The organism is Streptomyces sp. NPDC048057 (assembly GCF_040653095.1).
Lineage (GTDB): Bacteria > Actinomycetota > Actinomycetes > Streptomycetales > Streptomycetaceae > Streptomyces.
Genome location: NZ_JBEZNF010000002.1, coordinates 113,773 through 229,115 on the forward strand (window position 1 = coordinate 113,773; position 115,343 = coordinate 229,115).

The window sequence follows — 115,343 nt, forward strand, 5'->3', positions numbered from 1 at the left end:
AGCAGACGATCCACCGGGACCGGGCGTTGGACGAGGGCCGCTGACATGCAGGGGCTCCTGGTCCGACTCCTGCCGGTGCGGCGCGAGGACTTCGACCTCCTCGCCTCGTGGGCGGGGTTCTCCTCAGCCGGAGTCCTGATCAACGGCGGTCAGGGAACGGGTGGTTCGGCCGCTGACTGGGAGCGTCGGGTCGAGTCGGGCACCACCCGGTTCGCCCTGGTCCAGACCTCTGCGGGACGGAAGATCGGCGTCGTCTTCTGGCGTCGACTCGGGCACTCGCGGAACTTCAGCATCGGCGGGTTCGTCGGGGACGAGGACATCTGGGACAGCGGCTCGGGCCTGGAAGGCGCGATGCTGCTCACCGAGTACCTCTTCGCGTTCGAGAACGCCCATCGGATCGAGCTGACCGCCGCCTCCTACAACAAGAGGTCCATCGCCTTCCTGGTGAAGGGCGGGGCCGTCGTCGAGGCCGTCCTGCGGAGTTCGCTGTTCGCCGACGGCCAGTACCACGACGCCGTCGTCTGCTCGCTCACGCGAGAGGAGTACGAGGCTCCCTTCCCCGGATACCAGCCGTCGGTACGGACCATCACCCCGGAGGGCCGTGAACGGGCGGGCAGACGCGCCCGCGCCCATCTCGCCGGCCGCGGCGGTGCGTTCCTGCGCGGTTGGGCCCAGCGCACGACCAGCGCACCGAACTCCAGGAGTGACCATGCCGACACATGACACGGTTCCCGACGTGGCCGAGCGACTGGCGACCGTGGCCCGCGAGCTCGTCGAGGACGGCACCGCGCCCGAGACGTTACCGCGGTCGCGTCGATCCCCCCGACACGTCACGACGGTCGACGCGCTGCGTCCGCTGCTGTCGCCCGTTCCCCGGACCACCGGGTACCGCGTGGTGCCGGGACTGTTCGCACCGCAAGCGGCCGAGGCCGGACCGACGCCGGCGCACTGGAGCGACGCGGTGTCCCCGCGCACCGCCGCCCTCGACCTCGCGATCCTGCTCGCCGCGTCCGCCGTGGGCCGAGTCTTCGGCTGGACGAACCAGCAGGACGGGCGGCTGGTCCACAACATCCTGCCCAGCAAGGGCTACGAGCGGGCCCAGGTGGGTGCCAGCAGCACCACGTACCTGACCAGCCACACGGAGGACGCCTTCCACCCCGGGCGCGCGGACCTCCTGATGCTCGTGTGCGTGCGCAACCCGGAGGACGTGGGGACCGGCGTGGCGAGCATCCGCCGGGCCACCGTCCCGGACGACCAGGCCGACCAACTGGCCCGACCGCTCGTGCAGATCATGCCGGACGACTCGTACGGAGACCGGCCCGAGGCGCCGGCCACCACGGGGATGACGACGCTCTGGGACGGGCCGGACGGCCGCCAGCTGCGCTACGACCCGGCGTACAGCAGGATGCTGACCGACGACACGGCCTTCCACGACGCGTACACGGCCCTCGGCGCGCACCTTGCGGCGTGCGAGGAGACGGTGGTGCTGCGGCCCGGTGACGCGGTCCTGGTCGACAACGACGTCGCCGTGCACAGCCGTCGGTCCTTCCAGCCCCGGTACGACGGTTCCGACCGCTGGCTCAAGCGCGTGCTGATCAGGTTGGGTCGACCGCGCCCGGTGCGTGAGAGGAACGAGAGCGGATGCGGTCAGCAACCGGTGGAGCCGTGGACGTGGGGGGAGCACGCGTGAACGTCGACGAACTGCTGCCGCACGCCCTGTCCGGCTACGACCCCCGACCTCTGGCCGACCGGTACCCGGGGCTGGTGCCCGGAATCGCGCGCTTCGACGGTCCCGGTGGCACCCTGACGCACGCGGCGGTGCGCGACGCGATGGCCGCGTACCTGGGGTCGCCACACGTGGCCAACGACCACGGTGGCTTCCCCGCCAGTGACACGTCCGACCGGATCGCGCGATGGGCCAGGGACCGGGTGCGGGCGCTGCTGGGTGCCAGCGGAGGCCAGGTGGTCTTCGGACCCAACATGACCACTCTGGCTGCCGCCTTCACCCGGGCCGTCGCCGCCGGGGGAGGGCTGAGGTCGGGCGACGAGGTCCTGTGTACGGAGCTGGACCACGAGGCGAACGTACGGCCCTGGCGAGCGGTCGCCGAGCGCTGCGGCGCGAGGGTGCGGATGGTGCCGCTGCCGGCCACCGGGATCCTGCCTGCCGAGGACGTTGCCGAGCGGATCACCGAACGCACCCGCTGGGTCGCCATCACGGCCGCGTCGAACGCGCTCGGCACCGTGCCCGACCTACGGGCCGTCGTGGGCGCCGCGCACGCGGTCGGCGCCCGTGTGTTCGTCGACGCCGTCCAGGCGGTCGCCCACCGTGCGTTGGACGCGAGGGAAGTCGGTGTCGACGCCCTGGTGACCGCGGCGTACAAGTGGTACGGGCCGCACGCCGGTGCCCTGTGGGTCAGTGACGAGGTGGCGGACGACCTCACCCTGCCCGAGCAGGTCGAGTCCGCCGGCACCGCGCTGCCCGACCGGCTGGAGCTGGGGACGTCGAACTTCGAGGCGATGCTGGGCACCGGCGTGGCCGCGGAGCTGCTGCTGCGCCGCGACCGCGGTGCCGTGGTGGCGGAGGAGGGCCGGTTGGCCGGGCTCCTGATGGAAGGTCTGCAAGAGGCCGGGGCGCAGGTGCTGGGACCCGGCCCCAGCAGCCCGGCGGTGCGGGTACCGGTGGTCGCCTTCCGCGTTCCCGGGCAACCCGCCCGGACTGCTGCCGCCCGGCTCGCGGCAGCCGGCATCTGGCTCTGGCACGGCACCTTCTACGCCCACGCGGCGATGCGTGCCGTCACACCGGACGGCACGGCGCCCGACGCGCTGAGGGCAGGGATCGCCGCGTACACCACCGAGGAGGACGTGAGGACTCTGGTCCGTGCGGTGCGAGCTCTGCACGACGGCGTTCCGGAGCACCCCGCGGCCACGCACCAGGAGAGTCGATGACGATGGACCTGACGGGACGCGTGGCCGTGGTGACGGGCGGCTCCACGGGGATCGGGCGCGCGACGTGTCTCCGGCTCGCCGCGGCCGGCGCGACGGTGGCCGTGTGCTGCCACACCGACGAGGAAGGCGCGCGTGCCACGGCGCAGCAGATCGCGGCAGCCGGCTCGCCGCCCGCGACGGTCCACCGGTTCGACGTGGCGGACCACGAGGCGGTGAGCGCCGCGATCCGCGAGATCAACGGGATCCATCGACGGATCGACGTCCTGGTGAACAACGCGGGCGTCGGTGACGCCAGTGCCGTCGTGCCGATGAATCCCGTGTCGGACTGGACCGATCCGGTGCGGACGAACCTCTTTGGGGCGTTCCACTGCATCAAGGCGGTGTCGCTGTCCATGCTGGTCGCCGGGCGCGGGTCGATCGTCAACGTCGCCTCCATCGCCGGGCTCACCGGCATCGCGGGGCTCAGCGGCTACGGCGCCAGCAAGGCGGGCCTGATGGGCCTGACCAGGGCGCTCAGCCGGGAGTTCGGACCGCGGGGGGTCAGGGTCAACGCGATCGCCCCCGGCTACACGGCCGGCACCGGGATGGTGGCCAGGGTCGACGACGAACGGCTGGCCGAGATCACCGACCGTACGGCGCTGCGGCGCCTCGCCGACCCCCGGGAGGTGGCCGACGCGGTCGTCTTCCTCGCCTCGGACGCCGCCAGCTACGTCACGGGCCAGACGCTGGTCGTCGACGGCGGCCTGACGGCCTGAGGCGTGGGGGACGCGACGGTGACGACGAGAGCGCGCGAGGAGTGTGCAATGACGAAGACCGCAGTACTGCTCAATCCCCAGGTGGTCATCCAGCCTGGTGACTACCACGACATGTACTCCTCCTCCGCAGTGGTGCGGGACCTCTTCGACGAGGCGTCCGAAGCCGTGGGGTTCGACCTGCCCAAGGCGTTCCTCAGCGACGATCCGGAACGGATCAACAGCGGTCCGGTGGTCCGGCCGGCGTCCCTGGTGCTCGCCACCGCGATCCACCGCATGACCAGTCACGGTCGGCCCGAACCCGACTACTTCGCGGGCCTGAGTCTGGGGGAGGTCGTGGCCGGACACCTGAGCGGTCACATGAGCTTCGCCGACGCGGTCCGGATGACCCACCTGATGCCCAGGATCGAGGACGAGGTCCGGGCCGGTGCGGAGTACGGGGTGGCCTTCTACTACGGCGTCGACGTCGCGAGGCTCCGTGACCGCATGGCCGAACTGGTCGACCGCGGTGAGGAGCTGAGCCCCTGCGCGTACACCGCCGACGACCAGATGATCGTCACCGGCACGGCGGCGGCCTTGCGCGAGCTGAACCTGAAGGCCGTCTCCTGCGGAGGGCTCGGCGTGCCGATCCGGTACGGGCCCCCGGCCCACAGTCCACTGCCGTTGCTGCGTGAGGTGCAGCGGCGCTTCCGGGACGAGTGGCACTACCTCGATCCGGCTCGTGACCCGCGTGTGCCCGTGCTGGCCAACACCACGTCGGAACTCCTCACCACGGCGGCGGACATGACGGACGCCTACGTGCGCCAGTACGTCACCACCGTGCACTGGAGCAGGGGTCTGTACCGCCTGCACGACCTGGGGGTCCGTCGGGTGCGGATCATCGGACCCGGCCACTTCGTCATGAAGTCGCTGCGCTCCACCGGCGTCGACTTCGAGGTGGAGACGTGTCTGACCACGGACGATCTGGCCCGGGTGCTGTCGTGACGACCACCCCGGCCGGATCCGCCACCGCGGTCGTGTTCCCCGGGATGGCCCCCTCCAACCACGCGGCCGTCGGGGGGTTCATGGCCACGGACCCCCATGCGCGACGCAGACTGCGGGGCGCCGACGATGTGCTCGGCTACCGCCTCCTCGACCGGTTCCGTGACGACGGTGACCGGGGCGAGTACACGCAGTTGGCCTTCTTCGTGAACTGCCTGGCCCTTGCGGACCGGGCGACGGACGTGCTCGGGTTGACGGCGGACATCTGCGTGGGGCCCAGTTTCGGACAGCTGGCGGCTGCCGCCCACACCGGAGCGGTGACGTTCGAGGACGCCGTGCTGATGGTGGCGAGAATGGCCCGCTGCGAGGAACGGTACTTCTCGCAGCAGCACGGTGAACTGGTGACCCGATTCTTCTTCAGAACTCCGTCCGAGGCGCTCCGGGGTGTTCTTCGGAAACGGGAGGAGCGCGGCCAGTGGTTCGACATGTCCTGCTTCTTCGGTGACGGATTCTATGCGATTACCCTGGCCGCATCGGACGTGATGGACTTCGACAAGGCCGTCCTCGCGGCCGGCGGAGTTCCGTTGTATTCGATTCGTCCCGCCATTCACTGCCGGGCTTTCGGTGAACTGCGTGAGCACATGGCCGGGGTGCTGCATGACTTCACCTTCCGGCCGGCGTGCGTCCCCGTGGTGTCCGACCACGACGGCAGTGTCGTCCAGGACGCCGAAGCGGTGCGGAAGCTGGTGCTCGACGGATATGTCAAGCCCGTCGACTGGCGGAAGGTCGTGGCCACCTTGCGGCGGCGGGGCGTGCGAAAGGTGTGGGTGCCGGGCCCCAGCAACGTGTTCGACCGCCTGGCGCGCACACACTTCGACGTGGTGACCGTTGCACCGTCGGTGGAACGGAGTTCGAACAATCCCTTTCTCACGGCAAGGTAGGATGACGGCCCGCAGAATGACCCCAACTTGCAAGGAGCGCAAGGGTGTTAACAGTGGGCCCCGTGCTGGGCTTGGCCGTCGTGGACAGTCTAAATCCATCAGCTCTCGCCGTGACGCTGTATCTGGTACTGACTGCCAAACCGTTCGCCAGCAGAGTCCTCGCCTATGTCGGCGGGATTTTCAGCACCTATCTGGCCATCGGGACACTGCTGATGCTCGGGCTCGACGTCGCCGGGGCCTGGATCGACGAAGCGGTCAGCAGCGATGCCTCCTTCGTGGTGCAGGGCGTCATCGGCGTGGGCATGGTGATCTATGGTTCGTTCCCGCCCGGCGGGCGCAACCGTCCGCCCAAGGAGCGCAAGCCCAGGTCGCTTCAGCCCCGCACGGTCTTCTTTCTGGGCGTCGGCATCACCCTGGTGGAGTTCAGCACCGCCTTCCCGTACATCGCCGCCCTCGGCGTCATCGGCGGCTCGGACATGGCCTTCTACCAGTGGTTCCCGCTCCTGGTCGGCTACAACCTGGTCATGGTGCTGCCGCCGCTGCTCATCGCCGGTGTGTACGGAGTGCTCAGGGAGCGGGTCGAGCCCCTGATCGTGGCGCTCGGAGAACGGCTCCGCCGTGGAGCCCGCAAGAACTGGCTGGACCTGTGCATCGCGGTCGGCGTGATCCTGATCCTCAGCTGCGTCGCCCACTTCGACCTGCACGAAGTGATCAAGTCCTCCTCCTCCTGACTCCGGGCCCATCTCGGCCGCGGGCCCGGACCCCTCCACCACCGTTCGAGCCCGCGAGAGGTGACCATGTCCAGGAAGACGGCCCCGGAGTTCGGCGCGAGCAGACTACTGATCGTCGGCACCGGCGCAGTCAACGCGATGCACCTGCCGTTCTGGACGAACTGGCTCAGGGTGAACTACCCCGAGCTCCAGGTCCGGATCGTCCTGACGCCGAGTGCCGAGCGGTTCATCACCCGGGAGTCGCTCACCCTCCTCACGCAGGAGGCCGCGCTGTCCGACCGCTGGCCGACGGAGACCGGTCCGGACGGTGCCCTGCACGTTCGGCTCGTCGAGTGGGCGGAGACCATCGCCGTGTTCCCAGCCTGCCTCAACTTCATCAGCCGCCTCTCCCTCGGCCTGGCCGACACTCCTGCGCTGCTCGCCCTGCAGTGCAGCGAAGCCCCCATCGGCATTGCGCCGTCCCTGCCGCCGGGAGCTGAGGCGAACCCGGTCTTCCAGGCCAATCTCCGCCGTCTCGCAGAGCGGCCGAACGTCACCGTCGCTCCGACGCGACCGAGTCGGAGCGTGACGACGGGCCGACGGGACGCGGCCGGCGCGGCGCCGCTCTGGGATCTGCTGACGTTGATCGAGGAGCGCCGCCAGGTGCTCAAGGACGGTGCGACCTCCTCCGCGGAGGGCCGGGCCTGACCATCCGTCACCGTCTCCGCGTACAGGCCGAACGCACCCGGAGACCTCTTCCGAGGGACACGCATGTTTGAGTTACGACAGGTCTACTGCTTCGCTGATCCGGTCTTCTTCGAGGACGTCTCGCGGTGGCGGTCCGGGCCCGGTCGGCTGGCCGATCCGGAGCTCGCCGTGCAGCGGCTCCCCGCCCCCGAGGGATGGGTGCGTCGCTATCGTTCCTACTGGGTGTCGCTGCGCCCCGACGGGTACGTCAGTGCGGAGCAGGGCTGGAAGGTCCATGTGTCGGCGACGCTCGACAACGCCGACCGGATCGCTTCCACCGTCTGGGACTACTGCACCACCCGGGGCATCCCCTTCAAGCACCTGCACGATCGCAACATGCTGTTGGCCCTGAACGCGAAGTACGCGCCGCGCGGGGCGAGCGGGAAGATGATCACCATCTACCCGGCGGACGAGGCGGAACTCCGGCAGCTGCTGGAGGACCTCGCCACACTGCTGGCGGGCGAGCAGGGGCCGTACATCCTCAGTGACCTGCGATGGGAGGACGGACCGCTGTACGTGCGGTACGGCGCCTTCGTCGAGATGCACTGCACGGATCCGTCCGGCGCGACCGTGCATGCCATCAGGCGACCCGACGGCACGCTGGTGCCCGATCGTCGGGGGCCGGTCTTCTCCCCGCCGTCGTGGGTGGAGATGCCCGAGTTCCTCAAGCCGCAGTTGGCGGCGAGAGCTGCCGGTGGCGGAGGGGAACACCCGTACCGGGTGGAGAAGACGCTCCACTTCTCGAACGCCGGCGGCGTGTACCTCGCCACCCGCCTCACGGACGGTGTGCAGGTGGTGCTCAAGGAGGCCCGGCCGCACGCCGGCCTGGACGAGAAGCACCACGACGGCGTGGCCCGCCTGCGCAGTGAGAGGTGGGCGCTGGAGAAGTTGGCCGGCGTCCCCGGCGTGCCGGCGCTGTACGACCACTTCGAAGTCGGCGGGCACGAGTTCATCGTCGAGGAGTACGTCGAGGGCCCGAACCTCCACGTCTGGCGCGGCGCCAACCACCCCTGGGTCACCCAGGCAGAGCCGACGGAGGAGCAGCTGGCCGAGTTCACCGAACGTGCGATGGCCGTCTGCGACCGAGTCGAGGCGATGATCCGGGAACTCCACTCCAGGGGTGTCGTCTTCGGCGACCTGCATCTGGGCAACGTGCTGGTCCACCCGGACGACAGCGTCTCCCTGATCGACTTCGAGCTCGCCTTCGACACGGCCAAGGACGACTGGCTGCCCGGCCTCGGTGCCACGGGGTTCACCCGTGCCGACAAGACCGGTGTCCGACGCGACCTGCACGGGCTCGCCGCCCTGCGGCTCGCCCTGTTCCTCAACCTGAACCGGATCCTGGCCCTGGAGCCGCGCAAGGTCCACCAGTTCGTCGACGTCGTACGCGCCAACTTCCCCGTGCCGGCGGGCTGGGCCGAGAGGGTGCGCGCCGAACTCGCGCCCCTGCCCGACACGTCGGGGCCGGCCGGGAGCGAACCGTTGGGCGTCGACCTCGACTCCCAACCGATCGACTGGGCCGCCGCACGTGCCTCCATGGCCGGGGCCGTCCACCGGTCGGCCTCTCCGGAGCGGAAGGACCGGCTGTTCCCCGGCGACGTGGAGCAGTTCCTGAGCGGTGGACTCGGTCTCGCCCACGGAGCCGCGGGAGTCCTGTGGGCGCTCTCCGTCACCGGTCAGGGCCGCTGCCCGGACCACGAGCGCTGGCTGGTCGACGGCATGCGCGCCGCGCGTGCCCCGCGTCCCGGCTTCTACGACGGTGCGGCGGGGGTCGCGTACGCGCTGGACCACCTCGGGTATGCGGACGAGGCGGCCGACGCGCTGGAGCGGGCCCGCCCCGACCGTACGGACGGGCTGGGAATGGGGCTCTTCTCCGGTCTTGCCGGGCTGTCGTTGTGCCTGGGTCACCTCGGTCGGCGCACGGGCGAGCCCGCCCACCAGAAGCTCGCCGCACGAATGGGGGAGCGGCTGGCGGACGCCGTGCGGGCCGGTGACGCCCGGCGAGTCAACGGCCGCCCGGCGGCGGGGGCGGCCCCAACGGTCGACGCGGGCCTCATGCGTGGTTGGTCGGGCGTGGCGCTGGCCCTGCTGCGCCTGCACGAGGACACGGGGGAGCAGGAGTTCCTGGACCTCGCGGTGAGGGCCGTCCACCGGGACCTCGACCAGTGCGTGCGGACCAAGGACGGCACGTTGCAGGTCGAGGAGCGGGGGCGCCGGACCCTGGGCTACCTGGAAGTGGGGAGCGCGGGCATCGCGCTGGTCTGTGACGAGTTGCTGCGGCGGGTGGAGGACGACCGGATCCTGGAATCCCTGCCGGACCTCGCGTTGGCCTGCGTCCGCAGTTTCGTCATCCAGCCGGACCTGTTCCACGGCCGAGCGGGCATGCTCGCGACCGTGGCCCGGTTGGGGGAGCGGGCACAGCTGCCGGACCGTGCAGCAGCGGTGGCGCGGCACCTGGACCGGCTGACCTGGCACGCCATTTCGTACCACGGACAACTGGCGTTCCCCGGTGGCCTCGGGTTCCGGCTCTCCATGGACCTCGCCACCGGGACGGCGGGGGTGCTGCTCGCCGTCGGCACGGCCACCCGCCCGGACGCCCCCTTCCTGCCGTTCTTCACTCCGCGAGGTGACGCCGGGACGGAGAGCGCCGGGAGCGCCGCCACCGTGCGGTGACGAGGGTGTGATCGCACGCGAAGCGGGGGCGCAGTCCTTGGACTGCGCCCCCTTCCCGACCGTCGGGGCCGCTGACTCCGTCAGCGGCCCCTGCTGCGTTCGACGAACTCGACGATGGCCGAGACCGACCGGAGATCGACGGCTTGGACGGACTCGTCGTGGACGTTCAGGTCGTACTCGGTGTTGAGCCAGGCGAGGACCACGTACAGGCCCAGGCTGTCGATGACGCCGGAGTCGACGAGGTCGTAGTCGACGTCGAGTTGCTGGGGCGTCAGCTCTGGCAGGAACTCCGCCGTGACGAACTCCCTGATCGCGGTCAACCGGTCCATGTCACCCGTCCCCCCGCGCCGCCCGTGCGAGGACCCGTCGGTCGATCTTCCCCGACTCCGTCCGGGGCAGGGGTACGGGCGTCAGCCGTACGGAGGTGGGACGGGCCGCCGGTGGGAGCCTGGTCGTGCAGTACTGCCTGACCGCCAGAGTGTCGAGTCCACTGTCGCTGCCCACCCGTACGACCGCTTGGAGGCGGTTGCCCGTGCGGTCGTCGGGCACGGCGACCACCGCTGCCTCGATCACGCCCTCCAACTGGAGGATCGTCTTCTCGACGCCTTCCGTGCTGACTTGGACGCCGCGCACCTTCACGTGGAAGTCGGTGCGTCCCTCCAGGGTCAGCGTGCCGTCCTCGTGCCGTCGGACGAGGTCCCTCGGGCGGAAGTAGCGCAGGCCCGGGGGGCCGTCCGGGTGGACGGCGAACCGTCCCTCGTCCAAACGCTGATCGACGTATCCGGGGGTCTGGAACGGGGTGGCCACCCACAGCTCTCCCACGCCGGGGCCTCGCAGCGCGCGCCCCCGGGCGTCGCAGATCAGCCAGCGGACCCCGGGGAGGGCGTCACCCAGCGGTACCGGACCCTCCTGGTACGTCGACGGGTCGATCTCCTGCACGAACGCGTCGTTGATCTCGGTGCAGCCGTACACGCTGAAGACCCTGGCCCGCGGGAAGACCTCGGGCAACTGTCGTAGGACGCGGTCGGGCATGGCGTAGCCGCTGTAGAGCAGGCGCGTGACGGAGCCGAGCCGGACCCCGGAGACCCGGGCGGTGTCGACGAGCATCTGGTGGAGCATGGGCACGGCCTGGACGATGTCGGGGCGGGCGGCCGTGACGAGTTCCAGCAGGTATCTCGGGCTGGCGGCCCTGTCCCGGTCGACCAGGACGACGCAGCCGCCACTGGCGAGGGTCGTCCATACGTCGAGGACGGACAGGTCGAAGTTGAGCGGTGCGTAGCTGAGGACCCTGACTCCCGGTCCGATTCCGAAGCGTTCGGCGGCCCAGTGGGCGAAGCGGCTGACGGCGCCGGGGAGGACCGGAACGACCTTCGGCAGTCCGGTGGACCCCGAGGTGGTCAGCAGGAAGAGGGGCGTCACGGCTGACGGGGGTGTGGTCGGGCCACGGCCGTCGACCGGCGCTGAGACCACCTCGACGTCGGTCGCACCGGGTCCGGCTTCTGCTCGGAGGTGTCGGTCGCACCCCGTCTGGGCCAGCAACTGGTGCAGGTCGCCCTCGGGCAGGTCCACCGCCGGTATCACGAACGGCCGCCCTGCGGACATGCAGGCGATCATCAGGGCGAGTGTCGCGGGGGAGTGGGCGGCGTGGACGCCCACGTACCCGCCGGCGCCGAGGGCGTCGAGCGTCGTGCGTGCCCTCGCCACGGCTCTGCCCAGGTCGCCGTAGGTCAGGGTGTGGCCACGCCAGACCAGGGCCGGTGCGTTCGGCTGTCCCTTGCAGTGGCTCAAGACGGCATGAACGAATTGCTGATCGGTCAACGGTCGTCTCCTCAGGGCGGGTCAGGCGAAGGACGAGGAATCGAGGCCGTGCGCCAGCAGACCGAGTTGGAAGCGGGTGGTGGCTCCCACGGCCTTCATGAGCTCGGTCACCTCGCGACGGACGGTCCGTTCTCCGATGCCCAGCCGCTTGGCGATGGTGGCGTCGGTCATGCCCTGGGCCAGGAGGTCGAGTATCCGCTGACGACGGGGGACCCCCCGGACCTCGTTCGGCCCGGCCCCCTCGGTACAGGACCACACGTCCTCGAAGGCCCTCAGGGCCCACGCCAGATGGTCCGGATCAGTCGTGAAGAGCATGCCCGGGTTGGTGTTCCGCCCCAGGGGGAGTGACAGGAGTACCGCCCGGCGGTCGGCTATCACCAGGGTGATAGGCGCCGCCAGGGCGCGCCGGACGTCTGCACCCGGCAGGGACGTGGTGGACGCGCGACGACGGGACTCGTCGGAGGAGCCGCCTCCGTCGTGGACGACGCGGGCGGCGAAGTCCGCGTGGCGTGGCCGTGCTTCGAGGAGAGGCGCCGTCATATCGTGCGGAACAACGGCACGCAATTCCCTGAGAGCCATCCGGCCGATCTCCTGCATTCTTCTCCGCAACAGGTTTCGGCCGGATCTGTTGTCGGATGACCCCTTGGGGTTCCCCCGGGGGTGACATTCTTTCACTAACAAGTCATGCATTTCTCCTCCTCGTTTCATCGGTGTGGTTCGTGGCCATCGACGGCCGTGAAGAGAAACGGGCGAACAGGCAGCACGAGACCTACTCCGGGCCCGTAGCGGGGGTTGACGCCGTGCGCCGGGAGGGCATTTTGCGCAGGAGAGGGCCGAGCAGGAGGGCTACCGTGACGGGAAAGAAACAGAGGTCGCCCGGTTTGACGCCCGATGCTCGGCGGATGCAGGCGGACCGTCCGCGTCTCGTAGGGCGAGGAGCTGAGGAAACTCAGTCCGTACGTTGTCGCCCAGGACGGGACGTCGCAGGCCGCTTGTTCACGTCGTGGTGGGTCACGAGAGTGGACGCGGCGAGGCGTATGTCCGTGCTCGCTCGGGTTCTGCGACCGTACTGGCTCGGGCCTTGGCTCGTTCCGTGTCGTACCTCGGACGAGTTGAGGGAGGTGCTGTCACCAGGGCTCCTCCGCAATCGGGCTGTGATAAGCCAGTCAAGTCGAAAACCATCCCCTCTGATTTCCCCCAGGCGTTCCAAAGGAATGGCAGAACGCCCAATGGTGCGGCTTTGCTTGGCTTGATCATGAGGTCGAACGTTGGGTGGCACCAGACGGCGAAGTTCCGAAACAACGAAATCCGGCCACCCGGGCGGGTACTGGCGGGGAGATCCAGGAGCGCCGTTCTCCCCGTTTGGGCTGAGCCACTTACTGACCGCGAGAGAATGATGCGGACGCATCGCCCGACGGATCCGGTTATTCGACCTGCTGTTTCATGATGGCACAACAGTGGAGCCAGGTGAAGGAGTGATCCATGCTCCGTGCAAACGGTTGTGCACCGTGTACTCATTGATCATGCGTCGGGTGGGAAGCGGCCCGGAGGGCAGGTGGGCGCGACAGTGCACCTGTTCGCTCGGTGACGTGTGACTGGCGCGGTCCTGCACATGAAATCCCCCGGTAATACAGCGCCACCGCGACGCTGACACGGGTACGACGGTGGGCGGACGCCGGCCGGTGACGGTGGCGCCGGGCTCCGGCGAGTTCGGCCCGTGGCGTTCGGTTCCGTCAGCCGCCCGCGGGCCGTGACGCTGGATCCTGACCGAGCTGTGCGGCCAGGCTCGTCGGTGCCAGGAAGCCGAGTTCACGGTCCGTCAGGGGCGGCTTGGCCAACCGCGGGCGCAGCGGGCCGCGGGCCGCGCACATCAGGACGCGGGGGCGGACCAGTCGGCCGAGGCCCGATTGGAGTGTCATCACGTCCGTGAGCGCCTTCGCCATCGCGTACGAACCGGTGGACGTCTCCACCAGGCGGTTCACATAACGGCTGACCAGCCGGTCCACCGGATTGGGGGAACGACCGACGGCGCCGGGGTAGAAGACGTCCTGACCGGTGGCGAGCCCCCACGCCACCCCCGCGGGCCGGGCGACCGTGCGACGGATCCGCCGGGTCAGGCCCGGTGCGGTGACGCCCCCGCGGCGCAGTTCGCGGCGGAGTGCGACCGCGCCGAGCGCGGCCACCGACAGGCCGTGGCCGTACACGGGGTTCAGGGCGGCGACGGAGTCACCGATCGCCACGAAGCCGTCCGGCAGGTTGCGCGCCCGCTCGTACAGCCGACGGCGGTTGACGGTGCTGCGGGTCACCGCGATGTCGCTCAGCGGCTCCGCGTGCGCGAGGAGCTGCCCCACCAGGGGGTGGCGCACCCCGCGGGCGAAGTCGAGGTACGCGGCCTCGTCGGCGCTGGGTTCGCCCCCGCGGGTGCCCGACAGGCTCACCAGCCAGCGCCCGTCCTCGATCGGGATGATCGTGGCGATCTGGCCGGGGCCGCCGCGGCGCGGATCGGCCTGGATCGTGAAGACGGGACAGTGCTCGTCGGCGCCCTTCGGCGCGCGGTAGATCCGACTGGCGTACGCGACGCCGGCGTCGACGGTGATCTCGCGGACCGGTCCGGCGCCGAGCGCGGTGAGCCAGCGGGGCGCGCGCGAGGCCCGCCCGGCGGCGTCCACCACCAGATCGGCGCAGATCCGCCGGGCCGGGCCGGCGTCCTCACGGATCCACACCCCGTCGACGCGGCGGGCGCCACCGGTCAGACCCACCGCCTCCGTCCCCGTGAGGACGGTGATCCCGCCGCCCGGCAGCACCCGGTCGCGCACGGCCCAGTCGAGCAGGTCCCGGCTGCACGCGAGGATGTAGTGCGACTCCGGCCACCGCCGGTACCAGCCCCCCGGGGAGAGCGACACCATGCCCGTGGGCAGCGGGATCCGGTGCGCCCCGGCGTCCAGCAGCGTGCCCGTGAGGCCCGGCGCCAGCGACTCCATCGCGTCCGCGCCGCCCGACCAGAGCATGTGGGCGTGGCGGGCCTGGGGCAGTCCCCTGCGGGGGGCCGGTCGGTCCGGCAGGACGTCCCGCTCGATGACGACGACCTCCTGGACGAAGGCCCGGCACGCAGCCGCGGCGAGGAGGCCCGCGATCCCCCCGCCGACGATCACGGCCCTGCGGGGGCCTCGTGGCCGGGGGGACGAGAAGGGTTCGGTCATGGATTGCCGCTCTCAGACATGGCCGCCCTGCGGCGACCCGCTTCGTGGACAAGTGCTTCCCGGACCAGGGGGCAGCGGTCCAGGACGAGCGAGGTCCGCACCAGGTCGTCAGCGCCGGTCGACGGCAGCACGGGCGGTGCACCACCGGCGTCGTCCGGGCCGTCCCGGTCGACGGCGGTGCGGTCGGGGTCGGCGTCCCGGGCGTCGCCGGCCGCGGCGATCATGGCCGCGTCGGCGGCGGCCCGGGCCACGTCGGGAGTGTGGCCGGCGGCGAGCGCCCGCGCGAGGACCTGCCGGTGGACCTGCGCGTCGAAGTAGGGGCGCAGGGTGATGAGCCCGTCGTGGATGGAGGCTTCGCGCTGGGTGAGCCGCAGTTGCAGGGCGGCCAGCGGGCCGATCGCGGCCCGGGCCGCACCGGCGGCCCCCGCCCCCGCCAACAGGTCGGCCAGCGGCTTGAGGCGTCGGTGGCGCACCGCGGTGCGCCACTCGATCACCCCCCGCTCGGTGACCAGCGGCAGGACGAACCCGACGCCGATCAGCAGCGCGGACGCGGACGCGAACGGCCGGGCCACGTGCGTCGACAGGTAGTCGAGGTCGTGCCCGGCCCACCGGGCGCCGACGGCGGTGAACTTGGCCGCGTCGTAACCGGTGTTCAGGACGTACCCGACGACGATGAGCACCAGCCCGACCCGCAGCACCCCGCTCACCCGGCGCGACCAGCGCCAGCACAGCACCGTCATCACCACGGCCGCCGTGGTGTGCGCGAGCAGGTACAGGACGATCATCTCGCGGATGAAGGGCGTGGTGGCGTAGTACGTGTCGAGGTCGCGCAGCCGCTCGTCGGGAGCGTCCCCGAGCGCGAAGAGGACGAACAGCGCGACGCACACGGCGCCGTACGCCAGCGAGCACGCCCACGTCGCCCGCCGGGTGCGCTCGGTGACGCCCCCGCGCCAGATGATCACCAGGATGATGCACGTCCCGCAGAACGCCGACAGCACGGCGTACACCAGCGGCGCGGCGGCGTTCGGGACGCCGACGAATCGGTTGACCGCCGCGATCACCGGGACCATCCCCAACAGGAACACCAGGCTGGCGAGGAGCAGCAACACGCAGACGCAGCGCAGCAGGGCGTCCCCGCGGTTGCGGTGCAGCGCGGGCAGTTTCAGTAAGAACGCCCCGAGGAGGAGGGCGCCGGGCACCAGCATGGTCAGGTCTGTGGCCATACGGAACGGGCTCCAGGTGTCGTCGTCATACGAGGCCGGTCCGACCGGGGGCCCGCACCGTCCGCCCGCAGGGAGCGCTCAGCCCGCCCGCTGCGGTCGGCCGCCGACGACGGCGGGGGAACGGGCCGCATCAGGCGCCCGTCGAGACGCGCTCGGCGCACTGCTCGGGTTCCGTCGCACACTGCACCACGCCCCCTGTCGACCGATGCGGACCCGGTCACCTGCGCGGCCCCCTCGGGTCCGCGCGCCTTCTCAACTCCCCCGTACGCGCCGCATCGAGACCGTCGCCGGCCGTGCGATCGTGCCACCGTACTTCGTACACGTGTGCAAAAGAAGTCCCGCGTAGGGCGCCGCGTGGGCCCTCGCGGCGCCCCGTTCCGGCCCCGTGCCGGCCCGTCCGGACCGCCCGCAGCAGGTGCGGGGGCGGGCCGTCCGGGGCACGATGGCCGCATGCTCCTGGCACGGCTCGCCGAAGTGTCCCGGGACGTGGCCGCCGCATCCGCGCGCTCGCGCAAGACCGCCCTGCTCGCCGAGGTCTTCGCCGCCGCCGCGCCCGAAGACCTCGGCCCGGCCATCTCCTACCTCTCCGGCCGGCTCCCGCAGGGCCGCATCGGCGTCGGCTGGAGCACCCTCAAGGACCCGCCGCCGCCCGCCGGGTCCGCCACGCTCACCGTCGCCGACACCGCCGCCGCACTGGACGCGCTCGCCCGCGTCGCCGGAGCGGGCGCCCAGGGCGAGCGCCGACGGCTGGTCCGGGCGCTGCTGGCCGCCGCCACCGCGCCCGAGCAGCACCTGCTCACCGGGCTGCTGCTCGGCGAGGTCCGCCAAGGCGCCCTCGACGCCGTCGCGCTGGAGGCGGTGGCCCGGGCCTTCGGCGCCGCGCCGGCCGCGGTGCGCCGGGCGGTGATGCTCGACGGCTCGCTGCCGCGCGTCGCCGCCGCCCTGCGCGCCGACGGGCCCGCCGCGCTGAGCCTCTTCCGGCTGCGCGTCGGCACCCCCGTACTGCCGATGCTGGCGCACACCGCCGTCTCGGTCACCGAGGCCGTACGCACCCTCGACACCGCCTGCTCCGTGGAGGAGAAGCTGGACGGCATCCGTGTCCAAGTGCACCGCGACGGCGACGCGGTGCGGGTCCACACCCGCTCCCTCGACGACATCACCGACCGCCTGCCGGAGGTCGTGGCGGCGGCGCGGGCGCTCGCCGGCGACGGGTTCGTGCTGGACGGCGAGGTCATCGCGGTGGACCGGGACGGCCGGCCCGTCGCCTTCCAGGAGATCGCCTCCCGCGTCGGCTCCCGCACGGACGTGGCGACGGCCCGCGCCGCCCTGCCCGTGACGCCCGTCTTCTTCGACGTCCTCGCCGTCGACGGGACCGACACCCTCGACCTGCCCGGGGCCGAACGCCACGCCGCGCTCGCCCGTCTGGTGCCCGAGGAACTACGGGTGCGCCGCACGGTCGTCACCGACCCCGCCGACGGCGCGCAGCTCGCCGCCGCCGAGGACTTCCTCGCCCGCAGCCTGGCGCGCGGTCAGGAAGGCGTCCTGGTCAAGGCGCTGGACGCGCCGTACGTCGCAGGGCGCCGGGGCCGCGCCTGGCTGAAGGTCAAACCGGTGCACACCCTGGACCTGGTCGTCATCGCCGCCGAATGGGGCCACGGCCGGCGCACCGGCCTGCTGTCCAACCTCCACCTCGCGGCCCGGGCCGCGGACGGCTCCTTCGTGATGCTCGGCAAGACGTTCAAGGGGCTCACCGACGAGATGCTGCGCTGGCAGACCCGACGGCTCGGCGAACTCGCCGTGTCCGACGACGGATTCACGGTCCGGGTACGGCCCGAACTGGTCGTGGAGATCGCCTACGACGGGATCCAGCGCTCCTCGCGCTACCCGGCCGGGGTGACGCTGCGCTTCGCCCGCGTCGTACGCCACCGACCCGACAAACAGGCGCACGAGGCGGACCCCGTCGAGCGAGTGCTGACGGGCCTCCAAGGTGCACCGTCCAACCGCTGAGCAGGTGGAACGCCGAAAAATGGGTACGCCGCCGATGGCCTTCGCGGCCAGGATGAGGGCGTGACGACGTACATCGCGGCCCCGGCGCGCACAGGGGAAGAACGACTGCCGGACGGGCGGCTGCTCGGCTGGGCCGAGTGGGGTCCGGCCGACGGCACGCCCGTGCTGCTCTGTCCCGGAGCGGCCACCGGGCGCAGCCTCGGCTTCGGGGCGGACGCGCTGACCGCGCTCGACGTCCGACTCGTCTCCGTCGACCGGCCGGGGCTCGGCGCTTCGACCCCGATGCCGGGGCGCACCCTCGCGGACTTCGCCGCGGACGTCCGCGTGCTCGCCGCCCGCCGGGGGCTCGGGCGACCGGCCGCGGTCGGGAACTCCCAGGGCGCCCCGTTCTCCCTGGCCTGCGCCGCCGCCGACGTGGTCGGCGCGCTCGCCCTGGTCGCGGCGGCCGACGAGATCGCCGACCCCCGCTTCGCCGACGGACTCCCGCCCGAGCTGCGGCACCTGGTGGACCTGTCCGTACGGGACCCCGATGCGGCCGAAGCGGTCTTCGCCGACTTCACGCCCCAGCACATGCTGGACCTGGTGAGGGGCGGGAGCCCCCAGTGCGATCTGCTGGTCTACGGGGAGGAGACCTTCGCCGCCGCCTACCGCCGGGCACTGGCCGAAGCCTTCGCCCAGGGGGCCGGGGGCTACGCCCGGGACACGGTGCTCGCCATGGGGCGGTGGGGGATCGACCTCGCCGCGATCCGCATCCCCGTGGACGTCTGGTACGGCACGGAGGGCCGCAGCCACTCCCCGGACCACGGCGCCGGTCTGACGGCCCGCATCCCCGGGGCCGTGCGGCACCTCGTCCCCGGCGCCGGCGGCGCGGTCCTGTGGACGCACGCCCCGCAGATCCTCGGCACCCTGCTGGGGCACGTCCGGCCGGCCCGGTGACGCGGGGGCGCGGGCGCCGTGCGGCGTGGCGGGAGAGCGGGCGGGGCGGGCGCTGAAGAGGCACGCTAAGGGGTGTCCCGCATCCGTGCTTCCGTGTACGCGAAAGGAACGTCCGCCATGCCCGCGCAGCCGCTCTCCCCGCAGCAGCTTGAGGAACACCTCCGCGAACTCCCCGGCTGGTCCGTCGTCGACGGCCGCCTCACCCGCAGCTACGGCCTCGCCTCGCACCTCGCGGCGGCGGCCTTCGTCCAGCACGTCGCCGTCATCCAGGACGAGCTGAACCACCACGCGGACCTGACGCTGGGCTACCGCACGGTCGGCGTCGCCGTGCAGACCCACGACGCGGGCGGTGCGCTCACCGACCGGGACGTGGCCCTCGCGGAGCGCGTCCAGCGTGCGGCGCCGTCCCACGACGCGACCTGACGGGCCGTCCGCCCGGTGCCGGCGCTCCGCTCACTCGCCCCACTCGCGCCGCGCGAAGGCGGCGAAGTCGCCGGGCTCGCGGCCCAGCAGCTCGCGCACACCGGTGGTGCTGGAGGCGTTGTGCCCGTCGAGGAGCGTGGTGAACAGGTCGGTCAACCACATCGCCTCCGGCTCCGAAAGGCCCGCCTCCTGAAGGGCCGCCTGGTACGCGGCGCCCGGCACCGGCACATAGCGGACCTCCCGGCCCAGGGCGCTGGAGACCTCCGCGGCGACCTCGGCGAAGGTCATCGGGCGCGGCCCGGTGACCTCGTACGTACGCCCTTCGTGGCCGTCCTCCACGAGCGCCGCGACCAGCACGTCCGCCAGGTCCTCCGCGTCGATGAACGGCTCCGCCGTGTCCCCGGCGGGGAAGGCGATCTCGCCGCGGCCCAGGCCCTCGGCCATCGGGCCCTCGCTGAAGTTCTGGGCGAAGAAGCTGGCGCGCACCACGGTGAGCGGGACGCCGCACTCCGCGAGCGCCGCCTCGGCGGCGACCGCGGCCGGCTCGCCCCGCCCGGAGAGCAGCACCAGGCGGCTGACGCCGCTCTTGGCCGCCGTCGCTCCGAAGGCGCGCATGGCCTCCACCGCGCCGGGGGCCGCGAGGTCGGGGTAGTAGTTGACGTACGCCCGCTGCACGCCCTGGAGCGCGGGCGCCCAGGTGTCCGGCGCCTGCCAGTCGAAGACGGTGTCACCGGTGCGCGAGCCCGCCCGCACGGTGATTCCCCGCGCGGTCAGCCGGGGGACCACCCGCCGGCCGGTCTTGCCGGTGGCCGCGGTCACCAGCACGGTGAGGTCGCCGCTCGGAGCCGTCGTGGTGCGGGTGGGGGAAGTCGTGTGCTCTGTCATGCCTCCAGCTTGGCGGCCCGGGCGTGGACGCTCCATGCTCCACAGGCTCAATGCCATACGTGTACGTCTCAGCCCATGGCGCGGGGCCCGTACGCTGGGCGCCATGGACGTACTCGCCGGACTGCTGGACGGCCCCCGGGCCCGCGGCGCCTTCCTGCTGCGGATGGTGATGGCGCCGCCGTGGTCGGTGCGCGTCGCGGACGGGGCTCCGCTGGCGCTGATGTGCATGACGGAGGGGGAGGCGTGGATCGTCCCGGACGCGGGGGAGCCCGTGCTGCTGCGCCACGGTGACGTGGCGATCGCCCGCGGACCGGCCCCGTACACCATCGCCGACAGCCCGACGACCGCGCCCACGGCGCTGGTCGGCCCCGGCGGCGACTGCCGCACCCTGAGCGGCGAGCCGCTGGCGGAGCGCATGTCCATGGGCGTGCGCGCCTGGGGGAACGACCCCGAGGGTTCGGCCGTGATGCAGGTGGGGACGTACCCGATGGCCGGCGAGGTCAGCGGGCGGCTGCTGGCCGCCCTGCCGGACCTGGTGCACCTGCGGGCCGACGAGTGGGCCTGTCCGCTGCTGCCGGTGTTCGAGGAGGAGATCGGGCGCGACGACCCGGGCCAGAGCGTGATGCTGGACCGGATCCTGGACCTCCTGCTGGTGGTGGCGCTGCGGGCGTGGTTCTCCCGGCCGGAGGCGGACGCCCCCGCCTGGTACCGGGCCATGGGCGACCCCGTGGTGGGCCGGGCGCTGCGGCTGCTCCAGGACGACCCGGCACACCCCTGGACGGTCGCCTCGCTCGCCGCGAAGTGCGGGGTGTCCCGGGCGGCCCTGGCACGGCGCTTCCACGAACTCGTGGGCGAGCCGCCGATGGCGTACCTCACCCGTTGGCGCATCGACCTCGCCGCCGACCTGCTGCGCGAGTCCGACGCCACCGTGGAGGCGATCGCCCGGAAGGTGGGCTACGGCGGGGCCTTCGCCTTCAGCGCGGCCTTCAAGCGGGTCCGCGGAGTCAGCCCCCAGGAACATCGAACGGTTGGCGCGGGCGGCACATTCGTTTTGCCGCAACAGCAACAATCCTCGCTCTGATCGCCGTCACGGGTGACCCTGTGGCCATGACCCGACACGACGAGCACCACGCACCGCACCACCACCACCAGCACGACCACACGCACGGCGACGCCGGCCACCTGGACTGGGCGACGATGGGCCCGCTCCTGGAGCGCGGCGCCGAGGTGTACGCCCCCCTCTACCGGCAGGCCGCGGCCTGGCTGGGCGAGTTGGCCCCGGCGTCGGGGGTGCGCCGGATCCTGGACGTCGGCAGCGGCCCCGGAGTGATCGCGGGGCTGCTCGCCGAGGCGTTCCCCGACGCGGAGGTCGTGGCCGTGGACGCGACGCCCGAGCTCTTGGCGCAGGCCCGGGCCCGGGCCGAGCGCCTCGGGTACGGCGGGCGCTTCGACACGGTTGAGGCCGAGTTGCCCGACGGGCTCGACGCCCTCGGCACGGCCGATCTGATCTGGGCCGGCGACTCCCTGCACCACGTCGGCGACCAGCGCGCCGCGCTGGCGGGGCTCGGCGGGCTGCTGCGTCCGGGCGGGGTGATCGCCCTGGTGGAGGGCGGTCTGCCGGCGCGTCACCTGCCGCGCGTCATCGGCATGGGGCGCCCCGGTCTTGAGGTCCGGCTGGACGCGGCGAACGCAGAGCGCTTCGAGGCGATGCGGGCGTCCCTGCCGGACACCAAGGAGGAGGTCGAGGACTGGCGGGCGCTGCTGGGCGCAGCCGGTCTCGACCCGACCGGGGCCCGGTCCTTCCTGCTGGACCTGCCGGCGCCGGCCCCCGCGCAGGTGCGCGAGCACCTCGCCGTCAACCTGGCCCACCGGCGCGGCGGCAGCGAGGAGTTCCTCAAGGAGGACGACCTCGCCGTCCTGGACCGGCTGGCGGACCCCGAGGACCCGGCGGGCGTGCTGAACCGCTCGGACGTCTTCCTGCTGGCGGCCCGTACGGTGCACACCGCGCGGCGCGTCTAGGTGTGTTGTCCCGGGACGTTGGTGACACGCGTGCTGGGTGCTTGAACGGGTGAGGGCCTCCGGTTTTGGTGTGGATTGCGACATCTGCACCAGCCCCGGAGGCCCTTGTGTCCCACCGTAACGCCCCGCTGACCGAGACCGGACGGCTTCGCCTGGCCCGCTGTGTCGTGGACGACGGCTGGCCTGTGCGCCGGGCCGCGGAACGTTTCCAGGTCAGCCATACCACCGCCGCCCGCTGGGCGACCCGCTACCGGGACCTCGGCACCGCCGGAATGGGTGACCGCTCCAGCCGTCCGCACCGCCAGCCCCGCCGCACCCCGGACGAGGTCGAAGAACAGGTCCTACGCCTCAGACGCGAGCACCGGATCGGCCCGCTGCGGCTGGCCGTCCGCTGCGGCATCGCCCCGTCCACCGCCCACCGCATCCTCACCCGGCACGGAATGCCGCCCCTGACCGCACTCGACCGCGCCACCGGCCAACCCGTCCGCCGCTACGAACGCGCCCGCCCCGGCGAACTGGTCCACATCGACGTCAAGAAACTCGGCCGCATCCCCGACGGCGGCGGACACAAAGCCCTCGGCCGGGCCGAAGGCAGACGCAACAGGACCGGAACCGGCTGGGCCTACCTCCACACCGCCCTCGACGACCACACCCGCCTCGCCTACACCGAAGACCTGCCCGACGAAACGGCCGCCACCTGCGCCGGCTTCCTCACCCGGGCCACCACCTGGTTCGCCGAACGGGGCATCACGATCGAACGCGTCCTCACCGACAACGCCTGGGCCTACAGCAAGAACACCTGGCGCCAGACCTGCACCGACCTGGGCATCAGCCCCCGCTGGACCAAGCCCTGGCGACCCCAGACCAACGGCAAGGTCGAACGCTTCCACCGCACCCTGCTCGACGAATGGGCCTACCCCCGCCCCTACACCTCAGACAGCGAGCGCCAGGCAGCGTTTACCGACTGGCTGGACTGGTACAACTACCACCGACCCCACACCGGCATCGCAGGCCACACACCCGCCAGCCGCGTCACCAACCTCACCAAACAACACACCTAGGGTGTGTCGCCCCGGCTCACGGGGACGGTTCGAGCCGCCACTGCTGGGCCGGGGTGTCCAGGTCCTCCCACTGCTGGAGGCGGGCGCCCTCGTCGGGCGAGCCGTCGACGACCTCCAGCAGCAGCCCGCTGATGAAGCTGACGATGGCGACCGTGCCAGGGGCGTCCAGGTGCTGCTCGACGATCCACTCCTGGGCGCCGAAGTTGTTCGCCCGCCACTGCTGGATGCGGGTGCCGTTCTCCGTGGCGGCATTGGCGACGTCGAGGCGCTTGCCGCTGGCGACGTTCACGAAGTGGTACAGCCCGCTGCCGTTCGGCACGGGGTCGATCTGCCACTGCTGGGCCGGCTCGCCGGTCTCCTTCGCCTGCTGGACCACGGCGCCGCTGCCCCTGGCGCCGCCGTACACCTCCAGGACCAGCCCGCTGCCGACATTGCGCACCAGATAGCGACCCGGTGTGATAGCCCCGCTCAACGTCCCGCACTCCTCGTCCGTGCCGTGCCGCCGGCGCTGGGGGCGCCGGGAAGATCGATCGTACGAGAAGGGTCCGACAACCGGGCCGGAGCGGGCGGTCAGCCGAACACGGCCGGGTCGGGGCCCAGCCGCCGGCCCTCGTCGAGCGCGGCGAAGGCCGCCAGGTCGTCCGCGTCCAGCTCGAAGTCGAACACCGCGAGGTTCTCCCTGATCCGGGACGGGGTGACCGACTTGGGGATCGCGATCAGACCCGACTGGACGTGCCAGCGCAGCACCACTTGGGCCGGGCTCCGCTCGTGCTTGCGCGCCACGGCGACCACCGCGGGCGCCTCCAGCAGTCCCTTGCCCGAGCCCAGCGGCGACCACGCCTCGGTCGCGATGCCCAGCCGCTCGTGCACCTCGCGCGTCGCGTGCTGCTGGAACTGGGGGTGCAGCTCGATCTGGTTGACCGCGGGCACGACGGAGGTCTCCTCGACCAGCCGCTCCAGGTGCTCGGGGAGGAAGTTCGACACGCCGACGGCGCGGGCCCGGCCCTCGGAGAGGACCTTCTCCAGCGCCCGGTACGTGTCCACGTAGGCGTCCCGGTGGGGGAGCGGCCAGTGGATCAGGTACAGGTCGACGTACTCCAGGCCGAGCCGGTCGAGCGAGGCGTCGAAGGCGCGCAGGGCGCGGTCGTACCCCTGGTCGCTGTTCCACAGCTTGGTGGTGACGAAGAGCTCTTCGCGGGGGATCCCGGAGGCGGCGAGCGCCCGGCCCGTGCCGCTCTCGTTCTCGTACGCGGCGGCGGTGTCGATGCTGCGGTACCCGGCGTCCAGGGCGGTGGTGACCGCGGCCGTCGCCTCGTCGTCGGGCACCTGCCAGACGCCGAAGCCCAGCTGCGGCATGGAGACGCCGTTGTTGAGGGTGATCGAGGGGACGGTGCTCACGTGGGGTGTGTCCTTACCTGGTCGTGGGAGATCTGGGCTTGCCGTACGGACGGGCGCTCGGTGCGGCGCTCGCGCGGCGGGGCACACCCGCGCCCGCCCGCATTCGCCCGCGGACCTGAAGTGCCCGGACAGGTCCATGGAAAACGATCAACTGCTCGACGGCATTCCCAGCGCCCCCGGTCGTGACGCCCCGCCGGGTCACATTGGCGTGATGACGCCTCGATCCGCGGGCACGATCCGCCCGTGGACCAGCCCTTGTTGCTCCCGAACCGGCGGGCATCACGCGAAACCGGTGGGGCCCGCGGCGGGGCTCTGACAGGGTGCGAAGCATGATCCGTGTGATGACGTGGAACGTGTGGTGGCGCTTCGGGCCGTGGGAACGGCGGGGGGAGGCGCTGGCGCGCGTCCTGGAACGGACGCAGCCGGACGTGGTCGGCCTCCAGGAGGTCTGGTTCGACCAGGCGGGCGACGGCCTCGCGAACCGGCTCGCCGAACGGTTGGGGATGCACGTCGCCGCCGAGCCGTACCGGCGGCCCGACCGCTGGCACCGACGCGTCGGCGACGACACGCACGACGTCGGGCTCGCCGTGCTCAGCCGCTGGCCCGTCCTGACGCGCGAGGTGCTGCCGCTGCCGGCCGCGGGCGGGCAGGACGACGGCCGGATCGTGCTCCACACGCTGCTGGACGCGCCCACCGGCCCGCTGCCCTTCTTCACCACGCATCTGAACTCCGCCCCGCACGAGTCCGCCGTGCGGTGCGAACAGGTCACCGCGCTCGCCTCCTTCGTGGCGCGCGGCGCTCGGGGGCACGCGTTCCCGCCCGTGGTGACCGGCGACCACAACGCCCTGCCCGACTCGGACGAGATGCGGCTGCTCGGCGGCTACCGGACCGCGCCGGCGGCGGGCGGACAGGTCCTCCTGGACGCCTGGGAGCACGCCGCGCCGGACGCCCCGGCCGCCACCTGGGACGCGGCCAATCCGTACGTCGCCCGCACCTTCCCCCTCAGCTCCCGGGTCGACTACGTCCACGTGGGGCTGACCGGGCCGGGCGGGCTCGGCCGCGTCCACGCCGTGCGCCGCGCCGGTGACGGCCCCGTGGACGAGGTCTGGCCCTCCGACCACGCCGCGGTCGTCGCCGACCTCACCTCCCACGCCGTCGACCCGGACGTGGAGCTGCCGCAGCCGAAGGAGGGCGAACGCTGGGCCGTGGGCGCCCTGATCCGCAACGAGCGGGGCGAGGTCTTCGCCCAGAAGCGCGGCCCCGACCGTCGGCTCTTCCCCGACTCCTGGGACGTCGTCGGCGGACACGTCGAGGTCGGCGAGGACCTGCTGGTGGCGCTGGCGCGGGAGGTCGAGGAGGAGACCGGCTGGCACCTGCGGCGGGTACGGCGGCTGGTCGGCGTCTCCACCTGGACCGGCGACGACGGCGACGGGCTGCGCCACGAGGCCGACTTCGTCGTGGACGTCGCCGGCGACCTGGAGCGGCCCGTGCTGGAGGCCGGGAAGCACACGGCGTACCGCTGGTTCGGCGTCGACGACCTCGAACGGCTCAAGGAGAACCGGGACGCCGGCGACACCTTCATCCACGACCTGGTCGCCGCCGCGCTCGACGAGCCAGGCCGGGCCGCCGCCGACCGTCAACGGTAGAGCGCGTCGACCTCCGCCGCGTACGCCTCCTCGATCGCCCGTCGCTTCAGCTTCAGCGAGGGGGTCAGCAGCCCGTGCTCCTCGCTGAAGGGGTGCGCCAGGATGCGGAAGGTGCGGATCGACTCCGCCTGCGACACCGTGGTGTTGGCCGCCACCACGGCGCGGCGGATCTCGGACTCCAACTCGGGGTCGCGCACCAACTCGGCGGGCGGCGGCGCCGGCTTGCGCCGCATCCTGAGCCAGTGCTCCACCGCCTCCGGGTCGATGGTGACCAGCGCCGCCACGAAGGGCCGGTCGTTGCCGACGACCAGGCACTGCGCCACCAGCGGATGGGAGCGCACCCGCTCCTCCAACGCCACCGGGGACAGGCTCTTGCCCCCGGACGTCACCAGGATCTCCTTCTTCCGCCCGGTGATCGTCAAATAGCCGTCGTCGTCCAGCACCCCGAGGTCCCCGGTGGCGAACCAGCCGTCCCGCAGCACCGCATCGGTGGACTTCGGGTCCCCGTGGTAGCCGGTGAACAACTGCCGGCCGCTCAGCCACACCTCGCCGTCCTCCGCGATCCGCACCGACGTCCCCGGCACCGGCCGGCCCACCGTGCCGTACTTGGTGCCCCGCGGCGGATTGGCGACGGCCGCGCCCGTCGTCTCCGTCAGGCCGTACCCCTCGAACACGGTGACGCCGGCGCCCTCGAAGAAGAGCGCGAGCCGCCGGTCCATGCCGGAGCCGCCGGACATCGCATGCCGGACCCGGCCGCCGAGCGCCGCCCGCAGCTTCGCGTACACCGCCCGGTCGAAGAACTGGTGCTGCATCCGCAGCCCCGTCGACGGACCCGGGCCGATGCCGAACGCCCGGTGCTCCACGGCCTCCGCGTACCGCACCGCGACCTCCACGGCCTTGTCGAAGGGGCCGAGCTTGCCCGCCTCCTCGGCCCGGCGCCGCGCCGCGCAGAAGATCTTCTCGAAGACGTACGGCACCGCGAGGAAGAACGTGGGGCGGAAGGTCGCCAGGTCCGCCAGCACCTCCTGGGCCCGCAGCACCGGCTGGTGGGCGAAGCGGACCCCCTTGCGCACCGCCGCCACCTCCACCATCCGTCCGTACACGTGCGCCAGCGGCAGGAACAGCAGGGTGGACGGCTCCTCGTTGGGCCGGGAGCGGAACACCGGCCCCCAGTGCTCGGTCACCGTGTCGGACTCGTACATCAGGTTGGCGTGGGTGATCACGCAGCCCTTCGGCGGGCCGGTGGTGCCGGAGGTGTACACGATCGTGGCCGTCGAGTCCGGGGTCACCGCCCGCCGGTGCCGGTGCACCACCTGTTCGTCGATGTGCCGACCGGCGTCGACCAGCCGGGCCACCGCGTCGGTGTCCAACTGCCACAGCCGCTTCAGCAGCGGCAGCCGGTCCACGACCGACCCCACGGTCATCGCGTGGTCCTCGTGCTCCACCATGCAGGCCGAGACCTCGGCGTCCAGCAGGATCCAGCACACCTGCTCCGCGGAGGACGTCGGATAGATCGGTACGGACTGGGCGCCGATCGTCCAGATCGCGAAGCCGAACAGCGTCCACTCGTAACGCGTGCGACACATCAGCGCGACCCGGTCGCCGAACCGCACCCCGTCCGCGATCAGCCCCTTCGCCAGGGCCAGCACCTCGTCGCGGAACCCCGCCGCGGACACGTCGTCCCAGCCGCCCCCGGCGTTCTTGCGGCAGAGCGCGATGCGCCCGGGGTCGCGCTCGGCGCGGTCGAAAACGGCGTCGGCCAATCCACCGACCAGCGGAGGCGCGTCGAGAGGGGGGACGGTGAACTCGCGCAATGGACTGCTCCTCGTGGCGCTCCGCACAGCGCCGCGACGCTACCCCACCGCCGAAGCCCCGGGCAGAGCGTTCGAAAAGCCTGGACGAATGGCATCACGACAGGTCAGACGCAGAAATCCGGGCACAAGGGGAAGGGCCGGACGGACTTCTGACCGGTGGGTAACCGAGCCGGGGCGGAACCTCCACCGAATCTGTACGACCCCGACACCGCGGTTCGGTCGTTACGCGCGGGGCGTAAGGGGCCACAGAAACCCTGAGGGGCCTGCGGTTCACCGCGGTCCGTCAGTCGCGCCCCAGGTCAATGCGCTCCTGCCCCGCGTACACGTTCATGTTCGCCCCGCGCAGGAAGCCGACGAGGGTGAGCCCCGTCTCGTCGGCCAGGTCCACCGCGAGCGACGACGGCGCGGACACCGCCGCGAGCACGGGGATCCCCGCCATCACCGCCTTCTGCGCCAACTCGAACGACGCCCGCCCCGACACCAGCAGGACCGCCCGGGACAGCGGCAGCCCGCCGCTCTGCACCGCCCGGCCCACCAGCTTGTCCACCGCGTTGTGCCGACCCACGTCCTCGCGCACGTCCAGCAGCTCCCCGTCCTCGGAGAAGAGGGCCGCGCCGTGCAGCCCGCCCGTCTGGGCGAAGACCCGCTGCGCCGCCCGCAGCCGGTCGGGCAGCGCGGCGAGCAGCGCGGGGGAGAGCCGCAGCCGGGGCTCGTCGGCGATCGGGAAGCGCGCCGTGGTGCGGACCGCTTCCAGGCTCGCCTTGCCGCACAGCCCGCACGACGACGTGGTGTACACGTGCCGCTCCAGGCCGGTGTCCGGGACCGGGACCCCGGGGGCGAGCCTGACGTCCACCACGTTGTAGGTGTTCTCGCCCTGGTCGTTGGTGCCGGCGCAGTACTGGATCTGTCGTACGTCCTCGGCCGCGGCCACCACGCCCTCGCTCACCAGGAAACCCGTGGCCAGGGCGAAGTCATCGCCGGGGGTGCGCATGGTGATCGTCAGCGGGCGGCCGTTGAGCCGGATCTCCAGCGGCTCCTCGGTCACCAGGGTGTCCGGGCGCGCGGAGACGGCGCCGTCCCTGATGCGGAGGGTGCGGCGGCGCTCGGTGACCCGTCTCATCTGATCGACCCCGGTTCTCTCGCTGGTCCTCGTGGCGGACACGCCCGAGGCCGTGTCGTTCGGCCATTGTCCGCCATCCGGGCGCGCGCCCCACCCCGCCGGGACCCCGGCGCCGGCTGGGCGCTGGGGTGAGGCTACAGAAAATGGGGTGGTAATCCTGTCGGGTCACCTACCGTCGTACCAGGTGGTAGCCGCCAAGACTGGGTCTGTCGAACGCCCTCGAAAGGGGACCCCCGCCCATGACCGGCTCGCGCATCGTCGCCCTGGGGCACCACCAGCCCGCCGCAGTGCTCACCAACGAAGACCTGGCAGCCCTGGTCGACACCAGCGACGAGTGGATCCGCAGCCGCGTCGGCATCCGCACCCGGCACAAGTCGGCGGCGGACGAGCCGGTGGACGAGTTGGCCGCGCACGCCGGTGCCAAGGCCCTCGCCGCGGCCGGGCTCGCGCCGGCGGACGTCGACATGGTGGTCGTCGCCACCTCCACCGCCGAAAACCGCTCCCCGAACACGGCGGCCCGGGTCGCGGCCCGCCTCGGCATGGGCTCGCCCGCCGTCATGGACCTGAACGTGGTCTGCGCCGGGTTCACCCACGCCCTCGCCACCGCCGACCACGCCGTACGGGCCGGGGCCGCCGCCCGGGCCCTGGTCATCGGCGCGGACGCGATGACCGCCATCACCGACTGGGCCGACCGCACCACCTGCGTGCTGACCGGCGACGGCGCGGGTGCCGCAGTGGTCGAGGCGAGCGGCCCCGAGGGGCCGGGCATCGGACCGGTGCTGTGGGGGTCGGTGCCGGAACTGGGGCACGCGGTGCGCATCGAGGGGACCCCGCCGCGGTTCGCCCAGGAGGGCCAGACGGTGTACCGCTGGGCCACCACCCGGCTGCCGGCGATCGCCCGCGACGTCTGCGAGCGGGCGGGGGTGGCACCCGAGGAACTGGCGGGCGTCGTCCTGCACCAGGCCAACCTGCGGATCATCGAGCCGCTCGCGGAGCGGATCGGCGCGGTGAACGCGGTCGTGGCGCGGGACGTCGTCGACTCCGGCAACACCTCGGCGGCGTCGATCCCGCTCGCCTTCTCCAAGCTGGTCGAGCGGGGCGAGATCGCCAAGGGCGCACCGGTGCTGCTGTTCGGCTTCGGCGGGAACCTGTCGTACGGGGGACAGGTCGTCGCCTGCCCCTGAGCACGGCCCGGCCTTGAGGCCCGGCGTCGAGGGCGGCCCTTGAGCCCGGCGGTTCGGCCCCGGCGGCGTCGCGGCGGCCGGCACACTGACCGCATGGCGGCGAAGCGGAGTGCGGGCCTGGTGCTGTTCCGGCGCCCGGGCGGCGGGAGCGTTCCCACGGGGGACGACGTCGAGGTGCTCATCGGGCACATGGGCGGCCCGCTGTGGGCGAAGCGGGACGAGCGGGCGTGGTCCTTCCCGAAGGGGGAGTACGCGGCGGAGGAGGAGCCGACGGCGGCGGCGCGCCGGGAGTTCCAGGAGGAGCTGGGCCTCGCCCCGCCGGACGGCGCCTGGCTGCCGCTCGGGGAGAGCCGCCAGTCGAGCGGCAAGGTGGTGACGCTCTGGGCGCTGGCCGGCGAGGTGGACCTCGACCTGGTCGTACCGGGCACCTTCACCATGGAGTGGCCGCCGCGCTCGGGCCGGATCCAGGAGTTCCCGGAGATCGACCGGGTGGCCTGGGCGGGCGTCGCGCAGGCGCGCGAGAAACTGGTGGCCGGGCAGACCGTCTTCCTCGACCGGCTGCTCGACGTCCTCGCCGCCGACCCGTCCGCGGGGGCGAAGCGGGACGAAAGCTGACAACGCCCCCGTCCTTCCGGAGGCCGTTCTCAGGATCGTCCTCGCGCCCACCAGGCTTTGTCCAGGGTGTGGAGAAAGTTGGTGCTGAACTCCGCTCAAGTTCTTCCCACTTGGTGAAAGCACTGCTACGTTCCCCTCGAAAGCCTGATCAGTCAGGGCCACCAGGGTCCCCACGCCGATGGCAGGGGAGGGGAGGGGCAATGAGGCGCATGACCGCTCGACCCGCCAACGCGCACCAGGCGCGGCTGCTCAAGCTGCTGCGCGACGGAGGCCCCAACTCCCGCGCCCAACTCGGCGACCTGGTGGACCTGTCGCGGTCCAAGCTCGCCGTGGAGGTCGACCGGCTGCTGGAGACCGGACTGGTCGTCGCGGACGGCCTGGCCGCATCGCGCGGCGGGCGCCGCTCACACAACATCCGGCTCGCCCCCGAGCTGCGCTTCCTCGGCGTGGACATCGGTGCCACCTCGATAGACGTCGCCGTCACCAACGCGGAGCTGGAGGTGCTCGGGCACCTCAACCACCCGATGGACGTCCGCGAAGGACCGGTCGCGATCTTCGAGCAGGTGCTGTCGATGGCGGCCAAGCTCAAGGCCACCGGCCTCGCGGAGGGCTTCGACGGCGCGGGCATCGGCGTCCCCGGACCCGTCCGCTTCCCCGAGGGCGTACCGGTCGCCCCGCCGATCATGCCCGGCTGGGACGGCTTCCCGGTCCGCGAGGCGCTCAGCCAGGACCTCGGCTGCCCGGTCATGGTCGACAACGACGTGAACCTGATGGCCATGGGCGAGCAGCACGCGGGCGTCGCCCGCTCCGTCGCCGACTTCCTCTGCGTCAAGATCGGTACGGGCATCGGCTGCGGCATCGTCGTCGGCAGCGAGGTCTACCGGGGCACGACGGGCAGCGCCGGCGACATCGGCCACATCCAGGTCGACCCGTACGGCCGCGCCTGCGCCTGCGGCAACAAGGGCTGCCTGGAAGCGCACTTCAGCGGTGCGGCGCTGGCCCGCGACGCGGAGGAGGCGGCCCGCAGCGGACGCTCGCCGGAGCTGGCCGAGCGGTTCGCCGCCGGTGGCCCGCTCACCGCCGTCGACGTGGCCGCCGCCGCGTCGGCCGGCGACACCGCGGCGATCGAGCTGATCCGCGAGGGCGGCAACCGCGTGGGCCAGGTCATCGCCGGGCTCGTCAGCTTCTTCAACCCCGGGCTCGTGGTGATCGGCGGCGGGGTGACCGGCCTCGGCCACACCCTGCTGGCCGCCGTGCGGACCCAGGTCTACCGACAGTCACTCCCGCTGGCCACCGGGAACCTCCCCATCGTGCTGGGCGAGTTGGGCGCCGTCGCCGGCGTCATCGGCGCCGCCCGGCTCATCAGCGACCACCTGTTCTCGCCGGCCTGACCCAGGGCCCGGCGTCGCCGTACGCGTACCGCCTGCACCGCACCAGCCACACCAGCACACCGGCACCACCCGCAGAACGAACAGCACACCTGCACCACCAGTGCCCTGCGCCGTACCGCCGGTGCCACAAGCGCCACCGGTACCGCAGCCGTATCCGCCCCTGCACCACGGACGAACAGCGCCGCCCCACCCTCGTAACCACCCCGTGCACCGCACCGGGTAACACGTGCCACCAGTCGGCACGGGCACCCGCACGCTCCGCGTGAGCGCCCTCAACCGTCCACCACGAGTGCCCCCCACACGTACCCACGCCGTACAGCACGGTGCGTCCGCGCCCGCCGCGCCGCACCGCTGCGCGGCAGCACCCGCCGAGGGGATATGTCATGGCACCAGAACCACCCTTGCTCACCATGTCCGGGATCACCAAGTCGTTCCCCGGGGTCCGCGCGCTCGACGGCGTGGACCTGGACGTCCAGGCCGGTGAAGTGCACTGCCTCCTCGGCCAGAACGGCGCGGGCAAGTCCACCCTGATCAAGGTGCTCGCCGGCGCCCACCAGCCCGACGGCGGCACGATCACCTGGCGCGGCGAACCCGTCCAGCTCAAGTCGCCCATCGCCGCGATGCGCCTCGGCATCGCCACCATCTACCAGGAACTCGACCTGGTCGAAGGGTTGTCGGTGGCCGAGAACGTCCACCTCGGCCACGAGCCCACCACCGCCGGCTTCGTCATCAGGGGCGGCGCGGCACGGGCGGCGACCGGGCGACTGCTGGAGCGCCTCGGCCACCCCGAGATCGACCCCGCCCGGCTCGTCGGCGACCTCTCCGCCGCCCAGCAGCAGATCGTCTCCATGGCCCGGGCCCTCTCCCACGAGGTGCGGCTGATCGTCATGGACGAGCCGTCGGCCGCCCTCGACCCCGACGAGGTCGACAACCTCTTCCGCATCGTCGCCGACCTCACCTCCGACGGCGTCGCCGTCGTCTACATCTCGCACCGGCTGGAGGAGATCCGCCGCATCGGCGACCGCGTCACCGTCCTCAAGGACGGCCGGGCCGTGGCCGGCGGGCTGCCCGCCGAATCGACGCCGACGAACGAGGTCGTCTCCCTGATGACCGGCCGGAACGTCGCCTACGTCTTCCCGCGGCGCCCCGAGCGCCCCGCCCCGCAGGACGGGCCGGCCGACGCCGCGCCGCGGACCCCGGTGCTGGCCGTCGAAGGGCTCACCCGCAAGGGCGAGTTCGCCCCCCTCGACCTCAGGCTCCACCCCGGGGAGATCGTGGGTCTCGCCGGACTCGTCGGCTCGGGCCGCTCCGAGATCCTGGAGACGATCTACGGCGCCCGCAAGCCGACCGCCGGACGCGTCCTCGTCGACGGCTCGCCCCTGCGGCCCGGCAGCGTGCGCGCCGCCGTCAACGCCGGCATCGGCCTCGCCCCCGAGGAGCGCAAGGCCCAGGGCCTGCTGCTGATCGAGTCCGTCACCCGCAACGTCTCGATCTCCTCCCTCTCCCGCTTCTCCCGCGCCGGCTGGATCGACCGCAAGGCGGAGCGCACCGCGGCCCGGGCCGCCACCCGGGAACTGTCCCTGCGCCCCGACAACCCCGACGCCCGCATCCGCACCCTGTCCGGCGGCAACCAGCAGAAAGCGGTGCTCGCCCGCTGGCTGCTGCGCGGCTGCAAGGTGCTGCTCCTCGACGAACCCACCCGCGGGGTGGACGTCGGGGCGCGCGCCGAGTTGTACGCCGTGATCCGCCGGCTGGCCGACGAGGGCCTGGCCGTCCTCCTCGTGTCCAGCGAAGTGCCCGAAGTGCTGGGCCTCGCCGACCGGGTGCTGGTGCTGCGCGAGGGCAGCGTCGTGCACGCGGCCGACGCCCGCGACCTCGACGAGCACCGCGTACTCGACCTCGTGATGGAAGGAAACCCGACGGCATGACGCAGCCAGCATCCGCGGCGCGCCAGGACGCGCCGAGCCTCGTGAAGTCCCCGCCGCACGACGGCGGTCCGCGTCGCTCCCTCGGTCTGCGCCTGGACGTGCGCAACCTGTCGCTGCTCGGTGTCCTCGCCGCCCTGATCGTGGTCGGCGGGATCACCAAGCCCGACGAGTTCCTCGCCACCAGCAATCTGCAACTGGTGCTCACCCAGGCGTCCATCATCGGCGTCGTCACCGTCGGCATGACCTTCGTGATCACCAGCGGCGGCATCGACCTGTCGGTGGGCGCGATGGTGGCGCTGGCGTCGGTGTGGGCCACCACGGTCGCCACCCAGGAGTACGGCTTCGCCGGCATCCTCTTCACCGCGGTCGTCGTCGGCCTCGGGTGCGGCCTGGTGAACGGGCTGCTGATCGCCTACGGCGGGATGGTGCCGTTCATCGCCACCATCGCGATGCTGGCCTCCGCCCGCGGCCTCGCCCTCCAGATCACCGACGGCAAGACGCAGATCGTCACCGTGGACTCCGTGCTCGACCTCGGCGTCAAGGACGCGTACGTGCTCGGCATCCCGCCGTTGGTGCTGGTCTTCGCCGGGGTCGTCCTGGTCGGCTGGCTGGTGCTGAACCGCACCACCTTCGGCCGGCGCACCTTCGCGATCGGCGGCAACCCGGAGGCCGCCCGGCTCGCCGGCATCGACGTCCGCCGCCAGCGGCTCTACCTGTACCTGCTCTCCGGGCTGTGCTGCGGCATCGCCGCGTTCATGCTGGTGGTGCTCTCCGGCTCCGGCCAGAACACCAACGGCAACCTCTACGAACTCGACGCCATCGCCGCGGCGATCATCGGCGGCACCCTGCTCAGCGGTGGACGCGGCACCATCGTCGGCTCCGTGCTCGGCGTCCTGATCTTCACCACGATCACCAACATCTTCGCCCTGAACAACCTGGAGACCGCGGTCCAGCAGATCGCCAAGGGCGCGATCATCGTCGCCGCGGTCCTGGTCCAGCACCGCACGCTCCGCGGCAGCGGCGACGCCTGACCCCCCAGTACCACCCTCCACCACCGCCACGTCGGAAGGGTTCGTCCGCCATGCCACAAAACTCCACACCGAGCCGTAGAGGCATCCTCTTCGGATCGGCCGCCGTCTCCGCGACCGCCCTGCTCACCGCCTGCACCAGCAACGACCCGAAGGAGAAGGACGCGCCGGCGCCCGCCAACGCGCCCGTCGCCGACGACAAGCCTGGCAAGGCCGTCACCATCGGCTTCGCCGGCCCGCAGGCCGACCACGGCTGGCTCAACGCCATCAACGACAACGCCAAGCAGCGGGCGAAGAAGTACTCCGACGTCACCCTGGAGATCACCGAGGGATCGAACGACACCGCGGCCCAGATCGGCCAGGTCCAGACCCTCATCAACAAGAAGGTCGACGTCCTCGTCATCCTCCCCGCCGACGGCAAGGCCCTCACCCAGGTCGGCCTCCAGGCCATGAAGGCGGGCATCCCCGTCGTCAACCTGGACCGGATCTTCGCCTCGCCCCAGGCGTACCGCTGCTGGATCGGCGGCGACAACTACGGCATGGGCCTGAACGCCGGCAACTTCATCGGCGAACAGCTCAAGGACAAGGCCAACGCCAAGGTCGTCGAACTCGCGGGCGTGGACAACCTCGAACTGACCAAGCAGCGCACCCAGGGCTTCGACGACGCCCTGAAGAACTACCCCAACATCAAGAAGGTCGCCCGGCAGGCCGCCGACTTCACCGTGGAGTCCGGCCAGGCGAAGATGGCCCAACTGCTCCAGGCCCAGGGCCAGTTCGACGCGCTGTGGAACCACGACGACGACCAGGGCGTGGGCGCCCTGCGCGCCATCGCCCAGGCCGGCCGCAAGGACTTCCTGATGGTCGGCGGCGCCGGCGCCAAGTCCGCGATGGACGCCATCAAGGCCGACAACAGCGTGCTGAAGGCGACCGTGCTCTACCCGCCGACGATGGCGGCCTCCGCCATCGACATCGCCCGGGCCGTCGCCCAGGGCAAGGGCGTGGGCGGCATGGCCGAGATGGAGATCCCGGCCTCGATCACCCTGTACTCCGCCGTCGTCACCAAGGACAACGTCGACCAGTACCTGCCCACCGGCTTCATCTGACCGGTGCGCCCGCCCCCACCGAGCAGACCGACGAGGAGGAATCCGTATGGAACAGCGGGACAGTGAGGCCGCACCGCCGACTCTCGGCGTCGGCATGGTCGGATACGCGTTCATGGGCGCCGCCCACTCCCAGGGGTGGCGCAACGTGAGCCGCGTCTTCGACGTGCCGGCCAGGCCGGTGCTCGCCGCGATCGCCGGACGTGATCCGTCAGCCGTGCGCGCCGCGGCCGACCGGCACGGCTGGGCCGCGGCGGTCACCGACTGGCGCGACCTCATCGCCCGGGACGACGTGCAGTTGGTCGACGTCTGCACGCCGGGCGACTCCCATGCGGAGATCGCCATCGCCGCGCTGGAGGCGGGCAAGCACGTGCTGTGCGAGAAGCCGCTGGCGAACTCGGTGGCGGAGGCACGGGCGATGGTGGCGGCGGCCGAACGCGCCCGGGAACGCGGCCAGGTCGCGATGGTCGGGTTCAACTACCGGCGCGTCCCCGCCGTCGCCTACGCCCGCCAGCTGATCGCCGGCGGCGCCCTCGGCCCCCTGCGCCACCTGCGGTTCACCTACCTCCAGGACTGGCTGGTGGACCCGGCCTTCCCGCTGACCTGGCGGCTGCGCAAGGAGAGCGCCGGCTCGGGGGCGCTCGGCGACCTCGGCGCCCACATCGTCGACCTCGCCCAGTTCCTGGCGGGGGAGCACCTGGCGGGGGTGTCCGCGCTGACGGAGACCTTCGTCAAGCAGCGGCCCGACGCCTCGGGTGCCGAAGGGGCCACGGGCCGGGTGACCGTGGACGACGCGGCGCTGTTCAACGGACGCCTCGCCTCCGGCGCCCTGGCCTCCTTCGAAGCCACCAGGATGGCCGCCGGACGCAAGAACTCCCTGCGCTTCGAGATCAACGGCGAACGCGGCTCGCTCGCCTTCGACCTGGAGCGACTCAACGAGCTCTCGTTCCACGACGACACCGAGCCCGCGGCCTCCGCCGGCTTCAAGCGGATCCTGGTCACCGAGGCCGACCACCCCTACCTGGAGGCGTGGTGGCCGCCCGGCCACGCCCTCGGCTACGAGCACACCTTCACCCACCAGGCCCGCGACCTGCTCCACGCCATCGCCGACGGCACCGAGCCCGCGCCGTCGTTCGCCGACGGCCTCCAGGTGCAGCGGGTGCTCGCGGCGGTGGAGGAGAGCGCCGCCGGGAACGCCTCCTACGTTCCCGTACCGGCCGAGATGGGATGAGCGGCGTCACGACGGGACAGGAACCACGGGACAGGAACCACGGGGGACGAGCAACGACGACCACACGCACGCGGACAGGGAAGTCAGGAGAGGACATGTCACGTCCGTTCACGCTCTTCACCGGCCAGTGGGCCGACCTGCCCCTGGAGGAGGTGTGCCGGCACGCCCGTGACTTCGGGTACGACGGGCTGGAACTCGCCTGCTGGGGCGACCACTTCGAAGTCGACAAGGCGCTCGCCGACCCCGACTACCTCCCGGGCCGGCACGCCCTGCTGGAGAAGTACGGCCTGAAGTGCTGGGCGATCTCCAACCACCTGGTGGGCCAGGCCGTGTGCGACCACCCCATCGACGAGCGCCACCAGAACATCGTGCCCGCCCGCATCTGGGGCGACGGCGACCCCGAAGGGGTGCGCCGACGCGCCGCGGACGAGCTGAAGGACACCGCGCGGGCCGCCGCCGCCTTCGGCGTGAACACCGTCGTCGGCTTCACCGGATCCTCCATCTGGCACCTGGTGGCGATGTTCCCGCCGGCGCCCGAGTCCATGGTGGACCGGGGGTACGAGGACTTCGCCGAGCGGTGGAACCCGATCCTCGACGTCTTCGACGCGGAGGGCGTGCGCTTCGCCCACGAGGTGCACCCCAGCGAGATCGCGTACGACTACTGGACCACCCAGCGCGCCCTCGAAGCCGTCGACCACCGGCCGGCCTTCGGGCTGAACTTCGACCCCAGCCACTTCGTCTGGCAGGACCTGGACCCAGTCGGCTTCCTGTACGACTTCCGGGACCGGATCTACCACGTGGACTGCAAGGAGGCGCGCAAGCGCCTGGACGGCCGCAACGGCCGGCTCGGCTCCCACCTGCCGTGGGGCGACCCGAGGCGCGGCTGGGACTACGTCTCCGCCGGCCACGGCGACGTTCCCTGGGAGGACGTCTTCCGGATGCTGCGCTCCATCGGCTACGACGGCCCGATCTCGGTGGAGTGGGAGGACGCCGGTATGGACCGGCTCACGGGGGCGCCGCAGGCGCTCGCGCATCTGAAGCAGTTCGACTTCGAGCCCCCCGCCGCCTCCTTCGACGCGGCCTTCGGGAGCAACGACTAGCCGACCCCGCAGCGGCCTTCGGGGCCCGCGACAGCAGCTCACGACTGGGGTGGAGGCCCGGCGGCCGACGGCGTCGCCGGGTCGGTCCACCCTGCCCGCAACCGGCTTTGTCCTGGCTTGAGGGAAAGTGAACTCGACCGCTGCACAAGGGGTTTCCGTTCCGGACGAACCCGTCTACCGTCCCTGATGTGTACAGGACTTAGGTGTGGTCCCCGGTGTGACGGCGCACTCCGGTTCCACGGCACCCCGCCCGTTCAACCGGTCCATCCCGGAGGAGATTCGTGCACCCGAAGAGAACCAGACCCCGAGCGCGCAAACTCATCGCGCTCCTCACCGGCGGACTCCTCGCCGCCACCTCACTGAGCCTCACCGTCCAGCCGGCAGCGGCCGAGCCCGCGGCGGCCCCCGAGCCCGCCGCGGACTCCTTCCAGCAGATCACCCTCGCCAAGGGCGCCGCCGAGACCGGCGAGCCCATGTCGATGGCGGTGCTGCCGGACCGCAGCGTGCTGCACACCTCCCGCAACGGCGAGCTGCGGATGACCGACTACGCGGGCAGCACCCGGATCGTCGGCAAGATCCCGGTGTACTCGCACGACGAGGAGGGCCTCCAGGGCATCGGCCTGGACCCCGAGTTCGCCGAGAACCGCCAGGTGTACCTCTACTACGCACCGCCGATGGACACCCCCGCCGGTGACGCCCCCAACGAGGGCACCCCGGAGGAGTTCGCCAAGTGGGAGGGCGTCAACCGGCTCTCCCGGTTCGTGCTGAAGGCCGACGGCACCCTGGACGCCACCAGCGAGAAGAAGATCCTGGACGTCCCCGCGACCCGGGGCATCTGCTGTCACGTCGGCGGCGACATCGACTTCGACGCCCAGGGCAACCTCTACCTGTCGACCGGCGACGACACCAACCCGTTCGCCTCCGACGGCTACAGCCCCATCGACGACCGCCCCGGCCGCAACCCGGCGTACGACGCCCGCCGCACCTCCGGCAACACCAACGACCTGCGCGGCAAGCTGCTGCGCATCAAGGTCAACCCGGACGGCTCGTACTCCGTCCCGGAGGGCAACCTCTTCGCCCCGGGCACCGCGAAGACCCGGCCCGAGATCTACGCGATGGGCTTCCGCAACCCGTTCCGCTTCAGCATCGACCAGAAGACCGGCACGGCGTACGTCGGCGACTACGGCCCGGACGCGGCCAACGCCGACCCCAAGCGTGGCCCCGCCGGCGCCGTCGGCTTCTTCAAGGTCGACAAGCCGGGCAACTTCGGCTGGCCGTACTGCAACACCTTCAACCAGCCCTACGTCGACTGGGACTTCGCCGCCAAGCAGCCCGGCGCCACCTTCGACTGCAAGGCGCCGAAGAACGAGTCGCCGCACAACACCGGCCTCGTCGACCTGCCGCCCGCGCAGAAGGCGTGGATACCGTACGACGGCGGTTCGGTGCCCGAGTTCGGCACCGGCGGAGAGTCCCCGATGGGCGGCCCCGTCTACCGCTACGACCCGAACAACCCCTCGCCGGTGAAGTTTCCCGAGGCGTACGACGGCGACTACTTCGCCGGCGAGTTCGGGCGCCGCTGGATCAAGCGCATCGAGCAGAATGCCGACGGGTCCGTCGCCAAGATCAACCCGTTCCCGTGGACCGGCACCCAGGTGATGGACATGCAGTTCGGGCCGGACGGCGCGCTGTACGTCCTGGACTACGGCACCGCCTGGTTCGGCGGCAACGAGCACTCCGCGCTCTACCGCATCGAGAACGCCACCGAAGGCCGCTCGCCGGCCGCCGAGGCGCAGGCGAGCAAGACCTCCGGCAAGGCACCACTGCGGGTCCGCTTCACCTCGAAGGGCACCGCCGACCCCGACGGCGACCCGCTGACCTACGCGTGGGACTTCGGTGACGGTGGCAAGTCCACCGAGCCGAACCCCACGTACACGTACAAGAAGAACGGCACGTACACCGCCACCCTCACCGTGAAGGACCCCACCGGCCGCACCGGCGCCGCCAGCATCCGCGTCGTGGTCGGCAACACCGCCCCGAAGGTCGAGCTCCAGGCACCGGCCGACGGAGCCCTCTTCGCCTTCGGCGACGAGGTGCCCTTCAAGGTGAAGGTGACCGACCCCGAGGACCAGGCGTCCGGCGGCGTGGACTGCAGCAAGGTCACCGTCAGCTACTTCCTGGGCCACGACAGCCACGCCCACAAGCTGACCTCCGCCAACGGCTGCTCCGGCACCATCAAGACGCCCGGCGACGGCGGCCACGACCCCAACGCCAACATCTACGGCGTGCTCGTCGCCGAGTACACCGACCGCGCCGGCGGCGGCCAGGAGGCCCTGAGCAGCAACGACCAGGTGCAGCTCCAGCCGCGCCACCGCCAGGCCGAGCACTTCAGCGCCCAGTCCGGCATCCGCACCTACGACAAGCCGAACGCCAACGGCGGCAAGACCGTCGGCGACATCGACAACGACGACTGGATCTCCTTCAAGCCGTACAACCTCACCGGGGCCACCAAGCTCACCGCCCGGATCTCCTCCGGCGGCGCCGGCGGCTTCCTCGAAGTCCGCACCGGCTCCCCGACCGGCAAGATCCTCGGCTCCGGGCCCATCCCGGTGACCGGCGGCTGGGAGACCTTCCAGGACGTCGACATCCCGCTGCGCTCCGTGCCGAAGAAGTCCACCGAGCTGTTCCTGGTCTTCAAGGGCGGTGCCGGAGCCCTCTACGACGTCGACGACTTCGAACTCTCCAACACCCCCGTGGACCGGACCGCCAAGCGCGTCCTCGTCTTCTCCAAGACGGCCGGCTTCCGGCACGACGCGATCCCGGCCGGCACCGCGGCCCTGAAGGAACTGGGCAGGACCAGCAACATCACGGTCGACTCCACCGAGTCCGCCGCCCAGTTCACCACCAGCAACCTGGCCCGCTACGACGCGGTCGTCTTCCTCTCCACCACCGGTGACGTCCTCAACGGCGAGCAGCAGAAGGCGTTCGAGAACTACGTCGCCACCGGCGGCGGGTACATGGGCGTCCACGCCGCCGCCGACACCGAGTACGACTGGAAGTTCTACGGCGGGCTGGTCGGCGCCTACTTCTCCAGCCACCCGCAGATCCAGTCCGCGACCGTGCGCGTCGAGGACCAGCAGCACCCCGCCACCAAGCACCTCGACAAGGAGTGGGTCCGCACCGACGAGTGGTACGACTACGCCACCAACCCGCGCGACAAGGTCAGGGTGCTGGCCTCCCTCGACGAGACCACCTACCAGGGCGGCACCATGAAGGGCGACCACCCCATCGCCTGGTGCCAGACCTACGAGGGCGGCCGGTCCTTCTACACCGGCGGCGGCCACACCAAGGAGTCGTACGCCGAGCCCGCGTTCCGCGACCACCTGCTCGGCGGGCTGCGCTACGCCAGCGGCCAGGTGAAGGCCGACTGCAAGCCCCAGAAGGGCGAGCGGACGATCTTCAACGGCAAGACGCTGAACGGCTGGAAGCAGGCCGGCCCCGGCACGTTCGCCGTCGCCGACGGCGAGCTGCGCTCCGAGGGCGGCATGGGCCTGCTGTGGTACCAGGCCAAGGAGCTGAAGTCGTACAGCCTCAAGCTGGACTGGAAGATGGCCGGTGACGACAACTCCGGGATCTTCGTGGGCTTCCCGGCCTCCGACGACCCCTGGTCGGCCGTGACCAAGGGCTACGAGATCCAGATCGACGCCTCGGACGCACCGGACCGCACCACGGGCGCGGTCTACGGGGCCAAGTCGGCCGACCTCAAGGCCCGCGACCGGGTGCTGCGGCCCCCGGGCCAGTGGAACTCCTACGAGATCAAGGTCCAGGGCGAGCGCCTCCAGGTCTTCCTGAACGGCGCGAAGATCAACGACTTCACCAACACCGACCCGAACCGCAGCCTGAAGGACGGCTACCTCGGCCTCCAGAACCACGGGGCCCAGGACCAGGTGTCCTTCCGCAACATCACCCTCAAGGAGCTGCCTTCCTAGGCAGGCCGGTTGAGACGGCGGCGGGCGGGGAGGCGCCGTACCCCCGCCCGCCGTCCTCCACCCACCCACTCACCCACTCACCCACTCACTCACTCTCCTTCCACCCCCTCAGCACGAGCACGTGAACAAGGCAGGGAGGCAGTCCGTGTCGAACGAAGAAGTACGCACCGGAGTGTGGTTCGTCGGAGCGCGCGGGTCCGTGGCCACCACGGCCGTGGCCGGCTGCGCCGCGATCACCGCCGGGCTGCACCCGCCGACGGGCATGGTCACCGAGACCCCGGCGTTCGCCCGGTCCGCGCTGCCCGCCCTGCCGTCCCTGGTCTTCGGCGGTCACGACGTCGTCTGCGCCCCGCTGCCCAAGCGCGCCGAAGAGCTCACCGCGGCCGGCGTGCTGCCGCACGGGCTGGCCCGTGCGGTCCACGCCGACCTCGCCGCCGCCGACGCCGAGATCCGCCCCGGCGGCCCGCTGCCCGGCGACACCCGCACCGACGACGAGCTGATCGCCGCCTTCACCGCCGACCTCACCGACTTCCGGGACCGCCACGCCCTGGCCCGCGTCGTCGTGGTCAACACGTCCAGCACCGAACCGGTGCCCGCCCCCGACGCGCCGCGGCTCGCCCCCAGCTCCCTCTACGCGTCCGCCGCCGTGCGCGCCGGCTGCCCCTACGTGAACTTCACCCCCTCCACCGGGCTGCACACCCCCGCCCTGCTGACCGCCGCCGCTGCCCGCGGACTTCCCCACGCGGGCCGCGACGGCAAGACGGGCCAGACGCTGCTCCGTTCCGTGCTCGCCCCGATGTTCGTGCAACGCGCCCTGGCCGTACGCGCCTGGTCCGGCACGAACCTGCTGGGCGGCGGGGACGGAGCGGCGCTGGCCGACCCCGCGGCAGCCGCGGCGAAGAACGCGGGCAAGGAACGGGTGCTCTCCGACGTCCTCGGCGCCGCGCCCGAAGGCGCGGTGCACATCGACGACGTGCCCGCGCTCGGGGACTGGAAGACCGCCTGGGACCACATCGCCTTCGACGGCTTCCTGGGCTCCCGCATGGTCCTCCAGACCATCTGGCAGGGGTGCGACTCGGCGCTCGCGGCGCCGCTCGTGCTCGACCTCGCCCGACTCGCGGCCCGCGCCCACGCGGTCGGCCTCAGCGGGCCGCTGACCGGACTCGGCTTCTACTTCAAGGACCCCGACGGCCCGTCCGCCGCGCTCGCCGAACAGTACGGCGAACTGCTCGCGTTCGCGGAACTCCTGCGGGAGTCCCGGTGACCCTGCTGGGCCGCGTGACGGCCCCGCGCGTCCGCCCGCGCACCCGCCCCTGGGACCGTCTGCGCAGCCGGGCGTCCCGGGCCCACGACCCCGGCCGGGCGGCCGGTGGAGACGTCCCGGGGGCGCGGTCGGCGCGTCCCCGGGACGCGGGGACCCCGCTCCGGGCCCGTGCCCGGGCCTGGGCCGAACTCGTCCGCGTCTCCGCCCTGTTCACCGTCCCCGGCGACGCCCTCGCCGGCGCGTCCGCCGCCGGACTGCGCCCCAACCGCGGCACCGCCCTCGCCGTCGGCGCCTCCCTGTGCCTGTACCAGGCGGGCATGGCCCTGAACGACTGGGCCGACCGCGCCGAGGACGCCGTGGACCGGCCCGAGCGGCCGATCCCCTCCGGGCGCATCACCCCCGGCGCCGCCCTGACCGCGGCCACGGTCCTCACCGCCGCGGGCCTCACCCTCGCGGCCCGCGCCGGTCGCCCCACCCTGACGGTCGCCACCGCGCTGGCCGCCACGGTCTGGTCGTACGACCTGCGCCTCAAGCACACGAAGGCGGCACCCGCGACGATGGCCGCGGCCCGCGCCCTGGACCTGCTGATGGGCGCGACGGCCACGGCGACGCACCCCGCGCGCCGTGCCGGCGCCGCGACGACCCGACGCCGGCCTCCGGCGCCACGTGCGTACGCCCCCGCTGAAGGCGGCGGGGACGCCCGACCGTCGGCAGCGCGCACCGCCCGCGGCACGAACCCGCCGGGGTTCGCCGATCCGGCCGGTGGCAACGCCGCCCCCGCCGCAGGGCGCCGGGCGGTCGGGCGGCCGGACTCATCGGCCGGTCGCGGCGCGGAGCCGTCGGCAGCGCTCGCCCGACGACAGGTCACCGGTGGGCCCGCCCTGCGCATCACCCGCGAACGCCCCGAGCGGTGGGGAACGCCGACGACACCCGAACGCCTCGCGCGCGCCGTGCCCGCCGCGCTGCTGCTCGGAGCCCACACCTACGCCGTCACCGCCGTGTCGCGGCACGAGGTGCACGGCGGGTCCACCCTCGTACCGCTCGCCGCGGCCGGCACGGCCCTCGCCGTCGGGGCGGCGGCCGTGCGCGACGGCCGGCCGGTGGCGACCGCGCTCGGCACCGCCTACGTACGGGTGGCCGCCGTGCCGTACGCACACGCCGCGCTCAACCCGTCGCCCGCGCTCACCCGGCGCGCCGTCGGCGGCGGCATCCGCGCCGTGATCCCGCTCCAGGCCGCGCTCGCCGCCCGCGCCCGGGGCAGCGGCAACGTTGTCGGACCCGCCCTGATGACCCTCGTCCCGATCGCCCGCAAACTCGCGCGGAAGGTGAGCCCCACATGAGCCGTACGCACCACCCGAGCGGGCTCAGGTTCGGCTACGGCACCAACGGCCTGACCGACCTCCGCCTGCCCGACGCCCTCGCGCTCCTCGCCGACCTCGGCTACGACGGCGTCGGGCTCACCCTCGACCACATGCACCTGGACCCGGTGGGACCCGGCCTCGCCGAACGCACCCGGCAGACGGCCGCGCTGCTGGCCCGCCACGGTCTCGACGTCGCCGTGGAGACCGGCGCGCGCTACGTCCTCGACCCGCGCCGCAAGCACGGCCCGTCCCTGGTCGACCCCGACCCGGCCGACCGCGCCGCCCGCGCCGACCTGCTCGTCACCGCGGTGCGCGTCGCAGCCGACCTCGGCGCCCGCGCCGTGCACTGCTTCAGCGGCACCACCCCGCCCGAAGCCGACCGGGCCACCGCCTGGCAGCGCCTCGCGCACTCCCTCACCCCCGTCCTCGAAGCCGCCGCGTCCGCCGGCGTACCGCTGGCGATCGAGCCCGAACCCGGCCACCTCCTCGCCACCCTCGACGACTTCCACCACCTGCGCACGCTCCTCGGCGACCCCGAACCCCTCGGCCTCACCCTCGACATCGGGCACTGCCAGTGCCTGGAGGAGCGCACCCCCGTCGAGTGCGTCCGCGCCGCCGCCCCCTGGCTGCGGCACGTCCAGATCGAGGACATGCGCCGCGGCGTCCACGAACACCTGCCGTTCGGTGACGGCGAGATCGACTTCCCGCCCGTACTCGACGCCCTCGCCGCCACCGGCTACCGGGGGCTGACCGTCGTCGAACTGCCCCGCCACTCCCACGCCGGCCCCGAACTGGCCCGCACCTCCATCGAGTTCCTGCGCGCGAGCGCGAAGGGAGCGCCGGCATGCTGATGTCCCGCAGGGAACTGACCGCGGCCCTCCCCGACGACGCTCGTAACTGGCTCGCCGCCGCCCTCGCCGAAGCGCTCGCGGCAGCCGCCGAAGGCACCGCCGCGGCCAACGCGCCCTGGGAACTGCGCTACGCCGCCGCCGGCCGGCACTGCGGACCCGAACCCGACCACGTCGACTCCGCCCGCGTCCTGCTCCTCGTCGAGGCCAATGCCGGCCCCGACACCGTCACCCGGCTCTACCGGCAGGGCACCGCGGCCGAACGCCGCGCGGTGCTGCTCGCCCTGCCGTACCTGGACGCCCTCACCCCGCCCGCCGTCGCCCTGCCGCTGGTCGAGGACGCGCTGCGCACCAACGACGGCCGGCTGGTGGCCGCCGCCGTCGGCCCGTACGCCGCCGCCCACCTCGACGCCCACGCCTGGCGGCACGCCGTCCTCAAGTGCCTGTTCACCGGTGTCCCGCTGGACGCCGTCGACTCCCTGGCGCGCCGGGCCCGCGGCGACGGCGAACTCGCCCGGATGCTGCGCGACTACGCGGCCGAGCGCACCGCCGCCCACCGCACGGTCCCCGACGACCTGCACCGCGTCCTCGCCCTGACAGCCGAGCCGTCCCCGCGGTTCGAGGAGGTTTGAGCCCATGCGCATCTTCGATCCCCACATCCACATGACCTCCCGCACCACCGACGACTACGAGGCGATGTACGACGCCGGGGTCCGCGCGCTCGTCGAGCCGTCGTTCTGGCTCGGCCAGCCCCGCACCTCGCCGCAGTCCTTCGTCGACTACTTCGACGCCCTGCTCGGCTGGGAGCCCTACCGGGCCGCGCAGTACGGCATCGCCCACCACTGCACCATCGCCCTGAACCCCAAGGAGGCGAACGACCCCCGCTGCACCCCGATCCTCGACGAACTGCCCCGCTACCTCGTCAAGGACTCCGTCGTCGCCGTCGGCGAGATCGGCTACGACTCGATGACCCCCGCCGAGGACGCCGCGCTCGCCGCCCAACTCCAACTCGCCGCCGACCACGGCCTGCCCGTCCTCGTCCACACCCCGCACCGCGACAAGCTCGCCGGCCTGCACCGCACCGTCGACGCGGTCCGCGAGTCCGCGCTCGCCCCCCACATGGTGCTGCTCGACCACCTCAACGAGACCACCGTGCGACCGGCCCTGGACAGCGGCTGCTGGCTCGGCTTCTCCGTGTACCCGGACACCAAGATGGACGAGGAGCGGATGGTCGCCATCCTCACCACGTACGGCACCGAGCGGATGCTGGTGAACTCCGCCGCCGACTGGGGCAAGAGCGACCCGCTGAAGACCCGCAAGGTGGGCGAGGCCATGCTCGCCGCCGGCTTCAGCGCCGACGACGTCGACCAGGTCCTGTGGCGCAACCCCGTCGCCTTCTACGGACTCAGCGGTCGGCTCGCCCTGGACGCCACCGCCCCGACGGCCACCCACGAGGGCAACTCCATCCTCCGCGGCGGGGAATGACGAAGGAGGAGCACCGATGCGCTTCCGCCACCCCGACGGCACCACGGTCCACCTCTCGTACTGCACCAACGTCCACCCCGCCGAGACCCTGGACGGGGTCCTCGCCCAACTGCGCGACCACTGCGAACCGGTCCGCAAGCGCCTGGGCCGCGACCGCCTCGGCATCGGGCTCTGGCTCGCCAAGGACGCCGCCCGCGCCCTGACCTGCGACCCCGCGGCCCTGCGCGGACTGCGCGCCGAACTCGACCGCCGCGGCCTCGAAGTCGTCACCCTCAACGGCTTCCCGTACGAGGGGTTCGGCGCCGACGAGGTCAAGTACCGGGTGTACCGGCCCGACTGGACCGACCCCGAGCGCCTCGCCCACACCACCGACCTCGCCCGCCTCCTCGCCGCCCTGCTCCCCGACGACGTCACCGAGGGGACCATCTCCACCCTGCCGCTCGCCTGGCGGACCCGGTACGACGTCGCCGCGGCCAGCGCGGCGCGGCGCGCCCTGATGATGCTCGCGGAGCGCCTCGACGCCCTGGAGGAGCTGACCGGCCGGTCGATCAGGATCGCCCTGGAGCCCGAGCCGGGCTGCGCCGTGGAGACCACCGCGGACGCCATCGGCCCGCTCACCGCGATCGGCTCCCCGCGCGTCGGCGTCTGCGTGGACACGTGTCATCTGGCGACCTCCTTCGAGGACCCCGCCACCGCCCTCGCCGAGCTGACCGCCGCCGGGATCACCGTCCCCAAGGCGCAGCTCTCCGCCGCCCTGCACGCCGCCGAGCCCCATCTGCCCGAAGTGCGCGCCGCGCTCGGCGCCTTCGCCGAGCCGCGCTTCCTGCACCAGACGCGCACCCGCACCGCCGCCGGGCTGCGCGGCACCGACGACCTCGACGAGGCCGTGTCCGGCCGGGCGCTCCCCGACGGCGCGCCCTGGCGGGCCCACTTCCACGTGCCGCTGCACGCCCCGCCCGCGCCGCCGCTGACGTCCACCCTGCCCGTGCTCCGCGACGCGCTCGCCCGACTCGTCGGGGCGCCCGTACCGCTCACCCGCCACCTGGAGGTGGAGACGTACACCTGGCAGGCGCTCCCCGCCGAGCTGCGCCCCCGCAGCCGCGCCCAGCTCGCCGAGGGCATCGCCGCCGAACTCACCCTCGCCCGCGACCTGCTGACCGACCTCGGCCTGAAGGAACTGCCATGACCAAGGCCCCCGATCCGACCCCCCTGCTGGTGCTGGACGTCGTGGGCCTCACCCCCCGGCTCCTCGACCACATGCCGCACCTCAAGGCGCTCGCCGCCGAGGGCTCGCGGGCCGCGCTGGAGACGGTGCTGCCCGCGGTGACCTGCGCCGCCCAGTCCACGTTCCTCACCGGCACGCTCCCGGCCGAACACGGCATCGTCGGCAACGGCTGGTACTTCCGCGAACTCGGCGACGTCCTGCTGTGGCGCCAGCACAACGGGCTGGTCTCCGGCGACAAGCTGTGGGACGCGGCCCGCCGCGCCCACCCCGGCTACACCGTCGCCAACATCTGCTGGTGGTACGCGATGGGCGCGGACACCGACGTCACCGTCACGCCGCGCCCCGTGTACTACGCCGACGGGCGCAAGGAGCCCGACTGCTACACCCGCCCGCCGGCCCTGCACGACGAACTCACCGAGAAGCTCGGCACCTTCCCCCTCTTCCACTTCTGGGGCCCCGGCGCCGACCTCGTCTCCAGCCAGTGGATCATCGACGCCACCCGGCACGTGATGGCCACCCGCGACCCCGACCTCACCCTGTGCTACCTGCCCCACCTCGACTACGACCTCCAGCGCCACGGGCCGAACGACCCGAGGGCCGGTGCCGCCGCCGCGGAACTCAACGCGGCGCTGGCCCCGCTCCTGGACGACGCCCGCCGCGCGGGCCGCACCGTCGTGGTGCTCTCCGAGTACGGCATCACCGAGGTCTCCCGGCACGTGGACGTCAACCGGGCGCTGCGCCGCGCCGGGCTGCTGGAGGTGCACACCCAGGACGGCATGGAGTACCTGGACGCCATGGCGTCCCGCGCCTTCGCCGTCGCCGACCACCAGATCGCACACGTCTACGTGAAGCGGCCACAGGACCTTGCCGCGGTGCGGGAGGTGCTGGCGGGCCTCGCCGGCGTGGAGGAGGTGCTCGACGACGAGGGCAAGAAGGAGTACGGCCTCGACCACGAGCGCTCCGGCGAACTGGTCGCCGTCGCGGCCCCGGACTCCTGGTTCACGTACTACTACTGGCTCGACGACGAACGCGCCCCCGACTTCGCGCAGCTCGTCGAGATCCACCGCAAGCCCGGCTACGACCCGGTCGAGCTGTTCATGGACCCGAACGACCCGTACGTGAAGGTGAAGGCCGCGACCGCGGTGGCCCGCAAGAAGCTCGGCCTGCGCTACCGCATGGCGGTCGTCCCGCTCGACCCCGCACCGATCCGCGGCAGCCACGGCCGCCTCCCCGCGAGCGACGACGAAGGTCCGCTCCTGTTGTGCTCCACCCCCCGCGCCGTCGAGGGCCGCATCAAGGCCACCGACGTGAAGTCCCTGCTGCTGCGGCTCGCCGGCCTCGACGGAGCGTCACCGGCGACCCCGGCTCCCCTCGCACCCTCGCCCGAAAGTGAGAGACCGTGACCTCCTTCAAGGACACCACCGGCACTGACGAATCCCTGCGCCGCACCCTCGGGGTGGACCGCCGGCGCTTCCTGACCACCTGCACGGCAGTGGGCGCCGCGGCCGTCGCGGCCCCCGTCTTCGGCGCGACGCCCGCCCTCGCCGACGCGGCCGACCGCGGCAAGGGCCACGGCCACGGGCACGACCGCAAGGCGCTCGTCCCGGCGCACAAGCGGGGCCTGATCCTCTACACCGTCCGGGACGCCACCGGCCGCGACCCGCTCGCCAGCGACCTGCCGTCCGGCTTCCGAGAGGTCTTCAAGCAACTGGCCCGCTACGGCTACCGCCAGGTCGAGTTCGCCGGCTACGGGCAGCACGCCAACGCCCCCGGCGGGGCCGACCTGGAGACGCCCGCCGGCGCCCGGCTGCTGCGCTCCTGGCTGGACGACTACGGGCTGCGCGCCCAGGGCAACCACGGCTTCATCCCCGCCTCCTGGCCGCTCACCACCCCCGACCTGGACCGCTTCAAGCAGGCCCTGGAGATCGCCAACGTCCTCGGCATGGACCACATGGGCACCGGTGGCGACCCCACCTGGGGCTCCACCAAGGCGGAGTGGGACCAGGCCGCGGAGAAGTGGAACGCGATGGGGGCGATAGCCCGCCGCGCGGGCATCAAGCTCTACACCCACAACCACGACGGCGCGTACGACTTCCTGCTCGACGGCGGCCCCCTGGACGGCCAGGGCCGGCCCACCCGTTCGTCCGGCATCCGCAAGCTGGAGTACTTCCTGAAGCAGACCGACGCCAAGAGCGTCTGGCTGGAGATGGACGTCTTCTGGGCCCACGTCGCCCGGTACAAGTTCCACACCTACGCCGCGCACGACGGGTCGAAGGTCACCAGCGTCTTCGACCCGGCGCGCCTGGTGGCCCGCAACAACAAGCGCTACCCGCTCTTCCACGCCAAGGACGGAGTGGTGAACACCTCCAGCGGCCAGGGGTACGACATGGTGCCGTTCGGCACCGGGGACATCGACTACGAGCGGTTCTTCTCCCGGGTGGGGGAGCGGAACTACCACAACCCGATGGTCGAGCAGGACAACGCGCCCAGCGGCTCGGCCCCGGGGCAGTCCCTGGAGTACGCCCGCGTCGCCTACGACAACCTGGCGTCGCTGCGCCGGCGTTGAGGCGTGCCGCGCGGTCCCTCGGACCCCGGTGGGGGAGCGGGGCCGCGCGGTGCCCGCGGGATCCGTGGGGGGGCCTGCGGACGGTACGGACGGAAGGTGAACGTCTCTCACATATTTGCTACCGAGCGGTAGTGCCGAGGCCGCCCGGCGGACATGATGGGCCGCGAGCATGACAAGGACGTTCTCGCCCCCCACAGCCTTCCAGGAGCCGCCTCATGCCCGTGCGCACCCGCACCGCCCGCCCGGTCGCCACCGTCGCCGCGCTCACCGTCGCCGCCGCCCTCGCCGCCCCGATGGCCACGGCGTCCGCCGCCGAGCGCGGGGCACCGGGCCCCGAGCACCCGAGCAACGCCGCGCTCGCCGGCGTCGACTACGCGACCTGGCAGCGCGACGTCGCGCCGGTCGTGGCCCAGGCGCGGGCGCACGTGGCACAGCGCACCGCCGGCGGCCCCTCGGACGAGCGCCGGGCGATCGTCCTCGACATCGACAACACGTCGCTGGAGACGGACTTCCACCCCTTCTGGGAGTACCCGACCGATGCCATCGCCCCGATGTTGGAACTGGCGCAGTTCGCCGACTCGCGGGACGTGGCCGTCTTCTTCGTCACCGCCAGGCCCGGCATCATCCAGGGCTTGACCGAGTACAACCTGAAGAAGGTGGGCTACCCCGTCGACGGGCTGTACGTACAGCGTCTGCCCGATCTGTTCCACGAGGTCAGCCGGTACAAGACGGCCAAGCGCGCGGAGATCGAGGCGAAGGGCTACACGATCATCGCGAACATCGGCAACCGCCCCACCGACCTGGTCGGCGGGCACGCCGAGCGCACGTTCAAGCTGCCCGACTACGGCGGCAAGCTGACCTGACGGGCCGCGTCGACGTGGCCCGGCGGGGCGGTGGGACGCAGACGCTCACTGTCCTTGCGTCATCGCGAAGTACACGGTCTGCGACCCCGAGGGCACGTGGAAGCCGTTCACGCGCACGAGCCAGTCGCCGCCGGCATTGCCGCCGGAGACCCGGCAGCGCTCGAAGACGCTGCCCGTCGCGACGCTGAACGCTTCGACGGCGCCCGTGGCCACCCGGACCAGCCGCAGGTCGATGTCGTTGTGGGTGCCGGACTCGGGCCACCAGATCGCCGCGTTCACCGCCTGGGCCGACGCGGCGCCACCGAAGGCGATGTCGAGCGTCTGCCCGTTGGACACGGTCGTCTTGCCCCACCACACATGGGTGTTGACGGGCAGTGACAGGGGTCCCGCCCCGGCGATGTTGTCGAAGTTCGGCCGCTGGCCCGAGAGGATGAGCTGGACGTACACCTGGCCCGGGTCGATGGGGTCGGTGGTGCCGCCGCGCAGCCAGTTCCGCAGCAGCGCCGCCGCGCCCGCCGCGTAGGGCGTGGCGCCGCTGGTGCCGGTGAAGACCTGCCGGGCGGTGTCGGACGCGTTGCTCGCGGTCTCGGTGTTCGTCGGCGCCTGGATGTCGGGCTTGACCCGGTTGTCCGCCGTCGGGCCGCGGCTCTGGCTGGCGATCGGGTCAAGCGTCTGGACGTCGAAGTTGCCCACCCCGATGGCGCGGCGGGCGTTCGCCGGGCAGTTCACCGTGGAGAAGTCCGGCCCGTTGTTGCCGTTCGCGGCGATGACCACCGCACCGGCGTCGAACGCCGCGTCCGCCGCCCGGGCGAGCGCGCTGTCGTGGTCCCCGCCGCCCTGCATCTCCGCGACCACGACCCGGTCGGCCACCGCCACGGCGGCCTGGAAGCCGCGGATCGCCGCGGCCTCGTCCAACCCCTGGCACGGGTTCGCCGTCGCGTACACCTTGAAGCTGTCCAGGGTGATCGCGGTGACCCCGCGGAAGTCGTTGCCCTGGTTGCCGTTGCCCGTGATGATCGCCGCGGACGAGGTGCCGTGGTTCCAACAGTCGTCATTGGGGTTGAGGTTGCTGCCCGTGTTGCAGTCGGTGCCACCGTTGTTGCAGTCCCGGCGGAAGGCGATCGTCGTGGGGTTGTTGAAGAGCGTGTGGCTGAACCGCACGCCGGTGTCGAGCAGCCCGATGAACCCCGCGGTCTGCCCCAGGTCGAAGTACGGGTCGGACTCGATGCGGGCGCGCCCGTCGTCGACCTCGTCCTGTGGTGGGACCTCGCCGGAGTGGCGGGGCTCCACCGAGATCACGTCGTCCCGGGCCGCGACGGACTCCACCGCGCCCAGCGGCAACTCCGCCAACACCCCGTTGATCAGCCAGAAGTGCTCCACCACCGTGGCCCCCAGCTCCGCCAACTCGGCGGAGACCCGCTCGTACCCGTCCGCCCGCTCCTGCTGGAGCGAACGCACCAGGTCGGCGCAGCGCTCCTGGACGAGGACGTTGCGTTCGGAGTCACGGGGCTCGTCGGCCACGGGCTCGGGGAAGCGGGGAACGGTGACGGGGTCGTCGAAGACGACGACGACCTCCGCCCGGGCGTTCACGTCCTGCGCCCCCAGCAGGTCGCGCAGCACGGGATGCACCTTGTCCCGCTCCCGCGGTGCCTCCACCACCTCGACGGACTTGGGTTCGGGCTCCTCCTCGTACCGCCGCGCGACGTCGGCGAGCGGCGTCCGGGTGACCTCCCCGGTCAGCTCCCGGTCCACAGGTGCGCTGTACACGATGTCGTAGGGGTCCTCCCGCTCGTTCTCGGGCAGGGGAAGATCGTTCGGATTTCCGGTGCCGGACATGGCGTCCTCCTCGGAGCGTCGTCCGTGGTTCGCCGGCCCGCGGTCCTCCAGCTCAGCCGTCGTCGGGTGAAGACGCGCGGTGTCGATCGTCCGGACCCCACGGATCCCGTCGATCCCTTTCGACCGCTTCCGACCTCGTGGTCCTGGGGTCGCACCGCGTCACCCTCAGCAGTGAGGCGGGAACGCGCCCCTGGGCGAGCAGGGGGTTCCTCGGGCCTTCACTCCCTCCCATCGCACCACACCCCACCCCCCACCGCACCTCCGACGACCCCGAACCGCGCCCGCGCAGCCCCCGTCACGCTCACGTTCCGTAAGCCCCCGCGTGCCGTCCGTGGACCGCGCGCCACCGGGTGTCCACGACGTGCCCCACTGTCACGCCCACCGCGCTGACCGGCGAAAACGTGGTCGATGACCGCCTCGAACCCCTGCTATTGTTGTGGTGTCGCCACGGGGAAACCCGAGGTGGTCACCGGTCCGGGTGGCGGAATGGCAGACGCGCTAGCTTGAGGTGCTAGTGCCCTTTATCGGGCGTGGGGGTTCAAGTCCCCCCTCGGACACCACGGGTAGTTCACAGAATTGCCCAGGTTGGCTTCACATATCTCCCAGTACGGGCTCGGTCCCGTGCTGGGAGTTTTTGGTATGTGCGGGGTTTTGTGTGGTGGGGGCTTGGTTGCCGGTGCGGGCGGTGCTCTGGGGCGCTGGTTCTGGCGTGTGAACCCGCGGGTGGGGTGGTTTCGGGGCACGCCGTGGCTGCTCGTGATGGTGCTGGGTGTGGTGGTGTGTGGTTGCTGAGCTGCTCAGCTTGGGGGTGGTTTGTTGGTCAGGGTGGTGAGGCTGGTGTGGCGGCGGCGTGCGCGGGTTCGGGGTGTGGGTGTGGTCTGTGAGGTGTTGTCGGGTTCGCCGGTGTGTGTTGCCCAGGGGTCGGGTTGGTTGCGTTTGGTGTGCCAGGCGCGGAGGAGGGTGTGGTTGAGGCCGGCGAGGGCGAAGGCGATGAGGATGCTGTTTTTGGTGGTGCCGAAGACGCGGGTGAAGCCGCGGTCGAGGTGGAGGCGGTGGGTTTTGATTTCGGCGTTGCCGGATTCGATGGCGGCGCGGCGTCCGTAGTCGGCGGCCCAGGCGGTGGTGCCCCAGATGGTGCGTTGGTGGGTCCAGGGCATGAGGTCTGGGGGCAGGGTGACGGTGGTGCCACAGGCGCAGGGTGTGCCGGGTCGGCAGGTGCTGGTGGGGTGTGTGTGGGGCAGGCGTAGGGAGCGGGGGTGGTTGGGGCAGCGGAGGTGTCCGGCGACGGCGGGGCCTTTGAAGCGTTGGTAGCCGTCGGTGTCGGGGCGGGTGTGGGGAGTGAAGGCGTAGGCGGCGCGTTGGTCGTAGCGGGCGCGGAGTTCCTTCTTCTGGTCTTTGGTCATGCCGAGGGTGAAGCCGGGGAGGTTCCGCAGGGGGCGTGGGAGGGCTTTGGTGAAGAGGGTGCCGTCGATGATGAGGGTGCCGGCGGGTGGGGTGGGGTGGGTGCCGCGCTGTTGGGGGTGGAGGTCGATGACGGGTTCGAGGTGGCGTGCGCGGACGGGTAGGGCCCAGCGGGTGGGGGTGCAGTAGGAGTAGCCGCGGTCGGCGAGGACCTCGCTGGCGTGGGTGTGGTGTGCGGCGTGGTGTTGGTCGATCAGGGCGATGCCCGCGTCGCCTTTGTGGGAGCCGCCTGGTGCGAGGTGGAGGGCGGTGAAGACGAAGGGGACTTCGGGCCCCTGGCGGGTGCGGGCGTTGACGGCGAGGTGGAGGTCGTAGCCGCAGAACACCCCGCCGGGCGCGCCGTTGGTGCCGGAGCGGTAGCCCTCGCGGGCGTCGGGGTCGCGGGTGTGCTGGAGGCGGCCGTCGTGGCCGGTAAACGGCCACCCTGATTCGTTGCCAGGCCGTTTCCTGTTTTTGGGTGGTGTGTCTTTGACGGGTGGGTGGTCGGGGTCGACGTCGGGTTTCGGGGTCCAGGCCCGGCGTCTGGCCCAGGTCTCGTAGTCGGTGGAGTCGATCGCCAGGACACCGGTGAGCGGAAAGCCGGGTGGGAGGGAGACGGCCAGGAGGCGCCCGACGAAGGCACTGAGGCTGATCGGCTCGTAGGGGCAGTCGCCGCGTTCACAGCGGGCTGATGCGCCTGAGTCCTTGGCCGTGGAGTGGTTGTGGGGGATGGCGAGGTTGCCGGTGTCCAGGGCGCGGGTGAGGAGGGTGTAGGCGTGCCACAGCATTCGGTAGGTGACGGCGCGGTCGAGGTGTAGTTCGCGGCGTGCTGATGGGGGCAGTTCGGCGATGGTGTCGAGGACACCGGTGAGGTGCATCTCCCGCAACCGCAGGCCGTGGACGGCCATGGCGGTGAGCAGCGCCCGGGCGGTGAAGGTGCGGGGCGCACCGACGCAATGGTGGAGGGCTGCTTCGACGGCGGGGAGTAGGCGGGAGTCGTCGACCATGCGGTGGGCGCGGCGCAGGGCCTGGGGCAGGGTGAGATGGCGGGCGAGCCCCGTCAGGTGCAGGCGCCTGACGAGGCTCGCTTGCGTGGTGTCCCGCCGTGGCGGATGGTTCACGTGCCGGTCTGGGGCGGCTGGGTGAGGGCCTGGGCGATGGTGCGGTGTGCCTCGTCCTGGTTCAGGCGCGGGAGGTAGGGCAGCAGGTCGGCGAGGAAGCCGGTGCTCGCCAAGCCGGCCGCGGCCATGATCTCCGGGAGCGGGACGTGGGCGGCCAGGAGGGTGAGCAGCCAGGTGCTGCGCAGGGAGCTGGTGTTGAGAGGTGGGAGGTTGCGGGGGGTCTCGATCTTGGAGAGGAGGCGGTTGAGCCGGTTCTTCCCGGGGTCGTGGGACGGGCCGACGAGGGGTTCGTCCGGGTAGCGGCCGGCGAGGGTGAGGATCAGGGGTGTGTAGGCGGCGAGCACGGGAATCGTGCGGGGCCTGCTCCCCTTCACCGGGACGACCGTGTTCCCGGCAGGGGTGGTGGTGATGGCGCGGCCGGTGATGGTGAGGTGTTCGCCGGGCATGAGGCCGGCGCCGAGCCCGGCTGCGAGGATCCCGAACGCGGTGCGTCTGCGGGCCTCGGTGCTCTGGTCCTCGGCCATGTCGAGGTATCCGGCGACCTGATCGGGGGCGTAGGGCGGGGCGATGTGGTTGCGGGGCAGCGGTGTCGTCACGGGTGGCCAGGGGGCGCGGCGGGTGATCGCCCGCCCGATCGTCGACAGCTGCGAGCGGTGGGTACGCCGGGTCGAGGGCCGACGAGGACGTAGCGTTCGATGGTGTCGGGGGTGAACAACACCTCCCGCTCCAGCGGCAGATGCTCCTCACGTGCCCATGCGCAGAACCGGGCGACGGTCGACATGCGTTGGATGGCGGCCCAGGGGGATTCGGGCTGGGCGGCGGTGACGCAGCCGCGGACGAACGGCGCGATCGCCGTCCAGATGGTCGGCGGGATCTTCTTCGGCGCGTACAGGGCGATCGCGGTCGGCACGTCACTCACGACGACCCCACCCATGACCAGTTGGCGCGGCAACGCGGGCTCCCTCTCCGAAGTGGTCTTACAAGACCACTCTGGCAGGTCGCCCCCAGATTCGTACAGACATTCGAGCAAAGGTGATGGCCGGGATTCCCCGCTACCGTGGGCGCGTGCCGCGCAGTCAGAGGGACGCCGCCCCCGCCACCTACCTCGCCGACGGAACCTGGCCCGATGGCCCGCTCCGTGAGGACGCGCCGATCAGCGCCGTCTACGCGCAGGCGTTCAGCCGCCGCCTTGGGGCGGTGATCGAGGAGTTGGGGTTGAACCCGTTCGCGGTGCAGCGGATCACCGGCGTCAACCGCCGCACGATCGAACGCACGTTGAAAGGTCTGGTGTTGCCGGACTTCGGGGCGATAGCCCGGCTGGAAAGCGAACTCGGGGTGGATTTGTGGCCGCGCCGCGAACACGGCAAAGGCTCTGAGGAATGAGGGCATCCGTCTGCAACCGCCTGACACTCCCGCGGGAGTACACGATCGGGTGACGGATCACGGCATGCAGATTTCGTGCGCCGGGGACGCTGTTAAGCTCCCCGGCAGCGCGACGTGATCCGAGGAATTGAGCGTTCTGGGGAACTGTCGTGTTGTGGCACCTCCGGGCGGCAATCCCGGAGGTGCCCGCTTATGGGGCCTATCCGCTCATGGCCGTCTCCTCTGTAGGCGCGGATGCGGGCGTGGGCGTGGGGGCGAGTCGGTAGGAGGCGGGGATGCTGGCGGACTCCTTCAGCTTCACGATCTCGCCGTCGTGGCACATTTCACGGAGGAGGCCGCGGATCGCGCGATGACCCGCCACCCCGATCGCGGTGCTCAACTCCTGAGCCGGCCACCACCTGGTGGGGTCGCCTCCGAGGATGTCGAGGATCTGCACGCGCCGGGTCGGGGCCTCTCCACGTCGGCCATGCCGCCGCCTGGACGCGGCTGGTGGTGGGGTGTGGGGGGCGAAGCCTTCCTCGGCGCGGGACGCCAAGTCCTCCGCCTCGTCCTTTCGCCTTGCCTCGGACTCATTCCGCGACTGCGCGGAGCGCTCGTCACGGGGTGGGCCGGACTCGTCGGACTTCGATGCGCCGCGGGGGCTGGGGAAGGCTACGTGTTCCCAGTACGGGTCGCTGGCGACCAAACCTTCGAGGGTCTCGATCATGTGGTCAAGCGCCCGACCGGTGGCACGCAACTCCGCTCTCCTTTCCTTCATGAGGGCAAGGAGTTCATCTGGAGTATGCCGTTGCAGGGCTTCGGTCCACGATGTCAGGGGATCCACAAGGGCAGACCTTAAAGGCAAATGTGGCCTTGCTGCCCGGTCTGCGGGTTGGATCACCCGACCGGGGGACGGCCCGTTGAATGTCCTTCACGGCCGTGGCACTGAACTCGGCACGATCACGGTGCGCGAGGCCGAGGATCTTTTGGGAAAAGGGAGTACGTGCCTCTTCGTTGCTATTCCAGCGGGTGGTCGCCGATGCGTGCCCGTTGCAGCAGGGCGAGGAGTGCCTCGATGGTGCCGGGATAGTCCCAGGGGTTCTCGTCGGCGGTGGGTGCCTCGAAGCGGTGGATGAAGTCGTCGAGGGCTTCGGGGGTGACGGTCAGGGCGTTGGCGTCCTCGCGGGCGTTCCGCGCGGCGAGGCGGTCCAGCAACTCGGTCCGGTCGGTGGGGAGATGGATGAGGACGGGCAGGCCGCCCGCGTGGCGGGCGGCCTGCTTCCAGTCGTCGCGTTCGCTACGGGTCCACAGCCCGTGGTCGAGGACAACGTCGTGGCCGGCGCCCAGTTCGGTGGCGAACCGGTGGCGGACGGCGTCCAGGACGGGGCGTTGGCGGGCGAAGTAGGTGTCCTCGGGGTAGTCGACGCCGTAGCGGCCGTGGAGGCGGTGTACTTCCTCGTCCACCGACAACCGCACATAGCCGTGGCCGGCCAAGGCTTGGGCGATTGTGGTCTTCCCGGAGCCGGTCAGTCCGACCAGGAGCACGGCGAGGGGCATACGGCGAAACGGTTCCTTCCCAGATCCAACGCTGTCCCCCGGAGCGCGTGGGGGGTGCGCTTCTTCCAGTGTGTCAGTCGTGGCGGCTGGGTGCGGGAGGTTGCCAGGTGGCGTGGATGCTGCGCGCCTCCGTCGTCCACCGGGTGGGTGTCTCGTCCAGGGTGACGCGGCGGAACGCGAGGCGGGGGTCGGCGATGTTGACGACCCCGCCGTGGTGGGCGACGTGGTCCAGGAAGCGGCCTGCCTCCTCGCGGACCGCGGGCGAGTCCTCCCGCCATGCGCTGCTGGAGAAGTGCCGTACCCGGGCTTGGAGGTCGTCCAGGACGCCGGCGCGCCATTTGAAGTGGTGGACGGGAACGAGGTGACCGACATCGGGTCGGTAGCCGTGGGCGCGGTGGTTGCCGGAGGCGAGGGGGACGTGGTGGCGGGCGAGGACGATCTTGCGGGGGTCGGCATGCAGGAGCCGGTGGGAGAGGTGACCACCGAGCGGATAGACGCGATCGAGCGGCCCCAGGCGGGTCCAGTCGACCAGGCGCCCGTCCGCGGCGACCCGATCCAGCAGCAGACCCCCGACCACCCGATGCCCGCCCGACTCAGCACTGGCGATCACCTCGCCCACCGGGACGGGGTAGTGGTGGAACTCGTCCGCGTCCGCGATCAGGTGCCAACCCGGCCCCGCCGCCTGCCGTAGTTCGTCTCGGAGGCGGGTGTTGGTGTGTTCGTGCCACGCCCCCCGACTGGTGGCGTGAGGAGTGACACCGGCTTCCCGTGCCACGGCCTGGAGGTCGTGCTGGCGGGCGAGAGGGGCATGGTCGGGGAAGTGGAAGGCGATCAGGAACCGGTCGATCCCCAGACGCCGGTAGTGCGTGATCCACGCGAGGAGCAACGGCGGCTCCACCGGGCCGATCACGGCCACCAGCACGGGCGCGCTCACCCGTCCTCCTTCCCGGCCGTCAAGCGGGCGGCTGTGTCGATGAGGAAGTCGGCCTGCTCGGCGGCGGTCGGCATGCCCAACCGGGCGGGTGCCCGGTGCCCGGGCGGCGGCAACGGCAGGCGAACGAGGTCGTCCAGCACTGCGGCAAGAGCGCGGGGATCACCTGCGGTGAACAGGCGCACCCACGGCGCGTCCCCCAGCCGGGCGGTGAGGTGGGGGTCGTGGTCGGACACGATCAGCGGGACGCCCCACTGGGCCGCGTCCATGACCAGGCCCGACTCCTTCCCCACCCCCGCATGCCGGGCCACGAGCGTGGCGTCGGATGCCCCGTAGACGAGACGGAGCACCGCCTCGCTCAGCGGCCCGGGCTCGACATGCAACCGCACCTGCTTCAGATCAGCCCAGCGGGCCAGCACGTCCTCGTCGAGGGGGTGGCCCGTGACGATCACGTGCAACGGCTCCGTCAGCAGGCCGAGGGCTTGGTCAACGACCGCGATGTCCTTGTGCGGCCACCACCCGCCGACCAGGCACACCACCGTCTCCGAACCAGGGATGTCGAAGGCGAGCCGGCCCCCATCGTGCTCGTGCTCGGTCAGCCGCCGCCCGTCGTCGACCGCGAACACCCGCACCCGACACACCACCCGCGGAAACAACGACACCATCTGATCGTGGACCGCGGGCGTGGGGCACAGGACGAAGACCCGCCGCTCGGCTCGGCGAGCCAGGCGCGCAAGCATGCGCAGACAGGTGCCCTCGGTGGTCGAGGTCTCGTGGACGAACCGCAGATGCGACACCCCACCCAGCAGCGCGGCCACCCCGTGGAGGCCTTCACTCGCCGTGAGCACCACCACCGCCCGAGGACCCGAAACCTGGCGGCCGCCGGTACGCAGGGCCGCAGCCTCCACCAGACACCGTGCCAGCAGCGTCACCTGGTGCGGGCTCCGGCGCACCGCCCGCGGCCACCACCGCGAACGGAACAACCGCTGACCGACCCACGACAAGTGGGCCAGGAATCCTGCGGCCCACAGGAAAGCACGGGCCGGGAGACCAGCGGCGCCGGTGACCAGCCGTGCTCCCGCTTGGTGGAGGGCGTTCAAGGTGTCGCGGGCGACGCCGTTCGGGGCGATGACCACCGTGCCCCCACGAGCCTGGGCCAAGGCCAGCAGCGCATGCTGATGATGCCCACCCCGACGGAAGGCGTACGGCTCCACCAACACCAGCACCTCCTCGCCGTTGTCGCTCACTGGGACACCGCCCCGACAGGAGCGTTGGCGGTGGTGAAGCGAGCCCGCAGCCAGACGGGGTCGTTGAGATGCTCGAACCGGCCTGGACAGTGCGCGGCGGCTTGGGCGAACGCGATCCCCTGCCGCGCACCGGCGGCCACGAACTCCGCGTACTCACCGTCCCTGGCCGCCGCCCAGGCCTCGATCCGCTCCCGCGTCCGCTCGGTGCTCATGCCGTACTCGCTGCCGCGGGTGAGCATCGCGCACTCCCTAAAAGCCGCCTTCCAGGCGTGGAACGGGCTCTGATTGAACCGCGTCACCCCAGCCACCCTGTCGGTGAACTCTGTGCGGCCGGACAGGGCCGCGAGGACGTCGACAGCCTGGCCCATCTCCCGCAAGGCACTGCGGCGGATCAGCTTCAGCCCGCCGTACCCGTAGGTGTCGCCGGTGACCGGGTTCCGTGCGGCCCACACCCGCATCGAAACCCTCTCCGCCAACGGCTCCACCCCGGGATCGAAGCCGGGGTCGATGGCGAAGTCGCCGTCCGCGAGGAAGAACTGCTCCCGATCGACGACCTCGGCACACAGCCGGTAGGCGCGCCGCATCCCGTGGACCCCGTGCACCCGCTTCACCACCACCCCAAGCGCCTGCTCCAACTCCTGGTGGAGGGTGTTGGCGTCGGGTTCGTCGAAGGACAGCAACACCGCGTCGAAGACGTTCATGAGATGGCCTCCAGGTAGCGGGCCGCGACCAGGGACGGCGCGAGGTGAGTGGTGGTGGCGAACGCGTGGGCGGCGTGGTGGGCGTGGAACGCGTCATCGAGGGCGAGGCGTTCGGCGAGCGCAACGGCCTCCGCCCTGGTGGTGAAGCAGAGAGCGGGGTCGATGTGCTCGGCGAACCAGCCCATCCTCGGGGCGATCACCGGCAGGCCCATGCTCTGGCAGTCGATCACCGACATGGACCACGGGCAGCCCGGCCGGAACGGGGCGATGCCGAACCGGGCCCCGGCCAGCAGGTTGCGGTACCGGATCCGATCACCACGATCCGACACGACCTGCACACCCGACAGACCGGCGAGCTCGTCGCGCATGCGCTCCGGGCTGTCGTCCAGCCCCGTACGCTCCGTGCTGCGTTGGCCGAAGAGGTCCATTACCCGCAGCCGCACCCTCCCGGACACGGCCAGCTCACGCGCGAGGTCGAGGAAGCGGGCGGTGCCGTAGTGGGCGTAAAGGCGATGGTTGTAGATCGCGGTCACCGCCACCTCGCCCCCGTCCCGGGCGGGATGGTTGGTGGGGGTGGGGGCGTGGACCAGGCGCGGGTCACGCGGCGCAGGCACCACCCGCAACCGATCAGCAATATCGACGCCCGCGGTCGACGCCGCGGCGGTCACCCAGTTCGTGGCGGTGGTGGAGTGCACGAGGATCCGGTCGCACGCGGCAAGCCCCGCGGCGAAGGTCAGCAGGATGCTGCGGCCGAGCCCGGCGTCGTCGAACGCCGGATCCACCAGGACGCCGTTGTTGTCGGTGGGCGTGAACGGCAGGTAGTGGGCATAGCCCACCAGCCGCGCCGCCGATCCGGCTTCCAGGAGCGCGGTGCGCACGGCGGGGGCTTCCTCGATCTGGTTCACGACCACCACGTCCGGCTCACCGGCTTCGACCAAGATGCGCAGGGCGTCGATGTCCGCGCCGAGACGGGCCCGGTACTTGCTCCCCGGCGCCGAGGTGGGCAGGAAGTGGCACCGTTCGTCGCCGGCCCGCGCCGGGGCGGCCACCGTCACCTCCTGGCCGAGGTCGGCCAGGGCCGGGGCGAGGAGATCAGCGAAGATCCAGCCGGAGTCCGCCGACAGCCGGTTCAGGTTGGAGATGTTGAGCAGATACAGCACACGCATGACGTGTCGCCTCCCAACGTGGACCGGCCCGTCCCTCGGGCCGGCCGTCGGTCAGCAAACCCCCACCCAGAGCCCGTGGTGAGCGATGGCCTCGGTGCGCGCAAGCCACTTACACCGGGTGTAAGAAACGTGCACCGCACCACACCTCGGCACCGGTTGATGGGACGATGAGGGCAGCATCGGCGGAAGGCGGCGGGCCATGGCCCTACACGACACCCACCCGATCTGGAGCACCCCCACCATGCGCCAGGCCATAGCCCACGGCGACCTCGCGGCGATCGTGCGCCTGGCCCGACGCGCGGCCGACCTCACCCAAGCCCAACTCGGGGACGCCACCGGCTACACCGCCGCCTCCATCTCCCGCATGGAACGCGGCAAACAACCCATGCGCGACATGGAACTCCTACGCCGCATCGCCGACGCCCTCACCATCCCGCCCCAACTCCTCGGCCTCGCACCCCGACACACCCCGCCCCCACCCACCCCTGTGGGATCCCATCTGGTGCGGGGGACTACTAGGGTGGCGCCACCAGACCCGTTCGCCGAAGAGGGTGAGAACCCGGTGCAACGCCGCAAACTCCTGACCGGCCTGGCCGGCGCCGGCACGGGCATCGCCCTCGGCCCCGCCACCCCGGCCACCGCCACCCCGGTACTCAGCGGACTGGAGGACCTCCTCCTCCACCGCACCGGCACCCTCACCACCGAACCCACCCGCCCCCAGGTGGCCGCGGCGCTGACTGCCGCCCGCCGAGAGTTCGCAGCCTGCCGCTACGACACCCTCGCCCGCGCCCTCCCGAACCGGATCGCCCTCGCCACCGCCCTCGGCCAGCGCGGCGCCGTCGAGGAATCCGCCACCGCCCTCGCCGAGCTCTACAACACCGCCACCCGCCTATGCATCAAACTCGGCGAAGACGGCCTCGCCGCCGTCACCGCCGACCGCGCCCTCACCGCAGCCCTCACCGGCGCCGACGCACTCACCGTGGCCGAGGCGCACCGCATGGTCTCCTCCGCGTGGCGCCGGCAAGGCCACTACGCCCGGGCCACTGACGTCGCCGTCACCGCTGCCCAGCACCTGGCTGCGGACCGCACCGCCCCCGAGCCCCAGCGCCTGTCGGTGCAGGGCAACCTGTACGCGACCGCCGCCTACACCGCCGCGAAGCAGGGCGACCGGCAGGCCGCACATGCTCTGATCGCCGAAGCCGAGGCCACCGCGAGGCGGCTGGGCGCGGACCAGTCACCGGCCGGGACGGCGTTCTTCGGCCACAGCCAGGTCAGACTCCACCAGATCAGCATCAGCCACCTCCTCGGAGATGCCGGCACCGCGATCGACCACGCCCGCCAGGTCAACACGGTTCAGCTACCCACGGCGGAACGCCGGGCCAGGTACTGGATCGACGTCGCCCGCTCCTTCGACCAGTGGAACAAGCCCGGCAACTCCTACCGAGCCCTCCTCGCCGCCGAACAAGCAGCCCCGCAGGAAGTCCGCCGCACCGCCGTACACGCCATGACAGCCGGTCTCATGCGCCACGACCGCACCCTGCCCGGCATCCGCTCCTTCGCCCACCGCGTCGGGGCACTCGCCTGACCCTCAAACATCCTTCACCCCGCCCTCTACGGCCCGGTGCGGCCGATCGCCCGAGCCGCTGGAATCGAAGGCGCTGATCACCTGACCTCCGGTGGTCCTGCCCCCATCACCGCCCCGGAGCCAGGGGACGCGTCGGCGCGCGGCGCGCTGTCGTTAACTCTTCCGGGGGACAGGTGGTCGAACGCCGTGTCGTGCCGGTCCTTCCCTTCTAGCGTAGGCCGCCCCCACCCGGGAAGGGACTGGCATGCTCGTTCAGTTGAGAGCCGAGCCGGACGACGGCGTACTGACGACGCTCGACCTCTACACATGGCTCCGGCGGGACCCTGACGTCCGCGACCACAGTCGGCTGAGCCTCGACGCGTCGGACCCGAGCGGCGAGACCATGGGCGCTGTCGAGGTGATCAACCTGGTGCTCGGGCAGACCTTCACAGCGCTCAACCTAGCTCTCTCATATGCCAATTGGCGCGCGGCGCGGCCAACCGCACCGGCGATCTCCCTCACGGTCGACGGCAGATCGCTCGCCCTCCAGGGGGTCTCGGAGGAGACTCTGTCACGGATCGTCGACCTGCTGGCCGCGAGGGAGACCGACGCTTCGGACGAGTCGCCCCGGGACGACGACGAGCCGGAGCCGGTGTGACGGGTCTGCCCGATCCCGGGGCCTCGCGCGCGGTGCTCATCGGGGTCAGCAAGTACAACGAGCACCTGACCCCTCTCGGCGCCGTGGCCAAGAACCTGGATGGGCTGAAGGAGTTCCTCACGGGTCCCGACTCGTGGTCTCTGCATCCGGACCACTGCGTCGTCATGCACAATCCCAAATCGGCCGCGGACGTGCTCGACGTCGTGCACACGGCGTCGACGGAAGCGACGGACGCCCTCCTCGTCTACTTCGCCGGGCACGGCCTGCTGTCGCCTGCCACTGACCTGTACCTGGCTCTCACGGACTCCCACGCCGGCCGCCTCTTCCGTGCGTTGGACTACGACCACCTCCGGTACCAGGTGGCCGAGGAATGCGCAGCGCGCAGCCGGGTCGTCATCTTGGACTGCTGCTACAGCGCCCGGGCCCTGCACGGATACATGGGGACACCGGTGGAACTCGCCGACTGTGGAGGCATCGACGGGACATACGTCATGACCGCGTCCTCCGAGACGAAGCGTGCCATGGCACCGAAGGGCGAGGACTACACCGCGTTCACCGGGGCTCTGTTGACGGCGCTCACCAAAGGCGTCCCGGACGGGCCCGAACTGCTCGACACAGAGTCCATCTACCGTCACCTGCGACGGCAGTTGCAGGCCGCGAGGCGTCCTGTGCCGCAGCAGCGTGCCCGTAACGAGGGACATCGGATTGTGCTCGGCCGCAATCGCTGGAGCCCGGCACCGGGGCCGGAGGCGGAGGCCTACGCCGCGGAGTTGCGGATAGCGGCGACGTCCGCCGCCGCGCAGAGCATCATGCAGGAGGGGGACGGCGGCCGGTACCTGCGTGGCGAGCGTGTCGCCCCGCGCGAGTTCGTGGACGCGCTGGCCGATAGCCTGCCGCCAGACCAGTCGGAGCGACTGCACACCCTGCGCCGAGCGGCGCAGCGGGCCTCTCCCGACGCCGCCACCCAACTCCTCTACTGGCTGGAGGAGGTAACCCTCCTCCAGCGTCGGATGGCACACGCCGGTCGCTACAGCCACCGGATCGAGGCCGAGCTGGCGGCGGCGCAGGAGCGTGCGCGGCTGCTGCACCAGGAAGTGACGGTGCTACGACAGCAGGTACGGCTGCTGTTGGACGAGAGAACCGATGCCGACAAGGCGGAGGAACTGGTCAGCGTGGCCGCCGTGTCCGAGGCGGCGGAACACAAGGGCCGGCCTGCACATGCGAAGGGCCCCGCAGCCGCCGCTTTCTCAAATGGTCCCGAGAAGCGTGGTATTGGTGCCTCCGCCGCCCTGGTGGCGGGTATCCCGGCAGTGTTGGGTGTGCTCTTCCTCGTGATCGCCTGGCTCTCCAGCACCGGCTCCGTGTCGCTGACGTACGACTCCGGCCGCAAGCCAGCGTCAGTGGAGGGAATGGTCCGCCCGGGGGCCGGCGAGGGGCCCCACTACATCTGGGACGTGGCGGAGAGCGTCAAGAGTGTGTTCCGGCCCTCCGAGGACGACGGGGTCGACCAACTGTTGGGAGACCTCACCGTCGCCGTGCCCCAGGGCTGCACGGACCGGACCGTGGAATGGGAGATCGCCCTCGACGGGAAGAAGGTCTCTCACGGCTCCCTGACCGGAAAGACGGAGCATCAGGTCCCGATCGAACGCGACCTGGAACAGCCCCCGAAACGGATCACGATCGAGGCGTCCTGGGACGGCCTCGGCGGCGCCTGTGAGAGCTTCGGTCTGGTCTGGACCGCCCCACGGTTGTCCGAGAGTTTCGGCCTGGCCCTATGGTGAGGCGGTCCTATGAGCGCGAATGATCGGCGCGGCGCCTGGCTCGGGGGTTGCGCCGGCCTGCTTTGCGTCATGGGGATCATCACCTTGATGGCGGCAGGTTGCTCGGCGTCCGCGCTTGATTTGTCGTACGAAAGTGGCGCGCGCCCGATCAAAGGGACAGAGCTCACTGGCATGAAATATGTCAATCATATGCACGAGTACGGCTGGGACGTTCGACAGCGCATCGAATCCACGTTCATCATTCCCTACAGCTTCGGTACGAGCGAGGTCGGCTCACTGGACGGCACCCTCCAGGTTTCGGTACCCGACGGATGCGCCGACCGTACGGTCCGCTGGGAGATCGATGTCGACAGGGCACCGCTCAGGAGTGAACAAGTGCGGTGGGTGCACGCGTACGACGTCGAGATCGACACAAGCGTGCACGGCAGACCCCGGACGGTCACTATCAAGGCCGAGTGGGACGGCGGCACCGAGTCGTGCCCGTCCTTCACGCTCACTTGGCAGAACCCGAAGATCACCATGGAACCCGACCCGAATTTCATGAATCCCGACTTCTACCCCTGAGATCGCCCCACCACGGCGCGGTGGCCGGGCCCCTGCCCGGACAAACATGGCGGCGTGCAGTCGCAGCGAACACAGGTGCTCGGCAACCGGGGCCGCTCCGCCGGTGGGCACGCACGGTCAGCACTTCACCATGCTGCGGAAGTCGGTACCAGGGCCACCCGCGCGCCCCGGCGCGGACTTCGGCCGGAACCCCGTCCGCCCCTGCCCGGCGAACCCGGAACCCCACCAAAGCCCGGGCTGTTTGCCATGACCAACATCGACGATGTCCTGATCCTAGCGCTGTTCTTCTCCCAGGGCGCCGGGCGCCCCTCCCCTGCTCCACCCGCCGCATCGTCATCGGCCTGCTCATCCGCATCGAAGGCGGCGCCTTTCGCGGGTGACCACCACGAAAACATTCCGGGTGCCTCAGCTGGCAGAGCCAAGACAAAATGCTGTGCTGGAAAGAGCCCTTAGCCTGTGGAGAAAACTTCCCCGCCAGGTCATCCGCGCAGGCTGGAGAGTTGTGTCAACAGCCCACCACGGGACACCGATGAAAGTGTCCTGGTCATACTGACGAAACGGTCGGCATCGTGGTTGCGATGTCGGCCGTTTTCGCTGTGTCCAGACCCGTCTTCCGCCTCTCGGCGCGGATGAGCCGATCCGGCGAGGGGCGGCGGCTGGATCCGCTGTCAGTGGCGGGTGCCACCATCGCCTCATGACCTCGACGGACGAGACGACGACCGGACTCCCCTTCGACTGGCGGGAGTTCCTCACCCGCTGGAGCGGAGAGTGGGCGGACGCCCAGGACCCCGCCGAGCCGGACGAGTCGGATGCGGAGCTGGTGGCGGCGCGGTGGCTCGGCTGCCCGGGTGCGTCGGACGCGGACATCGCCGCTCTGGAGGAGCGGATCGGCCATCGGCTGCCGCCGTCGCTCGATTCGTTCCTGCGGATCAGCGACGGCTGGCGGCCGGCGGACCACCCCGTCTACCGGCTGGCGGGGACCCAGGGCATCCGTCCGCACCACAACGCCGACGGTCTCGCCGAGATCTTCGGGGAGGACTTGGACGAGAACGCGTCGCCGCAGGAGCTGCTGGAGGCCGGGATGTGGCACCGGGCGTTCCATCTGGACGCGGAGACGGACGCGACGATGGTCCTGATCGATCCGCTGGACCGGGACGCGGACGGCGAGTGGGCCGTGTACGAGTGGGCGTCCTGGCGGGCCGCGCCGCCCGACCGCTTTCCGTCCTTCCGCCACTACATGCTGGAGCGATACCGGTCCTTTCACCGCTCGGCGGCCTACAAGGCCGCTGGCGGCGAAGGACCGCCGTTCGCCAACGACACGACGCGGGCACAGGACGCCGCGGTGGAGCGGGCCCGACTGGCGGCACTGAGCGGGGAGTACGAGGAGGCCCTGATCCTGCTGCGGGGAGCCGAGAGGTACGGCAGGTCGAAGGCCAGGCTGCTGCGGGGGCAGTTGGACGGTCTGCTCTCGGCACATGCCACGGCGTTCTCGGCCGACGCCCTCGCGGTCGACCCGGTGTACGCCCCTGATCTGCTGCCGGTGGCCGCGGCGGGCTTCGCCAGCACCGACCGGCGCTATGGCCACTCCGGCCGGTCGTGGGCGCTGCTCGCCCGCTGCGAGACGCCCGAGGAGCGGGAGAGGGCTGAGGAGGCGCTGCGGGCGGCGCGGGAGGGGACGTACCGCTTCACGGCCGACGGGCCGCTCGGGGAGGCGGCCGAGGAGGCGCGGGCGTTGGCCCGCTGGGGCCGGTGGAACGAGGCGTGGCGGCTGCTGTGGTCCGCGCTTCCCCACTGGCGGCCCCTGGGCCCCGACCATTTGGCGCCGCTGGGACTGCTCGCGGATCCCGTACTGGGTCCGGTGGTCACCCCGGAGCGGGGGCGGCTGCTGCTGGCCCTGCCCCGGGGCGAGTTCGCGCGGCCGGAGCGGGAGCGGCCCGTCGGGGACGTTCCGGGGGACGATCCGGTGGGTCTGTCCTGGCTGGCGGACGAGGTGCCGGACCGATTCCGCGCGGGCTATCGGGCCGTGTTCGTCGCGGACCCCGATCCGGCGGGTCTGCCGGCCCGTCTGAAGGACCCGGGCGGGGGCGGCCCCGGGCCCGGTGGTCGGCCACAGCGGGAAGTGACGCCCGGGCCTGACGGGCTGTACCCGCCCCTCAGCAGGTGGGACGCGGAGCACCGACTGGGCCTGGCGCTCGGCAGCACGTCGTACGACGACCGCGCCCTGGCCCACGTCGGGCAGGCGGCCCCCGGGTGGAGCTTCGTCTTCGACGGCGCCCCGAGGGGCTTCGTCGAGGGGCGTTTCGTCTCCCCGGCCGCTGCCGCGTCGGAGGGGACCAGGGCGGTCGTCGTCTGGCACAGCGTCGACACCCATGACCGGCCCCGGACTCGTTTCCATCTCTCCGTCGGGGTCGACGGGGAAGAGGTGTGCGCGTTCTCCGTGACGGCCGGGGACGTCGAGCCGCACTGGACCGGGGAGATACCGCCGTGGCTGGCGCTCGACGGCTTCCCGCGGACGACCGGGCAGTGGCGGGGCGACGAGGACCACAGGCGGGACGCCCACGACCCGAACACCCCGGCCCGGGGATTGCCGGGGACGCGGAGCGCGCTGGAGGCCCTGGAGCGGGCCCTGGGACTGACCCTGCCGCGCACCGCCCTTCTGGAGGGCCCACTGCACAGCTTCGTGACCCGTTCGTGGATCCGTCCGCCGGGTCCCGGCGATTCGTACATCACCGTCACCTTCACCTCTTTCAGCCGACCGGACCCCGGTGGGCACGTGTGAACGGCGAGGTCTCTGCGGACGCTCTCCAGCACGGGGTGCTGAGGGTTGCTTGGCCACGGGAGGGGCTCACCCGCTTCCGTCAACGCCGGGCGCAGTGGCTCCTGATCAGGATCGGCTCGGAGCGTCCAGACGTTCGGTCGGACCGCCGAATGGCGTGACGAGGGTGCGTGTCGCCACCAGCCAGGTGCCTTCGATCGTGCGGAAGGTGTCCACGTAGTGGTCGATGTTCGCTGGCACCCGGGGCGGAATCATGGTCGGGTCGCTCAGCGCGATGGCGCCGTCTGGTGCGGGGGCTCGTCGAAGGGGTGTACGGCGATGGCGATCTTGCCGCGGGGACGTCGGCGGCCCTCGCTGGTGGAGCCGCCTTCCAGCAGGGTGTGTGCCTGGGCGATGTCGTCCAGGGTGAGTACGGTGCCGATCACCGGCCGGAGTTTGCCCTGATCGACCAGGCGGCCGAGGGCTTCGAACTTCGCCCGGCCGGGGCTGGCGAAAAGGAAGTGGTAGGTCGCGTTGACGCCCCACGCGGCGAGCAGGTTCTGCGGTTCGGGGATGTCGACGATGGTTACCACGCGGCCCCGGTCGGTGAGGACTTCCGGGCTGCGGGTGAGGGTGTCCCCGCCCACCGTGTCCAGGACGACGTCCACCCCGCCCAGCTCGCGGACCTGTGGCACGTAGTCGCCGGCGGAGAAGTCGATCGCGTGGTCGGCGCCCAGTTCGGTGACGAACGCGTGGTCCCTCGCCCGAGCGGTGGTCACCACCTCGGCCCCCATCGCGTGGGCGACCTGGATGGCGGCGGAGCCGACTCCGCCCGCTCCGCCGTGCACCAGGACCCGTTCCCCAGGCCGCACCGCGGCGCGTTCGACCAGCGCCTCCCACACCGTCACACCCACGACCCCGAGACCGGCGGCCTCGACATGCGACAACCGTGCGGGCTTGCGGGCGACCAGGGCCTGGTCGACGACGTGGTACTCGGCGTACGTTCCCTGCCCGGCGAAGGGCGGCGCTATGTACCAGACCTCGTCGCCCCGCTGGAAGTCGCCTGCTCCGGGGCCGGTCTCGACCACGACGCCGGACACGTCGTTGCCGATGACCGCGGGTAGTGCCACCTGGTCGCGGTAGTCGCCGCGCCGGGTTTGCAGGTCGAGGGGGTTCACGGACGTGGCCAGCACGCGCACCAGCACCTGGCCGGGCCCCGGAGCAGGCATGGGCAGTTCTCGGGCGGCGAACGCGTCTTCCGCGCCACCGAAGCGGACGAGTTCCATCACACGCATCGAAGTCGACATGCGATGACCTTAGATCGTCATATCGCGAATTGCCAATGCGTACATGCGTTAGGGTCATCACGTGTTCTCGGAGACGGAGTTGCAGGCGGTGTTCAGGGCCCTGTCCAACCCTGCCCGCCGGCAGATGCTGGTGTGGCTCAAGGATCCGATGAGCTTCCCCGGTCAGGAGCCCGAGGACGTCGAGGTCGGCGTCTGCGTGACCGACATCCAGCGGCGCACGGGGTTGGGGCAGTCGACCACCTCGCAGTACCTCGCGATGCTGCGGCAGGCCGGGCTGGTGATCGCCACCCGGCGGGGCAAGTGGACCTACTACCGCCGCGACGAGGCGAACATCGCCCGCCTCCTGGACACCCTGCGCGACGTGTTCTAGGTCCGGCTCTCCCGTACGCGCCGAAGGGGACATCGAGCGTCGTCGGCATCAGCGCGACTGTGGTTGCTCCAGCCCCTTGAGTAGTAGTTCGACCAGTCGGCGGGGGTCGTAGCGGGGGTCGCTGTCGCGACCGATGCAGAGGTTGCCGATGCCGCGCATCAGTTCGTAGGCGTGCGTGCCGGGCTTGATTTCGCCCGCGGTGGCCGCGGCGTCGAGCAGTTGGGCGCAGACGGGCACGAGGCGGTCGAGGAAGTAGGCGTGCAGCGCGTCGAATCCGCTGTCCGATTGCATCGTGTTGGCGAGCCCGTGCTTGGTGACCAGGAAGTCGACGAAGAGGTCGACCCACCGACGGAGCGCCGCGAGGGGGGAGCCGGTGCCGGCCAGCAGGGCCGGGCCGGCCTCGGCGCACGCCTCGACCTGATGGCGGTAGACGGCGACGGCGAGATCCGCCCGGGTCGGGAAGTGGCGATAGATCGTCCCGATGCCGACGCCGGCCCTGGTCGCGATCTCGCGGATCGGCGCATCGATGCCGGAGGTGGCGAACACCTCGGCGGCGGCGGTGAGGAGCGCCTGCTGGTTGCGCAGCGCGTCCGCTCGCTTGCTTCGGCTCGGCGCCTTCGCGGGCTGGTCTGCTGGGGACACCACGATCTCCGTCCGAACGGTTGACCAAGACGATTGACTAAGCGGAACAGTGTTCCGTATCGTATCTGGAACAAGGTTCCGCTTTGAGTCTAGCCGAGGCGGGCCTCCGTCCACCTCCCCTGCCGCCCGCCGGCGAGACCGGCAGTGAAGCCGCGGCAAGGGGGCGCGACGCTCCGCTTGCGTGAGGTGACAGGGCCCGGGACCGGCTCCACGCGGCGCCAACCAATCCGTCAGGGAGGAACACAGCCATGCAATACCGCAGCTTGGGCCGCACCGGTGTGCAGGTCAGTTCGCTCGCGCTCGGCGCGATGAACTTCGGCAGGATCGGGCGTACCACCCAGGACGAGGTCACCGCCATCGTCGACGCCGCGCTGGAGGCCGGGGTCAACCTCATCGACACCGCGGACGCGTACAGCGGCGGCGAGTCGGAGGAGATGGTCGGCAGGGCCGTCGCCGGCCGCCGCGACGACGTCGTGCTGGCCACGAAGGCCGGCATGCCGATGGGTGAGGAGCGCAACCGTCGGGGCGGCTCGCGCCGCTGGCTGGTCACCGCGCTGGACGACAGCCTGCGCCGCCTCGGCGTCGACCACGTCGACCTCTACCAGGTCCATCGATGGGACCCGAGCACCAGTGACGAGGAGACCCTGTCCGTCCTGACCGACCTTCAGCGCGCCGGGAAGATCCGTTCCTTCGGCTCCTCGACGTTCCCCGCGTACCGCATCGTGCAGGCCCAGTGGGCCGCCCGTGAGCACCGCCTGAGCCGCTACGTCACCGAACAGCCGAGTTACTCGATCCTTCAGCGCGGGGTCGAGGCCCACGTCCTGCCCGTCGCCGAGGAGTACGGCCTCGGTGTGCTGGCGTGGAGCCCGCTGGCCTCGGGCTGGCTGTCCGGCGCGGTCCGCGAGGGCCGGGAGGTCACCACCAACCGCTCCACGTTCATGCCGCAGCGCTTCGACACGGCCCTGCCGTCCAACCGGGCCAGGCTCGACGCGGTCGAGCAGCTCGCCAAGGTCGCCGACGACGCCGGACTGACGATGATCCAGCTCGCCCTGGGCTTCGTGACCGCGCACCCCGCCGTGACCAGTGCGCTCATCGGTCCCCGCACGCCGGACCACCTGCACTCGCAGCTCGCCGCCGCGGACGTCGTGCTCTCGGGCGACGTGTTGGACGCGATCGACGCCGTCGTCGCTCCCGGTGTCGACCTCGCCGCGCACGAGAAGAACGACACCCCGCCCGCGTTGCTCGACCCGTCGCTGCGTCGCCGGTAGCCCTGGGGGAGCGGTCCCTGCGCGCCGTCCCATCCCGTTCCCGGGCGCCCCGGTGACCACGGGGGCGCCCGCCGGGGGAGGGGTCCGCTGTCAGCGGGTGCGTTCGTAGTGGCGGCGTGCCTTCTCGCGGTTGCCGCAGACGGCCATCGAGCACCAGCGGGCGCGGTTGGCGCGGCTGCGGTCGAGCAGGAACAGCTGGCACTCGGTGTTGGCGCAGGGGCGCAGTCGGCCGGGCGTGTGCTGCTCGGTGGCGGCCCAGGCGAGGACCGTCTCGACGGCCAGTCGGGCGTGCGGGGGAGTCTGGACCGTCCATCGAAGGCCGTCCGACGTGATCTCCGGGATCTGGTGGACCCCTTCGAGTAGTGGGCCCAGCGTGGTGGGCGAACGGTTTCCGCGCACGACGTCCCGCAGGGCGTCCCGCGCCTCGCGCAGCAGTGCCAGTTCCGCGAGGCTGCCGTCGCCGCCGTGCTCCCGCGCCCAGCGCCTGCCCGCGGCCGGGTCGGCCAGCGCGTCCTGTTCCACGCCGTTGATCAGCGGCCTGCTGTTGAGCAGGTCCAGCAGCACGTCCATCGGGCGCCGCTCCTCATCTAACCGTTTCGATTTGCTTGACAGGTTAGTTCATCTCGTGCTTACGTGGCGAATGGCTAACCAGACCAGACGTGTAAAGGGGTTAGATATGGGCTCGGTGCACCACCGGACCACCACCGTCGACGGCCATCGGATCTTCTACCGCGAGGCCGGCCCCGCCGACGCCCCCGCGATCGTGCTGCTGCACGGCTACCCGACCAGCTCGTTCATGTTCCGCGAACTCATCCCGCTGCTCGCCGACCGCTACCGCGTCATCGCACCGGACCACCTCGGCTTCGGCCACTCCGACACCCCCTCCGCGACGGAGTTCGACTACACCTTCGACGCCCTCGCCGACCTCACCTCAGGGCTCCTCGACCAGCTGGGCCTGGACCGCTACGCCCTCTACGTCCAGGACTACGGCGCCCCCATCGGCTGGCGCCTCGCACTCAAACACCCCGAACGCATCTCCGCCCTCGTCACCCAGAACGGCAACGGCTACGAGGACGGCTTCGTCGACTCGTTCTGGAACGACCTCTGGGCCTACGGGGCGAACCCCGGCCCCGCCACCGAACCCGCCGTCCGCGCCGCGCTGAGCCGCGACGCCATCCGCTGGCAGTACCTGCACGGCGTACCCGCCCCCAGCCTCGTCAGCCCCGACACCTGGGAACACGACCACGCCCTCATCTCCCGCGAAGGCAACGACGAGATCCAACTCGCCCTCTTCCGCGACTACCAGAACAACCGCCCCCTCTACCCCCTGCTGCACGAATACCTACGCACCAGTGAGGTCCCGGTGCTCGCCGTCTGGGGCCGCAACGACGAGATCTTCGGCCCTGCCGGCGCACGAGCCTTCGCCCGCGACGCCAAGGACGCGGAAGTGCACCTGATCAACGGCGGACACTTCCTCCTGGAGAGCCACTTGGACATCGTCGCCGGCTACCTCCGCGGCTTCCTCGGGCGGGTCCTGGGATAGGCAGGGCCGGGGGCTGGAGACGGAGCCATCGCAGACCACCCCGCCAGCCCCACCTGGACCGGCGGACAGGTGTGCATCTGATTCCACGGCGACTTCCCGTACGGACCCGCTCCGTACGGGAAGTCGCCGGATCCGAAAGGGGGGAGCGCCAGAGGCTCCCCTCACCTCACCCGGTCGTGCAGGACGGGCAGGTGGCGGAGCTGGGCTCGATGCAGACGTCGTCGATCACCGGGCCGTTCGCGGCCGTCGCGCCCGTCGTGCTCACGAAGGCGATCGTCGTCGTGGACGCGCCCGCCACGAAGGTGAACTGACGGGTCACGTACCCCATGGCGGCATAGGTCTTCCCGGTGACGTCGAAGGAGAAGCCCTGGAACTCCTGGCCGTCGATGAGGACCCTGCCCGTCTTCACCGCGGGGGAGGTGTCGGTGGGGTTGCCGGCGAGCGCGTACGTGACCTTGTAGGCGCGGCCGGGGGTCGTGGTGAAGGTCTGGCTCACGGCGCCCGTGCCGTTGAGGTCGACGGACTGGTCGCCCTCGGCGGCCTGCCACGTGCCGGCACCGATCAGGTCGACCGCGCCGAGGGTCACGGACCACGGGCCGATGTCCTGCCCCGGGAAGTACGGGGTGAAGAGGTTCGCGGGGGCCCTCGGGTACTCGAAACTGCCGTCGTGGAAGCGGCTCACGGGCGGCGGCGCCGCCGCCCCGGTACTGACGCCGGCACCGACCAGCAGGGCGACCGCGGCCGTGGCAGCGGCGAAGGCGCGCACTGGGAACATGGGGCTCTCCCTGGGACGTGGACGTGAGGGTCAGACTCGTGCAGTCCCGGACGGGACGCTCCTCACCGGCCGGGAGCCGACGATCCACGCTACGGCGGGCCGCCCCTTCGGGTGAAGGCGCGGTGAGCCGTCCCCGGCGGCGCCTATGGGCGCCGGGCGGCGCCCGGTTCGCCTCCGCGCCCCCTGGAGCCGCCGCCCCTCACAGGAAGGGCGTGTTGGCGTCCAGCCCCGACAACACCCTGCCGTACAGCTCAAGGTTGGCGGCGGGGTTGACGAAGGAGTGCAGGTGCAGGGCGTTCAGGTCCCGGACGATCCGCTGGATCGGCACCTCACGGTGCAGGGACGAGGCGCCCGAAGCCGAACCGACCAGGTCGGCGGCCTCCTTGCACAACCGCGTCAGATATCCGCACTGCGCCCTGATCCGGGCCCGCTCCTCGGTGGTGTACGGCTCGCCGCTGGCCGCCTTGGACTCGATCAGCTCCACCATGGCGGAGGTGATCAGCTCCGCGGAGGAGACCTTCATCGTGGCCTCGGCGAACTGGAGGTGCGTCACCGGCGCCTCGTGCTGGCGCTCGTAGAAGGTGTAGGTGATGCCCCGCCGATGGATGCGCTCCTCGAACTCCGCCAAGGCCGCCCGCCCCATGCCGACGGCGTTCGCAGCCGCCCAGGCGCAGAACAGCGCCAGCACCGGCATGTGGTAGAACGGGTCGGCGCTGCTGCGCTGCGACGGGAAGGAACCCGCCACCATCGGCCGCACCTGCAGGGCGCGCCGGGCGGGTACGTGGACGTCCTGGGCCACGACGGTGTTGCTGCCGCTGCCGACCAGACCGGTGACGTCCCAGTCGTCCAGCACCTTGAGTTCGGCCATGGGGATCGCCAGCCACAGCATCTCCGGCGGGCCGTCCCCGGAGTGGTCCAGTGCGGTCAGCAGGTGCCAGTCGGCGTCCTGACAGCCGCTCGCGAAGGGGGAGTTCCCGTTCACCACGTATCCGCCGTCCACCGGAACGGCCTTCGAGCCCGGAATGAGGGTGCCGCTGACCCGTACGTCGGGGCTGGTGAAGATCTCGTCCTGCGCCTCGTCGGGGAACAGGGACGCGATGAACGCGTTCCCGATTTGGATCATCGCCACGTACCCGGCCGATCCGCACGCGGTGGAGACCTCGCTCAGCACGTCGATCTGCGTGCGTAACGACGACTGGTAACCCCCGTAGTGCCGGGGGACGTTCATGCGGTGGACCCCGGCGGCCGAGAGGGCTTCGACGACCTCGCCCGTCACCCGCCGCTGCTGCTCCGCGCGGTCCGCGTGCGCGCGGACGAGCGGTCGGTGCGCGCGCACGCGGTCGACGATGTCGCCATCCGTACGGGGTGCTGATGAACCGGCCAAGGGGAGACCTCCGGCTTCGGGTCACGAAAGGACCCTCACCGTGGCGCCGTTCCCGACGGCTGTCAATGCCGCCTCAGGGCCGCCGCCGGCCGCGCCCCGGGGCGGGATCCGCCGCGGGGCCCGGGGGAAGTGGCGACGGTGCCGGTCCGGGGCCACCATGGAGGAAAGGGGATGACGCCACGAAGGTGTTCGTCTCCTGTCCGGAGGTCCGAGCGACGACCCGGCGTCGCGGCGCCGTGGCCTTGGAGCATCCGGACGCCCCTCGTGTCGACCGGTGCGCGGGGAGGACTGCCGCGTACGGAAACCGCGGACCTCCCCTGCACGACCACGGTGGCCATCACGTCGTGCACCCCCGCGCCGATCGGTCTGCGGGCGGTGCGCCCCACTCCCTCCGAACCACGGCAACGGTCGCCCCACGGCGCCGTGTCCTGCTCGCTCGCATCCGTCCAGGGAAGGGGCGCCCCATGCCTGCCACCACCGTCGACTGCGACGCGGTCTTCTTCGACCTGCGCGACACCCTCGGGGACGTCGACCGCCCCGGCCATCTCGCGCTGTACCGACCCAGCACCGAGAAGCTGCTCGACGCCATGCGGGACCTGGTGGGGCTACGGGTCGGAGTGATCACCAACCTGCCCGCCGAGGTGAGCGCCGAGCAGGGGCACCGGATGATCGCCGAGGCCGTCGTCGCCGAGGACGACGGCAGCGTCGTGCACCTCTCCGACGTCCTCGACCCGCAGGGCATCGTGATCAACCACGAGGCGCACCTGGACAAGCCCGATCCCGCCATCTACCGCTACGCGGCCGAACAGATGCACGTGCCGGTCGAGCGGTGCCTGTTCGTCGGGGAGAACCTCATCGAAGTGCTCGCCGCCCAGGCCGCCGGCATGCGGAGCACGCTCAAGCCGTCGCCGCCCGGCAAGGAGTTCCAGCCTGCGGTGATCACCCGGCAGGGGGAGTCGGTCCGCGACAGCGGCCGTGCCTTCGAGGAGTCCCTGGAACAGGAGCACCTGCTCGGCGAGCGGATCTTCGCGTGCGGCAGCCGCATCGTGCGCGGGCTCGACGCCGTGGCGCGGGCGCAGGACATCCCACCGGGCGTGCGGACCGCGATGGGGATGTTCGTGTACACGCTCACCAACTTCGCGGACCAGGCGCACCTGAAGGCGGAGGAGGCGATCGTGCCGCTGGCGGTCGCGCGCGGCATGCCGCCCGAGGACGCCCGCTGGATGTTCGACCAGCACGACCAGGCCCGCGCCTACTGGGCGGCGATCCGGGTCGCCTGGCAGCGGATCCAGAACGGCGATCCCCGCGACGTGGCCTTCGCGCTCTCCGACTTCCGCCGCTGCACGGAGGGCTTCGTCCAACTCTTCCGGGCGCACGCGATACGGGAGAACGACGAGCTGTACCCGGAGCTGGGCCGCCACCTCACCGACGCGGACGACGCGACCGTGCTCTCCATCGTCCACCACACCGGACCGCCGGACATCGGTCCGTACGCGGAGATCGTCGGCGCGATGGAAGAGGCGCTCGACGCCGCGGGCATCCCGCAGGACGTCGAGGCGGATGCCGACGCCGCACACGGCACCGCGGCCGGGGCGCCCCCGACCACCGGAAAGGTCTGACCATGTGGATCCTGCGACCGCCCGACACCGGCTGCTTCGACAAGGACCAGCGGCGCGCCGTCGAGGTGCTCTTCGACGCGGTCCTGCCGGGCGGACCCCAGCGGCCCGGCGCGGCCGACGCCGACGCCGCCGAGTACGTCGACCGCCTCCTCGTCATGGGCCCCGAGACGCACCCGGAGATCCCGGCGTGGCGCCTGGCCTACCCGGTGCTGCTCGCCGCACTCGACACCGCGGCGCAAGGGGCGTACGGCGGACGGGGCGTCGCCGACCTCGACCGCGCCGAGGCCACCGCGCTGCTGCGCGACCTCGCGGCCGGGACCCTGCCCGGCTGGCCCGCCGAAGCCCTCGCCCAGCCGGCCGCCTTCGCCCTGCTGCGGGCCCACTGCATCGAAGGCTGCTTCGGCGACCCGCGCTGGGGCGGCAACCGCGACGCGGTGATCTGGCGCTGGTACGGCTACCCCACGCCGGCCCGCCCCTTCACCCGCCCCGCGGGCGAGACCACCGACCGGCCCGGGGAGCAGCCATGACCACCACGACCAGCGCACCCGGCCCGTACGACGCGATCGTCGTCGGCGCCGGCGCGGGCGGCGGCACCGCGGCCCGCGTGCTCACCGCACGAGGACGCCGCGTCGCCGTGCTGGAGAAGGGCCCGCTCCCGGCCGCTGACGACTTCCTCCCCTACGACGAACTGCACTTCCACACCCACAAGACGCTCATCCCGCACCGCGACACCGATCCCAACATCTACATGGCCGGCCCCGACCAGGACCGGCCCACCCGGGTCGAGCGCTGGTGGAACGTCAACATGGTCGGCGGCGCGACGACCGTGTGGGACGCCAACGTGCCCCGCTACACCGAGGAGGACCTCCGCGTCCTCGACCACCTGCACGACGTGCCGACGGAAGCGCACATGGTCAACTGGCCCTGGACGTACGACGAGTTCCAGCCCTGGTTCGAGCGGGCCGAGCGGGAGTGGGGCGTCTCCGGGCGGGCCCGCCAGTCCCCGGCCCAGGAGCCGGTCCGGGCCGGCTACGACTACGCGATGCCGCCGCTGCGCCCGCACGCCGCCGTGCCGTTCCTCACCGAGGCGTTCGGCCGCGCCGGAATGCGTCCCTACCTCGGTCCCCGGGCGATCAACTCCCGGGTGTACGACGGCCGCCCGGCCTGCTCGTTCTGCGGCTTCAACCAGTTCTTCGGCTGCGGCCTGAACGCGCGGGCGTCGGCGCTGAACACGGTGCTCCAGCGCGCCCTGGCCACCGGCCGGTGCGACCTGCTGACCGGGCACTGCGTGACCCGCCTCGTCCACGAGGACGGGCGGGTGCGCGGCGTGATGTACCGCACCGAACCAGGCGGCCCCGAGCAGTTCCTCGGCGCGTCCCAGGTGCTGGTGTCCGTCCAGACCATCGAGTCGGCCCGGCTGTTCCTCGTCTCGCAGGTGCCCGACCCCAACCGGATGATCGGCCGCTATCTGACCTACCACACCCACGGAAGCGCCGAACTGACCCTGCCGCTCCAGCCCGTGTGGGCCGGTGACGGCGCCCAGCAGCCGTCCACCGCGATCGGCTCCCTGCAACTGCGCGACCTGTACGTGGTCGACGACCCCGCCACCCCGGTCACCAAGGCCGGCAAGTTCTCCGTGTACGACCCCTACACGTGCGTGCCGCCGGTGCGGCTCGCCAAGGGCGCGGCCCTCGGCCCCGGCCGCGGCGGGCTGTGGGGCGAGGACCTGTACACCTACCTCGACGAACTGCGCCACCAGGGCGGCGTGTACTTCTCCTTCACCGGCGAAGCGCTCTCCCTGTACGACAACCGGGTCGAACTCGACACCGACGTCACCGACCCGTGGGGCATGCCCGCCGCCCGGATCTGGTACCGGCACCACGCCTACGACCTGGCCGCGGCCCGCTACGCCATCGACCGCGTGGTGCAGGTGGTGGCGGACGCGGGCGGCGAACTGCGCGGCTACGACGTGCCCGGCGCGGAGAACCCGGGCTACGGACACGTACAGGGCACGCTGCGCGCCGGCGCCGACCCCGGCGCCTCGGTGCTCGACGAGAACTGCCAGTCGCACACCGTCTCCGGGCTCTACGCCCTGGACTGCGCGTTCATGCCGACCGCCGGCGCTTCCAACCCGACCCTGACGATGCTCGCCAACGCCTACCGGGTGTGCGAGCAGCTTCCCGACACGGAGTGAGGCGCACGCCCCGAAACGAAAGGCAGCACCATGGACACCCTCGACGAGCGGGTCGACATCGCCCGCACCCTGTTGTCCGCCGGGATCACCCCGGCCGACCTCGAAATCTCGCCCGACCTCGCCGCGGCGCCGGAAGGTCCCGTCCTCGCCGCCAACCTCCAGCTCGTCTTCCCCGACGGGCTCGCCCTCGTCCCCCAGCCCTTCGACGTCGTACCGCCCACGGACGCCGCGCTGCCCCGCGCCGACGTCGTCGTGATCACCTGGACCGTCGACGAGAACGACGCCCTCGCCGACGTGTTCACCAAGGGCTTCGGGCGGCTGAAGTGGTACCGGTACACCCGCCGCTTCGAGGACCACTACCGGCCGCTGATCAGGAGGAGGGCGCCCGCGTTCGCCGCCGGCCGGCTGGGCTCGTACTTCCCCGTCAAGCTCGGCGACCTCGACGTGCTGTGCATGAAGTCCGAACTCCACCTCAACCAGGACGGCATCAAGACCGGCCCGGGGACCGCCACCCTGCCCGTACGGGACTTCTTCAAGCAGATCATCGAGGAGGTCCAACCGCGGGTCATCGCCACCATCGGCACCGCGGGCAGCGTCTTCGAGAACTTCCCCCTGGGCGACGTGGTGGTCACCCGCGCGGCGAAGTTCCGCTGCCAGAAGGAGTTCCTCCACGAGGAGTTCAACGGTCGGGAGTTCCAGTGCGACTGGACCCTCCCGCTCGGCCGGATGGAGGACGCACAGACCCTCATGCACCGCTTCGCCGACCAGCTCAAGGAACCGCCGCTCGGCCCGCCGTCCACCCGCTACCCCTTCGCGGGCCCCCTGATCGCACCGCCCGACAACGTGCCGACCGCCCGCTTCGAGCAGGACAAGCGCGACATGGCGGAGTTCCACCCGATCCTGACCACCGACTACTTCGAGTACGGCACCTCCACGAACGGGCTGGAAGCGGAGGGAGCGGCCGTGGAGATGGGCGACGCGGTGCTCGGTCTGGCCGTCGCCGACCTCACCGAAGCGGGCGCGGACCACGTGCCCGACTGGGTGGTGGTCCGCAACATGTCCGACCCCCAGATCAACGGCGAACTGCCCACCAAGAAGTTCCGCCTCAACCCGCAGACCATGTGGGCGGTGGGCTACTACGAGTCGTACGGCTACTGGACCAGCGTCTGTGGTGCGCTCACCACCTGGGGCCTGCTCGCGGGGCTCTCCGAAGCGGGCTTCGACGATGCCTGACCCACCGGCCCTCACCCGACTCCCCATCGAGGTCGAGCTGCTGTTCGAGCTGATGCCGTGCAACGCCCTGCGCACCGCGCAGTACGCCGGCTCGGGAGCCCATTCGTGCGCCTACTTCCGCGCGTGGGGCACCTACCACGCCTACGACTACGACGCCGACGAGCCGCCGCCCGACCCGTCGATCGTGCGGCCCTCGCACTACACCGGCCGGATGACCCCGCTGCCGGAACCCCTCTCCGGCTGCCGCAAGGCGCCCGTACTCGCCGTCGGCATCAACCCCAACCTGCCGGGCTGGTGGCCCGACGGCCACGGCTCGCTCACCCCCGACTTCGACTCCGTGCGCCAGTACGCGCACTACTTCCGGTACCGAGGGGTGTTCAAGCCCGAACTGCCCGACGACGCGTACCACGCCTTCGGCGGCGGACCCGACGACGACCCCCTGGCCGGGGTCCCGCTCACCGTGCCCGAAGACGCACACGGCCGCCGGGAGATCCCCGTCCGAGAACAGCCGCAGCGCATGTACCTCGTCTACCAGGAACTGCTCGACGCCCTCGGTGCGGAACTCGGCCTCGAAGCGGGCACGCTCACCGTCGGCGAGGACCTGTCGTACGGCAACATGGTCGCCTGCGCCTCGGCCAAGTGGACCACCCGCCCCGATCCGCACGACCCCGACCTCCCGCCGATGACCGAGGACCAGCGCACCGGGATCGTCCGCGAGTGCTTCCGCACCCGACGTCACCTGCTGCGCCAGATGTTCCAGTCGCTGCCCGCCGTGATCCTCGTCCTCGGGCAGAGCACCGCCAACGCGTTCACCGGCGAACTCGCCGACCGCCTCACTCCCGCGCTCACCCCCGACACCCCCATGGCGGAACTGATGGCGACCGAGGTCCGGCTCGCCTACGGCACCCTCGACGACGGGGAGGAACTCGACGCCCGGGTGCTGTTCGCCCCGCACCCCACCGGGCACCCCGACGACTACGCGCAGGCCAGGGAACTGCTCGTGCGGCAACTCCTGCACGAGGCCCGCTCCGGCCGGCTGGGGCAGGACGAACGCATCGGGCACCTGACGCGCCCCCGTGGCTCGTGCGCCTTCTGCCCCCTGCTCGACATCGGCCCCTGCCCGTACGCCGACGTCCTCACGCCGCTGCCCGGCGGCGGCCCCGCCCTGCTCGCCGACGGGGCGACACCCACCGGGGCGGAGAAGCGCACCCAGCTGCGGCTGCTCGACGGCGTCACCGAACGGGCCGCGCCCGTCGGCGAGGTCTGGGCGCACACCGACGACCGGGAGGACTGACGCCCCGACCCATCCACGGCAGCACCCGGCGAAAGCGAGACCACGATGTCCGGCAGCGTCGAACCCGAGGGAGCACGGGAGCGTCAGTACCGCATCGCCGTCTACTTCGACACCCGCCAGGAGGCGGAGCGCATCGAGGCCGTCGCCGGCGACCGGACCCGGCGCTACCAGGGCGTCGTCCTCGCCGAAACCTCCGGGGAGCGGATCGCCCGACTGCGCGCGGACGGCTACCTCGTCGACGTGCGCGCCGACCTCACCGCAGCCGAACAGACCGTGCGGAACGCGCCCGCCGTGCCGGACGCACCACCCGGCACCGAAGGTCCGCAGAGCCTGCTGCCCCCGCGCGGCGCCGGCGCGGCCGGCACCACCGACCAGGCGCCGCCCGCCCCGGCGTTCGTGGCCGACCTCACCGAGCGCGCCGAGGAGGCGTACGCACGGGGCACGGCCGACGCTGGGCCCACCGCGCCCCTCACCGTCCCGGCGGGCGAGCCGGACCACAACACCTACCTGGTGCGCCTGCGCGGACCGCTGGACGGGGACCGCCGCGCCGCACTCGCCGGGATCGGGGCCCGCGTCGTCCAGTTCCAGCCGCCCGGCACGTACCGCCTCAGACTCACCCCCGAACAGCGCGATCAGGTCGCCGACCTGCCGTGGGTGATCGCGGTACGCCCCTGGGGCCTCGCCGACACGGTCACCCCCGCGCTCGGGGACGCGCTCGACCGAGCAGACCCACCCGCCGGTCCGCAACTCCTCGCGGACGAGGGCGCCGCCGCATCGGACGTCCACCCCGACACCTTCGACGTCCTCGTGCACGACCCCCTCGACCTCACCACCCTGCGCCCCGTGCTGGAGGCCACGCCCGGCGTGGAAGTGCTCGCCGCCGTCGACGTCATGCTGCGCTTTCGCACCGACCTGACCGGGGACCGACGGCGCGATCTGCTCGCCGTGCTCGCCGCCCGGGACGAGACCCGGCAGATCACGCCCTACCGGCCGCCGCTGCTCTACGCCGACCACGCCCGTCGGCTCGTCGGCGTGGACCGCATCGGACCGCGGGCCGAGCGCGCCGCGCCGCCCGCCCCGGTGCCCTGGACCGGTACGGACGAGATCGTCGCCGTCTTCGACAGCGGCGTCGACGCCACCCATCCCGACCTCGTCGACCGCATCGCCGTCAGCGAATCCCTGGTCGGCGGCGACGCGCTCGACGCCTGCGGCCACGGCACCCACGTGGCGGGCATCATCGTCGGCTCCGGCGCCGCGAGCGGCGGCCTGATCACCGGCGTCGCCCCCGGCGCCCGGCTGGCCGCCTTCCGCGTCTTCGACGAGGACAACCGGCTGCGCACCGGCCCGAGCCTCGGCCCGATGCTCACCCGCGCCGTCGACGCCGGAGCGCGCGTCATCAACCTCAGCTGGGGCAACCCGCTGTCCGGCACCTACGACCAGTACTCCCTCGCCGTGGACAAGTTCGTCGCCGAACACCCCGACGTGCTCGTGGTCGTCGCCGCCGGCAACAGCGGCGCCGCCCCCAAGGGCACCCACGAGTTCAACACCTGCGGCACCCCCGCCACCGCCAAGAACGCCCTCACCGTCGGCGCGTGCGACACCGACCGCAACAACGACGGCCTCGCCGAACTGACCTGGGACCGCTTCCGCCAGCCCCAGTTCCCGCTGCCGCCGGCCGGCGGCGAGCACGTGTGCGGCGACCCCGACCTGCCCGCCGCGATCAGCAGCAGGGGCCCCAGCGACTACGGCAGCGTGGTGCCCCACCTGCTCGCCCCGGGCACCTTCGTGCTCGCCGCCCGCAGCAGCAGCCCCCAGATGGACCCCCGGCTGCCCTGGCGCGACTGCCCCGACCACGAAGGGCACTACGTGTACCTCGGCGGCACCAGCATGGCCGCGCCCGTCGTCGCCGGCGCCGCCGCCGTGCTGCGGCAGTACCTGCGCGAGGTGCACCGACTCGCCTCGCCGTCCGCCGCCCTCATGAAGGCCGTCCTCGTCGCCGCCACCCGCCGACTGCCCTCGCTGCGCCCGCCGCACACCCCGCAGGACCTCGGCTACCCCGACTTCGACCAGGGCTTCGGACGGCTGGACCTGACCATCGTGCTGCCCACCCCCGACGCACCGGCGGACCGCCGGCTCGTGTGGGCCGACCTCGCCGACACCGACCCCGACGCGCTCGAAGCGTTCGCCGACCCGGACGGCACCCGGCGCGGCAGCCGCACGTACCGCCTCACCGTGCCGGACGGCCCGCACACCGACGACCTGCGCATCGTCCTGGCCTGGACCGACCGCCCCGGCAGCGCCGTGCAGAACAACCTCGACCTCGCGGTGACCACCCCCGACGGCACCGTCCACGTCGGCAACGAGGAGCACACCTACAACAAGGTCCCCGGCTTCGACCGCAGCGCAGTGGCCCAACTCACCGGACTCCCGCTCGACCGCGCCAACACGGTCGAAGCCGTCCGGATCACCACCCCGGCGCCCGGCGCCTACACGATCAAGGTGTTCGCGCAGAACACCCCCTTCCCCGCACAGGGGTACGCGGTGTGCGCCACCGGTCCGATCACGGAAGAGGAGCTGACGACGCCATGAGGATCGCCGCGATCGGCGGCAACGCCCTGCACGCCCCGCCCCACACCCGCACCGCGCTGACGTCCGCGTACGTCCAGGGCGCCGACGTCCTCGTCTTCGACGTCGCCGTGACCGCCGACGGACGCGTGGTGCCCGGCTCCGACCGGGGACTGCCCCGCCAGGCCGGCTCCACGGCCACCGTCGGCGAACTCACCCTCACCCGGCTGCGCGCGCTCGACCTGAGCACCGCCTTCGCGCTGCGCGACTCGCCGCACTTCCGTTACCGGCCACCGGGCCACGCACCCGTGCGCGTCGAACCCCTCGACGACCTCGTCGACGCCCTGCCCGACGACGTCACCTACGTGCTGCGGGTCAGCAGCGGCGGCCCGGACGCGGTCGCCGCCGCCCTGGAGGTCTTCACCCGCCGCGCCGCCACCGCACGCCTCGTCATCGCCGCCGCCGACCCCGAACTGCTGCGCCACGCACGCCGGCTCGACCCCGACACGGGCACCGCGCTCACCGGACCCCCGGCGGACGGCCCCGGCACCGGCCCCACCACGGACCAGCTCGACACCGCACTCAGGGACGGGGCGCTCGACCTGGTCCTCGCCGGCCTCGACGACCTGACCGGCCCCGACGGACGCCCCACCGACCTCGGCCGGCGCCTGGGCGAAGCCAAGGGCCCGACCGGCGTACGCCTCGGCGCACTCGTCCTGCCCCGCGCCGAACCGGCCCGGAACGACTACGTGCTCGCCGCCGTCCAGCCGTACACCTGGGCCGTCGGCACCGAGTCCACCTTCGACGCCGGCGAGGCCCTGCGGCCCGGCACCCGCCGGCTCGACGAGACGTTCGCCGGCACCCACGTCGACACCCGCCGCTTCGCCCTCGGCTACGCCAAGGCCAACCCCTACTGCCACGTCTTCCAGGACGACGGCATCCACGTCCGCATCACCCCCTACCAGGGCGACCCCCAGCCGCCGCTGCCCGCCGACCCGATCGAGCGCCGCCTCGTCGAACTGGAGCAACGCACCTGGGACGCCCTCGGCGACTGGCCGTTCTACAGCGGCGGCGGCTTCGGCGTGCTCCACGGCCTGCGCGGCGACTTCGCCGCCGAAGTGCGGGTCGCCTCGGCCGTCGCGGCCCAGGCCACCATGTGCGAGATGGCGGCGGTGAACGCCGACCCCGGCACCCACCACCCGCCGTTCGACGCCGACGGCACGCCCTTCGTCCCGCGCTCCTTCCGCGACAAGGACGCCTTCTACGACCCCCACGGCGCACCGCCGTTCGTCGGCGCGGAACACGACGAGGACGACGGCTACCGGATCAACTGGAACCTGGGCACGCTCTACGACACGAACCAGTACGGGCCGCCCGTCGGCGACGGCCGGGTGCTCGCGGCCCGGCTGCGGCTGGAGCGGCGCGGCCCCTACTTCGCCGCGTACACCCGCAACGACGCCGACGCCCACGACTGGGTGTGCGTGGGGACGGTGCGCAACGACTCGATGAACGAGACCGTGCACCTGCGGTGCTCGGGCAAGCGGTGGCGCCAGGAGGACGCGACGGACCCCACGCGCTTCGTGCCGATCCAGGCGAACGAGTTCGTCTTCCGGGATCTGCGGATCACGAGCCACTTCCGGTGAACGCCCGGACCTCGTCCGCCGGGGCAGAAGGCGGCCCTTGCCTGCGGATCAAGGTCGCCGTCCCCGTCGACGAGGTGCCGTTGCGCGGCACGGCGAGCCCCCTGGCCGTCTACGGCGCGACGGCCCTGCCGGTCTCCTGGTAGGGCACGATGGTGATCGTCGTGGAAAGTGCCGGCCGGGACCGGCAGTTGGGAAGGGAGAGCGACATGAAGCTCACGGCCGATCGCGAGGTGTGCGTCGGTGCCGGGATGTGCGCACTGACCGCACCGGGGGTGTTCGACCAGGACGAAGAGGAGGGACTGGTCACCCAACTGATCGCCGAACCCGTCGGTGCGGACGCCGAGGCCGCCGAGGAGGCGATCAGGGCGTGCCCCTCGGGAGCGTTACGCATGCAGTGAGGTGCCCGCGCCGGTGATCCGACCGGTTTCACCGGCGGCGGACACGTGGGGGAGCGCGGGCGGGAGGAACGCTCCCGCATCGCGCAGCTCGCGGACGACGTCGACGAGCGCGGCGACGGCGGGACGGGTGGTGTCGCGGCGCCAGACGATGCTGTGGCCGGCGTACGGGCTCGGGTCGGTGAAGGGCCGGTAGACGACGCCGGCGAACGGCCGGGCCGCGGCGGCGCTGGTGCTGGTGAGGCCGACGGCAGAGCCGGTGAGCACCAGCGGCAGCAGTCGGTCGAGGCTGGAGATCTCGCGGTGGACGGTGACCGCGGCGCCCCGGGCTGCGAGCTGGCTGACGACGTGGTCGTGCAGCCAGGGGTTGGCCTTGCGTTCGACGACGACCAGGGGCTCGTCGGACAGCCGGGCCGGGTCGATCGCCGCCGACGCGGCGAGGGGGTGGTCCGTCGCCAGCGCCACGACGAGGGGTTCGCGGGCGACCAGGAGGGAGTCCAGCGCGGGCGGGTGCTCGGCGGTCCAGCAGAAACCGAGGTCGAGACGGCCCTCACCGAGGTGGGACAGCTGCTCGACCGTGGTCATCGGCCGTGGCGCCAGCCGCACCTGCGGAAGCCGGGCGTGCAGCGCCGGCGTCGCCAGCTGGAACAGTCGCGGACCGAGGTCCTCCGCATGGCCGATGCGCAGCTCGTCGAGCACGCCGCCGGCGGCGCGACGGCCGACGTCGAGGGCGTGCCGGGCGGCGGCGATCGCCCTGCGCGCCTCCGGCAGGAACACCTCCCCGACCGCAGTGACCGCCACCCGCCGACTGGTGCGGGTGAACAGGGGAGCGCCCAGTTCGCGTTCCAGCCGGCGGACCTGCTCGCTGACCGACTGCTGGGTGACGTGCATCCGCGCCGCTGCCCGCCCGAAGTGCAGTTCCTCGGCGACGGCGACGACGTACTCCAGCTGACGCAGCTCCACCGGACCATGGTGACAGGCTCCGCCTGTCGAACGTACAGCCGTTCGTCGTTGATCGAGTCGAGTGCGCCGGGCTGTGATGGGGACCGGGAACCGACCGTCCACCATCAGGAGCACCAGCATGAAGACCTGGTTCATCACCGGAACCTCCCGCGGCTTCGGCCGTCTGATGACGGAGCTGCTGCTGGACCGGGGCGACCGCGTCGCCGCCACCCTGCGCGACCCGGCCCGGCTCGACGAACTGGCCGTGCGCCACGGCGACCGGCTGTGGCGCGCGCAGCTCGACGTCACCGACACCGCGCGGCTGCGGAAGGTCGTCGACAGCGCGTTCGCCGACCTCGGACGCATCGACGTCGTCGTCTCCAACGCCGGACACGGCCTGATCGGCCTCGCCGAGGAGGTCACCGACGAGCAGATCGAGCGCCAGCTCGCCATCCACGTGGTCGCCCCGATCCAGCTCGTGCGCGCGGTGACGCCGCACCTGCGCGCCCAGGGCGGCGGCCACGTCGTGCAGACCTCCAGCATGGGCGGGCACATCGCCTTCCCCGGGATGTCGCTGTACCACGCCGGCAAATGGGGCGTGGAGGGCTTCTTCGAGGCGTACGCGCTGGAGACCGAGCCGTTCGGCATCCGCACCACGCTGGTCGAACCCGGCATGGTCGCCACCGACTTCTTCGGCGCGGCCGACCTGGCCCCCTCGCAACTGCCCGCCTACGCCGGTACCCCGGCCGCGGAGCTCACCCACGGCAGAATGGATGTGGCCGTGGAGGACATGCCCGGTGATCCGCTCAAGGTCGCCGAAGCCATGGTCCGCATCGGCGACCTCGCCGAGCCGCCGCGGCGCCAGCTCCTCGGCTCGGACGCGTACCGACTGGTCCACGACGCCCTGACCGCCCGGCTCGCCGACGTCGAAACCCAGCGCGAAGTCGCCTTCTCCACGGACCGGGACGGCTTCACGCCACCGCAGGGCTGAGGGGCCCGATGGCCAGGAGGCGCGGGCGCGTCCTCACGCCGGGCCCGGCGCTCGAACGGCGCCGTCTCCGGTGACCAGCCACGACGCTACGATGCCTCGAACGGGAGCCCGATGCGCTCCCGTTGCTCGAAGGGGGATGTGTGTCCGTACTCGGTGTGGCCCTGCTGCTGGTGCTGGGCGTCGTGGTCGTGGGGGTGGTGTGGCTGCTGTCGGTGTGGCGCCCGAAGCCCCGCTGGGTCAACCGCGACGGCCGCAAGTGCCCCGACTGCGGCGGCGGTCGCACGCGCACCGTCGTCAGCGACGACCGGCTGAACGGCATGCTGGAGTGCCGTACGTGCAGCCGGGTGTGGAACCCGGAGGACCACCGCGTCTGAGTCCGCGGACCTGGGCCGTGCCGGAGGGCTCACTTCACCTGGTCGTAGCGGCCCAGATAGCGGAACGCGCCCCTGCCGACCCGGTAGAGGAACGCCGACTGCTCCGCCTGGAGCAGGTTGGTGCCGTCGGTTCGGAAGCGGAGCGGCTTGGCCACGCCCTCGTAGGACGAGCGGAACACCCCCTCGGCCACCTCTCCCGGGGTGATGGACGCCCGTGAACCGAAGGCGGTGAGGGCGTTGGCGATCAGGCCCACCGCGTCGTGGGCCTCGGCGGACCAGCGGCCCGGGGGCGCGCCGTACCGTGCGCGGTGGGCGGCGGTGAACGCCTTCGCGGCCTCCGTGGTGGCCGACTGGACATCCGTGTAGGGCGCTTCGAACACCCAGCCCTCGGCCGCCGCGCCGGCGGCCGTCAAGAACTCCGGGCGCATCGCGGGTTCGAAGCCGGTGCGCGCTCCCTGGAAGCCGGCTTCGACGAGTGCGCGGGCGCAGGCCGCCGCACGGACCGGCGAGGTGCCGGCGAAGACGACGGCCTGCGGCTCGCCGGCCAGCGCCGTACGGACCACCGAGGAGAAGTCGTCCCGGGCGGCGGGCATCACGTGCACCGAGACCTTGCCGTCCACGTTGTGGTTGGGCGGAGAGCTGGCCAGGCTCCGGACGGCGCCATGGAGTGCCGAGCCGGCTTCGGCGTCCTGGACGATCGCCGTGCGGCGGCTGTCGGCCACCCGGGTCAGATAGGAGAGCACGGGGTACTGGCGGTAGGAGAGGGGCGCCCGGACCATGCACAGGGTACGGCTCTTGCCCGCGTCGGGCCCGGCGTCGTCCTTGTCCAGCGAGACGAAGAGGAGGGGCATCGACTCCGCCGCGTACAGGGGCGCGACGGCGAGCGCGGCGGCAGGGCTGTTGGGGCCGATCACGGCGCACACCGCGGGGTTGCCGATCAGACGCCGGGCGGCCTGCTCGGCGGGCCGGGTCTCGCCGCGGTCGTCCTGGACCGCGAGGGCGAGCCGGAAAGGCACGTCCTTGCGGGCGTTGTGCGCGGCGATCGCGATCCGCGCCCCCCGCTCCTGCGCCGTGCTGACGCCCTTGAGGCCGCCGGACAGATCCGCCTGGAGCCCGATCGTGCGGGTCGGCACCCGGCCCTCGGCCCCCGGCCCGCCGGGGTCGCGGCGCGTCAGCAGGACGGCCGCGGCGGTCCCGGAAGCAGCGACGGCTGCCACCGCCGAACCGCCGATCACCAACGCCCGACGCCGGGTGGGCCGGCGCTCGTCGGCACCATCGGGCGGCGTCGTCACCGCGGGCGGCCGGGGCGGCGGGTCCAGGGCCCGGGCCGAGCGGTCGGCCACCAGCCGCAGCGCCTCCGGCGGCAGCCAGCCCTCGCCGTCGGACCGCGCGAACTTCTCACAGGCCGCCCGCAACTCGACCGCGGTGGGCCGTCCCGCGGGCCGCTTCGCCAGACACGCGGTGACCACCCCGGCCAACTCCGGCGGCACCAGCGACCCGAGGCCGTCGAGGTCCGGCTCCTCGTGGACCGTCCGGTACAGCACTGCGCTGGGGTCCCCGGCCCCGAACGGCCGCCGCCCGGTCGCCGCGTACGCCAGTACGCAGCCCAGCGCGAACACGTCGCTGGGCGCCGCCACCTCGTCGCCCGAGGCCCGCGTCTGCTCGGGCGCGAGGTACCCCGGCGTGCCGATCACCGCGTCCGGCGCGGTGAGCACCGTCAGGCCCGCGCCCTGGGCGATGCCGAAGTCGATCAGCCGGGGGCCGTCCAGGGCGAGCAGGATGTTCCCCGGCTTGACGTCCCGGTGCACCAGACCCGCCGCGTGGACCTCGGTCAGGGCCTGCGCCAGCCGGGCGCCGAGCACGGCGACGGTGCCCGCCGGCAGCGCACCGAGCGACGCGACCGCCTCGGCGAGCGAGGGGCCGGCCACGAACGCGGTCGCCAGCCACGGCGCAGCGGCCTCCGCGTCGGCCGCCGTCACCGGGACCAGCCACCGCCCGCCGAGTCCGCGCGCCAACTGCACTTCGCGACGGAACCGGGCCCGGAACGCCGGGTCGGCGGCGTGCTCGGCGCGGATCACCTTCAGGGCGACGGGCGTGCCGTCGGCGGCACGGGCCAAATAGACCGTGCCCATGCCGCCCGACCCGAGCCGGGCGAGCAACCGGTGCCCGCCGAGCGACTCGGGGTCCTCGGGCCGTAGTGCGCGCATGCGGTGTCCTTCGCCGTCCCTCGCTGTCCGTACGGTCCGTGCCGAGCTGTCAGGTGGGCAGGCTCACGGGGCCGACATAGGTGAACCGACCCTTCTTGACGGTGTGGTGGTGGACGTGGTCGGCCTTCAAATGACGGCTCTCGTTGAACACGAAGGTGTGCGTCAACCCCTTGAACCGGACCTTCGTCAGAGCGTCGGCCAACTGTCGGCGACCGCCGTCGGGACGGAGCGCGGAGATCCGGTCGACCAGCATGCGGGTCGCGTCGTACGCCTCCGCCGCACCGACCGTCGGGGCGGCCCCGTAGCGCTTGCGGTAGGCGCGTGCGAAGGACCGCACCGGCGCGGCGTCGGGCCCGACGTGGGACGTGACCGTCTGCCAGCCCTCGCTCGCGGGGCCCGCGGCCTTGACGAAGTCCGCCGTCGCCGAGTGCAGGTCGAGGAAGCGGGGCCAGGTGAGACCGCGTTCGCGCACGGTGCGCGCCACCGTGGCGGCCCGCTGCGGCGTGCCCGTGTAGAAGAGGGCGTCCACGGTGCGCGCCAGCATGTCGTCCAGCACGGAGTCAGGCCGCGCCCGCTCCGGGACCACCCGCACGAGCAGGTCGAGACCGAGGATGCGGGCCGACTGCGTGGCCAGATAGGTCAGCTCCCAGCGCGTGAGGCCGCCCACACGGTCGATCAGCATCGCCGGACGCTTGGCGCCCAGCGCGGCGATCGCCGCCATCGTCCCGTAGGACGTGTACGGGCCCACCGGAGCGGCCTGGAAGTACCACTTCGGGGATGTGCGCAGCACGGCATTGGCGGTGATGGTCGAGACCTCGGACACCGAGACCAGCGGCAGCACGGCCCGCTCGTACAGCTCCAAGGCGCCGGTGAGCGAGTCGGGCCCGGTCGGGCCGATGACGGCCAGCACCTTCGGGTCGCCCGTCAGCCGCCGTGCCGCGTTTGCGGCACGGGCCGTCTCGCCCTTGTCGTCCACCACGTCGAGCAGGAGCGTGAACGGCTTGTCCGCCCGGTCGTTGAACTCCTCCACCGCCAGCCGGGCGGCCCGTTCCTGCGCGCTGCCCTCGGCCTTCCGCGGGCCGCTGAGGTCCGCGTGGACGGCGATGGTCCGCGTCGGGCCGGCCGCGGGCTCCTTCTCGTCGTCGCGCAGCCCCCACCACAGGGCGGTCCCGCCGCCCGCCGCCACCAGCGCCGCACCCCCGGCGGCCAGCGCGAGGAACCGGCGCCGCCCCGGCGCGGGCTGCGGCCCGTCCCCGTCCGACGCCAGCGTCGGCTCGATGCCCGGCAGCGCCAGCATCGCGTCCGAGCGCCGGGCGATCAGCAGCACCACCGGATCCGGCAGCCAGTCGACGGAGCCCTCGGGCGCGTCCTCGGTGAGCGCCTCGTCCACCTCGGCGGCGCCGGGCCGCTCGGCGGGGTCCTTGGCGAGACAGCGCCCGAGCAGGTCCCGTAGCTCCTCGTCCTGGACGCCCGTCAGGTCGGGCGCGTCGTGCACGGTGCGGTACAGCAGCGCGTCCACCGCGCCGGAGCCGAACGGCAGCCGGCCCGTGGCGGCGTGCGCCAACACGCAGGCCAACGAGAACACGTCGCTCGCCGCCCCCACCTCGCGGGCCCGCGCCTGCTCGGGGGAGAGGAACCCCGGCGTGCCGACCACGACCCCGGCCGAGGTCAACTCGGTCGCCTCCGCCGACGTGGAGCGTGCGATGCCGAAATCGATCAGCCGAGGGCCGTCCATCGCCAGCAGCACGTTGCCCGGCTTGACGTCCCGGTGCACCAGACCCGCCGCGTGCACCGCGGCCAGCGCCCGCGCGAGCACCTTCCCCAACAGCCGCACCGCCCGCGACGGCAGCGCACCGCACTCCACGACCGCCTCGGCCAGCGACGGCCCCGGCACGAACGCCGTCGCGAGCCACGGCGACGCGGCCTCCGTGTCCGCGGCCAACACCGGCACCACCCACGGGCTCTGCACCTGACGGGCCGTGACCACCTCGCGCCGGAAGCGGGCCCGGAACGACTGCTCCTCGGCGTACTCGGGTTGGATCACCTTCACCGCGGCCAGATCGCCGTTCTCGGCGCGCGCGAGATAGACCACGCCCATGCCGCCCGCGCCCAGCCGGCCGAGCAGCCGGTAGCCGCCGAGGCGCGAGGGGTCGGAAGCAAGCAGCCGCTCCATCACTCGCCCTCCTTCCCGGCGGAGACTTCGGCGGACTTCCCGGCGGGGGAGGGCTCACCGGCCTTCCCCTTGGGCTGTCCCCCCATCTCCTTGCGCGCCCGGGACTCCATCACCGGCAGCGCCTCGATGACGATCGGCATCAACGAGTCCGCGTCGTACCCGCGGCCCCCGCACACCGACGTCGAGATCACCAAGGAGCCGTACGTCACCTGCTGCCACCAGTACGGATACGGCCCGCCGTGCTCCTCACTGACGCACTCCCCGGACTCGTTCAGCGAGTCCTCGCTGAACAGGTTGGCGCCCTCCCCGCGTTTGAACGGCTGCGGTATCAGCTTGACCAACCGTTCACCCTTGCGCAGCACCTGCTCCTGGCAGTGGAGGGACTCCTCCAACATCCGGGACTGCTCCCAGGCGGCGTCCAGGGCCGTCCGGTGCACCGTGACTGTGGCCGAGAGCCGCACCCGCCCCTTGCCACCGGTCGGCGGCACCTCGAAGTGCCGCGTGAGCGAGGCCAACACGTCCTTCGGCAACGGCTTGCGGTTCCAGACGCAACTGCCCTCCAGCACCGACCAGGTGCGCGGATCGCTCTCGTACGGCGCGGCCTTGCTCACCTCGATGCCGAAGTCCTTGGGCCCGGCGATCAACGTGCCGATCAGCTCCCGAGCCCGCTTCGGCGACGTGGGCTGCAACGCGGCGTCCGCCTCCGCCATCGGCTCCACCGGTGACACGGCCGGATCCGGCGACGCGACGACGACACCGTCCGTCGCCGCCTTCCCCTCCGCCCCGCCCCCGGTGCATCCCGCCACCAGCACTCCGCACACGGCAAGGGTTCCCCACCCCGACCGGGCTCTTGCATACGTCACGATCCCCGCCCTTTGCATCGTGTCCGTCCGGCCCACCCCAGGCGCGCCGCGCGCCCGCGCTCCTGTGCGCCGGTCCGCGCCCTTAGCGATGCGCGCCGGGCGCCGCGCGGTTCCCGGACGACGCGGACCGAATCGTATCCCTGATCTGTCAACACACGTCGTCGAACGACGAGTTGCCCGCACGGGTGTCCCTGCCGCCGGCCGAGACGTGGCGTGAAGGTGAACGAGCCGGCGTGCGCCGTGGGGGCCCTGCTCCGTGCTTCGGATTCCGCTTTCCGTACCCGCTGCCGGCGGATAGCCTGCCCTCGCCTGGGCACAGCAATACAGGGGGAGTCAGCATGTCCATCAGGCCGCAGTACCGGCGTGTTTCGGCCCTACAGCGACAGTTCTTCAACCGTGAGGGCACCCTCGCCGCGTACGACCGGGAACTTCAGGGCGTCGGCGACGGCCCCCGCATCCTGAACGTCGTCGGCGTCGGCGGCATCGGGAAGTCCCGGCTGTTGCAGGAGTTACGCAACCGCAGCCCCGAGAACTGCCGGACCGCCCGCCTCGACCTCCAACTGCCGACCATGCGCCAGCAGGAGGACGCCCTCGCAGTGCTCCGCATGGAGTTCGGCGCGCAGGGGATCAAGTTCGACCGGTTCGACATCGCCTACGCCGTGCTCTGGCAACGCGTTCATCCACAACTGCAACTGAACCGGCGCAACACCCCCTTCGCGGAGGAGAGCGACATCCTCACGCGGATCCTCGACGACGCGATGGGCATCCCGGTCTTCGGCACGGCGGCCGGCCTGGTGCGGCTCACCGGGCACGCGGTCCACAACCGCCAGCGCCGCCAGCGGATCGAGTCCGACCCCACCCTGAACGAACTCGACGGCCTCAGCAACGCCGAACTCGGGCACGCGGTGTCGTACCTCTTCGCCGACGAACTCAGGGCCTCCGCGGAGGAGGCGCCCTACGTCGTGTACGTCGACGCCTACGAGGCCCTCGTCCCCACGCCCCTGCCCGGCGGTCGCAGCTTCGGCACCGACGCCTGGCTGCGTGACCTGCTCGGCCAACTGCACGGCGGGCTGACCGTGCTGGCCAGCCGTGAGCCCCTGCCCTGGGCTGCGTACGACCCCGAATGGGAGTCGGTGATCAGCAGGACCGACATCGACGGGCTTCCCATGGACGCGCGGCTGGAACTGCTCGCCCAGGCGGGCATCACGGAGATCCCCCGACAGCGTTCGATCGCCGAGGCCAGCGAAGGCGTGCCCTTCTACCTCCACCTGGCCGTCGACACCCATCTGCAGAACGCGGCACGACAGGAGCACTCCGCCACCTCCGAGGAGATCGTCCAGAGGTTCCTCCAGCACGTCGCCCCCGACGAGGTGCGGATCCTGGAGTTGCTGAGTGCGGCCCGGACCTTCGACTTCGGAGTGTTCCAGGCCATCTCCCGCGCCTTCGACCTGCCCGCCAACCTGCTCGTCTGGGAATCGCTCACCGCCTACTCCTTCGCCTACCCGCTGCCCGACGACTGGTACCGGCTGCACCAGCTGATGATCGGTGCACTGCAACGCCACCGGTCGCCCGCGGTCCAGCGACAGGTGCACAGCGTGCTGCGCATCCACTGGGAGGGGCTCGCGGACCAGATGGAAGGAGGCCGGGGCCGGAGCGGAGGCCGGGCCCGCCTCTCACCCCTGCGCGAAGCCGTCTACCACGGACTGGGCGCTGCCGACATCGCCCCGGAGCAGGTCCTGCGCCACGCCGACCGGGCCGTCGCGCTGAGCGGCAGGCAGGCCGTCGACGGCATCGTGAAGGACCTCAGGCAGCACCTGGCGGAGCGGGACGAGGAACAAGGCGCAGTGGCGACGGCCGGCTTCCACGATGCCGCCGACTGCCTCGAAGCCGAGGCGAAACTGGAGCTGGGGGATGCCGCGGGCGCCATCGCGCTCACCCCGCACCTGGACCGGCCGGTACGGGACCTGGTGTCCGCGCGGCTCGCACTCGCGGGAGCCAACGCCCGCCGCATCGCCGGTCAGAGCGGCCTGGCCGCCACGATCTTCGAGCGGGTCTGGACGGAACACGGGGGCGAGGCACGCCCGGCCGCCGGCCTCTGCGTCGCCGACCTCCGCATGTGGCAGGGCGACTTCCCCGGAGCGTTCTCGCTGGCGCAAGAGGTGCATGGGATCTGCACCGGCGACCAAGCGGTCATCCGGGGAGACCTGAAGCGCCTCATGCACCTCGGACACCGCTTCCTGATGGACTTCGACAGCTCGGGGCGGCTCCTCGCCGAGGCCGAGGCCGAGTACCGGGCGTCGAACGCGCTGGTGGGCCTGGCGAACGTCATGACCAACCGGGCCGAGCTCTACGCCTTCACGGATCCGCGGGCGGCGGTGGAGGCCGCCTCGTCGGCGCTGGAGGTGCAGCGCGACCTGGGGGCGCAACACGAGATCGGCAAGGCGTACACCGCCATGGCCATGGCGCAGACCCGGCTGGGCCAGTACGACCGGGCCACGTCCTCGTTCCTGAACGCCAACGCGGCCCTCGACCGGGCCGGCTACCGCTCGGGGCGGGCGCGGGCCGACATGTTCCGGGCCTTCCTCCTGCTGCGGCAGGGAGACCGGCAGGGCACCCGCGAGCTACTGGCCCACGCGGCCCGGGAGTTCGTGGCCTGCCAGGTCTATCCCTCACTGATCCTGGCGATCCAGCAGGCCGCCGAGCGGATCGGCATCGACGATCCCGAGCTGGTGGCGCTCGCCGACCGGGCCCGTCCGGTGGTGCGCCCGCTCGGCTCCCTCGACGAGTTCCGGCGGCGCACCGACTCCGTCCTCACCGCCTTCTTGGAGGTGGGCGCGTGAACTGGTTGGCGCTGTACGAGGAGGCCCTGGGCTCGGGCGAGGCCGCCGCCGGCTACTACAACCGGAACGTGGGCGTGCCGACGCCCGACGGGAGGGTAAACGTCCGCATCCCCCTCGACGGCGCGGACGTCATGGACGTGCGCGTGTGGCAGGAGGAGGACGTGCTCGCGTGCATCCGGCCGTACGTCCCCCGCGCGCCCGAGCTGCGCCACGTGTCGCGAACCCCGCGCTTCCAGGTCCACCACTTCATCGAGGGGCGGGTACTGGACGGCTTCTCGCCGCGGGGGAGCGCGGTGCCCGACCACGTCCTCAGTGACGTGGTGGACGTGATGGACCAGCTCGCCCGCATCCCGCAGGAGAAGGCGCTGCCCCTGCCGGACGACTGGCCGGCCTCAGGTGACAGCGGCGGCTTCGGCCGGCTGCTGGCCCGACTCACCCGGCAGATCCATGACGAGCACCGGGACGCGTACGACCCGGTGTTCACCGCCTTCGGGATCCCGGACGAACCGCTCGCCGTCTTCGAAGCGCGGTGGGAGCGGCTGACCGGTCGGCCGTTCGTGGTGCTGCACGCCGACCTCCACCGCAAGAACATGATCGTCTCGGGTGGTTCGACCTGGTTCCTGGACTGGGAGCTGGCGTTGTGGGGCGACCCCCTGTACGAGATCGCGGTCCACTTCCACAAGATGGACTACCCCGACCACCAGCGTGCCGCGGTCCTGGGGCAGTGGCGCATCCGCCTGCCCGCGAGGTGCACTGCGGGGCCGGATGCAGAGTTGGACCTGTACCTGGCGCACGAGCGCGTCAAGTCGGCGATCGTCGACACGATCCGCTACTCGAAGCAGCTCGCGGGGGCGGACGCACCGACACGGGAGTTCCTCGTCGGCCGCTTGGCACGGAAGGTGAACACGGCGCGGGCGGTGTGGGGCGAAGCACCGACGATGACCCCGCAGCAGGTCGCTCGGGTGCTCGCGCCCTGGGTAGAGAGATAGACATGGACGCCATGGCGCTGTACGAAGAGGCATGCGCGAACGAGAACGCGCTGTCAGGGTTCTACCACCGCAACGTGCGGGTCGAGGACGGCTCCCGACCCCTGCTGGTGCGGATTCCGGGCCCCGGTGCAGAGCCGATGGACCTCACGCTCTGGCCGGAGCCCGACGTGCTGAAGGCGATCCGCCCCTACGTGACCCGGGCGCCACGGCTCGTCCACGCCGGTGTCGATCCGGTGTTCCAGATCCACGAGTTCATCGAGGGGCGTCGGGTCGACGAGATCGCGCAGGACGGCAAGCCGTTGCCGGACCTCGTCCTCGACGGTGTGGAACGGTTCTTCGCGGAGGTGCTGGCGGTGCCGGCCACCGCCCTCGGCGCGGTGCCGGCCGGTTGGCCGGGTGACGGGGACACCCGGGGATTCGCCCGGCTCGTCCTCGACTTCGCCCGGGGCCTACGGGACCGGGCGGACGCTTCGACGGACGCCCTGTACCGGGCGCTCGGCGTGCCCGACGACCCGTGCGGGCTGCTCCTCGAACGAGCGGACGCGGAACTCGTCCAGCGGCCCTTCCGGCTGCTGCACGGGGACGTCCACCGGAAGAACATGATCCTCTCCGACGGGGCGGGGCTGGTCGTCCTGGACTGGGAACTCGCGCTGTGGGGGGATCCCGTGTACGACCTCGCCGACCACCTGCACAAGACCGCGTACACGGCGTCGGACCGCGCCAGGGTCCTCGCGGGGTGGGAGCGGGTGGCCCCGGTCGACTGCCGCGCCGGGGCCCCTTCCGGCCTCGCCTTCTACCTCGGCTGCGAGGAGATGAAGTCCGCCCTCGTGGACACGGTGCGCTGGGGGCGTCGCATCGCCGCGGCCGAAGTCGACCGCGAACGCCGGGTGCTGGCCGAGGAACTGCGCGCCAAGCTCCTCGCGGCGGGCGCGCACTGGGACGGCGGGCCGACGCCCGAGGCAGCGGAGATCGAGGACGCGGTGCTGCGCCTGCTGGTGTGAGAGCACGCCTGGTGTCGTCACCGCGTACGTCGAAACGCCCTGCGCCCCACGCACCCTCAATGCCCTCGCCGACCCCCTGACTGCCCTGCCTGACACCTCGGTCCCGCCTTCGCAGGCAACCTCGGCAGGGGATCCGCCCTCTTCTTGATTGAACGTCAGCCGGACGGAGGTCACGTCCGGAGGTCAGGGCTGCCCTGACGGCGGTCGTGGGGCCGGGCCTGGAATCGGACGTAGTTGCACATGTTGCAACCAATCATGATTTCAGCGGTAGATCTGTCATCTCATGTCATCCAGGTATTGCGCCCGCCATATGCCCATGCTCTAGGCTCACGCCCAATCGCGTTCGAACGCGATCGATGATCGATCAACTCCCTTTCTCAGCAGACTCCTTGGAGGAGTGTGAGCATGAGCAAGAAGAACTCCGATCGACCCCTAGGGCGTCGTTCCGTCCTGACCGGCGCCGCCGTCGTCGCCGGTGGTGCGGCAGTGGCTGCCGCGTTGCCCGCGAACGCCCGGGCAGCAGTCGGTGCGTCCGGAGCGGGCGGTGCCGGTGGCGCGGGTGCCACCGCGGCGCTCGCCGATCTGGTCGACGTCGTCCCGCAGGACCCCCGCTACCCGGACCTGGTGCGCGGGACCAACCAGCGCTGGGTCGCCAACCCCGAGCGGGTGCGGCTGGTCACCACGCCCGACCAGGCGCTGCGGGCGGTACGGGAGGCGGCGTCCGCCAACAAGCGGCTGACCGTGCGCAGCGGCGGTCACTGTTACGAGGACTTCGTCTTCAACAAGGACGTCCAGGTGGTCGTCGACCTGTCGGCGATGAACCAGGTGTACTACGACCCCCAGGAGAGCGCGTTCGTCGTCGAGGCCGGGGCGTCCAACCTCCAGGTGTACGAGACCCTCTACAAGCTGTACGGGGTCACCATCCCCGCGGGCTCCTGCGCCTCGGTCGGCACCGGAGGTCACATATCCGGCGGTGGCTACGGTCTGCTCTCCCGGCTGATGGGGCTGACCGTCGACTACCTGCACGGCGTCGAGGTCGTCTGCGTCGACGCGAACAGAAACGCCCACCTGGTCAAGGTCACCCGCAACACCCCCGCCGACACCGCCGAAGGCGCCCGCAAACGGGACCTGCTGTGGGCGCACACCGGGGGCGGCGGCGGGAACTTCGGGCTGATCACCCGCTATTGGCTGCGGGACCCCAAGGCACAGGGCACCAACCCGGAACAGGCGCTGCCCAAGCCGCCCTCCGAGGTCCTGGTGCACGCCGCGTCCCTCAAGTGGGACCAGGTGACCCAGGACTCCTTCACCCGGCTGGTGAGGAACTGGGGGACCTGGCACGAGCAGAACAGCGCGCCCGACTCGCCGTACCGCTCGCTCTTCGGGCTGCTGAAGCTCAACCACATCAGCAACGGGCAGATCGGCCTCATCACCCAGATGGACGCCACGGTCCCCGACGCCCGCGGCCTGTTCGACCGGTACATCAAGGCCGTGTTCGCCGGGGTCAGCGCCCCGCTGGGGGCGATGACGACGCGCATGGGGGAGCACCAGGCCCTCGTGCAGTACCAGGAGCCGCGCCGGCTCCCGTGGTACATCGCCACCGACTCCCTCAGCGGCGGCAGCCCGCACCTGTACGGCAAGTACAAGTCGTCGTACGCGAAGAAGGGGTTCTCGGACTTCCAGATCGCGGCGCTGTACAAGCACCTGTCCAACGGGGCGTACAAGAACGGCGACGCCCTGGTGCAGATCGACTCGTACGGCGGGCAGATCAACACCGTCAAGTCCGCCGACACCGCCGTGCCGCAGCGCGACTCGGTGCTCAAGCTCCAGTTCCAGACCTACTGGACCGACCCGTCCACCGAAGCGGGGCACGTGCAGTGGATACGGGAGCTGTACCGGGACATGTACGCCGAGACCGGCGGCGTGCCCCAGCCCGGGCCGATCAACGACGGCTGCTACATCAACTACCCCGACAAGGACCTCGGAGACCGGGCCTGGAACACCTCGCCGACGGCGGGTTGGGAGAGCCTGTACTACGCCGGCAACTACCCGCGGCTACAGAAGGCCAAGCTGGCGTGGGACCCGACGAACTTCTTCCACCACGCCCAGTCGATCCGCCTGCCGTAACACCGACCGCATCGCGTAAGCCCGGACTCATGCCCCTGCGTCCGGGGTTGGCGACACACCTCGGTGGATCGACGACCTGCATGTGAGCACACGCGGGCCGGGACCGCTTCCCAGCAGTCCCGGCCCGTCGTGCTGCGACGACTACTGACCGGCGGCCGGCGGCGTGCACGGCTGGGTGGGGCCGGACGGCGGGAAGAGCAGGGCGCGCAGCTCGGCGATCTCGCACTGGGTGGCCACCATGTCGAGGGTCTCGAACGCCAGGTCCCACTCGACCGCACCGGCCGCGTTGCGGGTGAAGCGCTCGGTGATGCCGTACGTGATGTCCCGGTTCTCGGGCCCGACGACGGCGCGTCCCACCCACTCGCGGTAGGCCACGTTGCCCTGGCGCACGGTGTGGCCCGGCGTCAGGTTCAGGGAGTGGGCCCGGGTGAAGAAGCGCTCCAGATAGGCGCGGGCGTCCTGCCGGTTGACCAGCGGGGCGTCGAGGCCGGGGCCGGTGAGCTGCGCCAAGTCGTCGACGCCCGCCACCAGCGCCGCGGAGTCCCGGGTGTTCCACGCCGTCAGCCGGTCGTTGGTGCGGGGCTGGGCCGGAGGCACCGGGGTCAGGTTCGCGAACAGCTTCGGCAGGGCGGGCGCCATCGCGCGGAACAGCTCCGTCTGGTCCCAGAAGCGGCGCCCCTGCTCCACCTTGCTGCCGTCGAGCACCAGCCGGTGGGTGGTGATGTAGTCGAAGGGGACCTGCTTCACTCCGCCCGGCCCCCCGGACTGGTCCGGAATGGTCACCGTCCCGGTGTTGCGGGCCTTCACGTACACGACCCGGCCGTCCTGCGAGGACACCGTGCCCGGCAGGGGCTCGAACGTGTAGTTCGGCACCTCCTTGAGCAGGCTCTTCATCTGGGCGCAGATGGCCGCGGCACCGATCGGCGCCGCCAGGCCGGTGTCCATCAGCGTGCCGTCGGGGGTGAACAGCTGCATGTACGCCTCCACCGTCGGCTGGTCGCCCCATGCCTCGTACGCGGCCATGAAGGCGGCGGCGTCGGGCGGCAGCGGTGCGCGCTCGGCCCGGGCCGCGGGCGCCGGGGCGGCGTACGGCGCACACGGGTCGGCGGTGCCGATCGCGGAGGCCGTGCCCGAGCCGAGGGGGATCAGTGCGGCGGCGGTGGCGAGGACGAGAAGGGAGGTGAGACGGCGTCGCATGTGCGCTCCTGGGCAGGTGGGTACGGGGGCGTGCGCCCGGCTGCGGGCCGTTCGCCCGTGCAGCGCTCACAGTCTGTCGCCGCCCCCGCCACCAGGGCGATTACCTCCGACGTCATGGCCGATGAACCGTCAAGTGCGCTTCAGAAGCGCGCTTTTCAGAAGGCGATGCGCGCACGGACGGGCAGATGGTCGCTCCCGGTGCGCGCCAAGGTCGCGACCTGCGTCACCCGTGCCGAGCGCGTCAGTACCTGGTCGATCCGGGCCAGCGGCCGGGACGCCGGCCAGCTGAAGGCGAACGGGTCCTTCGGCGCGTCCAGTTGGGAGCGGACGGGATCGATGCCGCGGTCCTGCGTGGTCGCGTTGAGGTCGCCCAGCAGCACCAGTCGCTCCACCTCCTCCGCGCGGATCGCCGCCGCCAACAGCCGGGCGCTCTCGTCGCGGCGGGCGGTGGTGAAGCCCGTCGCGGACACGCGCACCGACGGCAGATGGGCGACGTACACCGCCACCTCGCCGTGCGGGGTGCGCGCGGTCGCCCGCAGGCCCCGGTTCCACCCCTCGGGGATGCCCGCCGGCTTGATGTCGACCGGGCGTGCGTCCACCAGCGGATGGCGCGACCACAGCCCGACCGTGCCGACGACCGCGTGGTGCGGGTACTCCTCGGCGAGCGCCGTGCGGTACGCCTCGCGGGTGCCGTCGGTGACCTCCTGGAGCGCGACGAGGTCGGCCCGCTCCCGCACCAGCGTCCGCGCCGTCCCCGCCACGTCCCGGTTCTCGTCGCTGACGTTGTGCTGGAGCGCCGTGAGGTCGTACGCGGTGTTCTCGTCCGCGAAGAACGTCCCGCCGTACGCGACCGTCCACGCCACCACCGGCACCAGCGCCGCGCCGACCGCGACCGCCGAGCGGCGCACCAGCGCCACCAGCGCCAGCGGCAGGACGCCCAGGCCGAGCCAGGGCAGGAAGGTCTCCAGCAGGCTGCCCAGGCGCGGGCCGCCGTTCGGCATCAGGCCCGGGAAGAGCAGCAGCAGCGCCGTCAGCAGCCCCGCTGCGGCCGTCGCGTACTCCCAGGCCCCGAGCCGGCGCCAACGACGCCCGTCCTTCACGGCTTCCTTCGCCCGCCCCATGAGCGTCCCCAACCCCAGACATCACTCGAAGTCAAAAGTTCAACGTATCGTCCACGACGACGTCGGCCGACGGCCGGGCGGTTGCGTCGAACGGGGATCGGCGCAGGTGGGATCAGCCGACGTGGACGCGGGGGCGGCGCGCCGGATCCGGCTCGGCGCGGCGCAGCACCTCACGGGTCACCGGCGCCGTCTCGCCCTCGCCGAAGACCAGGAACTTCAGCAGATGGCTCACCGGGTGGCCCTCGGTCCAGGTGAAGTACGCGTGCGGCACCTCGCCCGTACGGTCCCGCAGCCGCATCAGCACCGCCGCGATCGTGTTGGGGACCGTGGGTCCCGACACCCGCAGCCGGCGCACCCCGTGCGCCTCCGAACCGCGGACGACCAGGTCCTCCGTGAAGTCGGAGGAGTCCCGGACGGCGACTTCGAGGAAGAGCACCGGGCGCCGGCCCGGTAGATGGGTCTCCTCGCGCTTGCGGTACTCCGCGGCCCGGTACTCCGACTTGGTGTGCACGCTCGGGTCGTGCGCGATCAGCCGCAGCGGACCGCGCGCCGCCGCCTCGTCGACGAACCGCTCCGCCGTCCGGTCGAAGACGACGGCCTCCGCGCGCAGCTCGAAGGACCGGTGGATGCGGGAGGCGAAGGAGGTGACCAGGATCGCGAAGATGAACAGGCCCGCGATCTTGATGCCGTCGGGGCGTTCGATCACGTTGGTGACCGTGGTGTAGAGGAACACGACCGTGATCAGGCCGAAGCCGACCATCGCCCGGTGGTCGCCGCTGTGGCGGGCGAAGACGGTCACCGCGAGCGCGGCGGAGAGCATCAGCACCAGGACGCCGGTGGCGTACGCGCCGCTCTGCTTGTCCACGTTCGCGTCGAAGTAGAGCGTGATGCCGACGGCGATCGCCATGAAGACCAGCACCAGCGGGCGCACCGCCCGGGTCCACTCGGGCGCCATGCCGTAGCGGGGGAGGAAGCGGGGGACCAGGTTCAGCAGCCCGGCGAGGGCGGAGGCGCCCGCGAACCACAGGATGCAGATGGTGGAGACGTCGTACACCGTGCCGAAGACCTCGCCCAGCTCCTGGTGCGCGAGATAGGCGAGGGCGCGGCCGTTCGCCGGGCCGCCGGACTGGAAGTCGGCCTCCGGGATCAGCATCACCGTGGCGAGGCTGGACAGCAGCAGGAAGCTGCTCATGGTGAGCGCGGCCGTGGTCAGCAGCTTGCGGGTGTCGCGGATGCGGCCGGCCGGGTTGTCGTACGTGTCCGTCGGATCGCCCTTGATCTGCGGCATCACCGCGACGCCCGTCTCGAAGCCGGACATGCCGAGCGCCAGCTTCGGGAAGACGATCAGTGCCACGCCGATCATCGCCAGCGGCGAGGAGTGCTCGCCCAGCATCGCGTGCCACCAGTCGCCGACGACGACCGGGCCGGTCGCCACCCGCCACGCCGAGGCCGCGATCACCACCAGGTTCAGCAGCAGATAGACCGAGACCAGCGGCACCGCGACGCCGATGGCCTCCCGGAAGCCCTTGAGGAACACCGCGCCGAGCAGCGCGATGAGGAAGAGCGTGATCCACAGGTTCTCGCCGTGCAGCCAGCCGGGTGCATAGGGGTTCTCCACGATGTGCGCGGAGGCGTCCGCTGCGGAGAGCGTGATGGTGATGATGAAGTCCGTGGCCGCGAACCCCAGCAGCACCAGGACCAGCAGCTTCCCCGTCCACCACGGCAGCAGCCGCTCCAGCATCGCGATGGAGCCCTCGCCGTGCGGGGAGCGACGGGCCACCCGCCGGTAGACGGGCAGCGCGCCGAAGAGCGTCAGGCCGATCAGGACCAGGGTGGCGAGCGGGGAGAGCAGTCCGGCGGCGAGGACCGCGATGCCGGGGGCGTAACCGAGGCTGGAGAAGTAGTCCACACCGGTCAGGCACATCACGCGGTACCAGCGGTGGCCCTTGGCCTCCGCGTGCGGGGTGCCGTGCGGGCCGGGGTGGCGGGCGGTCTGCTCGCTGAGGCCCTGGAGCAGCCAGGAGCGGCAGCGGGCGGCGGCGCCCGCCGCGCCGGTGCCCGGCTGAGTCCCGGCCATGCGCGCTCCCTGTCCCGGGCCGGACGACCGCGGGCCGCCCCCGTCGACCCGACCCGCCGCGCACCGATCCCTCGTACCGCACCGACGGCCCCCCGACCTGCGGGCCGGCGGCCTTTCGGCCATCCTCACCCCACCGCGCGCCACCGGCAGCCCGGGCGGACTCCGTACAGGTTGCGTCAAGAGCGCTGACCGAGCCGTATGGGACGTGTCAACGCCGGGGGGCGAACCCCCCGAAAGGAGGTTTCCTCGAACAGTCCGAAAACCGTGCAGTTCCGATCCGAGCAGGAGTTCACGATGGCCGACCTGGCCTTCGTCGTCACCACGATCGCGGTGTTCGCGCTGGTGGCTCTCATCGCCAAGGGGGTGGCGAAGCTGTGACCGTCGAAAACGTCGTCGGCCTGATCGTCGCCGTCGCCCTCCTGGGCTACCTCGTCCTCGCCCTTCTGTACCCGGAGAGGTTCTAGCCCCGATATGAGTCCCGTACTTGCCGGTGTGCTCCAGCTGCTGGCGCTGATCGTGGCGCTGGCCCTGGTCCACCGCCCGCTGGGCGACTACATGGCCCGGGTCTACTCCTCCGACAAGCACCTGCGCGGGGAGAAGTGGCTCTACAAGGCCATCGGTGCCAACCCGACCGCTCAGATGCGCTGGCCCGCCTACCTCAGGGGCGTCCTGGCCTTCTCCGCCGTGTCGGTCCTCTTCCTCTACCTGCTCCAGCGCCTCCAGGGGGCGCTGCCGGGCTCGCTCGGCTTCCAGTCGATCGACCCCGACCAGGCGTTCAACACCGCCGCCTCCTTCGTCTCCAACACCAACTGGCAGTCCTACTACGGCGAGCAGGCCATGGGCCACGTCGTGCAGACCGGCGGCCTGGCGGTGCAGAACTTCGTCTCCGCCGCCGTCGGCATGGCCGTGGCCGTCGCCCTGGTGCGCGGCTTCGCCCGTAGCGCCACCGGTGAGCTGGGGAACTTCTGGTGCGACCTGGTGCGCGGCGTGGTCCGCATCCTGCTGCCGATCGCCGTGATCGGCGCGATCCTGCTGGTGTCCATGGGCGCGATCCAGAACTTCGCCGGCATCCACGAGGTCGGCCAGTTCATGGGCGGCAGCCAGGAGTGGAACGGCGGCGCGGTCGCCTCCCAGGAGGTCATCAAGGAGCTGGGCACCAACGGCGGCGGCTACTTCAACGCCAACTCCGCCCACCCCTTCGAGAACCCGAACCCGCTCTCCAACCTGCTGGAGATCTTCCTCATCCTGGTGATCCCGCTGTCGATCACCCGCACCTTCGGCCGGATGGTCGGCAACGTCAAGCAGGGCTACGCCATCCTCGGCACGATGCTGCTGATCTGGATCGGCTTCGTCGCCCTGATGATGTGGACCGAGTTCGCCCACCCGGGCGCGGCCTTCCAGGACGCCGGGGGCGCCTTCGAGGGCAAGGAGGTCCGGTTCGGGATCGGCGGTTCGTCGATCTTCGCGGTCTCCACCACCCTCACCTCCACCGGCGCGGTCAACAGCTTCATGTCGTCCTTCACCGGCTACGGCGGCGGCATCGCGATGCTCGGCATGCAACTGGGCGAGATCGCCCCCGGCGGCGTCGGCTCCGGCCTCTACGGCATGCTGATCATGGCGATCATCGCGGTGTTCATCGCCGGGCTGATGGTCGGTCGCACGCCCGAGTACCTCGGCAAGAAGATCGGCACCCGCGAGATCAAGCTGGCGGCCTGCTACATCCTGGTCACGCCCACGCTGGTGCTCGGCTTCACCGCACTCGCGATCGCCCTGCCGACCCCGCCGGACTCCATGACCAACACCGCCGAGATGGCGGTCGGCGGCTCCGGGGCGCACGGGTTCTCCGAGATCCTGTACGCCTACACCTCCGGCGCCAACAACAACGGCTCGGCCTTCGCCGGCCTCAACGCCGACACCCAGTGGTTCAACACCACCATCGGACTCGCGATGCTGCTGGGCCGCTTCCTGCCGATGGTGTTCGTCCTCGCGCTCGCCGGCTCGCTCGCCGAACAGAAGCCGGTCCCCGCCACCGCGGGCACCCTGCGCACCGAGAAACCGCTGTTCACCGGCTTGCTCCTGGGGACCATCCTGATCATCACCGGACTCACCTACTTCCCGGCGCTGGCGCTGGGTCCGCTCGCCGAAGGGCTCGCGTCATGAGCACGATCACTCCGACCCGTGCACCCCACTCGGACGTGCCCACCGGGCACAAGCCGGACGGGGGACGCGTCGGCGGGGGCCTGTTCGACCCCAGGCAACTCCTGAAGTCCCTGCCCGACGCCGTGCGCAAGCTCGACCCGCGGGTGATGGTCAAGGCACCCGTGATGTTCGTGGTGCTCGTCGGCTCCGTGGTGACGACCGTGCTCGCGCTGAGCGACCCGGGGGACTGGTTCGGCTGGGCGATCACGGCCTGGCTGTGGCTCACCGTCGTCTTCGCCAACCTCGCCGAAGCCGTCGCCGAGGGCCGTGGCAAGGCGCAGGCCGACACCCTGCGCAAGGCCAAGACCGACACCGTCGCCCGCCGGCTGGCCGAGGGCCGCGAAGAGCGCGTCCCCGGCACCGAGCTGCGCATCGGCGACCTGGTGGTCTGCGAAGCCGGTGACGTCATCCCCGGCGACGGCGACGTCGTCGAAGGCGTCGCCTCCGTCGACGAGTCCGCCATCACCGGCGAGTCCGCGCCCGTCATCCGGGAGTCGGGCGGTGACCGCAGCGCGGTCACCGGCGGCACCAAGGTGCTCTCCGACCGGATCGTCATCAAGATCACCACCAAGCCCGGCGAGACCTTCATCGACCGGATGATCGGCCTGGTCGAGGGCGCCTCACGGCAGAAGACGCCGAACGAGATCGCGCTCAACATCCTGCTCGCCTCGCTCACCATCGTCTTCCTGCTGGCCGTCGTCACCCTCAAGCCGTTCGCGGTCTACGCCGGCGCCGACGACCAGACGTCCCTGATCGTGCTCGCCGCCCTGCTGGTCTGTCTGATCCCGACCACCATCGGCGCGCTGCTCTCCGCCATCGGCATCGCCGGCATGGACCGGCTGGTGCAGCGCAACGTGCTCGCCATGTCCGGGCGCGCGGTGGAGGCCGCCGGCGACGTGTCCACGCTGCTGCTGGACAAGACCGGCACCATCACCCTCGGCAACCGGCAGGCCGCCGAGTTCGTGGCCGTGCGCGGGTGCACCGCCGCCGAACTCGCCGACGCCGCCCAGCTGTCGTCCCTGGCGGACGAGACCCCCGAGGGCCGCTCGATCGTCGTCCTCGCCAAGGAGAAGTACGGGCTGCGCGAGCGCCACCAGGGCGAACTCCAGCACGCCGAGTGGATCCCCTTCACCGCCCAGACCCGGATGTCCGGCGTCGACGTCGACGGCCGCAAGGTCCGCAAGGGCGCCACCGGCGCCGTACTGGCCTGGGTGCGCGAGCAGGGCGGCGAGGTCGGACCCGACGCCGAAGGGCTCACCGAGGAGATCTCCACCGCCGGCGGCACCCCGCTGCTGGTCGCGGTCGAGGACGGCGAGGGCGCCCGGGTGCTCGGCGTCATCCACCTCAAGGACGTCGTCAAGGAGGGCATGCGGGACCGCTTCGAGGAGCTGCGCCGGATGGGCATCCGGACGGTGATGATCACCGGCGACAACCCGCTGACGGCGCGCGCCATCGCCGAGGAGGCCGGCGTCGACGACTTCCTCGCGGAGGCCACGCCCGAGGACAAGATGGCGCTCATCAAGCGGGAGCAGGCGGGCGGCAAGCTGGTCGCGATGACCGGCGACGGCACCAACGACGCCCCCGCCCTCGCCCAGGCCGACGTGGGCGTGGCGATGAACACCGGCACCTCCGCCGCCAAGGAGGCCGGGAACATGGTCGACCTCGACTCCAACCCGACGAAGCTCATCGAGATCGTCGAGATCGGCAAGCAGCTCCTGATCACCCGGGGCGCCCTGACCACCTTCTCCATCGCCAACGACGTGGCGAAGTACTTCGCCATCATCCCGGCGATCTTCACCGTCGCGTACCCCGGTCTGGACACGCTGAACGTCATGCGGCTGTCGTCGCCGGAGTCCGCGATCCTGTCCGCGGTCGTCTTCAACGCGCTGATCATCATCGCCCTGGTGCCGCTCGCCCTGCGCGGCGTGCGCTACCGGCCGAGCAGCGCGGACCAGATGCTCCGCCGCAACCTGACCGTCTACGGATTCGGCGGCCTCGTCGCCCCGTTCGTCTGCATCAAGCTCATCGACCTGATCATCTCCGCAATCCCTGGCATCGGGTGACCTCCATGAACACCTCCGTACGCAACACGGGACGGCTGATCGCGGCGGGCCTGCGGGCCCTGCTCGTCCTCACCGTCGTCTGCGGCGTCCTCTACCCGCTCGCCGTGACCGGGGTCGCCCAGGCCCTCTTCAACGACAACGCCAACGGCTCGGAGATCTCCTCCGACGGCGAGGTCGTCGGCTCCTCCCTCATCGGCCAGAAGTACAACCTGCCGAAGAAGGACCCGAACGACCCCGACGAGGCCGAACGCCCCGACCTGCGGTGGTTCCAGCCGCGGCCCTCCAACGGCCTCGGCAGCAACTCGGTCAACACCCAGTACTCGTTGATCCTGTCCGGCGCCACCAACCGAGCCGGGGACAGCAAGCAGTTGATCGAGTGGGTGAAGACGGCCAAGGCGGCCGTGATCGCCGACAACACCACGGCGGACTGGCAGCCGAAGGCCGCCGACGTCCCGCCGGACGCGGTGACCTCGTCCGGCTCCGGCCTCGACCCGCACATCTCGCCCGACTACGCCGACATCCAGGTCCGCCGCGTCGCCGAGCGCAACGAGCTCGACGTCGACCGGGTGGAGAAGCTGGTCGAGGACCACACCAGCGACCGGATCCTCGGCTTCATCGGCGAGCCCAGGGTCAACGTGCTCGAACTGAACGTCGCCCTGAAGGAGCTGACGCAGAAGGGCTGACCTGATCGCGGCGAGGGGCGCGACCGGCAACGACCGGTCGCGCCCCCGCCGTTTTTCAGATGATCCCCACGTCCGGCGTCCCTAGGGTGTGGCGCATGCAGCTTCAGTCGCAGAGCACGGACCCGGGCACCCCGGACCGCCGTGGCCCCGGGCGCTACCTGGTGTGGCTGGCGATCAGCCAGAAGCGGCGGGTCGCCACGGGCACGCTGCTCGGCAGCGCGTGGATGGTCGGCCTCACCCTCATGCCGTACCTGCTGTCCCGGGCCATCGACGACGGACTGAAGGACGGCGACCGGTCCGACGTCGTCCTCTGGGCCGGCGTGCTCGTCGCGGTCGGCGTCGCCAACGCGCTCGTCGGCGCACTGCGACACCGCACCATGACGAAGATCCGCATGGACGCGGCCTTCCGCACCGTACGCGTCGTGGTGCGCCACTCCGCCCGGCTGGGCGCAGCCCTCCAACGCCGCGTCAGCGCCGGCGAGGTCGTCACCATCGGCTTCGCGGACGCCGGGGCCGTGGCCGAAGCGCTCACCTTCACCGGCCCCGGCGTCGGCGCGGCCCTCGCCTTCGTCATCGTGGCCGTCCTGCTCTTCGCCGTGGACCCGCTGCTCGCCGCGGTGGTCCTGCTCGGCGCGCCCCTGATCGCGCTCCTCGTCGGCCCGCTCCTCAGCCGGCTCCAGGGCGCGGAGGCCGCGTACCGCCACCGTCAGGGAAAGCTCGCCGCCCGCTTCGGCGACATCGTCGGCGGGCTGCACGTCCTGCACGGCATCGGCGGCAAGCAGACGTACGCCGAGCGCTACCGGCGCGAGTCACAGGCCCTGCGGCAGCAGGGCCACCGGGTCGGCGCCGTCACGAGTTGGATCGAGGCCCTCAGCATCGGGCTGCCCGCGCTCTTCCTCGCCGCGGTGACCTGGCTCGCGGCCCGGATGGCGGCGCAGGGCGACATCACCGTCGGCGAACTCATCGCCGTGTACGGGTACACGGCCGTCCTCGTCGTCCCCGTCGCCTTCCTCATCGAAGCCGGCGACGACATCAGCCGCGGCCTGGTCGCGGCCCGCCGGGTGCTGCGCTTCCTGGAGTTGGAGCCCGACACGGCGCAATCCGCCGGAGCCGGAGCCGGAGCCGGAGCGGGCGGCGGGCCCGCGGCCCCCGCCGCCCTGCACGACCCCGTGTCCGGCGTCACCGTCCACCCCGGTCGGTTCACCGCACTCGTCGGCGACCGGCCCGCCGACTGCGCGCTGGTGGTCGACCGGCTCGGCCGCTTCACCCCGTCCGACGCCACCTGGGGCGGCGTCCGGCTCGACGCGATCGACCTCGACCGGGTGCGCACCCGCATCCTCGTCGCCGACAACGAAGCCGACCTCTTCACCGGCCCGCTGCGCACCGTCCTCGCCGGACGGCACGAGCGCACCGCGGACGACCTGGCCCGCGCCCTGCACACCGCGGTCGCCGAGGACGTCGTCCGCGGACTGCCGAACGGGCTGGACTCCCTCGTCGAACCGCGCGGACGCAACCTGTCCGGTGGCCAGCGCCAGCGCGTGCGGCTCGCGCGGGCGCTGCTCGCCGAACCCGAGACGCTGCTCGCTCTCGATCCGACGTCGGCGCTGGACGCCCACACCGAAGCGGCCGTCGCCGAGCGGCTGCGCGCCGCCCGGACGGGCCGCACGACCCTGGTCACCACCACGTCGCCGCTGGTGCTGGACCGGGCCGACACCGTCCACTACCTGGTCGACGGGCGGGTGGTGGCCACCGGCAGCCACCGGGAACTCCTCGACGGCGAGGACGGATACCGGCGCCTGGTCTCCCGGGGCACCGACGAGTCCGACCCCGACACCGGTCCTGACGCCGGGGGCGCCGGCGCGGAGTCCCCGGAGGTCGTGCGGTGAACGCCGACACCGCAGCCGGCACCACGGCAAACGGCCGTACGCTGCCGATCGCCACGCCCGCCCAGGTCAGCCGGGCCGCCCTGCGCCTGGTACGGCTCGCCCCCGGCCCCTTCGCCGCGATGATGGCGCTCAACGCACTCGCCGCCGGCGCCGGACTCGTCGGCCCCTGGCTGCTCGGCGACATCGTCGACGAGGTCACCGCGGGCGCCCCGGTCGCCACCGT

The 115,343-nt window shown here is 71.8% G+C and carries 98 protein-coding genes and 1 tRNA gene (2 of these 99 only partly in view); 66 read left to right on the forward strand and 33 right to left on the reverse strand.

Annotation, left to right across the window (positions count from 1 at the left end):
• From AB0E05_RS02655 to lanKC, 10 genes are all read left to right on the forward strand, one after another.
• Positions 1 to 44: the end of a phosphopantetheine-binding protein gene (locus AB0E05_RS02655; RefSeq protein WP_361957574.1), read on the forward strand. The gene continues 214 nt to the left of window position 1, outside the view; the window shows 44 of its 258 coding nt (coding positions 215-258); its start codon lies beyond the left edge, outside the window; its stop codon occupies positions 42 to 44.
• A 1-nt stretch (position 45) separates the two neighbouring features.
• Positions 46 to 723: a GNAT family protein gene (locus AB0E05_RS02660; RefSeq protein ID WP_361957577.1), complete on the forward strand. Its 678-nt coding sequence runs from the start codon at positions 46 to 48 to the stop codon at positions 721 to 723.
• Positions 710 to 1,690 (forward strand): TauD/TfdA family dioxygenase, encoded by a 981-nt coding sequence (locus AB0E05_RS02665; protein ID WP_361957580.1) that lies wholly within the window; start codon positions 710 to 712, stop codon positions 1,688 to 1,690. Before AB0E05_RS02660 ends, AB0E05_RS02665 begins: the two co-directional genes overlap by 14 nt.
• On the forward strand, positions 1,687 to 2,946 hold the full coding sequence (locus AB0E05_RS02670; protein WP_361957583.1) for an aminotransferase class V-fold PLP-dependent enzyme: 1,260 nt from the start codon (positions 1,687 to 1,689) through the stop codon (positions 2,944 to 2,946). The genes AB0E05_RS02665 and AB0E05_RS02670 overlap by 4 nt, the downstream gene beginning before the upstream one ends.
• Positions 2,943 to 3,701 carry a 3-oxoacyl-ACP reductase FabG gene (fabG, locus tag AB0E05_RS02675; protein ID WP_361957586.1) on the forward strand — a complete coding sequence of 253 codons (759 nt, stop codon included), beginning with the start codon at positions 2,943 to 2,945 and terminating at the stop codon, positions 3,699 to 3,701. Before AB0E05_RS02670 ends, fabG begins: the two co-directional genes overlap by 4 nt.
• Positions 3,702 to 3,749: 48 nt before the next feature.
• Positions 3,750 to 4,682 carry a hypothetical protein gene (locus tag AB0E05_RS02680; protein WP_361957589.1) on the forward strand — a complete coding sequence of 311 codons (933 nt, stop codon included), beginning with the start codon at positions 3,750 to 3,752 and terminating at the stop codon, positions 4,680 to 4,682.
• Positions 4,679 to 5,620 carry an ACP S-malonyltransferase gene (locus AB0E05_RS02685; RefSeq protein ID WP_361957592.1) on the forward strand — a complete coding sequence of 314 codons (942 nt, stop codon included), beginning with the start codon at positions 4,679 to 4,681 and terminating at the stop codon, positions 5,618 to 5,620. The genes AB0E05_RS02680 and AB0E05_RS02685 overlap by 4 nt, the downstream gene beginning before the upstream one ends.
• 62 nt (positions 5,621 to 5,682) lie before the next feature.
• Positions 5,683 to 6,351 (forward strand): GAP family protein, encoded by a 669-nt coding sequence (locus AB0E05_RS02690; RefSeq protein WP_361957595.1) that lies wholly within the window; start codon positions 5,683 to 5,685, stop codon positions 6,349 to 6,351.
• A 66-nt stretch (positions 6,352 to 6,417) separates the two neighbouring features.
• Positions 6,418 to 7,038, forward strand: coding sequence for a flavoprotein (locus AB0E05_RS02695; protein ID WP_361957598.1), 621 nt, complete (start codon positions 6,418 to 6,420; stop codon positions 7,036 to 7,038).
• A gap of 63 nt (positions 7,039 to 7,101) precedes the next feature.
• Positions 7,102 to 9,750: a class III lanthionine synthetase LanKC gene (lanKC, locus tag AB0E05_RS02700; protein ID WP_361957601.1), complete on the forward strand. Its 2,649-nt coding sequence runs from the start codon at positions 7,102 to 7,104 to the stop codon at positions 9,748 to 9,750.
• Positions 9,751 to 9,830: 80 nt separating this feature from the next.
• Here lanKC and AB0E05_RS02705 read toward each other — a convergent pair whose 3' ends face one another.
• The 5 genes from AB0E05_RS02705 to AB0E05_RS02725 all read right to left on the reverse strand — a co-directional run bounded on the left by AB0E05_RS02705 (position 9,831) and on the right by AB0E05_RS02725 (position 15,991).
• Positions 9,831 to 10,079 (reverse strand): phosphopantetheine-binding protein, encoded by a 249-nt coding sequence (locus tag AB0E05_RS02705; RefSeq protein ID WP_361957604.1) that lies wholly within the window; start codon positions 10,077 to 10,079, stop codon positions 9,831 to 9,833.
• A gap of 1 nt (position 10,080) precedes the next feature.
• Positions 10,081 to 11,568, reverse strand: coding sequence for an AMP-binding protein (locus tag AB0E05_RS02710; protein ID WP_361957606.1), 1,488 nt, complete (start codon positions 11,566 to 11,568; stop codon positions 10,081 to 10,083).
• Between the two features lie 21 nt (positions 11,569 to 11,589).
• A complete protein-coding gene (locus tag AB0E05_RS02715; protein ID WP_361957609.1) occupies positions 11,590 to 12,108 on the reverse strand; it encodes a helix-turn-helix transcriptional regulator in 519 nt (172 codons plus the stop codon).
• Between the two features lie 1,193 nt (positions 12,109 to 13,301).
• Positions 13,302 to 14,768: a pyridine nucleotide-disulfide oxidoreductase gene (locus tag AB0E05_RS02720; RefSeq protein WP_361957612.1), complete on the reverse strand. Its 1,467-nt coding sequence runs from the start codon at positions 14,766 to 14,768 to the stop codon at positions 13,302 to 13,304.
• Positions 14,765 to 15,991, reverse strand: coding sequence for an MAB_1171c family putative transporter (locus AB0E05_RS02725; protein ID WP_361957615.1), 1,227 nt, complete (start codon positions 15,989 to 15,991; stop codon positions 14,765 to 14,767). The genes AB0E05_RS02720 and AB0E05_RS02725 overlap by 4 nt, the downstream gene beginning before the upstream one ends.
• Before the next feature lie 450 nt (positions 15,992 to 16,441).
• Here AB0E05_RS02725 and AB0E05_RS02730 point away from each other — a divergent pair, with 450 nt between their 5' ends.
• From AB0E05_RS02730 to AB0E05_RS02740, 3 genes are all read left to right on the forward strand, one after another.
• Positions 16,442 to 17,998 carry an ATP-dependent DNA ligase gene (locus AB0E05_RS02730; protein ID WP_361957618.1) on the forward strand — a complete coding sequence of 519 codons (1,557 nt, stop codon included), beginning with the start codon at positions 16,442 to 16,444 and terminating at the stop codon, positions 17,996 to 17,998.
• A gap of 60 nt (positions 17,999 to 18,058) precedes the next feature.
• Positions 18,059 to 18,934, forward strand: coding sequence for an alpha/beta hydrolase (locus AB0E05_RS02735; protein WP_361957621.1), 876 nt, complete (start codon positions 18,059 to 18,061; stop codon positions 18,932 to 18,934).
• Between the two features lie 117 nt (positions 18,935 to 19,051).
• A complete protein-coding gene (locus AB0E05_RS02740; protein ID WP_361957624.1) occupies positions 19,052 to 19,357 on the forward strand; it encodes a 4a-hydroxytetrahydrobiopterin dehydratase in 306 nt (101 codons plus the stop codon).
• Between the two features lie 30 nt (positions 19,358 to 19,387).
• Here the strand turns inward: AB0E05_RS02740 and AB0E05_RS02745 are convergent, their stop codons facing one another.
• Positions 19,388 to 20,242, reverse strand: coding sequence for an NmrA family transcriptional regulator (locus tag AB0E05_RS02745; RefSeq protein WP_361957627.1), 855 nt, complete (start codon positions 20,240 to 20,242; stop codon positions 19,388 to 19,390).
• A gap of 103 nt (positions 20,243 to 20,345) precedes the next feature.
• Between AB0E05_RS02745 and AB0E05_RS02750 the strand changes: the two genes are divergently transcribed.
• The 3 genes from AB0E05_RS02750 (at position 20,346) to AB0E05_RS02760 (ending at position 23,322) form a co-directional block, all read left to right on the forward strand.
• Entirely contained in the window at positions 20,346 to 21,323 is a 978-nt protein-coding gene (locus AB0E05_RS02750; protein ID WP_361957630.1) for an AraC family transcriptional regulator, read from the forward strand.
• A 26-nt stretch (positions 21,324 to 21,349) separates the two neighbouring features.
• Entirely contained in the window at positions 21,350 to 22,261 is a 912-nt protein-coding gene (locus AB0E05_RS02755) for a class I SAM-dependent methyltransferase (RefSeq protein WP_361957633.1), read from the forward strand.
• A 107-nt stretch (positions 22,262 to 22,368) separates the two neighbouring features.
• Positions 22,369 to 23,322, forward strand: a complete 954-nt coding sequence (locus AB0E05_RS02760) for an IS481 family transposase (protein WP_361957636.1) — start codon at positions 22,369 to 22,371, stop codon at positions 23,320 to 23,322.
• Between the two features lie 16 nt (positions 23,323 to 23,338).
• Here AB0E05_RS02760 and AB0E05_RS02765 read toward each other — a convergent pair whose 3' ends face one another.
• Both AB0E05_RS02765 and AB0E05_RS02770 read right to left on the reverse strand, forming a co-directional pair.
• A complete protein-coding gene (locus tag AB0E05_RS02765) occupies positions 23,339 to 23,794 on the reverse strand; it encodes an RICIN domain-containing protein (RefSeq protein WP_361957639.1) in 456 nt (151 codons plus the stop codon).
• A 98-nt stretch (positions 23,795 to 23,892) separates the two neighbouring features.
• Complete coding sequence (locus tag AB0E05_RS02770; RefSeq protein ID WP_361957642.1) at positions 23,893 to 24,720, reverse strand: aldo/keto reductase; 828 nt, start codon at positions 24,718 to 24,720, stop codon at positions 23,893 to 23,895.
• 341 nt (positions 24,721 to 25,061) lie between these two features.
• Between AB0E05_RS02770 and AB0E05_RS02775 the strand changes: the two genes are divergently transcribed.
• Complete coding sequence (locus AB0E05_RS02775) at positions 25,062 to 26,366, forward strand: endonuclease/exonuclease/phosphatase family protein (protein ID WP_361957645.1); 1,305 nt, start codon at positions 25,062 to 25,064, stop codon at positions 26,364 to 26,366.
• On the opposite strand, the gene AB0E05_RS02780 is transcribed toward AB0E05_RS02775, so the two are convergent.
• Positions 26,357 to 28,180, reverse strand: coding sequence for an AMP-dependent synthetase/ligase (locus tag AB0E05_RS02780; protein WP_361957648.1), 1,824 nt, complete (start codon positions 28,178 to 28,180; stop codon positions 26,357 to 26,359). The two genes, AB0E05_RS02775 and AB0E05_RS02780, sit on opposite strands and share 10 nt — an antisense overlap.
• Positions 28,181 to 28,463: 283 nt before the next feature.
• On the reverse strand, positions 28,464 to 29,300 hold the full coding sequence (gene fdhD / locus AB0E05_RS02785) for a formate dehydrogenase accessory sulfurtransferase FdhD (protein WP_361957651.1): 837 nt from the start codon (positions 29,298 to 29,300) through the stop codon (positions 28,464 to 28,466).
• 239 nt (positions 29,301 to 29,539) lie between these two features.
• Here fdhD and AB0E05_RS02790 point away from each other — a divergent pair, with 239 nt between their 5' ends.
• From AB0E05_RS02790 to AB0E05_RS02875, 18 genes are all read left to right on the forward strand, one after another.
• Positions 29,540 to 30,484, forward strand: a complete 945-nt coding sequence (locus AB0E05_RS02790) for a beta-ketoacyl-ACP synthase III (protein WP_361957654.1) — start codon at positions 29,540 to 29,542, stop codon at positions 30,482 to 30,484.
• A 93-nt stretch (positions 30,485 to 30,577) separates the two neighbouring features.
• Positions 30,578 to 31,099 carry an NUDIX domain-containing protein gene (locus AB0E05_RS02795; protein ID WP_361957657.1) on the forward strand — a complete coding sequence of 174 codons (522 nt, stop codon included), beginning with the start codon at positions 30,578 to 30,580 and terminating at the stop codon, positions 31,097 to 31,099.
• Between the two features lie 209 nt (positions 31,100 to 31,308).
• The gene (locus tag AB0E05_RS02800; protein WP_361957660.1) at positions 31,309 to 32,490 is read left to right on the forward strand and encodes an ROK family transcriptional regulator; all 1,182 of its coding nucleotides are present in this window, start codon (positions 31,309 to 31,311) and stop codon (positions 32,488 to 32,490) included.
• Positions 32,491 to 32,873: 383 nt separating this feature from the next.
• Complete coding sequence (locus tag AB0E05_RS02805; protein ID WP_361957663.1) at positions 32,874 to 34,418, forward strand: sugar ABC transporter ATP-binding protein; 1,545 nt, start codon at positions 32,874 to 32,876, stop codon at positions 34,416 to 34,418.
• Positions 34,415 to 35,449 (forward strand): ABC transporter permease, encoded by a 1,035-nt coding sequence (locus AB0E05_RS02810; protein ID WP_361957666.1) that lies wholly within the window; start codon positions 34,415 to 34,417, stop codon positions 35,447 to 35,449. The genes AB0E05_RS02805 and AB0E05_RS02810 overlap by 4 nt, the downstream gene beginning before the upstream one ends.
• A gap of 50 nt (positions 35,450 to 35,499) precedes the next feature.
• Positions 35,500 to 36,549 (forward strand): substrate-binding domain-containing protein, encoded by a 1,050-nt coding sequence (locus AB0E05_RS02815; protein ID WP_361957669.1) that lies wholly within the window; start codon positions 35,500 to 35,502, stop codon positions 36,547 to 36,549.
• A gap of 46 nt (positions 36,550 to 36,595) precedes the next feature.
• Positions 36,596 to 37,777 carry a Gfo/Idh/MocA family oxidoreductase gene (locus tag AB0E05_RS02820; protein WP_361957672.1) on the forward strand — a complete coding sequence of 394 codons (1,182 nt, stop codon included), beginning with the start codon at positions 36,596 to 36,598 and terminating at the stop codon, positions 37,775 to 37,777.
• A 95-nt stretch (positions 37,778 to 37,872) separates the two neighbouring features.
• Entirely contained in the window at positions 37,873 to 38,877 is a 1,005-nt protein-coding gene (locus AB0E05_RS02825) for a sugar phosphate isomerase/epimerase family protein (RefSeq protein ID WP_361957675.1), read from the forward strand.
• Positions 38,878 to 39,158: 281 nt separating this feature from the next.
• The gene (locus tag AB0E05_RS02830; protein WP_361957678.1) at positions 39,159 to 42,863 is read left to right on the forward strand and encodes a ThuA domain-containing protein; all 3,705 of its coding nucleotides are present in this window, start codon (positions 39,159 to 39,161) and stop codon (positions 42,861 to 42,863) included.
• Positions 42,864 to 43,008: 145 nt separating this feature from the next.
• Positions 43,009 to 44,127 carry an inositol-3-phosphate synthase gene (locus AB0E05_RS02835; protein ID WP_361957681.1) on the forward strand — a complete coding sequence of 373 codons (1,119 nt, stop codon included), beginning with the start codon at positions 43,009 to 43,011 and terminating at the stop codon, positions 44,125 to 44,127.
• A gap of 206 nt (positions 44,128 to 44,333) precedes the next feature.
• Complete coding sequence (locus tag AB0E05_RS02840) at positions 44,334 to 45,467, forward strand: UbiA family prenyltransferase (RefSeq protein WP_361958139.1); 1,134 nt, start codon at positions 44,334 to 44,336, stop codon at positions 45,465 to 45,467.
• Positions 45,464 to 46,339 (forward strand): sugar phosphate isomerase/epimerase family protein, encoded by an 876-nt coding sequence (locus AB0E05_RS02845; protein ID WP_361957685.1) that lies wholly within the window; start codon positions 45,464 to 45,466, stop codon positions 46,337 to 46,339. The genes AB0E05_RS02840 and AB0E05_RS02845 overlap by 4 nt, the downstream gene beginning before the upstream one ends.
• The gene (locus AB0E05_RS02850; protein WP_361957688.1) at positions 46,333 to 46,968 is read left to right on the forward strand and encodes an EboA domain-containing protein; all 636 of its coding nucleotides are present in this window, start codon (positions 46,333 to 46,335) and stop codon (positions 46,966 to 46,968) included. Before AB0E05_RS02845 ends, AB0E05_RS02850 begins: the two co-directional genes overlap by 7 nt.
• A 4-nt stretch (positions 46,969 to 46,972) precedes the next feature.
• Positions 46,973 to 47,821 (forward strand): TatD family hydrolase, encoded by an 849-nt coding sequence (locus tag AB0E05_RS02855; RefSeq protein WP_361957691.1) that lies wholly within the window; start codon positions 46,973 to 46,975, stop codon positions 47,819 to 47,821.
• A gap of 16 nt (positions 47,822 to 47,837) precedes the next feature.
• Entirely contained in the window at positions 47,838 to 49,007 is a 1,170-nt protein-coding gene (gene eboE / locus AB0E05_RS02860; RefSeq protein WP_361957694.1) for a metabolite traffic protein EboE, read from the forward strand.
• Positions 49,004 to 50,449: a nucleotide pyrophosphatase/phosphodiesterase family protein gene (locus AB0E05_RS02865; protein WP_361957697.1), complete on the forward strand. Its 1,446-nt coding sequence runs from the start codon at positions 49,004 to 49,006 to the stop codon at positions 50,447 to 50,449. The genes eboE and AB0E05_RS02865 overlap by 4 nt, the downstream gene beginning before the upstream one ends.
• Complete coding sequence (locus tag AB0E05_RS02870; RefSeq protein WP_361957700.1) at positions 50,446 to 51,612, forward strand: sugar phosphate isomerase/epimerase family protein; 1,167 nt, start codon at positions 50,446 to 50,448, stop codon at positions 51,610 to 51,612. Before AB0E05_RS02865 ends, AB0E05_RS02870 begins: the two co-directional genes overlap by 4 nt.
• 293 nt (positions 51,613 to 51,905) lie before the next feature.
• Positions 51,906 to 52,475: an HAD family acid phosphatase gene (locus tag AB0E05_RS02875; RefSeq protein ID WP_361958142.1), complete on the forward strand. Its 570-nt coding sequence runs from the start codon at positions 51,906 to 51,908 to the stop codon at positions 52,473 to 52,475.
• Between the two features lie 45 nt (positions 52,476 to 52,520).
• Here the strand turns inward: AB0E05_RS02875 and AB0E05_RS02880 are convergent, their stop codons facing one another.
• Positions 52,521 to 54,311 carry a S8 family serine peptidase gene (locus AB0E05_RS02880; RefSeq protein WP_361957703.1) on the reverse strand — a complete coding sequence of 597 codons (1,791 nt, stop codon included), beginning with the start codon at positions 54,309 to 54,311 and terminating at the stop codon, positions 52,521 to 52,523.
• A gap of 472 nt (positions 54,312 to 54,783) precedes the next feature.
• On the opposite strand from AB0E05_RS02880, the gene AB0E05_RS02885 reads away from it, so the two are divergent.
• Positions 54,784 to 54,871, forward strand: a tRNA-Leu gene (locus AB0E05_RS02885).
• A 237-nt stretch (positions 54,872 to 55,108) separates the two neighbouring features.
• On the opposite strand, the gene AB0E05_RS02890 is transcribed toward AB0E05_RS02885, so the two are convergent.
• The 3 genes from AB0E05_RS02890 to AB0E05_RS02900 are packed head-to-tail and all read right to left on the reverse strand — an operon-like array spanning position 55,109 to position 57,791.
• Positions 55,109 to 56,872: a transposase gene (locus AB0E05_RS02890; RefSeq protein WP_361957706.1), complete on the reverse strand. Its 1,764-nt coding sequence runs from the start codon at positions 56,870 to 56,872 to the stop codon at positions 55,109 to 55,111.
• Positions 56,869 to 57,468 carry a hypothetical protein gene (locus AB0E05_RS02895; protein ID WP_361957709.1) on the reverse strand — a complete coding sequence of 200 codons (600 nt, stop codon included), beginning with the start codon at positions 57,466 to 57,468 and terminating at the stop codon, positions 56,869 to 56,871. The genes AB0E05_RS02890 and AB0E05_RS02895 overlap by 4 nt, the downstream gene beginning before the upstream one ends.
• The gene (locus AB0E05_RS02900) at positions 57,465 to 57,791 is read right to left on the reverse strand and encodes a hypothetical protein (RefSeq protein ID WP_361957712.1); all 327 of its coding nucleotides are present in this window, start codon (positions 57,789 to 57,791) and stop codon (positions 57,465 to 57,467) included. The genes AB0E05_RS02895 and AB0E05_RS02900 overlap by 4 nt, the downstream gene beginning before the upstream one ends.
• A 146-nt stretch (positions 57,792 to 57,937) precedes the next feature.
• Between AB0E05_RS02900 and AB0E05_RS02905 the strand changes: the two genes are divergently transcribed.
• On the forward strand, positions 57,938 to 58,255 hold the full coding sequence (locus AB0E05_RS02905) for a transcriptional regulator (protein WP_361957715.1): 318 nt from the start codon (positions 57,938 to 57,940) through the stop codon (positions 58,253 to 58,255).
• A gap of 199 nt (positions 58,256 to 58,454) precedes the next feature.
• On the opposite strand, the gene AB0E05_RS02910 is transcribed toward AB0E05_RS02905, so the two are convergent.
• The 6 genes from AB0E05_RS02910 to AB0E05_RS02935 all read right to left on the reverse strand — a co-directional run bounded on the left by AB0E05_RS02910 (position 58,455) and on the right by AB0E05_RS02935 (position 63,836).
• Positions 58,455 to 58,691, reverse strand: a complete 237-nt coding sequence (locus AB0E05_RS02910; RefSeq protein WP_361957718.1) for a hypothetical protein — start codon at positions 58,689 to 58,691, stop codon at positions 58,455 to 58,457.
• Between the two features lie 560 nt (positions 58,692 to 59,251).
• Positions 59,252 to 59,860, reverse strand: coding sequence for an ATP-binding protein (locus AB0E05_RS02915; RefSeq protein WP_361958145.1), 609 nt, complete (start codon positions 59,858 to 59,860; stop codon positions 59,252 to 59,254).
• Positions 59,861 to 59,864: 4 nt separating this feature from the next.
• Complete coding sequence (locus tag AB0E05_RS02920; RefSeq protein ID WP_361957721.1) at positions 59,865 to 60,725, reverse strand: glycosyltransferase family 2 protein; 861 nt, start codon at positions 60,723 to 60,725, stop codon at positions 59,865 to 59,867.
• Positions 60,722 to 61,969: a hypothetical protein gene (locus tag AB0E05_RS02925; protein WP_361957724.1), complete on the reverse strand. Its 1,248-nt coding sequence runs from the start codon at positions 61,967 to 61,969 to the stop codon at positions 60,722 to 60,724. The genes AB0E05_RS02920 and AB0E05_RS02925 overlap by 4 nt, the downstream gene beginning before the upstream one ends.
• On the reverse strand, positions 61,966 to 62,670 hold the full coding sequence (locus AB0E05_RS02930; RefSeq protein ID WP_361957727.1) for a hypothetical protein: 705 nt from the start codon (positions 62,668 to 62,670) through the stop codon (positions 61,966 to 61,968). The genes AB0E05_RS02925 and AB0E05_RS02930 overlap by 4 nt, the downstream gene beginning before the upstream one ends.
• Positions 62,667 to 63,836, reverse strand: coding sequence for a glycosyltransferase family 1 protein (locus AB0E05_RS02935; RefSeq protein ID WP_361957730.1), 1,170 nt, complete (start codon positions 63,834 to 63,836; stop codon positions 62,667 to 62,669). Before AB0E05_RS02935 ends, AB0E05_RS02930 begins: the two co-directional genes overlap by 4 nt.
• A 199-nt stretch (positions 63,837 to 64,035) precedes the next feature.
• Between AB0E05_RS02935 and AB0E05_RS02940 the strand changes: the two genes are divergently transcribed.
• From AB0E05_RS02940 to AB0E05_RS02960, 5 genes are all read left to right on the forward strand, one after another.
• A complete protein-coding gene (locus tag AB0E05_RS02940; RefSeq protein ID WP_361957733.1) occupies positions 64,036 to 65,421 on the forward strand; it encodes a helix-turn-helix transcriptional regulator in 1,386 nt (461 codons plus the stop codon).
• A gap of 244 nt (positions 65,422 to 65,665) precedes the next feature.
• Positions 65,666 to 66,058 (forward strand): hypothetical protein, encoded by a 393-nt coding sequence (locus AB0E05_RS02945; protein WP_361957736.1) that lies wholly within the window; start codon positions 65,666 to 65,668, stop codon positions 66,056 to 66,058.
• Positions 66,055 to 67,839 carry a caspase family protein gene (locus AB0E05_RS02950; protein ID WP_361957739.1) on the forward strand — a complete coding sequence of 595 codons (1,785 nt, stop codon included), beginning with the start codon at positions 66,055 to 66,057 and terminating at the stop codon, positions 67,837 to 67,839. The genes AB0E05_RS02945 and AB0E05_RS02950 overlap by 4 nt, the downstream gene beginning before the upstream one ends.
• 9 nt (positions 67,840 to 67,848) lie before the next feature.
• A complete protein-coding gene (locus AB0E05_RS02955) occupies positions 67,849 to 68,403 on the forward strand; it encodes a hypothetical protein (protein ID WP_361957742.1) in 555 nt (184 codons plus the stop codon).
• 694 nt (positions 68,404 to 69,097) lie between these two features.
• Positions 69,098 to 71,182, forward strand: a complete 2,085-nt coding sequence (locus tag AB0E05_RS02960) for an SMI1/KNR4 family protein (protein ID WP_361957745.1) — start codon at positions 69,098 to 69,100, stop codon at positions 71,180 to 71,182.
• Between the two features lie 105 nt (positions 71,183 to 71,287).
• Here AB0E05_RS02960 and AB0E05_RS02965 read toward each other — a convergent pair whose 3' ends face one another.
• Both AB0E05_RS02965 and AB0E05_RS02970 read right to left on the reverse strand, forming a co-directional pair.
• Positions 71,288 to 71,419, reverse strand: coding sequence for a hypothetical protein (locus AB0E05_RS02965; RefSeq protein ID WP_361957748.1), 132 nt, complete (start codon positions 71,417 to 71,419; stop codon positions 71,288 to 71,290).
• A 26-nt stretch (positions 71,420 to 71,445) separates the two neighbouring features.
• Entirely contained in the window at positions 71,446 to 72,465 is a 1,020-nt protein-coding gene (locus AB0E05_RS02970; protein WP_361957751.1) for a zinc-binding dehydrogenase, read from the reverse strand.
• Between the two features lie 61 nt (positions 72,466 to 72,526).
• Here AB0E05_RS02970 and AB0E05_RS02975 point away from each other — a divergent pair, with 61 nt between their 5' ends.
• Positions 72,527 to 72,835 (forward strand): metalloregulator ArsR/SmtB family transcription factor, encoded by a 309-nt coding sequence (locus tag AB0E05_RS02975; RefSeq protein ID WP_361957754.1) that lies wholly within the window; start codon positions 72,527 to 72,529, stop codon positions 72,833 to 72,835.
• A gap of 48 nt (positions 72,836 to 72,883) precedes the next feature.
• On the opposite strand, the gene AB0E05_RS02980 is transcribed toward AB0E05_RS02975, so the two are convergent.
• Complete coding sequence (locus AB0E05_RS02980) at positions 72,884 to 73,477, reverse strand: TetR/AcrR family transcriptional regulator (RefSeq protein ID WP_361957757.1); 594 nt, start codon at positions 73,475 to 73,477, stop codon at positions 72,884 to 72,886.
• A 248-nt stretch (positions 73,478 to 73,725) separates the two neighbouring features.
• Here AB0E05_RS02980 and AB0E05_RS02985 point away from each other — a divergent pair, with 248 nt between their 5' ends.
• Positions 73,726 to 74,745, forward strand: coding sequence for an aldo/keto reductase (locus AB0E05_RS02985; protein WP_361957760.1), 1,020 nt, complete (start codon positions 73,726 to 73,728; stop codon positions 74,743 to 74,745).
• Between the two features lie 90 nt (positions 74,746 to 74,835).
• On the opposite strand, the gene AB0E05_RS02990 is transcribed toward AB0E05_RS02985, so the two are convergent.
• Positions 74,836 to 75,315, reverse strand: coding sequence for a CGNR zinc finger domain-containing protein (locus AB0E05_RS02990; protein ID WP_361957763.1), 480 nt, complete (start codon positions 75,313 to 75,315; stop codon positions 74,836 to 74,838).
• A gap of 106 nt (positions 75,316 to 75,421) precedes the next feature.
• On the opposite strand from AB0E05_RS02990, the gene AB0E05_RS02995 reads away from it, so the two are divergent.
• Complete coding sequence (locus tag AB0E05_RS02995; protein WP_361957766.1) at positions 75,422 to 76,288, forward strand: alpha/beta hydrolase; 867 nt, start codon at positions 75,422 to 75,424, stop codon at positions 76,286 to 76,288.
• A 166-nt stretch (positions 76,289 to 76,454) separates the two neighbouring features.
• Here the strand turns inward: AB0E05_RS02995 and AB0E05_RS03000 are convergent, their stop codons facing one another.
• Both AB0E05_RS03000 and AB0E05_RS03005 read right to left on the reverse strand, forming a co-directional pair.
• Positions 76,455 to 77,063: a choice-of-anchor C family protein gene (locus AB0E05_RS03000; RefSeq protein WP_361957769.1), complete on the reverse strand. Its 609-nt coding sequence runs from the start codon at positions 77,061 to 77,063 to the stop codon at positions 76,455 to 76,457.
• 199 nt (positions 77,064 to 77,262) lie between these two features.
• The gene (locus tag AB0E05_RS03005) at positions 77,263 to 78,399 is read right to left on the reverse strand and encodes an acyl-CoA dehydrogenase family protein (RefSeq protein WP_361957772.1); all 1,137 of its coding nucleotides are present in this window, start codon (positions 78,397 to 78,399) and stop codon (positions 77,263 to 77,265) included.
• 512 nt (positions 78,400 to 78,911) lie between these two features.
• Between AB0E05_RS03005 and AB0E05_RS03010 the strand changes: the two genes are divergently transcribed.
• The 9 genes from AB0E05_RS03010 to AB0E05_RS03050 all read left to right on the forward strand — a co-directional run bounded on the left by AB0E05_RS03010 (position 78,912) and on the right by AB0E05_RS03050 (position 89,393).
• Complete coding sequence (locus tag AB0E05_RS03010; protein WP_361957775.1) at positions 78,912 to 80,066, forward strand: HAD-IA family hydrolase; 1,155 nt, start codon at positions 78,912 to 78,914, stop codon at positions 80,064 to 80,066.
• Between the two features lie 2 nt (positions 80,067 to 80,068).
• A complete protein-coding gene (locus AB0E05_RS03015) occupies positions 80,069 to 80,593 on the forward strand; it encodes a gluconate 2-dehydrogenase subunit 3 family protein (RefSeq protein ID WP_361957778.1) in 525 nt (174 codons plus the stop codon).
• Complete coding sequence (locus AB0E05_RS03020; RefSeq protein ID WP_361957781.1) at positions 80,590 to 82,260, forward strand: GMC family oxidoreductase; 1,671 nt, start codon at positions 80,590 to 80,592, stop codon at positions 82,258 to 82,260. The genes AB0E05_RS03015 and AB0E05_RS03020 overlap by 4 nt, the downstream gene beginning before the upstream one ends.
• Positions 82,261 to 82,290: 30 nt before the next feature.
• The gene (locus tag AB0E05_RS03025) at positions 82,291 to 83,493 is read left to right on the forward strand and encodes a hypothetical protein (protein ID WP_361957784.1); all 1,203 of its coding nucleotides are present in this window, start codon (positions 82,291 to 82,293) and stop codon (positions 83,491 to 83,493) included.
• Positions 83,486 to 84,787, forward strand: a complete 1,302-nt coding sequence (locus tag AB0E05_RS03030; RefSeq protein WP_361957787.1) for a hypothetical protein — start codon at positions 83,486 to 83,488, stop codon at positions 84,785 to 84,787. The genes AB0E05_RS03025 and AB0E05_RS03030 overlap by 8 nt, the downstream gene beginning before the upstream one ends.
• Before the next feature lie 45 nt (positions 84,788 to 84,832).
• A complete protein-coding gene (locus AB0E05_RS03035) occupies positions 84,833 to 87,376 on the forward strand; it encodes a S8 family serine peptidase (RefSeq protein WP_361957790.1) in 2,544 nt (847 codons plus the stop codon).
• Entirely contained in the window at positions 87,373 to 88,995 is a 1,623-nt protein-coding gene (locus tag AB0E05_RS03040; RefSeq protein ID WP_361957793.1) for a glycerophosphodiester phosphodiesterase family protein, read from the forward strand. The genes AB0E05_RS03035 and AB0E05_RS03040 overlap by 4 nt, the downstream gene beginning before the upstream one ends.
• Positions 88,992 to 89,138, forward strand: coding sequence for a hypothetical protein (locus AB0E05_RS03045; RefSeq protein WP_361957796.1), 147 nt, complete (start codon positions 88,992 to 88,994; stop codon positions 89,136 to 89,138). Before AB0E05_RS03040 ends, AB0E05_RS03045 begins: the two co-directional genes overlap by 4 nt.
• A gap of 63 nt (positions 89,139 to 89,201) precedes the next feature.
• A complete protein-coding gene (locus AB0E05_RS03050; RefSeq protein WP_361957799.1) occupies positions 89,202 to 89,393 on the forward strand; it encodes a (4Fe-4S)-binding protein in 192 nt (63 codons plus the stop codon).
• Here the strand turns inward: AB0E05_RS03050 and AB0E05_RS03055 are convergent.
• Entirely contained in the window at positions 89,379 to 90,353 is a 975-nt protein-coding gene (locus AB0E05_RS03055; protein WP_361957802.1) for a LysR family transcriptional regulator, read from the reverse strand. The genes AB0E05_RS03050 and AB0E05_RS03055 overlap by 15 nt on opposite strands.
• 118 nt (positions 90,354 to 90,471) lie before the next feature.
• On the opposite strand from AB0E05_RS03055, the gene AB0E05_RS03060 reads away from it, so the two are divergent.
• Complete coding sequence (locus AB0E05_RS03060) at positions 90,472 to 91,323, forward strand: SDR family oxidoreductase (protein WP_361957805.1); 852 nt, start codon at positions 90,472 to 90,474, stop codon at positions 91,321 to 91,323.
• A gap of 140 nt (positions 91,324 to 91,463) precedes the next feature.
• Positions 91,464 to 91,697, forward strand: a complete 234-nt coding sequence (locus tag AB0E05_RS03065; protein WP_361957808.1) for a hypothetical protein — start codon at positions 91,464 to 91,466, stop codon at positions 91,695 to 91,697.
• Between the two features lie 29 nt (positions 91,698 to 91,726).
• Here AB0E05_RS03065 and AB0E05_RS03070 read toward each other — a convergent pair whose 3' ends face one another.
• The 3 genes from AB0E05_RS03070 to AB0E05_RS03080 are packed head-to-tail and all read right to left on the reverse strand — an operon-like array spanning position 91,727 to position 96,883.
• Positions 91,727 to 93,904, reverse strand: a complete 2,178-nt coding sequence (locus tag AB0E05_RS03070; RefSeq protein ID WP_361957811.1) for a bifunctional serine/threonine-protein kinase/ABC transporter substrate-binding protein — start codon at positions 93,902 to 93,904, stop codon at positions 91,727 to 91,729.
• 49 nt (positions 93,905 to 93,953) lie between these two features.
• Positions 93,954 to 96,077 (reverse strand): bifunctional serine/threonine-protein kinase/ABC transporter substrate-binding protein, encoded by a 2,124-nt coding sequence (locus tag AB0E05_RS03075; protein WP_361957814.1) that lies wholly within the window; start codon positions 96,075 to 96,077, stop codon positions 93,954 to 93,956.
• Entirely contained in the window at positions 96,077 to 96,883 is an 807-nt protein-coding gene (locus AB0E05_RS03080; protein ID WP_361957817.1) for a hypothetical protein, read from the reverse strand. The genes AB0E05_RS03075 and AB0E05_RS03080 overlap by 1 nt, the downstream gene beginning before the upstream one ends.
• Positions 96,884 to 97,278: 395 nt before the next feature.
• On the opposite strand from AB0E05_RS03080, the gene AB0E05_RS03085 reads away from it, so the two are divergent.
• The 4 genes from AB0E05_RS03085 (at position 97,279) to AB0E05_RS03100 (ending at position 103,894) form a co-directional block, all read left to right on the forward strand.
• Positions 97,279 to 99,780 (forward strand): hypothetical protein, encoded by a 2,502-nt coding sequence (locus tag AB0E05_RS03085; protein WP_361957820.1) that lies wholly within the window; start codon positions 97,279 to 97,281, stop codon positions 99,778 to 99,780.
• A complete protein-coding gene (locus AB0E05_RS03090; protein ID WP_361957824.1) occupies positions 99,777 to 100,769 on the forward strand; it encodes an aminoglycoside phosphotransferase family protein in 993 nt (330 codons plus the stop codon). The genes AB0E05_RS03085 and AB0E05_RS03090 overlap by 4 nt, the downstream gene beginning before the upstream one ends.
• A 2-nt stretch (positions 100,770 to 100,771) precedes the next feature.
• Entirely contained in the window at positions 100,772 to 101,770 is a 999-nt protein-coding gene (locus AB0E05_RS03095) for an aminoglycoside phosphotransferase family protein (RefSeq protein ID WP_361957827.1), read from the forward strand.
• Between the two features lie 405 nt (positions 101,771 to 102,175).
• Positions 102,176 to 103,894 (forward strand): FAD-binding protein, encoded by a 1,719-nt coding sequence (locus tag AB0E05_RS03100; protein ID WP_361957830.1) that lies wholly within the window; start codon positions 102,176 to 102,178, stop codon positions 103,892 to 103,894.
• 141 nt (positions 103,895 to 104,035) lie between these two features.
• Here the strand turns inward: AB0E05_RS03100 and AB0E05_RS03105 are convergent, their stop codons facing one another.
• The 3 genes from AB0E05_RS03105 to AB0E05_RS03115 form a co-directional block, all read right to left on the reverse strand.
• Positions 104,036 to 105,091 carry a nuclear transport factor 2 family protein gene (locus AB0E05_RS03105; protein WP_361957833.1) on the reverse strand — a complete coding sequence of 352 codons (1,056 nt, stop codon included), beginning with the start codon at positions 105,089 to 105,091 and terminating at the stop codon, positions 104,036 to 104,038.
• A gap of 155 nt (positions 105,092 to 105,246) precedes the next feature.
• On the reverse strand, positions 105,247 to 106,191 hold the full coding sequence (locus AB0E05_RS03110) for an endonuclease/exonuclease/phosphatase family protein (protein WP_361957836.1): 945 nt from the start codon (positions 106,189 to 106,191) through the stop codon (positions 105,247 to 105,249).
• Positions 106,192 to 106,324: 133 nt separating this feature from the next.
• Positions 106,325 to 108,289 carry an amino acid transporter gene (locus AB0E05_RS03115; protein WP_361957839.1) on the reverse strand — a complete coding sequence of 655 codons (1,965 nt, stop codon included), beginning with the start codon at positions 108,287 to 108,289 and terminating at the stop codon, positions 106,325 to 106,327.
• 374 nt (positions 108,290 to 108,663) lie between these two features.
• Here AB0E05_RS03115 and kdpF point away from each other — a divergent pair, with 374 nt between their 5' ends.
• The 6 genes from kdpF to AB0E05_RS03145 all read left to right on the forward strand — a co-directional run.
• A complete protein-coding gene (kdpF, locus tag AB0E05_RS03120; RefSeq protein ID WP_328624913.1) occupies positions 108,664 to 108,753 on the forward strand; it encodes a K(+)-transporting ATPase subunit F in 90 nt (29 codons plus the stop codon).
• 7 nt (positions 108,754 to 108,760) lie between these two features.
• The gene (gene kdpA / locus AB0E05_RS03125) at positions 108,761 to 110,449 is read left to right on the forward strand and encodes a potassium-transporting ATPase subunit KdpA (protein WP_361957842.1); all 1,689 of its coding nucleotides are present in this window, start codon (positions 108,761 to 108,763) and stop codon (positions 110,447 to 110,449) included.
• Positions 110,446 to 112,551 carry a potassium-transporting ATPase subunit KdpB gene (gene kdpB / locus AB0E05_RS03130; RefSeq protein WP_361957845.1) on the forward strand — a complete coding sequence of 702 codons (2,106 nt, stop codon included), beginning with the start codon at positions 110,446 to 110,448 and terminating at the stop codon, positions 112,549 to 112,551. Before kdpA ends, kdpB begins: the two co-directional genes overlap by 4 nt.
• Positions 112,552 to 112,556: 5 nt before the next feature.
• Positions 112,557 to 113,234 carry a potassium-transporting ATPase subunit C gene (locus AB0E05_RS03135; protein ID WP_361957848.1) on the forward strand — a complete coding sequence of 226 codons (678 nt, stop codon included), beginning with the start codon at positions 112,557 to 112,559 and terminating at the stop codon, positions 113,232 to 113,234.
• A 95-nt stretch (positions 113,235 to 113,329) separates the two neighbouring features.
• The gene (locus AB0E05_RS03140) at positions 113,330 to 115,120 is read left to right on the forward strand and encodes an ABC transporter ATP-binding protein (protein WP_361957851.1); all 1,791 of its coding nucleotides are present in this window, start codon (positions 113,330 to 113,332) and stop codon (positions 115,118 to 115,120) included.
• Positions 115,117 to 115,343 carry the 5' portion of an ABC transporter ATP-binding protein gene (locus tag AB0E05_RS03145; RefSeq protein ID WP_361957854.1) on the forward strand. It continues 1,552 nt past the right edge of the window, so only the first 227 of its 1,779 coding nucleotides appear in the window; its start codon is at positions 115,117 to 115,119; the stop codon falls past the right edge of the window. The genes AB0E05_RS03140 and AB0E05_RS03145 overlap by 4 nt, the downstream gene beginning before the upstream one ends.

What these genes read in the sequence shown, in the direction of transcription:
- AB0E05_RS02660 (WP_361957577.1), top strand. Translation starts at nt 46, where the DNA reads ATGCAGGGGCTCCTGGTCCGACTCCTGCCGGTGCGGCGCGAGGACTTC.
- AB0E05_RS02665 (WP_361957580.1), top strand. Translation starts at nt 710, where the DNA reads ATGCCGACACATGACACGGTTCCCGACGTGGCCGAGCGACTGGCGACC.
- fabG (WP_361957586.1), top strand. Translation starts at nt 2,943, where the DNA reads ATGACGATGGACCTGACGGGACGCGTGGCCGTGGTGACGGGCGGCTCC.
- AB0E05_RS02680 (WP_361957589.1), top strand. Translation starts at nt 3,750, where the DNA reads ATGACGAAGACCGCAGTACTGCTCAATCCCCAGGTGGTCATCCAGCCT.
- AB0E05_RS02695 (WP_361957598.1), top strand. Translation starts at nt 6,418, where the DNA reads ATGTCCAGGAAGACGGCCCCGGAGTTCGGCGCGAGCAGACTACTGATC.
- lanKC (WP_361957601.1), top strand. Translation starts at nt 7,102, where the DNA reads ATGTTTGAGTTACGACAGGTCTACTGCTTCGCTGATCCGGTCTTCTTC.
- AB0E05_RS02705 (WP_361957604.1), bottom strand. Translation starts at nt 10,079, where the DNA reads ATGGACCGGTTGACCGCGATCAGGGAGTTCGTCACGGCGGAGTTCCTG.
- AB0E05_RS02715 (WP_361957609.1), bottom strand. Translation starts at nt 12,108, where the DNA reads ATGACGGCGCCTCTCCTCGAAGCACGGCCACGCCACGCGGACTTCGCC.
- AB0E05_RS02720 (WP_361957612.1), bottom strand. Translation starts at nt 14,768, where the DNA reads ATGACCGAACCCTTCTCGTCCCCCCGGCCACGAGGCCCCCGCAGGGCC.
- AB0E05_RS02725 (WP_361957615.1), bottom strand. Translation starts at nt 15,991, where the DNA reads ATGGCCACAGACCTGACCATGCTGGTGCCCGGCGCCCTCCTCCTCGGG.
- AB0E05_RS02730 (WP_361957618.1), top strand. Translation starts at nt 16,442, where the DNA reads ATGCTCCTGGCACGGCTCGCCGAAGTGTCCCGGGACGTGGCCGCCGCA.
- AB0E05_RS02740 (WP_361957624.1), top strand. Translation starts at nt 19,052, where the DNA reads ATGCCCGCGCAGCCGCTCTCCCCGCAGCAGCTTGAGGAACACCTCCGC.
- AB0E05_RS02745 (WP_361957627.1), bottom strand. Translation starts at nt 20,242, where the DNA reads ATGACAGAGCACACGACTTCCCCCACCCGCACCACGACGGCTCCGAGC.
- AB0E05_RS02750 (WP_361957630.1), top strand. Translation starts at nt 20,346, where the DNA reads ATGGACGTACTCGCCGGACTGCTGGACGGCCCCCGGGCCCGCGGCGCC.
- AB0E05_RS02755 (WP_361957633.1), top strand. Translation starts at nt 21,350, where the DNA reads ATGACCCGACACGACGAGCACCACGCACCGCACCACCACCACCAGCAC.
- AB0E05_RS02775 (WP_361957645.1), top strand. Translation starts at nt 25,062, where the DNA reads ATGACGTGGAACGTGTGGTGGCGCTTCGGGCCGTGGGAACGGCGGGGG.
- fdhD (WP_361957651.1), bottom strand. Translation starts at nt 29,300, where the DNA reads ATGAGACGGGTCACCGAGCGCCGCCGCACCCTCCGCATCAGGGACGGC.
- AB0E05_RS02790 (WP_361957654.1), top strand. Translation starts at nt 29,540, where the DNA reads ATGACCGGCTCGCGCATCGTCGCCCTGGGGCACCACCAGCCCGCCGCA.
- AB0E05_RS02795 (WP_361957657.1), top strand. Translation starts at nt 30,578, where the DNA reads ATGGCGGCGAAGCGGAGTGCGGGCCTGGTGCTGTTCCGGCGCCCGGGC.
- AB0E05_RS02800 (WP_361957660.1), top strand. Translation starts at nt 31,309, where the DNA reads ATGACCGCTCGACCCGCCAACGCGCACCAGGCGCGGCTGCTCAAGCTG.
- AB0E05_RS02805 (WP_361957663.1), top strand. Translation starts at nt 32,874, where the DNA reads ATGGCACCAGAACCACCCTTGCTCACCATGTCCGGGATCACCAAGTCG.
- AB0E05_RS02810 (WP_361957666.1), top strand. Translation starts at nt 34,415, where the DNA reads ATGACGCAGCCAGCATCCGCGGCGCGCCAGGACGCGCCGAGCCTCGTG.
- AB0E05_RS02815 (WP_361957669.1), top strand. Translation starts at nt 35,500, where the DNA reads ATGCCACAAAACTCCACACCGAGCCGTAGAGGCATCCTCTTCGGATCG.
- AB0E05_RS02820 (WP_361957672.1), top strand. Translation starts at nt 36,596, where the DNA reads ATGGAACAGCGGGACAGTGAGGCCGCACCGCCGACTCTCGGCGTCGGC.
- AB0E05_RS02825 (WP_361957675.1), top strand. Translation starts at nt 37,873, where the DNA reads ATGTCACGTCCGTTCACGCTCTTCACCGGCCAGTGGGCCGACCTGCCC.
- AB0E05_RS02845 (WP_361957685.1), top strand. Translation starts at nt 45,464, where the DNA reads ATGAGCCGTACGCACCACCCGAGCGGGCTCAGGTTCGGCTACGGCACC.
- AB0E05_RS02850 (WP_361957688.1), top strand. Translation starts at nt 46,333, where the DNA reads ATGCTGATGTCCCGCAGGGAACTGACCGCGGCCCTCCCCGACGACGCT.
- AB0E05_RS02855 (WP_361957691.1), top strand. Translation starts at nt 46,973, where the DNA reads ATGCGCATCTTCGATCCCCACATCCACATGACCTCCCGCACCACCGAC.
- eboE (WP_361957694.1), top strand. Translation starts at nt 47,838, where the DNA reads ATGCGCTTCCGCCACCCCGACGGCACCACGGTCCACCTCTCGTACTGC.
- AB0E05_RS02865 (WP_361957697.1), top strand. Translation starts at nt 49,004, where the DNA reads ATGACCAAGGCCCCCGATCCGACCCCCCTGCTGGTGCTGGACGTCGTG.
- AB0E05_RS02875 (WP_361958142.1), top strand. Translation starts at nt 51,906, where the DNA reads ATGGCCACGGCGTCCGCCGCCGAGCGCGGGGCACCGGGCCCCGAGCAC.
- AB0E05_RS02880 (WP_361957703.1), bottom strand. Translation starts at nt 54,311, where the DNA reads ATGTCCGGCACCGGAAATCCGAACGATCTTCCCCTGCCCGAGAACGAG.
- AB0E05_RS02930 (WP_361957727.1), bottom strand. Translation starts at nt 62,670, where the DNA reads ATGAACGTCTTCGACGCGGTGTTGCTGTCCTTCGACGAACCCGACGCC.
- AB0E05_RS02935 (WP_361957730.1), bottom strand. Translation starts at nt 63,836, where the DNA reads ATGCGTGTGCTGTATCTGCTCAACATCTCCAACCTGAACCGGCTGTCG.
- AB0E05_RS02940 (WP_361957733.1), top strand. Translation starts at nt 64,036, where the DNA reads ATGGCCCTACACGACACCCACCCGATCTGGAGCACCCCCACCATGCGC.
- AB0E05_RS02945 (WP_361957736.1), top strand. Translation starts at nt 65,666, where the DNA reads ATGCTCGTTCAGTTGAGAGCCGAGCCGGACGACGGCGTACTGACGACG.
- AB0E05_RS02955 (WP_361957742.1), top strand. Translation starts at nt 67,849, where the DNA reads ATGAGCGCGAATGATCGGCGCGGCGCCTGGCTCGGGGGTTGCGCCGGC.
- AB0E05_RS02960 (WP_361957745.1), top strand. Translation starts at nt 69,098, where the DNA reads ATGACCTCGACGGACGAGACGACGACCGGACTCCCCTTCGACTGGCGG.
- AB0E05_RS02970 (WP_361957751.1), bottom strand. Translation starts at nt 72,465, where the DNA reads ATGTCGACTTCGATGCGTGTGATGGAACTCGTCCGCTTCGGTGGCGCG.
- AB0E05_RS02985 (WP_361957760.1), top strand. Translation starts at nt 73,726, where the DNA reads ATGCAATACCGCAGCTTGGGCCGCACCGGTGTGCAGGTCAGTTCGCTC.
- AB0E05_RS02990 (WP_361957763.1), bottom strand. Translation starts at nt 75,315, where the DNA reads ATGGACGTGCTGCTGGACCTGCTCAACAGCAGGCCGCTGATCAACGGC.
- AB0E05_RS02995 (WP_361957766.1), top strand. Translation starts at nt 75,422, where the DNA reads ATGGGCTCGGTGCACCACCGGACCACCACCGTCGACGGCCATCGGATC.
- AB0E05_RS03000 (WP_361957769.1), bottom strand. Translation starts at nt 77,063, where the DNA reads ATGTTCCCAGTGCGCGCCTTCGCCGCTGCCACGGCCGCGGTCGCCCTG.
- AB0E05_RS03010 (WP_361957775.1), top strand. Translation starts at nt 78,912, where the DNA reads ATGCCTGCCACCACCGTCGACTGCGACGCGGTCTTCTTCGACCTGCGC.
- AB0E05_RS03015 (WP_361957778.1), top strand. Translation starts at nt 80,069, where the DNA reads ATGTGGATCCTGCGACCGCCCGACACCGGCTGCTTCGACAAGGACCAG.
- AB0E05_RS03020 (WP_361957781.1), top strand. Translation starts at nt 80,590, where the DNA reads ATGACCACCACGACCAGCGCACCCGGCCCGTACGACGCGATCGTCGTC.
- AB0E05_RS03025 (WP_361957784.1), top strand. Translation starts at nt 82,291, where the DNA reads ATGGACACCCTCGACGAGCGGGTCGACATCGCCCGCACCCTGTTGTCC.
- AB0E05_RS03030 (WP_361957787.1), top strand. Translation starts at nt 83,486, where the DNA reads ATGCCTGACCCACCGGCCCTCACCCGACTCCCCATCGAGGTCGAGCTG.
- AB0E05_RS03035 (WP_361957790.1), top strand. Translation starts at nt 84,833, where the DNA reads ATGTCCGGCAGCGTCGAACCCGAGGGAGCACGGGAGCGTCAGTACCGC.
- AB0E05_RS03040 (WP_361957793.1), top strand. Translation starts at nt 87,373, where the DNA reads ATGAGGATCGCCGCGATCGGCGGCAACGCCCTGCACGCCCCGCCCCAC.
- AB0E05_RS03050 (WP_361957799.1), top strand. Translation starts at nt 89,202, where the DNA reads ATGAAGCTCACGGCCGATCGCGAGGTGTGCGTCGGTGCCGGGATGTGC.
- AB0E05_RS03060 (WP_361957805.1), top strand. Translation starts at nt 90,472, where the DNA reads ATGAAGACCTGGTTCATCACCGGAACCTCCCGCGGCTTCGGCCGTCTG.
- AB0E05_RS03070 (WP_361957811.1), bottom strand. Translation starts at nt 93,904, where the DNA reads ATGCGCGCACTACGGCCCGAGGACCCCGAGTCGCTCGGCGGGCACCGG.
- AB0E05_RS03075 (WP_361957814.1), bottom strand. Translation starts at nt 96,077, where the DNA reads ATGGAGCGGCTGCTTGCTTCCGACCCCTCGCGCCTCGGCGGCTACCGG.
- AB0E05_RS03085 (WP_361957820.1), top strand. Translation starts at nt 97,279, where the DNA reads ATGTCCATCAGGCCGCAGTACCGGCGTGTTTCGGCCCTACAGCGACAG.
- AB0E05_RS03095 (WP_361957827.1), top strand. Translation starts at nt 100,772, where the DNA reads ATGGACGCCATGGCGCTGTACGAAGAGGCATGCGCGAACGAGAACGCG.
- AB0E05_RS03100 (WP_361957830.1), top strand. Translation starts at nt 102,176, where the DNA reads ATGAGCAAGAAGAACTCCGATCGACCCCTAGGGCGTCGTTCCGTCCTG.
- AB0E05_RS03105 (WP_361957833.1), bottom strand. Translation starts at nt 105,091, where the DNA reads ATGCGACGCCGTCTCACCTCCCTTCTCGTCCTCGCCACCGCCGCCGCA.
- AB0E05_RS03115 (WP_361957839.1), bottom strand. Translation starts at nt 108,289, where the DNA reads ATGGCCGGGACTCAGCCGGGCACCGGCGCGGCGGGCGCCGCCGCCCGC.
- kdpA (WP_361957842.1), top strand. Translation starts at nt 108,761, where the DNA reads ATGAGTCCCGTACTTGCCGGTGTGCTCCAGCTGCTGGCGCTGATCGTG.
- kdpB (WP_361957845.1), top strand. Translation starts at nt 110,446, where the DNA reads ATGAGCACGATCACTCCGACCCGTGCACCCCACTCGGACGTGCCCACC.
- AB0E05_RS03135 (WP_361957848.1), top strand. Translation starts at nt 112,557, where the DNA reads ATGAACACCTCCGTACGCAACACGGGACGGCTGATCGCGGCGGGCCTG.
- AB0E05_RS03140 (WP_361957851.1), top strand. Translation starts at nt 113,330, where the DNA reads ATGCAGCTTCAGTCGCAGAGCACGGACCCGGGCACCCCGGACCGCCGT.